At 40.1% G+C, this 115,343-nt stretch carries 102 protein-coding genes, 1 tRNA gene and 2 pseudogenes (2 of these 105 only partly in view); 71 read left to right on the top strand and 34 right to left on the bottom strand.

What is annotated here, in order from left to right:
• The 9 genes from F887_RS06925 to F887_RS06965 all read left to right on the top strand — a co-directional run.
• Positions 1–492 carry the 3' portion of an ABC transporter permease gene (locus F887_RS06925; protein ID WP_005295057.1) on the top strand. It extends 297 nt beyond the left edge of the window, so the window shows 492 of its 789 coding nt (coding positions 298–789); its start codon lies beyond the left edge, outside the window; its stop codon occupies positions 490–492.
• A gap of 12 nt (positions 493–504) precedes the next feature.
• Positions 505–1,590, top strand: a complete 1,086-nt coding sequence (locus F887_RS06930) for an ABC transporter substrate-binding protein (RefSeq protein ID WP_005295053.1) — start codon at positions 505–507, stop codon at positions 1,588–1,590.
• Positions 1,587–2,417, top strand: a complete 831-nt coding sequence (locus F887_RS06935) for an ABC transporter ATP-binding protein (protein WP_005295050.1) — start codon at positions 1,587–1,589, stop codon at positions 2,415–2,417. Before F887_RS06930 ends, F887_RS06935 begins: the two co-directional genes overlap by 4 nt.
• Before the next feature lie 41 nt (positions 2,418–2,458).
• Positions 2,459–3,316, top strand: a complete 858-nt coding sequence (locus F887_RS06940; protein WP_005295047.1) for an ABC transporter permease — start codon at positions 2,459–2,461, stop codon at positions 3,314–3,316.
• A gap of 16 nt (positions 3,317–3,332) precedes the next feature.
• A complete protein-coding gene (locus F887_RS06945; RefSeq protein WP_005295045.1) occupies positions 3,333–4,355 on the top strand; it encodes an ABC transporter substrate-binding protein in 1,023 nt (340 codons plus the stop codon).
• 134 nt (positions 4,356–4,489) lie between these two features.
• On the top strand, positions 4,490–5,617 hold the full coding sequence (locus F887_RS06950; RefSeq protein WP_005295042.1) for a sigma-54 interaction domain-containing protein: 1,128 nt from the start codon (positions 4,490–4,492) through the stop codon (positions 5,615–5,617).
• A gap of 196 nt (positions 5,618–5,813) precedes the next feature.
• A complete protein-coding gene (locus F887_RS06955) occupies positions 5,814–6,029 on the top strand; it encodes a TOBE domain-containing protein (RefSeq protein WP_004654121.1) in 216 nt (71 codons plus the stop codon).
• 70 nt (positions 6,030–6,099) lie between these two features.
• Positions 6,100–6,924, top strand: a complete 825-nt coding sequence (locus F887_RS06960) for an ABC transporter ATP-binding protein (protein WP_005295041.1) — start codon at positions 6,100–6,102, stop codon at positions 6,922–6,924.
• Positions 6,925–7,098: 174 nt separating this feature from the next.
• Positions 7,099–8,031 (top strand): TauD/TfdA dioxygenase family protein, encoded by a 933-nt coding sequence (locus F887_RS06965; protein ID WP_005295032.1) that lies wholly within the window; start codon positions 7,099–7,101, stop codon positions 8,029–8,031.
• 29 nt (positions 8,032–8,060) lie between these two features.
• Here F887_RS06965 and F887_RS06970 read toward each other — a convergent pair whose 3' ends face one another.
• Positions 8,061–8,678, bottom strand: a complete 618-nt coding sequence (locus tag F887_RS06970; protein WP_005295029.1) for a TetR/AcrR family transcriptional regulator — start codon at positions 8,676–8,678, stop codon at positions 8,061–8,063.
• A gap of 488 nt (positions 8,679–9,166) precedes the next feature.
• Between F887_RS06970 and F887_RS06975 the strand changes: the two genes are divergently transcribed.
• The 5 genes from F887_RS06975 (at position 9,167) to F887_RS06995 (ending at position 14,836) form a co-directional block, all read left to right on the top strand.
• A complete protein-coding gene (locus tag F887_RS06975) occupies positions 9,167–10,126 on the top strand; it encodes a metal-dependent hydrolase (RefSeq protein WP_005295027.1) in 960 nt (319 codons plus the stop codon).
• A gap of 286 nt (positions 10,127–10,412) precedes the next feature.
• Positions 10,413–11,387 (top strand): metal-dependent hydrolase, encoded by a 975-nt coding sequence (locus tag F887_RS06980; protein ID WP_005295025.1) that lies wholly within the window; start codon positions 10,413–10,415, stop codon positions 11,385–11,387.
• A 38-nt stretch (positions 11,388–11,425) separates the two neighbouring features.
• Positions 11,426–12,250, top strand: a complete 825-nt coding sequence (locus tag F887_RS06985; RefSeq protein ID WP_005295024.1) for an SDR family NAD(P)-dependent oxidoreductase — start codon at positions 11,426–11,428, stop codon at positions 12,248–12,250.
• 92 nt (positions 12,251–12,342) lie between these two features.
• The gene (locus F887_RS06990; protein ID WP_005295022.1) at positions 12,343–13,863 is read left to right on the top strand and encodes a flavin-containing monooxygenase; all 1,521 of its coding nucleotides are present in this window, start codon (positions 12,343–12,345) and stop codon (positions 13,861–13,863) included.
• Between the two features lie 94 nt (positions 13,864–13,957).
• Positions 13,958–14,836: a class I SAM-dependent methyltransferase gene (locus tag F887_RS06995; RefSeq protein ID WP_005295019.1), complete on the top strand. Its 879-nt coding sequence runs from the start codon at positions 13,958–13,960 to the stop codon at positions 14,834–14,836.
• Between the two features lie 67 nt (positions 14,837–14,903).
• Here the strand turns inward: F887_RS06995 and F887_RS07000 are convergent, their stop codons facing one another.
• Positions 14,904–15,680, bottom strand: a complete 777-nt coding sequence (locus F887_RS07000) for a M48 family metallopeptidase (protein ID WP_005295015.1) — start codon at positions 15,678–15,680, stop codon at positions 14,904–14,906.
• 202 nt (positions 15,681–15,882) lie between these two features.
• On the bottom strand, positions 15,883–16,590 hold the full coding sequence (gene crp / locus F887_RS07005) for a cAMP-activated global transcriptional regulator CRP (RefSeq protein ID WP_005153934.1): 708 nt from the start codon (positions 16,588–16,590) through the stop codon (positions 15,883–15,885).
• A gap of 148 nt (positions 16,591–16,738) precedes the next feature.
• On the opposite strand from crp, the gene F887_RS07010 reads away from it, so the two are divergent.
• Positions 16,739–17,161 (top strand): OsmC family protein, encoded by a 423-nt coding sequence (locus tag F887_RS07010; RefSeq protein WP_005295012.1) that lies wholly within the window; start codon positions 16,739–16,741, stop codon positions 17,159–17,161.
• Positions 17,162–17,231: 70 nt separating this feature from the next.
• Here F887_RS07010 and F887_RS07015 read toward each other — a convergent pair whose 3' ends face one another.
• Positions 17,232–18,032 (bottom strand): M23 family metallopeptidase, encoded by an 801-nt coding sequence (locus F887_RS07015; protein ID WP_032862918.1) that lies wholly within the window; start codon positions 18,030–18,032, stop codon positions 17,232–17,234.
• Positions 18,033–18,294: 262 nt separating this feature from the next.
• Here F887_RS07015 and clpB point away from each other — a divergent pair, with 262 nt between their 5' ends.
• Together clpB and F887_RS07025 are read left to right on the top strand one after the other, a co-directional pair.
• A complete protein-coding gene (gene clpB, locus F887_RS07020) occupies positions 18,295–20,874 on the top strand; it encodes an ATP-dependent chaperone ClpB (RefSeq protein ID WP_005295008.1) in 2,580 nt (859 codons plus the stop codon).
• A 169-nt stretch (positions 20,875–21,043) separates the two neighbouring features.
• The gene (locus F887_RS07025; RefSeq protein WP_005295006.1) at positions 21,044–21,490 is read left to right on the top strand and encodes a hypothetical protein; all 447 of its coding nucleotides are present in this window, start codon (positions 21,044–21,046) and stop codon (positions 21,488–21,490) included.
• Here the strand turns inward: F887_RS07025 and rlmKL are convergent.
• Positions 21,483–23,687, bottom strand: a complete 2,205-nt coding sequence (rlmKL, locus tag F887_RS07030; RefSeq protein ID WP_005295004.1) for a bifunctional 23S rRNA (guanine(2069)-N(7))-methyltransferase RlmK/23S rRNA (guanine(2445)-N(2))-methyltransferase RlmL — start codon at positions 23,685–23,687, stop codon at positions 21,483–21,485. The genes F887_RS07025 and rlmKL overlap by 8 nt on opposite strands.
• 285 nt (positions 23,688–23,972) lie before the next feature.
• On the opposite strand from rlmKL, the gene F887_RS07035 reads away from it, so the two are divergent.
• The 17 genes and pseudogenes from F887_RS07035 to F887_RS07115 all read left to right on the top strand — a co-directional run bounded on the left by F887_RS07035 (position 23,973) and on the right by F887_RS07115 (position 43,226).
• Positions 23,973–24,344, top strand: coding sequence for a hypothetical protein (locus F887_RS07035; RefSeq protein ID WP_005295003.1), 372 nt, complete (start codon positions 23,973–23,975; stop codon positions 24,342–24,344).
• 140 nt (positions 24,345–24,484) lie between these two features.
• Complete coding sequence (locus F887_RS07040; RefSeq protein WP_005153914.1) at positions 24,485–25,501, top strand: aspartate carbamoyltransferase catalytic subunit; 1,017 nt, start codon at positions 24,485–24,487, stop codon at positions 25,499–25,501.
• A gap of 12 nt (positions 25,502–25,513) precedes the next feature.
• Positions 25,514–26,746, top strand: coding sequence for a dihydroorotase (locus F887_RS07045; RefSeq protein ID WP_005295001.1), 1,233 nt, complete (start codon positions 25,514–25,516; stop codon positions 26,744–26,746).
• Positions 26,747–26,944: 198 nt separating this feature from the next.
• Positions 26,945–27,517 (top strand): hypothetical protein, encoded by a 573-nt coding sequence (locus F887_RS07050; protein ID WP_005295000.1) that lies wholly within the window; start codon positions 26,945–26,947, stop codon positions 27,515–27,517.
• 201 nt (positions 27,518–27,718) lie between these two features.
• Positions 27,719–29,134, top strand: coding sequence for an OmpA family protein (locus tag F887_RS07055; protein WP_005294992.1), 1,416 nt, complete (start codon positions 27,719–27,721; stop codon positions 29,132–29,134).
• 185 nt (positions 29,135–29,319) lie between these two features.
• Positions 29,320–30,372, top strand: coding sequence for a hypothetical protein (locus F887_RS07060; RefSeq protein ID WP_005294990.1), 1,053 nt, complete (start codon positions 29,320–29,322; stop codon positions 30,370–30,372).
• 82 nt (positions 30,373–30,454) lie between these two features.
• The gene (locus F887_RS07065) at positions 30,455–31,231 is read left to right on the top strand and encodes a Rossmann-like and DUF2520 domain-containing protein (protein ID WP_005294988.1); all 777 of its coding nucleotides are present in this window, start codon (positions 30,455–30,457) and stop codon (positions 31,229–31,231) included.
• An 84-nt stretch (positions 31,232–31,315) separates the two neighbouring features.
• Positions 31,316–33,925 carry a type VI secretion system Vgr family protein gene (locus F887_RS07070; protein WP_005294987.1) on the top strand — a complete coding sequence of 870 codons (2,610 nt, stop codon included), beginning with the start codon at positions 31,316–31,318 and terminating at the stop codon, positions 33,923–33,925.
• A gap of 1 nt (position 33,926) precedes the next feature.
• Entirely contained in the window at positions 33,927–34,844 is a 918-nt protein-coding gene (locus F887_RS07075; RefSeq protein WP_005294986.1) for a hypothetical protein, read from the top strand.
• The gene (locus F887_RS07080) at positions 34,837–37,590 is read left to right on the top strand and encodes a T6SS effector BTH_I2691 family protein (RefSeq protein ID WP_005294985.1); all 2,754 of its coding nucleotides are present in this window, start codon (positions 34,837–34,839) and stop codon (positions 37,588–37,590) included. Before F887_RS07075 ends, F887_RS07080 begins: the two co-directional genes overlap by 8 nt.
• A gap of 10 nt (positions 37,591–37,600) precedes the next feature.
• A complete protein-coding gene (locus F887_RS07085) occupies positions 37,601–38,347 on the top strand; it encodes a putative type VI secretion system effector (RefSeq protein ID WP_228129841.1) in 747 nt (248 codons plus the stop codon).
• Positions 38,340–39,095: a putative type VI secretion system effector gene (locus F887_RS07090; RefSeq protein ID WP_005294978.1), complete on the top strand. Its 756-nt coding sequence runs from the start codon at positions 38,340–38,342 to the stop codon at positions 39,093–39,095. The genes F887_RS07085 and F887_RS07090 overlap by 8 nt, the downstream gene beginning before the upstream one ends.
• Positions 39,088–39,842: pseudogene (locus F887_RS07095) on the top strand (putative type VI secretion system effector). Before F887_RS07090 ends, F887_RS07095 begins: the two are co-directional and overlap by 8 nt.
• Before the next feature lie 37 nt (positions 39,843–39,879).
• On the top strand, positions 39,880–40,662 hold the full coding sequence (locus tag F887_RS07100; protein ID WP_005294974.1) for a putative type VI secretion system effector: 783 nt from the start codon (positions 39,880–39,882) through the stop codon (positions 40,660–40,662).
• Positions 40,662–41,444, top strand: a complete 783-nt coding sequence (locus F887_RS07105; protein ID WP_005294972.1) for a putative type VI secretion system effector — start codon at positions 40,662–40,664, stop codon at positions 41,442–41,444. The genes F887_RS07100 and F887_RS07105 overlap by 1 nt, the downstream gene beginning before the upstream one ends.
• A gap of 16 nt (positions 41,445–41,460) precedes the next feature.
• The gene (locus F887_RS07110; protein ID WP_005294970.1) at positions 41,461–42,366 is read left to right on the top strand and encodes a tetratricopeptide repeat protein; all 906 of its coding nucleotides are present in this window, start codon (positions 41,461–41,463) and stop codon (positions 42,364–42,366) included.
• A 77-nt stretch (positions 42,367–42,443) separates the two neighbouring features.
• Positions 42,444–43,226 (top strand): tetratricopeptide repeat protein, encoded by a 783-nt coding sequence (locus F887_RS07115; protein ID WP_005294969.1) that lies wholly within the window; start codon positions 42,444–42,446, stop codon positions 43,224–43,226.
• Between the two features lie 70 nt (positions 43,227–43,296).
• Here the strand turns inward: F887_RS07115 and trmB are convergent, their stop codons facing one another.
• The gene (trmB, locus tag F887_RS07120; RefSeq protein WP_005294968.1) at positions 43,297–44,013 is read right to left on the bottom strand and encodes a tRNA (guanosine(46)-N7)-methyltransferase TrmB; all 717 of its coding nucleotides are present in this window, start codon (positions 44,011–44,013) and stop codon (positions 43,297–43,299) included.
• A gap of 182 nt (positions 44,014–44,195) precedes the next feature.
• On the opposite strand from trmB, the gene F887_RS07125 reads away from it, so the two are divergent.
• Both F887_RS07125 and F887_RS07130 read left to right on the top strand, forming a co-directional pair.
• Entirely contained in the window at positions 44,196–46,634 is a 2,439-nt protein-coding gene (locus F887_RS07125) for an ExeM/NucH family extracellular endonuclease (protein WP_005294967.1), read from the top strand.
• 206 nt (positions 46,635–46,840) lie between these two features.
• Positions 46,841–47,452 carry a glutathione binding-like protein gene (locus F887_RS07130; RefSeq protein ID WP_005294962.1) on the top strand — a complete coding sequence of 204 codons (612 nt, stop codon included), beginning with the start codon at positions 46,841–46,843 and terminating at the stop codon, positions 47,450–47,452.
• A 53-nt stretch (positions 47,453–47,505) separates the two neighbouring features.
• Here F887_RS07130 and F887_RS07135 read toward each other — a convergent pair whose 3' ends face one another.
• Both F887_RS07135 and ahpF read right to left on the bottom strand, forming a co-directional pair.
• Entirely contained in the window at positions 47,506–47,850 is a 345-nt protein-coding gene (locus F887_RS07135; RefSeq protein WP_005294959.1) for a hypothetical protein, read from the bottom strand.
• Positions 47,851–48,007: 157 nt separating this feature from the next.
• A complete protein-coding gene (ahpF, locus tag F887_RS07140) occupies positions 48,008–49,573 on the bottom strand; it encodes an alkyl hydroperoxide reductase subunit F (RefSeq protein WP_005294957.1) in 1,566 nt (521 codons plus the stop codon).
• A 230-nt stretch (positions 49,574–49,803) separates the two neighbouring features.
• Between ahpF and F887_RS07145 the strand changes: the two genes are divergently transcribed.
• Positions 49,804–50,022, top strand: coding sequence for a DUF1653 domain-containing protein (locus F887_RS07145; protein WP_005294955.1), 219 nt, complete (start codon positions 49,804–49,806; stop codon positions 50,020–50,022).
• A 40-nt stretch (positions 50,023–50,062) separates the two neighbouring features.
• Positions 50,063–50,650, top strand: a complete 588-nt coding sequence (locus tag F887_RS07150; RefSeq protein ID WP_005294953.1) for an O-methyltransferase — start codon at positions 50,063–50,065, stop codon at positions 50,648–50,650.
• Here F887_RS07150 and F887_RS07155 read toward each other — a convergent pair.
• Complete coding sequence (locus tag F887_RS07155) at positions 50,627–51,676, bottom strand: helix-turn-helix domain-containing protein (RefSeq protein ID WP_005294950.1); 1,050 nt, start codon at positions 51,674–51,676, stop codon at positions 50,627–50,629. The two genes, F887_RS07150 and F887_RS07155, sit on opposite strands and share 24 nt — an antisense overlap.
• A 122-nt stretch (positions 51,677–51,798) precedes the next feature.
• Here F887_RS07155 and F887_RS07160 point away from each other — a divergent pair, with 122 nt between their 5' ends.
• Positions 51,799–52,992 carry an alkane 1-monooxygenase gene (locus tag F887_RS07160; protein WP_005294948.1) on the top strand — a complete coding sequence of 398 codons (1,194 nt, stop codon included), beginning with the start codon at positions 51,799–51,801 and terminating at the stop codon, positions 52,990–52,992.
• A gap of 52 nt (positions 52,993–53,044) precedes the next feature.
• Here the strand turns inward: F887_RS07160 and F887_RS07165 are convergent, their stop codons facing one another.
• Together F887_RS07165 and ahpC are read right to left on the bottom strand one after the other, a co-directional pair.
• Positions 53,045–53,254, bottom strand: a complete 210-nt coding sequence (locus F887_RS07165; RefSeq protein ID WP_005294945.1) for a KTSC domain-containing protein — start codon at positions 53,252–53,254, stop codon at positions 53,045–53,047.
• Between the two features lie 254 nt (positions 53,255–53,508).
• A complete protein-coding gene (ahpC, locus tag F887_RS07170; RefSeq protein WP_004654049.1) occupies positions 53,509–54,072 on the bottom strand; it encodes an alkyl hydroperoxide reductase subunit C in 564 nt (187 codons plus the stop codon).
• Positions 54,073–54,550: 478 nt separating this feature from the next.
• Between ahpC and hrpA the strand changes: the two genes are divergently transcribed.
• From hrpA to F887_RS07185, 3 genes are all read left to right on the top strand, one after another.
• Positions 54,551–58,489, top strand: coding sequence for an ATP-dependent RNA helicase HrpA (hrpA, locus tag F887_RS07175; protein ID WP_005294942.1), 3,939 nt, complete (start codon positions 54,551–54,553; stop codon positions 58,487–58,489).
• A 45-nt stretch (positions 58,490–58,534) separates the two neighbouring features.
• A complete protein-coding gene (locus tag F887_RS07180; RefSeq protein WP_005294940.1) occupies positions 58,535–59,641 on the top strand; it encodes a beta-ketoacyl-ACP synthase III in 1,107 nt (368 codons plus the stop codon).
• Positions 59,642–59,933: 292 nt separating this feature from the next.
• Positions 59,934–60,173 (top strand): hypothetical protein, encoded by a 240-nt coding sequence (locus F887_RS07185; protein ID WP_005294938.1) that lies wholly within the window; start codon positions 59,934–59,936, stop codon positions 60,171–60,173.
• Positions 60,174–60,221: 48 nt separating this feature from the next.
• Here the strand turns inward: F887_RS07185 and lipA are convergent, their stop codons facing one another.
• Positions 60,222–61,235 (bottom strand): lipoyl synthase, encoded by a 1,014-nt coding sequence (gene lipA, locus F887_RS07190; RefSeq protein WP_016539771.1) that lies wholly within the window; start codon positions 61,233–61,235, stop codon positions 60,222–60,224.
• Between the two features lie 189 nt (positions 61,236–61,424).
• Between lipA and sthA the strand changes: the two genes are divergently transcribed.
• Positions 61,425–62,840 carry a Si-specific NAD(P)(+) transhydrogenase gene (gene sthA / locus F887_RS07195; protein ID WP_005294934.1) on the top strand — a complete coding sequence of 472 codons (1,416 nt, stop codon included), beginning with the start codon at positions 61,425–61,427 and terminating at the stop codon, positions 62,838–62,840.
• A 79-nt stretch (positions 62,841–62,919) separates the two neighbouring features.
• Positions 62,920–63,393, top strand: coding sequence for a DUF3465 domain-containing protein (locus F887_RS07200; RefSeq protein WP_005294932.1), 474 nt, complete (start codon positions 62,920–62,922; stop codon positions 63,391–63,393).
• A 40-nt stretch (positions 63,394–63,433) separates the two neighbouring features.
• Here F887_RS07200 and F887_RS07205 read toward each other — a convergent pair whose 3' ends face one another.
• The 11 genes from F887_RS07205 to F887_RS07255 all read right to left on the bottom strand — a co-directional run bounded on the left by F887_RS07205 (position 63,434) and on the right by F887_RS07255 (position 72,209).
• Positions 63,434–63,886, bottom strand: a complete 453-nt coding sequence (locus F887_RS07205; RefSeq protein ID WP_005294930.1) for an Mpo1 family 2-hydroxy fatty acid dioxygenase — start codon at positions 63,884–63,886, stop codon at positions 63,434–63,436.
• Between the two features lie 139 nt (positions 63,887–64,025).
• Entirely contained in the window at positions 64,026–64,637 is a 612-nt protein-coding gene (locus F887_RS07210) for a septal ring lytic transglycosylase RlpA family protein (protein WP_005187649.1), read from the bottom strand.
• A gap of 289 nt (positions 64,638–64,926) precedes the next feature.
• Positions 64,927–65,928 carry a lytic murein transglycosylase B gene (gene mltB / locus F887_RS07215; RefSeq protein WP_005294928.1) on the bottom strand — a complete coding sequence of 334 codons (1,002 nt, stop codon included), beginning with the start codon at positions 65,926–65,928 and terminating at the stop codon, positions 64,927–64,929.
• 19 nt (positions 65,929–65,947) lie between these two features.
• A complete protein-coding gene (gene rodA / locus F887_RS07220; RefSeq protein ID WP_005153833.1) occupies positions 65,948–67,090 on the bottom strand; it encodes a rod shape-determining protein RodA in 1,143 nt (380 codons plus the stop codon).
• 154 nt (positions 67,091–67,244) lie between these two features.
• Positions 67,245–67,904, bottom strand: a complete 660-nt coding sequence (locus F887_RS07225; RefSeq protein ID WP_005294923.1) for a hypothetical protein — start codon at positions 67,902–67,904, stop codon at positions 67,245–67,247.
• 33 nt (positions 67,905–67,937) lie between these two features.
• A complete protein-coding gene (gene queF / locus F887_RS07230) occupies positions 67,938–68,753 on the bottom strand; it encodes an NADPH-dependent 7-cyano-7-deazaguanine reductase QueF (protein ID WP_005294920.1) in 816 nt (271 codons plus the stop codon).
• Complete coding sequence (locus tag F887_RS07235; RefSeq protein ID WP_005294917.1) at positions 68,750–69,523, bottom strand: ABC transporter permease; 774 nt, start codon at positions 69,521–69,523, stop codon at positions 68,750–68,752. Before F887_RS07235 ends, queF begins: the two co-directional genes overlap by 4 nt.
• On the bottom strand, positions 69,520–70,455 hold the full coding sequence (locus F887_RS07240) for an ABC transporter ATP-binding protein (RefSeq protein ID WP_005294913.1): 936 nt from the start codon (positions 70,453–70,455) through the stop codon (positions 69,520–69,522). The genes F887_RS07235 and F887_RS07240 overlap by 4 nt, the downstream gene beginning before the upstream one ends.
• A gap of 139 nt (positions 70,456–70,594) precedes the next feature.
• Positions 70,595–70,670 (bottom strand) — tRNA-Arg (locus F887_RS07245).
• 125 nt (positions 70,671–70,795) lie between these two features.
• Positions 70,796–71,377, bottom strand: a complete 582-nt coding sequence (locus tag F887_RS07250) for a hypothetical protein (RefSeq protein WP_005294911.1) — start codon at positions 71,375–71,377, stop codon at positions 70,796–70,798.
• A gap of 139 nt (positions 71,378–71,516) precedes the next feature.
• Positions 71,517–72,209 (bottom strand): 3'-5' exonuclease, encoded by a 693-nt coding sequence (locus tag F887_RS07255; RefSeq protein ID WP_005294908.1) that lies wholly within the window; start codon positions 72,207–72,209, stop codon positions 71,517–71,519.
• 243 nt (positions 72,210–72,452) lie between these two features.
• Between F887_RS07255 and F887_RS07260 the strand changes: the two genes are divergently transcribed.
• Both F887_RS07260 and glyA read left to right on the top strand, forming a co-directional pair.
• Positions 72,453–73,703, top strand: coding sequence for an alpha/beta hydrolase family protein (locus F887_RS07260; RefSeq protein ID WP_005294905.1), 1,251 nt, complete (start codon positions 72,453–72,455; stop codon positions 73,701–73,703).
• A gap of 242 nt (positions 73,704–73,945) precedes the next feature.
• Positions 73,946–75,199, top strand: coding sequence for a serine hydroxymethyltransferase (gene glyA, locus F887_RS07265; protein WP_005294902.1), 1,254 nt, complete (start codon positions 73,946–73,948; stop codon positions 75,197–75,199).
• A gap of 143 nt (positions 75,200–75,342) precedes the next feature.
• Here the strand turns inward: glyA and F887_RS07270 are convergent, their stop codons facing one another.
• On the bottom strand, positions 75,343–75,771 hold the full coding sequence (locus tag F887_RS07270) for a hypothetical protein (protein WP_005294900.1): 429 nt from the start codon (positions 75,769–75,771) through the stop codon (positions 75,343–75,345).
• A gap of 237 nt (positions 75,772–76,008) precedes the next feature.
• Positions 76,009–76,476: an inner membrane protein YiaA gene (gene yiaA / locus F887_RS07275; RefSeq protein WP_005294896.1), complete on the bottom strand. Its 468-nt coding sequence runs from the start codon at positions 76,474–76,476 to the stop codon at positions 76,009–76,011.
• A 248-nt stretch (positions 76,477–76,724) separates the two neighbouring features.
• On the opposite strand from yiaA, the gene prfA reads away from it, so the two are divergent.
• A complete protein-coding gene (gene prfA / locus F887_RS07280; protein ID WP_005294893.1) occupies positions 76,725–77,813 on the top strand; it encodes a peptide chain release factor 1 in 1,089 nt (362 codons plus the stop codon).
• On the top strand, positions 77,813–78,628 hold the full coding sequence (prmC, locus tag F887_RS07285; RefSeq protein WP_005294891.1) for a peptide chain release factor N(5)-glutamine methyltransferase: 816 nt from the start codon (positions 77,813–77,815) through the stop codon (positions 78,626–78,628). The genes prfA and prmC overlap by 1 nt, the downstream gene beginning before the upstream one ends.
• On the opposite strand, the gene F887_RS07290 is transcribed toward prmC, so the two are convergent.
• The 4 genes and pseudogenes from F887_RS07290 to F887_RS07305 all read right to left on the bottom strand — a co-directional run bounded on the left by F887_RS07290 (position 78,625) and on the right by F887_RS07305 (position 82,348).
• Positions 78,625–79,470, bottom strand: coding sequence for an ABC transporter permease (locus F887_RS07290; protein WP_005294890.1), 846 nt, complete (start codon positions 79,468–79,470; stop codon positions 78,625–78,627). The two genes, prmC and F887_RS07290, sit on opposite strands and share 4 nt — an antisense overlap.
• A gap of 3 nt (positions 79,471–79,473) precedes the next feature.
• A pseudogene (locus tag F887_RS07295) lies at positions 79,474–80,449 on the bottom strand (aliphatic sulfonate ABC transporter substrate-binding protein).
• 189 nt (positions 80,450–80,638) lie between these two features.
• Positions 80,639–81,271, bottom strand: a complete 633-nt coding sequence (locus F887_RS07300; RefSeq protein ID WP_005294883.1) for an FMN-binding negative transcriptional regulator — start codon at positions 81,269–81,271, stop codon at positions 80,639–80,641.
• Between the two features lie 18 nt (positions 81,272–81,289).
• Positions 81,290–82,348, bottom strand: a complete 1,059-nt coding sequence (locus tag F887_RS07305; protein WP_032863150.1) for an AraC family transcriptional regulator — start codon at positions 82,346–82,348, stop codon at positions 81,290–81,292.
• A gap of 143 nt (positions 82,349–82,491) precedes the next feature.
• Here F887_RS07305 and F887_RS07310 point away from each other — a divergent pair, with 143 nt between their 5' ends.
• Together F887_RS07310 and F887_RS07315 are read left to right on the top strand one after the other, a co-directional pair.
• Positions 82,492–83,262, top strand: a complete 771-nt coding sequence (locus tag F887_RS07310; protein WP_005294877.1) for a 3-hydroxyacyl-CoA dehydrogenase — start codon at positions 82,492–82,494, stop codon at positions 83,260–83,262.
• A 187-nt stretch (positions 83,263–83,449) separates the two neighbouring features.
• Positions 83,450–84,022, top strand: a complete 573-nt coding sequence (locus tag F887_RS07315) for a hypothetical protein (protein WP_005294873.1) — start codon at positions 83,450–83,452, stop codon at positions 84,020–84,022.
• Between the two features lie 38 nt (positions 84,023–84,060).
• Here the strand turns inward: F887_RS07315 and F887_RS07320 are convergent, their stop codons facing one another.
• Both F887_RS07320 and F887_RS07325 read right to left on the bottom strand, forming a co-directional pair.
• Positions 84,061–84,636, bottom strand: a complete 576-nt coding sequence (locus tag F887_RS07320; protein WP_005294872.1) for a flavin reductase family protein — start codon at positions 84,634–84,636, stop codon at positions 84,061–84,063.
• A 56-nt stretch (positions 84,637–84,692) separates the two neighbouring features.
• Positions 84,693–85,712: a helix-turn-helix domain-containing protein gene (locus F887_RS07325; RefSeq protein ID WP_005294870.1), complete on the bottom strand. Its 1,020-nt coding sequence runs from the start codon at positions 85,710–85,712 to the stop codon at positions 84,693–84,695.
• Between the two features lie 279 nt (positions 85,713–85,991).
• Between F887_RS07325 and F887_RS07330 the strand changes: the two genes are divergently transcribed.
• The 8 genes from F887_RS07330 to F887_RS07365 all read left to right on the top strand — a co-directional run bounded on the left by F887_RS07330 (position 85,992) and on the right by F887_RS07365 (position 92,426).
• Positions 85,992–87,008 (top strand): lipase family alpha/beta hydrolase, encoded by a 1,017-nt coding sequence (locus tag F887_RS07330; RefSeq protein ID WP_005294867.1) that lies wholly within the window; start codon positions 85,992–85,994, stop codon positions 87,006–87,008.
• Positions 87,009–87,088: 80 nt separating this feature from the next.
• Positions 87,089–88,120, top strand: a complete 1,032-nt coding sequence (locus tag F887_RS07335; protein ID WP_005294864.1) for a lipase secretion chaperone — start codon at positions 87,089–87,091, stop codon at positions 88,118–88,120.
• 242 nt (positions 88,121–88,362) lie between these two features.
• Entirely contained in the window at positions 88,363–89,091 is a 729-nt protein-coding gene (locus F887_RS07340) for a HesA/MoeB/ThiF family protein (protein WP_416201966.1), read from the top strand.
• Positions 89,092–89,147: 56 nt separating this feature from the next.
• Positions 89,148–90,446 carry an ABC1 kinase family protein gene (locus tag F887_RS07345; protein ID WP_005294859.1) on the top strand — a complete coding sequence of 433 codons (1,299 nt, stop codon included), beginning with the start codon at positions 89,148–89,150 and terminating at the stop codon, positions 90,444–90,446.
• A 26-nt stretch (positions 90,447–90,472) separates the two neighbouring features.
• A complete protein-coding gene (gene folB, locus F887_RS07350; protein ID WP_005294856.1) occupies positions 90,473–90,853 on the top strand; it encodes a dihydroneopterin aldolase in 381 nt (126 codons plus the stop codon).
• Positions 90,810–91,241, top strand: a complete 432-nt coding sequence (locus F887_RS07355) for a 2-amino-4-hydroxy-6-hydroxymethyldihydropteridine diphosphokinase (protein WP_005294853.1) — start codon at positions 90,810–90,812, stop codon at positions 91,239–91,241. The genes folB and F887_RS07355 overlap by 44 nt, the downstream gene beginning before the upstream one ends.
• Positions 91,242–91,283: 42 nt before the next feature.
• Complete coding sequence (locus F887_RS07360) at positions 91,284–91,835, top strand: DUF2799 domain-containing protein (protein WP_005294851.1); 552 nt, start codon at positions 91,284–91,286, stop codon at positions 91,833–91,835.
• Positions 91,836–91,967: 132 nt separating this feature from the next.
• Entirely contained in the window at positions 91,968–92,426 is a 459-nt protein-coding gene (locus F887_RS07365) for a hypothetical protein (protein ID WP_005294849.1), read from the top strand.
• 60 nt (positions 92,427–92,486) lie between these two features.
• Here F887_RS07365 and coq7 read toward each other — a convergent pair whose 3' ends face one another.
• Positions 92,487–93,122 (bottom strand): 2-polyprenyl-3-methyl-6-methoxy-1,4-benzoquinone monooxygenase, encoded by a 636-nt coding sequence (coq7, locus tag F887_RS07370; RefSeq protein ID WP_005294847.1) that lies wholly within the window; start codon positions 93,120–93,122, stop codon positions 92,487–92,489.
• 3 nt (positions 93,123–93,125) lie between these two features.
• Positions 93,126–94,445 (bottom strand): MFS transporter, encoded by a 1,320-nt coding sequence (locus F887_RS07375; RefSeq protein WP_032862910.1) that lies wholly within the window; start codon positions 94,443–94,445, stop codon positions 93,126–93,128.
• Positions 94,446–94,607: 162 nt separating this feature from the next.
• On the opposite strand from F887_RS07375, the gene F887_RS07380 reads away from it, so the two are divergent.
• From F887_RS07380 to F887_RS07415, 8 genes are all read left to right on the top strand, one after another.
• Positions 94,608–97,322, top strand: a complete 2,715-nt coding sequence (locus F887_RS07380; RefSeq protein ID WP_005294842.1) for an autotransporter assembly complex protein TamA — start codon at positions 94,608–94,610, stop codon at positions 97,320–97,322.
• Positions 97,323–97,374: 52 nt separating this feature from the next.
• Positions 97,375–101,880: a translocation/assembly module TamB domain-containing protein gene (locus F887_RS07385; protein ID WP_005294839.1), complete on the top strand. Its 4,506-nt coding sequence runs from the start codon at positions 97,375–97,377 to the stop codon at positions 101,878–101,880.
• Between the two features lie 139 nt (positions 101,881–102,019).
• Positions 102,020–102,493: a DUF4124 domain-containing protein gene (locus F887_RS07390; protein ID WP_005294836.1), complete on the top strand. Its 474-nt coding sequence runs from the start codon at positions 102,020–102,022 to the stop codon at positions 102,491–102,493.
• 102 nt (positions 102,494–102,595) lie between these two features.
• Positions 102,596–102,955, top strand: a complete 360-nt coding sequence (locus tag F887_RS07395) for a hypothetical protein (RefSeq protein WP_005294834.1) — start codon at positions 102,596–102,598, stop codon at positions 102,953–102,955.
• A 260-nt stretch (positions 102,956–103,215) separates the two neighbouring features.
• Positions 103,216–105,855, top strand: a complete 2,640-nt coding sequence (locus tag F887_RS07400) for a bifunctional aconitate hydratase 2/2-methylisocitrate dehydratase (protein WP_005294830.1) — start codon at positions 103,216–103,218, stop codon at positions 105,853–105,855.
• A gap of 318 nt (positions 105,856–106,173) precedes the next feature.
• Positions 106,174–107,598, top strand: a complete 1,425-nt coding sequence (locus F887_RS07405) for a formylglycine-generating enzyme family protein (protein ID WP_005294828.1) — start codon at positions 106,174–106,176, stop codon at positions 107,596–107,598.
• A 113-nt stretch (positions 107,599–107,711) separates the two neighbouring features.
• Positions 107,712–108,161, top strand: coding sequence for a hypothetical protein (locus F887_RS07410; RefSeq protein WP_005294826.1), 450 nt, complete (start codon positions 107,712–107,714; stop codon positions 108,159–108,161).
• A gap of 87 nt (positions 108,162–108,248) precedes the next feature.
• Positions 108,249–108,599, top strand: coding sequence for a hypothetical protein (locus F887_RS07415; protein ID WP_005294823.1), 351 nt, complete (start codon positions 108,249–108,251; stop codon positions 108,597–108,599).
• A 162-nt stretch (positions 108,600–108,761) separates the two neighbouring features.
• Here the strand turns inward: F887_RS07415 and F887_RS07420 are convergent, their stop codons facing one another.
• Positions 108,762–110,219 carry a DASS family sodium-coupled anion symporter gene (locus F887_RS07420; RefSeq protein WP_005294820.1) on the bottom strand — a complete coding sequence of 486 codons (1,458 nt, stop codon included), beginning with the start codon at positions 110,217–110,219 and terminating at the stop codon, positions 108,762–108,764.
• Positions 110,220–110,485: 266 nt separating this feature from the next.
• Here F887_RS07420 and F887_RS07425 point away from each other — a divergent pair, with 266 nt between their 5' ends.
• The 5 genes from F887_RS07425 to F887_RS07445 form a co-directional block, all read left to right on the top strand.
• The gene (locus tag F887_RS07425; protein WP_005294817.1) at positions 110,486–111,469 is read left to right on the top strand and encodes an ion transporter; all 984 of its coding nucleotides are present in this window, start codon (positions 110,486–110,488) and stop codon (positions 111,467–111,469) included.
• Between the two features lie 299 nt (positions 111,470–111,768).
• Positions 111,769–112,725, top strand: a complete 957-nt coding sequence (locus F887_RS07430; protein WP_005294815.1) for an ABC transporter permease — start codon at positions 111,769–111,771, stop codon at positions 112,723–112,725.
• The gene (locus F887_RS07435) at positions 112,715–113,671 is read left to right on the top strand and encodes an iron chelate uptake ABC transporter family permease subunit (protein ID WP_005294812.1); all 957 of its coding nucleotides are present in this window, start codon (positions 112,715–112,717) and stop codon (positions 113,669–113,671) included. Before F887_RS07430 ends, F887_RS07435 begins: the two co-directional genes overlap by 11 nt.
• Positions 113,662–114,426, top strand: a complete 765-nt coding sequence (locus F887_RS07440; RefSeq protein WP_004772594.1) for an iron ABC transporter ATP-binding protein — start codon at positions 113,662–113,664, stop codon at positions 114,424–114,426. Before F887_RS07435 ends, F887_RS07440 begins: the two co-directional genes overlap by 10 nt.
• 9 nt (positions 114,427–114,435) lie before the next feature.
• Positions 114,436–115,343: the 5' portion of a siderophore ABC transporter substrate-binding protein gene (locus F887_RS07445; protein WP_005294810.1), read on the top strand. The gene runs 46 nt beyond the window's last position; 908 of the gene's 954 nt are visible here — the first part of the coding sequence; its start codon is at positions 114,436–114,438; its stop codon lies beyond the right edge, outside the window.

The raw sequence follows: 115,343 nt of genomic DNA, 5'->3' as shown, positions 1-115,343 counted from the left end.
AATTATTTATTTTTGCCTAGCTTTAATGTATTGCGACAGATTTCTTTGTTTGCATGGTTACCGTTAATCACCACCTTTTTGGATTATGGCAATAGCGCGAAAATTTTATTCATTGTGTTCTCAGTTTTTTATCCCGTGGCCTTACATACCATAGATGGGGTCAGACAAATTCCACTGCATCAATACGAAGTTGCCAAAGTCTATCAATTCAATGCTTGGCAGACCTTGAGCAAACTGATTTTACCTGCGGCAGCCAGCCAAATCTTTTTGGGCTTACAACTCGGTTTGATTTTCGCTTGGGTAGCGACCATCGGGGCAGAGTTTTTGTTGGCAAATTATGGTGTCGGGCTGGGCAATATCGTGATTCGTGGACGGGCCACTTTAGATGTTGGTCTGATTGTATTTGGTTTAATCGTGATTGGTTTTATCGGTGTGGCGTGGAATAGCTTAGCCAACTTAACTGAGCGTCGTATTTTGGTTTGGCGACGTTAGGAGAATAATAAAATGAAACAACAGAATTTTCGGCAGTTTTTCAAACGGCATTTTAAATCGCTTGGGCAGATTAGCGTATTGAGTTTAATGGCAATCAGTCTCATTGCATGTAGTAAACAATCAGATATTCCACCCAATCAGGTACATGAGCTTCGTTATCAATCTTTAACCAGTGTGGTTTCATTACCAGAACTGGCTGAAGACTTGGGTTATTTAGGTGACTTAAAGCTGAAATATGTTGGCAGTGTGCAAGGTGGCCCTCAGGACTTACAAGCACTCACGACGGGCGATGTGGATGTTGCAACGGCTTTTGATGGCGCAATCATCAAGCTTGCAGCAGCAGGGATTAAGATCAAGGCCGTGGTTGCCTCTTATGGCAGTGATGATAAAAGTTGGGTCGGTTATTACGTTCCGAATAATAGTCAGATTCATTCAGCACGTGATTTGATCGGCAAAAAAGTGGCTGTAAACACATTGGGTGCACATTACGAATTTGTCTTGAAAGACTATTTGGCACGTCAAGGTTTAAGCAATGACGAAATCAATCAAGTGGAATTTGTGGTATTGCCGCCCACCAACACAGAACAAGCCTTACGTGCAGGACAAGTGGATGCCGCAGCGTTGGTTTCTATTTTTCAAGATAAGGCCTTGGAACGTGGCGGTTTAAGAAAATTGGTCTCAGACACGGATCTGTATGGCAGTTTTACCGCGGGTAGTTATGTCTTTACTGAAAAATTCATCCAACAGCATCCGGAAGTGGTCAAGCAATATGTCACAGGTGTTGCCAAAGCCGTGGAATGGACCAAGCAAACGCCACGAGAACAAGTGCTAGTCCGTTTTAAAAGCATCATTGAAAAGAGAAAACGTAATGAAAGCGATGTGCTGATGCAGTACTGGCGCAGCTATGGGGTAGTCAGCCAAGGTGGGTTGTTAAATGCAGCACAATATCAACGCTGGATTGACCTATTTGAAAAACGTGGTGAGTTCAAACCCAATCAGGTTAAGGCAGATGCTTTATTTACCAATCAATTTAATCCCTACGTAAGTGAAAATAAAAATGTAGCTGACGAACAGCACAGTAAGGAGCAGAAGCAATGAGCACAAAATTAAAAATTGAAAATGTTTATAAGTCTTTTGCTGCCAAAAAAGTCAAAGGTGCAAAAGTTCAGGCCGAAGATTTTGTGGCAGTCGAAAATTTATCTTTAGATGTTAAGGCAGGTGAATTTGTTGCCATTGTTGGTCCCAGTGGCTGTGGAAAATCAACCTTGCTCGATCTTTTGGCTGGTTTAACGACACCAAGTTCAGGTCAAATCACCATTGATGGGCAGGCCATTAAGAAACCTGGTTTAGATCGCGGTATCGTCTTTCAGCAATACGCTTTATTTCCGTGGTTAACGGCTCTAGAAAATATTGAGTTTGGCTTGGATGCAAAAGGCGTTGATAAACAACAGCGTTATCAAACGGCAAAGTATTTCCTAAATTTAGTGGGGCTTGCGGAGTTTGAACATCATTATCCCAATGAACTTTCAGGTGGCATGAAGCAGCGGGTCGCAATTGCACGGAGTCTAGCTTATGACCCAGACATTCTATTGATGGATGAACCTTTTGCCGCACTCGATGCGCAGACCCGTGAAACCTTACAGGCTGAATTGGTCAAAATCTGGCAACAGACTCAGAAGACCATCATTTTTATCACGCATAGTATTGATGAAGCCATTTATTTGGGGCAGCGCATTGCCATCATGACCTCACGTCCTGGGCGAATCAAGCAGGTGATTGAAGTCCCTGTTGAGCTACGAAGCGATCAGAAGGATGTACGTTCCAGCCCAGAGTTCAGCCAACTGCGCCATCAGATCTGGAGCTTATTACGTGAAGAAGTATTAAAAGCCCAAGAGCAGGAAAAACAGAAGCAGTTGGTTGCTTAAGCACAATGTATTTTAAAGATTAACAAGAAGTAGAGGTGATTATGTCGAGTACAAAAGAGACATTAACGTTTCCAAAAACAATTCAGTCCAGTTCAATTTCTTCTCCGCCAAAGGTGAGTTCCTTTAGGTCCGATCTCAATCTAAGCTGGCTTTCCACAAGTTTTAAACGATCAGCCGCGATTTTACTCTTTTTAGCCATCTGGGAAATCGTACCGCGGATTGGTTTGGTCGATTCCGCTTTCTTGCCAGCATTTTCTACCGTTTTAGTGAGTGGTTGGGGCTTGATTCAAAATGGTCAATTATTAACACATTTGCAAGCCAGTTTGATTCGTTCACTCAGTGGCTTTATTTTTGCGATCATTATTGCCATTCCTTTAGGTTTGGCGATTGGTTGGTACACACGCTTTTCCGAATTTCTGAGTCCTTTATTAGAAGTGTTCCGCAACACGGCTGCATTAGCTTTATTGCCCGTGTTTATTCTTTTTCTTGGGATTGGTGAAAGTTCGAAAATTGCATTGGTCACTTATGCCTGCACTTGGCCCATCTTGCTGAATACCATCAGCGGTGTCCGTAATGTTGATCCATTGTTGATCAAGTCAGCAAGAACCATGGGACTGAGCTCTATTCAGTTGTTCCGGAAAGTGATTTTACCTGCGGCGATTCCAACGATTTTCGTGGGTGTACGCTTGGCGGGTTCATTCTCAGTGTTAATGTTGATTGCCGCAGAAATGGTTGGGGCGAAAGCCGGTTTGGGGTATCTGATTAATTATGCGCAATATAACTTTCAGATTCCCGAAATGTTCTTTGGCATCATTAGTATTACCACGATTGGTCTATTGTTTAATTACAGTCTGCTTGCGATCGAAAAGCGTTTGACCGCGTGGAAAATTGAAAGGTAGTTAGGAGCACATCGACATGTTTAAGCAAGGCTGGGGAAAGCATCTATTTGATTTCAGTTGTATGCTGACATTATCGCTTATTTTGTTGGGATGTACAAAACCAGCATCGAAATTGACCACAGTCGATGGACTCGAATCTTTAGAATTTAAATATTTAGGTTCACCAGGCGTGGTTACACCATTGGAATTGGCTGAGGATTTAGGTTATCTCGCACCAATCAAATTAAGCTATCAGGGTGTTTCTACAGGAGGACCTCAGGGCATTCAATCGGCTTTGTCAGGTGATAGTGATATAAGCAGTCCAAGTTTTGCGGGCTCAGCCGTTAAAATGGTGGCCAGTGGTGTACCGGGAACCGTCGTTATTGCTGCCTATGGTACTTTTGATGATCCTTTTGCTGGTTATTATGTACTGGAAAATAGCCCAATTCATTCAGCCAGAGACTTAATCGGTAAAAAAGTCGGAACCAATATTCTGGGCGCACAAGTGGAATATATGCTCAAAACCTATTTAAAAAAAGGAGGACTTAGCCCTGAAGAAATCAATCAGGTAACGCTTGTGGTCTTGCCACCAGGTTCTTCAGAGCAAGCCCTAAGAAATGGTCATGTGGATTTAGCGCCTTTGACAGGACCATCAATTGAGCGGGGCGGTGTACGTCGTCTTTATCGGGATTATGATCTGGTCGGCGATCTGACGACTGGAACTTATGTTATGGCAAATCGCTATATTGCTGAACATCCAAATACTACCCGTAAAGTGGTAACGGGCATTGCCAAAGCAATTGAATGGTCTAGACAACAACCGAGAGATCAGGCGATTGCGCGTTTTGAACACATTTTGGAGAAACGTAAACGACCTGAAAATAGTGCTATGTTAAAATATTGGACACAGTGGGGAATTGCTAGTAACGCAGGGAAATTTAAAAATGATGATTTTACTATATGGGTCGATAATTTAATCTCTGAAGGACAGTTAAAACAAAATCAGATTGATTATAAAAAGATATATAGCAATCAATATAATGCATATAGCCCAAATTAAATCATCCTTGTAGTTTAATTGGAGTCTATTTCTATTTTAATAAATGGAAATAACAAAGGTGAATTATTGATTTCTATTTAAACAAATAGTCATGCAAGATAACTTCTCTTTTAGAACAATAGGGAAGTAAATGCATGTCATTCATTACTTATCCACAAAATCAGACTTTAACGCGAACTGAGCGGGCGACAGCTATGGTTTTTGAAGATCAAAAATCAAGAGATTTGCTGGATCGCATCGAACAGATTGCACCCAGTGAGGCGAGTGTCCTGATTATTGGCAATACTGGGACGGGTAAAGAACTGGTTGCACGTCAGGTACATATGATGAGCCAGCGTAGTCGTGGTCCTTTTGTGGCAGTAAATTGTGGCGCCTTTACAGAATCATTGGCTGAAAGTGAGTTATTTGGACATGAAAAAGGCGCATTTACAGGCGCAATCAATAGCAAGGCGGGTTGGTTTGAAGCGGCCAATCATGGCACGTTGTTCTTAGATGAAGTCGGTGATTTATCTCCAGCGATGCAGGTGAAATTATTACGGGTTCTGCAAGAGCGTGAAATTGTTCGAGTCGGATCACTCAAGCCAATTAAGTTGAATGTCCGTGTGATTGCGGCTACCAATGTCCATTTAGATGAGGCCGTTCAAGCAGGTAAGTTTAGAGAAGATTTATTTTATCGGCTGAATGTGGCACTGCTTAAAGTTTCACCTTTGGCAGAACGGCCTGGCGATATTTTGCCATTGGCTCATTTTTTTATTGCCCAATATTGCAAACGTTTGGGCTATCCAATAGCGACACTGAGTCCAAGTGCTGTCCAGAAACTCTTGACCTATGGCTATCCCGGTAATATTCGTGAACTGGAAAATGCCATTCACCATGCCTTACTGGTCTGCAAGAATCATCAAATTCAGCCGACTGACTTTTGCTTTGCATCTTTATCCAGTAGCTTGAATTTGCGACAGATTTCTGATTTGGAGAAGAGCACACACACCATTCCAAGAACAGATTTATTGCCTAAACAAATGTTGCAGCATGCGCTTCTGAATTTATTTGAATCATCGCATGCCTTGAAAAATGAAAATCTAGATCGCTTGATTGAAGAAGCAACGGTTCGGATCGCTTATGAATATTGCCATCGCAATCAGGTCCAAACAGCTAAGCTGTTAGGAATTAGTCGGAACATCGTGCGTGCAAGATTGGTCAAATATGGCTTAGTGGGAAACGATAAAGTGGTCAATATTATGTTGGAAGAATTATTGGGTTAATTGAAATCAATAATCAGGTGACAGTGTTTACCTTTTTATTGGTTGAAAATCACTTTGCTGAAAAAATAATAATCAATGATTTAAAATAAATATAACTTTTTAATCAAAAAATATTCAAAAATAATAGTTCTAAATATTTGTACATTTTCTAATATAGCTAAACATAACTTAATAAACAGATCTAAAGTGGTGAAAGATGAGTATTCCTCAAATTAATGTGCGTAACCAGTTTCGTGGTGTCGTTAAAGAAATTATTGAAGGTAGTGTTGTTTCTGAGGTAGATGTAGAAACACCTGCGGGAGTTTTTACTTCGGTGATTACCACACGATCAGTGAAAAACCTAAATTTAGAATTAGGTAGTGAAGTCATTGTTTTAATTAAATCTACAGAAGTTGCTTTGGCAAAACTATAGAGCGTCATATCAAAAATATAGTAAAGATTGATTTTATTATATTTTTGATTTCTGTTTTAGGGGGGCTAAAATGACATCATTAAATGTGGGTTCAGTAAAAATTAATCATCTCAATAAATCATATGGGCAGTATCAAGAACATGCCTTAACTGTATTGGATGATATTTCTTTAGAGATTAAAGCAGGGGAATTTGTCAGTATTGTCGGTAGTAGTGGTTGTGGAAAATCAACTTTATTACGTTTACTGGTCGGTTTGGATGATGAATTTGAAGGTAAGATTCTGGTCGATGGACAACCGATTCAAGGCACCAGTCTGGAGCGCGGTATTGTCTTTCAAGATCATCGATTATTTCCTTGGCTGAATGTGCAAGATAACATTCGGGTTGCATTATTAAATAGTAAATTAGCGCGTGCTGAACAGGATCAATTGATTGATGAACACATTGAATTGGTCGGCTTGAGCAAGTTTAAAGATGCTTACCCAGCACAGCTTTCAGGGGGGATGAGTCAACGTGTTGCGATTGCAAGAAGTCTGATTAATCGACCTAAAATCTTGTTGTTGGATGAACCTTTTGGGGCATTGGATGCACTCACACGTGCCAATCTACAAAAGGAGTTACAACGGATCTGGCAAACTGAAAAAATTACCATGATTATCGTGACCCATGATGTCGAGGAAGCCGTTTTTCTGGGTGATCGTGTTGTGGTAATGCAACCTAATCCTGGTCGAATTAAACGAATTGTTCCTGTTCATTTACCGCATCCACGTGTCCGAGAAGACGTTCGACTTGCTGCGATTAGAAATGATATTTTGACAGATTTTAGTCATGCAACTGAAGATCATTTAATTATCCCGCCAGTTAAAGATTTTAATCAATTTCAGTTTGCTTGGTAAGACCAAGTGAACTGAATTTTATAATCATAAAAATAAATAAATTAATATAAAAATATTGGTTCTTATATTTCACGGTTTGCATATATTTAAATAGATCACTAATTTTGTGATTGGGGAATCGTGAATAAAGCTAAATGCTTTAAAAAATATAATGAATGATTTAAAGGAAAGAAAATGACCGTACTCACACAACTTTCAGCCGCGATCGAGAGTGCACCGCGTTGGCATGAATACAAGAAGCATAGTTTAGATACCGTGCACATCACACCCATCGAAGGCGCATTGGGGGCGATTGTGACAGGTTTGGATGCCAGTAAACCTCAAAGCGGGGAAGTGATCCTCAAGCTGAAAAAGGCATTGCATGAACATCTAATTCTGGTTTTCAAGTCACAAGACTTGGAAGACAATGACTTACTAGCCTTTGCGAGTTATTTTGGTGGGATTTTCCGTCCGCCAACAGATATTCCTGTATTGGCAACGCGTAATGATACCAACGCACCGCCTGATATTGTACCCGTATCTAATGCAGTTGGAGAGGGGGATTATACTGGTCATGGCGAACTTACCCCGCATAGTGACCATCACTGGACCCCCCAGCCTTCTAGTGGATCTTTGCTTTATGCAATTGAACTTCCAAAAGATGGCGGTGCAACCAGTTGGTATAACACTGTTCAGGCGTATGAAGACCTAGATCAGGAAACCAAAGACGAAATCGAAGGGTTGCAGTTGATTACGTATAATCCATTTTTGCGCTTGAAGGATAAAACCTCGATTCCAAAGTATCGCTTTTCTGATCAACCGATATTAGGTGCTGCATTTCCACATCCATTGGTTCGTACACATTCTGAGAGTGGTCGACGTGGTATTTATCTGGACGCACAGACCGAAGTTGAAGTTGTAGGCTATGATGACCAAAAGGGTGCCGCGTTGATCGAACGCTTAAGAGCGCATATCGTCAAGCCTGAATATCGTTATGAACACCAGTGGGAAATTGGAGATATCGTCTATTGGGATAATCAATTGACCTTGCATTCACGTACAGCTTTTCCTGCCGAGCAACGTCGTTTGCTGAAACGTGTCAGCTTGGCAGGTGCAAGACCATTCTAGAGTTAAACTGAGCCAGTGGAAGCTGGCTTTTAATTTCCTGCTTTTGCCAATTCTGCTTCGATATAGCTAATAATCATGGTGCTTAAACCTTTGACCATTTCATCAAAGCTGATTTGCGGATTGGGTAAAATCAAATGACGTGCCACATTGAAGATACTGCTATTAATACTGATATAAGCAGTCACGCTGAGATTATTGACCTTTAGGTAACGAGGATGGCGAATCATATATTTCATCAAAACTTCCATCAGTGCCATTTCGATCTGACCAATATATTTTTCATATTTAAGTTCAGTCGCATATCTTAGGCAGATGAGATAGCGGTCATCATCGCGGGTCAGTAGATCTCTAAAGGTATAGAAAATCATTTCAAATAAAGGTTCTAACTCCTGTTCAATGATGATTGGCGTGAGTTCCTTGACCATATCCAATACTTCTTTGACAAAAGTTCTGGCCATTGCATCATAAATTTCTTCTTTATTTTTAAAATACTCATATAAAGAGCCAACACTGACACCCGCAATATCTGCAATATGTCGTGTGGTTGTGCCACTGGTGCCGTTACTGGCAACTGCAATGAAACCAGCTTCGATAATGGTATCTACGGTTACTTTTGAGCGTGATTGACGTGGTTTACGAGTCGCCATAAGCTTTTATTGTTAAAATCCGAACATAATGTCAGATTAACATGTGCTGGAATCCTATGAAAGGGTCGCTTAATTAATCCGAACAAATAAAATTACATGCATTTTAATATTTATATTTTTTCTGTAATAAAAATGAGTTCATGAAGATTAATCTTGATTTTGGCTTATGAGATTAGTCTTTTAATTTTAAATATATGCATGATAATAAAAGTAAAAAATATAATTAAGTTGTTCTTATTTGTGTTTTAAAAAATTGATAAGAACCACTTTTTATGAAGAATTTATCTATTCAAACTTTGGAAATTACCCGAATTGAATCCGAACATAAGATCGGTTTAAAGTAATTTCATATCAGGATCAGGTTCAAAAAAATCTCCCGAATATTTTTTCAGACTTCTCAAATGACTAAGAAAGATGAAAAGAGATGAACCCGATGCAACGCATGTCAAAGGGCAAATGACGCTCAAGTGAAGTAGGTAGGTGTAGCCATGATTAGCAGCACATTAAAGAAAGGTTTAAGTTTATTTAAATCTAACCCAATAACTGAGCAAATCGATTTTGCGAGTAAAAAAAGTATTCCAATTCGTCACTTGGCCATCGGGTTTGAAGGGAAAGAAGTTGATCTCTCATTTTATATGAACAATCAATTCGCTACGATTTTCTTCGCTACGCTTTCAGTATTTTTAACCTATGGCGAAGACTTGGTGATTGAAACAGCACGTCATCATCGCGATCAATTGAAAGATCCGATCTTGAGACAGCGTGTGACTTCATTGATTGGTCAGGAAGCGATCCATTCAAAATTACATAATGAATTTAACGATGCAATTGTTGATCTTGATTATCCAGTGCGACTCTATCGTTTCCTAGGTGAACAGTTCTTCGATCATATTTTCTTGAAATTCCCGCAACCGCTGAAACTGTCATTGATGGCTGGGATTGAACATTTTACCGCAGTATTGGCGGAATACATGATGGCGCATGAGCAGAACTTCTATTTCTCTGATGATGCAAAAACCCGCGCCTTGTGGATGTGGCATATGCTTGAAGAATCAGAGCATAAAGATGTTGCCTATGATGTTTATCAAACACTGAATGGTAATTATGCCTTACGCATCTCAGGCTTCTTGCTGGCTTATTTCACCATTCTTGGGTTGATTCCGTTCTCGGCAACCATGGTGCCGATCTTACGTAAGCCACAAGAAATGTTGACTTCGAAATTCTGGAAAGATGCACGACGTGGCGTCAAGCTGATCTTTAGTCCGAAGGATGGAGTTTTTGGAAGTACCCAAGGTCGTATTTTTGATTATTTACGTACGGATTTCCATCCAAATGATCATGATGCAACCGCTTATTTTGAATACTACGAAAAGAAACTTTTATCAGAAGGTGGTGCATTGCATCCATTCTTTGTAAAAGAGTTCACGCCTAAGGTACAAGCGGCTTAATTTTTGAATCAGATAGCTAAGTAGAGTGCGGTGAAATAAAGGGAATAGGTTGGCAAAAAAGCTCAATGTCTTATGAGCAGTTTGGTTCTTGTTGCCGTTATTTCGCTCATGCACTATGCAAATAACCATTCTCAGCTGACCCGTGTATGGGGTGATGCGTCCCAACTTAAAGTTTAAGAATCGAAGTCGTTAAAGTTGCAGAAATAATCTTATAGACAACTTTACGATTTTTGATGGATGTATTGCGGTTTGATTTTATTTTTACTCTCTCTATGGGAATTAAGACATGGTCGCTCAAGTTCTTCGAAATGTCTTCTCAGACAAACTCAGTACCAAATATCAGGGCATTATTCAAAATCTGGCGAATAAATCACCTATTCCAATTCGTCATTTTGATTTCAAGTTCAATCCAAATGAATTGGATGAAAAGTTTTTTTTAAATAAAGAGTTAGCAACCTCTTATTTTCATGCTTTATCCATCTTCCTAACTTTTGGTGAAGATGTGGTCATCGATACTGCACGTCATCATCGTGATTTTATTGAAGACCCGATTTTAAAACAAAGACTAACGTCTTTGATTGGGCAAGAAGCGATTCATTCAAAAATCCACAATCAGTTTAATGATGAAGTGTTGAAAGAAAATGGTTATCCAGTTGAATTGCTTCGCGCAATTGCAGGCAAAGTTTTCGAATATGGCATCTATAAACTTCCACAGTCTTTACAGCTTTCATTGATGGCAGGCATTGAACATTACACTGCTGTGCTTGCTGAATTCATGATGCAGCATGAAGAATATCTATTGGGTTCTCAAGATGAAAGACAGCGTGCCATGTGGATGTGGCATATGTTGGAAGAGTCTGAGCATAAAGATATTGCATACGATGTTTTTTTAGAATTATCAGGTAATTATTGGCTCAGAGTGACAGGTTTCTTGCTGGCAAGTTTAACTATTTTAGGTGGCGTTTCGTTGGGTGGCTATTTGATGCCATTTGTACGCAAGCCAAGCAACCTGATTAATCCTCGTTATATGAAAGATATTGTGGAAAGTACAGCTTTACTGTTCGGTAGCGAGCGTGGGGTATTCGGAAGTAGCTTTATGCACATTCTTGAATATCTACGTCCAAGTTTTCATCCAAATGACCACGATACCACAGCGTATATGGCGTATTACAAAGAACGTTTATTAAATCCTGAAACAGGTTTATTAAGCCCTTATTTCCTGAAAGAGTTTGTACCACCTGTACGTGCAGCGACTGCATAACTTGGTCCAGATCAATACGAGATTATTGGAAAGCAAAGATGAAATTATTTGGGAAAAAAACCAAACCTAGCCAAAAAGCATTCGCTGTGGTGACAGGTGCAGGAAGTGGGATTGGTCGTAGTTTTGCACTTGAACTGGCAAAACGTGGCGGCACAGTGGTGTGTTCGGACATTAACCTTGATGCAGCCAAAGAAACGGTCAGCTTAATGGAGGCACTTGGAGCAAAAGCCTTTGCTGTGCAATGTGATGTTGCCAAAGAAGAGCAAGTCAACCAATTGGCTGAACAGGCTCAACAATTGATGCAGAACCCAGTCACATTGGTGATTAATAATGCAGGGATCGGTTTAGGGGGCAAGTTTGATGAAATGTCTTCTGAAGACTGGCATTGGTGCATGAATATTAATTTGTGGGGGGTGATCCACGGCTGCCGTGCTTTTGTACCGAAGTTTAAACAACTTGGTCATGGCGCAATTATCAATGTGGCATCAGCAGCATCTTATACGGCAGCACCAGAAATGACTGTGTATAACGTGTCTAAAGCAGGTGTTCGTGCTCTGTCAGAAACACTTTCGGCTGAACTGCGAAAATCCAATATTAAGGTCAATGTACTTTGTCCAACCTTGGTACCGACCAATATCATTAAAAATGGCAAAGTCCCACATAAAGGGCTGTTGGATTATGCGTTGACTAATTTGGCTTTTACCACCAGCGACAAGGTAGCCAAATTGACCTTAGATCGTTTGGACAAAGGTGAGCTTTATACCATCCCACAAATCGACGCCAAGTTATTTTGGTTGATGAAACGTACCGCACCGAACTTATATGCAAAATTCTTAGGCACATCATATCGATTTATGAAGTAATCACTTCGGATAAAAGATTTTAAACACTGAAATAAGACCAAACTCAATTGGCGATAGGCGTATTTCAGTTGAATGAATAAAGGATATTTTAAATGACAGCTCAAGCAAAAAAATTAAACTCAGCTGAAGGAAAGGCTTTACCACCACATATCTATGATAGTTTTATCGTGGGTGCTGGAATTTCTGGTATCGCAACGGCGATTCGTCTTGATCAGGTCGGTTATAGCAACTACAAGATCATTGAGAAGGCGACACGTGTGGGTGGCACCTGGCGTGAAAATACTTACCCAGGTTGTGGCTGTGATGTACCATCGGCGTTGTATTCATATTCATTTGCACCCAGTGCCAAATGGAGTCATCTGTTTGCTCGCCAACCTGAGATTCTAAGCTATCTAGAAGAAGTCAGCGAAAACTTCAATGTCAGCTCAAAAATTGAATTTGGTACAGAGTTGCTCAATGCGGCATGGGATAAAGAGCGCAATCTGTGGGTGATTGACACCAATAAAGGTCAAAACCTATCCAGAACTGTGGTTTTTGCAACAGGTCCAATTACCGAAGCGCAAATTCCAAAACTTGAAGGTCTAGAAACCTTTAAAGGCGAAATGTTCCATTCAGCGAAATGGAATCATGATTATGATCTGACAGGCAAGCGTATCGCTGTGATTGGGACAGGTGCATCAGCGATTCAGTTTGTTCCTCAGATTCAGCCATTAGCAAAAGAATTGTACGTGTATCAACGTACAGCGCCGTGGGTGGTACCAAAGCCAGATACAGATCTAGGTGATATTAGTAAATCATTGATTGAGAAGTTTCCACTGATTCAAAAAACATGGCGTCAAGCGGTTGCACAATCGTTGAATGCAATTAATTTCGGCTTACGTAATCCAGCCGTGTTAAAACCTGTTGGCGAATTGGCAAAATTGATTTTACGTTTCCAGATTGAAGATCCTGAATTACGTAAAAATGTAACACCGAACTTTACGATTGGCTGTAAGCGTTTGCTGTTCGCTAATAATTATTATCCTGCATTACAACAACCGAATACTAAACTGATTCCACATGGATTGGTGAAAGTAGAAGGCAATACGGTTGTGTCTGCAAATGGTGAACGTCATGAAGTCGATGTGATCATTTGGGGAACAGGTTTTGAGGTTTCTCATCCACCGATTGGCAAGCGTGTGTCAAATGAGAAAGGCGAGTGCCTGAATGATTTGTGGAAGAGCACTTCACCAGAAGCATATTTAGGCACCAGTATTGAGAATGTCCCGAATGCTTTCCTTGTCCTAGGGCCAAATGTCTTGGTGTATGATTCATTCATTGGTTTGGCTGAAGCACAACTTGATTATATCGTTGATGGTTTACTGAAAATCAAAGAAAAGGGCATCAGTAAGTTGAATATTAAGCCTGAAGTGATTAAGCATCATAATGAGCTGGTGCAAAAACACCTGAAAACAACAGTATTTAACGCGGGCGGATGTAAGAGCTACTATTTAGATGCGAATGGCCGTAACTTTGCTGCATGGCCGTGGTCATTGAAAAAGTTAAAGCAACGTTTGAAACGTATGGACTTGAATGATTATCAAGTGACTTATCAGACTGAAAAAACCAACTGATTTTAGATTAATCATCAAACAGCAGTAAATTTTATCTCAGGGTAGAATTTGCTGCTTATTTTTTGCAAAACAGCAATAAAAATGGGGAATAAAAATGAAAGAAGGACGATCGAGTCGCACCGCTGAAGCTGCCGCAGCATTACGTGCCAATCATTTTCAAAATGCTGAAAATCCAGTATTTTCTGATCCTTTTGCATTTGAGTTAACCAGTAAGGGTTGGAAGAAATTATTAACCACTTCGTTGACCGTCAAAGTCATGAACTCCGCTGTGTTCAATCGCACTTTTGGCTTATTAACCGGGCAAGTGGTCGGACGTTCAAGATATGCAGAAGATTTGCTTGAGCACGCAATCGCGAAGGGAATTCAACAATATGTGCTCGTAGGAGCAGGCTTAGATTCTTTTACCTTACGACAGGCCCAGAAATACCCACAGTTAAAAATCTTTGAAGTCGACCACCCAGATACCCAAGCAGCAAAACAAAGCAAATTACGCCAATTTGGAGTGCTTCCAGCAAATGTTGAGTTTGTTGCAATCGATTTTGAAAAAGAATCAATTGCAGATGCTTTAGCCCGGAGTACGTTCAAGCTGGATCAAGCTGCTTTTTTCTCATGGTTGGGGACGACACACTATCTAGAACCAGGAACGACCCTAAGTACATTGGTAAGTATTTCTCAGATAGCAGCACAGGGAAGCGAAGTGGTCTTGGACTATTCGGTTGACTATCGTGAGCTAGAGGGTATAGAGCGTTTAGGAGCGTTGTTTGTGTCGCAATTTACTCGTTTTTTAAAAGAACCATTAAAAGGGCAATTTAGACCCAAAGCATTGCATCAGGCAGTAGAACAAATGGGATATATCGTCACCGAGGATTTATCAGGGGATGGATTAACTGAGCGTTATTTTTATGCACGACCAGATCATATCCGTCATACAGTTGCGACGCATATGCTACATCTGCGTATGCTCAAAGCTTAATTTTTTATTCTATTGTTGTTTTAAAAAGGCCCTTCAATTCTACGCTGAGAATTGAAGGGCTTCTTGCTTAGCGACGTTTATTATAAAGCGCTAAAGCGGCAGGTAAGTTTTTACGCATATCACTAATACGTTGTGTATTTGATGGGTGAGTTGACAAGAATGAACTGCCACCAGCGCCATCGAGACGATTCATTTTTTCCCAAAGACTAATCGCAGCATTTGGGTTATAGCCTGCTTTTGCCATCAACATTAAACCACCGTAATCGGCACGGCTTTCCAAATTACGTGAGTAAGGTAGACCCACACCTACTTGGCTGCCTAAATCGATTGCAGCACTACCAAGATCACCGATACTGCTACCTGCGTATGATTTACCAATACCAATCGCAAGATTTGTTAAAGCTTGAGCACCAATTTTACTTTTTGCATGTTCTTCCAAAGCATGTGTCATTTCATGACCCATAATTGCCGCAATTTCGTCATTGGTCAGATTAAGCTTGTTGACAATGCCTGTATAGAAAACCACTTTACCACCTGGCGCAACATAAGCATTAACGGTATCAGATTTTAATACAGCCAGCTGCCAGTCAAAGCGTTGGCCAGTCTGGTTCATTTGGTCTGCATAAGGCTTTAAGCGCTGGAAGACAGTATTGATACGTTGATAAGTACTTGAGCTGCTATCCAGTTGATTTTTAGCACGCGCTTCTTGCGTCATTTTAGAGAAGCCTTGTGCTGATTGAGCATTCAAGGTTGCGCTGTCGGCACCTGCCATATCTGCGAAAGATGCGCAGCCAGAAATTGTCATTACAGTAACAGCACAAAGGCTTAAAGCTAACTTCTTCATACTTATTCTCTCCAAATCAGTATCTTATGAATATAGTCGTGATTAGGGAGGATTATAAAAAATGTTGACAGCAGTTAACATTCTGAATACCTCTATAATCATTGTAATTATGTAATCAGCGGCTGTTGTAGATTTGATTGAAAAAATTAAAGCCAGTGACGGGCACTGGCTTTAATTCGAACGCATTTGATCTCAGATCAAATTAATCCTCTTCATCATACTCTTCTTCAGCAAAAGTATTTTCTTCTAAAGAAGCGTCAAAAATTAAGATGGCTTTACCGTCAGTTTGAATCATGCCTTGATCTTCAAGCGTCTTGAGTACGCGTCCAACCATTTCACGAGAACAACCCACGATACGACCAATTTCTTGACGTGTGATACGAATCTGGCGACCATTTGGCAAAATCATTGCTTCAGGTTGCGCAGATAAGTCAATTAAACAGCGAGCAATACGACCAGACACATCGATGAAGGCAAGATCTGTTACTTTACGCGTTGTATTTTTAAGACGACGTACCAGTTGAGCAAACACAGCGTAACTTAGATCTGGGTATTGTTTACTTAACTCGTGGAAGTTGTCATAAGAAATTTCTGCAATTTCGCATACATCTCGAGTACGTACTTCTGCGGTACGCTGAGGGTTCTTTTCAAAAAGCCCCATTTCACCAAAGAAGTCACCAGGGTTTAAGTAGGCAACGACGATTTCACGTTCATCATCTTCACGTAAAATAATTGACACTGAACCTTTTAATATTAAATACAGTGATTTTGATTCAGTTCCAGCGTCAACAATCGCGGTGCGTTTAGGGTATCTGTTAATATGAGCACGTTTTAGCAATGCTTTAACTGATTCAGGTAGTTGACCTGGAGACAAAGCATCAGTGCTAAGTTGTGAAAAATTTGAAGTCATGCTTAAAATTTCCGAATTTGGATAAAACCGATCGCACAGGCCCTTGCTAGAGCCTTTTCTACACAGAAGAGATGAAATTCCTTATCAACTCATTTTATGTTAGTGTACAAGAACACAGTAAATTTATAACGTTTTTCGGGTAGTTGCAATGCAAACAAGTGTACATTGGTTAGAGAATGTTGCTTTTGAGGCAAAATCAGAAAGTGGCCACACTGTGGTGATGGACGGTTCTGCTGAATATGGGGGTGAAAACCGTGGTCCACGTCCTATGGAATTGATTTTAATGGGACTTGGTGGGTGTGCTTCGTTTGATATTGTGACCATTTTAAAGAAATCTCGCCAAGATGTGACGGGTGTCGTATGTCAGCTTAAGGCGGAAAGAGCAGATTCGATTCCAGCCGTGTTCACTAAAATCCATTTACATTTCGTGGTGACAGGTAAAGCAGTAAAAACCAAGCAAGTTGAAAAAGCGGTTGAACTTTCAGCGGAGAAATATTGTTCAGCAAGTAAAATGCTTGCGGATGGTGGTGTTGAAATTACCCATGATTTTGAAATTGTTGAAGCCGCATAAAGCTTAAATTATTAAGTTTTGCTAAAAAGTGATCTATTTTTATAGATCACTTTTTTATAAGCTTTTCTTTTTATTTTAGAAATAATTGTGGGTCTACCCGAGCATTATTCAAGCTCATGCCCCAATGTAAATGAGGACCTGTAACTCGTCCCGTATTTCCCACTAGTCCAAGTATTTCGCCCTGACGGATTTGCTGTCCCTTTTCTACGCTAATTTTACTCAGATGGCAGAACATACTGATTAAGCCCTGACCGTGGTCAATCAGCACCGTATTACCATTAAAGAAATAATTTCCAGTTTGCACCACCACACCATCAGCAGGGGCAACGACTTTTTGTCCAACTGGCGCAGGAATATCTAGGCCAGAATGTGGCGCACGTTCTTCACCATTAAAAAAGCGTTTACGTCCGAAAGAGTTGCTGAATTTACCAGCAGTTGGTCGAATAAAATTTGGGAATTTTGTCCATGTGCTTTGACTAAACGAGCTATAAATATCATTTTGCTCTTTGGCTTCACGTGCATAACGATCCAATTGCTCTTGCTTTGGATTGACGTAATCCTGATTTTTGACGTTGAGGCGCTGCTCAGCATAGGGATATGGCTTAAGCTCAATTTGAATCGGACTGTTATTGGTTTTTAAGGTGAGTGGACCGAGAGGCGCAGATAAAGGGATACCAAACACAGCATAACGTTGTGAGCCTTCCTGCGTAATCAGTACAGGATTTTGTTCATAAAACACTTGAGTGGTGTTTGCTTCTAGAGGAATAACCGCAATCCCACCAGCTCGTCTTGAGTCTTGTGGCAGTTGGGCAAAAGCAATATGAAGTGGAAGAAGGCAAGCGGCTGCCAGATAGATTCGTTTTAAATACATGATCATCATTATGTGTAAAGTAAAGCTGTAAGCTAAAAGGTTCTGCTTAAAAGTACAATATCGGTGGTGTGCAAAACAGAATAGGTAGCAAAATTATACAAAATATACTTGAAATAGATTGTTTTTGTACCCATATTAAAGCTGAGTCTTATATTTTTTATTTTATATAAAATATTGAAAAATATATAAATTTTATTTGAAATTTTAAAAAGTGTTCCCATCTAAGTGATAAGTTAAAAATTTGTTGTGAGGAATAACAAGAATGCGATTTGAAAAATTTACAAACCGCTTACAGCAAGCACTCTCAGATGCACAATCATTGGCTATGGGTAAGGATCATACTGCAATTGCAGGGATTCATATCTTAACATCTTTATTAGAAGAGCCGGCCAATCTGAGTCTATTGCAACAAGCGGGTGCGCGTTTACCAGAGTTAAAACAGAAACTTGAACAAGCGGTGCAAAATGCACCTACTTTGGCCAATCCGACAGGTGATATTAATCTGAATCCTGAAGCGGTCAAGGCACTCAATTTAGCTGACCGTTATGCACAGAAAGCAGGTGATGAGTTTTTATCCACGGATTGGGTATTGCTGAGCTTGGCAGAAACGGGCGAAACCAAAACTATTTTAAATAGTGTGGGTGTGACACCAGAAAATTTACGCAAGGTAATTGAAAATATTCGAGGAAATGACAAAGTCATGAGTAACAATCACGAAGATCAACGTGACTCACTAAATAAATATACCATCGATTTGACTGAGCGTGCCTTGGCAGGGAAGTTAGACCCTGTGATTGGTCGAGATGATGAGATTCGTCGTACCATTCAGGTGCTCTCTCGTCGTACCAAAAACAACCCTGTACTGATTGGTGAACCAGGGGTCGGTAAAACTGCGATTGTAGAAGGGTTGGCGCAGCGTATTATCAATGGTGAAGTACCAGAAAGCTTAAAGAACAAGCGTGTACTTTCACTTGACTTGGGTTCATTACTTGCGGGTGCAAAATATCGTGGTGAATTTGAGGAACGTTTAAAAGCAGTTCTTAAAGACCTAGCAAAACATGAAGGCGAAATCATCCTGTTTATCGACGAGCTTCATACCCTCGTGGGCGCAGGTAAAGGCGATGGCGCGATGGATGCAGGGAATATGCTCAAACCTGCCTTAGCGCGTGGTGAACTCCGTTGCGTGGGTGCAACGACTTTAGATGAGTATCGTCAATACATCGAGAAAGATGCTGCGCTTGAGCGTCGTTTCCAAAAAGTGTTGGTGGATGAGCCAAGTGTTGAAGACACCATTGCGATTCTACGTGGTCTAAAAGAGAAATATGCGACCCATCATGGTGTACAAATTTTAGACTCAGCGATTATTGCTGCGGCGAAAATGTCTCATCGCTATATCACTGATCGTCAGTTACCCGATAAGGCAATTGATTTGATTGATGAAGCGGCATCACGTATCAAGATGGAAATCGACTCTAAGCCAGAAGCTTTGGATAAATTAGATCGCCGTTTAATTCAGTTGAAAATGCAATTGGAAGCGGTGAAAAAAGATGAAGATGTTGGCAGTAAAGCTGAAGTTAATCATCTTGAACAGCAAATTGCTGAAAAGCAAAAAGAGTACAATGACTTAGAAGAGATTTGGAAAGCTGAAAAAACACTGGTTGAAGGTGATAAAAAAGCACAAGTCGAACTGGATCAAGCGCGTAGTGCTTTGGAAAAAGCAAAACGTGAAGGTGATTTGGCCGAAGCTGCGCGCTTGCAATATGGTGTAATTCCTGAATTGCAGAAACGCTTAGAGCAAGCTGAAGTTGCAGAGGAAAACGAAGAACCGAAGTTGATTCGTACCAAAGTGACTGAGAATGAAATTGCTGAAGTCGTTAGTGCGGCAACAGGTATTCCTGTGACCAAAATGCTGCAAGGTGAGCGTGAAAAACTGCTGAAGATGGAAGAGTTTTTACATAATCGTGTGGTGGGACAAGATGAAGCCGTGGTTGCGGTGTCTAATGCGGTACGTCGTTCACGCGCTGGCTTATCTGACCCGAATCGTCCAAGTGGATCATTCTTGTTCCTTGGTCCGACAGGTGTCGGTAAAACAGAGTTAACCAAAGCATTGGCCAACTTCTTGTTCGACAGCGATGATGCCATGATCCGGATTGATATGTCAGAGTTTATGGAAAAACATTCGGTCAGTCGTTTGGTTGGTGCACCTCCGGGCTATGTGGGCTATGAAGAAGGTGGTGTTTTAACTGAGGCCGTACGCCGTAAGCCATATAGTGTGGTGCTATTTGACGAGGTGGAAAAAGCGCATCCGGATGTATTCAATATTTTATTGCAAGTCTTGGATGATGGTCGCTTAACTGACTCACAAGGTCGTGTGGTTGACTTTAAAAATACGGTCATCGTAATGACCTCTAACTTGGGCTCACAAGATGTACGGGAGCTGGGTGAAGGGGCGATAGATGATGAAGTACGAACTGTGGTCATGAATGCCGTAACACAGCATTTCCGTCCAGAGTTTATTAATCGTATTGATGAGTTGGTGATTTTCCATTCACTGCAAAAAGCACAGATTCGTGGTATTGCAGATATTCAGTTGGATCGTTTACGTTCACGTTTGAGTGACCGTGATATGGGCTTAACAGTAGATGACACTGCATTCGATCTGTTAATCGATGCTGGTTTCGATCCGATATACGGAGCACGTCCATTGAAACGCGCTATTCAGCAACAAGTGGAGAATAGTTTGGCTCAAAAAATCCTATCTGGTGAATTTCAGGCTGGCGATAACATTTTAATCAAAGGTGAAAATGGTCATCTTGTATTTGATAAAATGAAATTGAGCTAAGTTTAAGTTTTAATGTTTGACCAAAAAGATGGTGATGTAAGTCACCATCTTTTTTTGTATTGGTGCAACTGGTCTGATTTATTCAGGAATATTACCAAAGACATTGCGACTTGATGAAAAACTTGCTAGTTTCTTGAACAAATAAGAAAAAAATTCAGGATGAATTGCAATGGAAAATATCAGACATCATTGCACATATCGTTGTGTAGTTTTGTTGATTACCGCTTTCTCTTCAATGGTGCATGCTGCACAGCCATTGAATGAAGGGACACTCGCCTTACAAACGGGGATGCTGAATAATGCGCTCCCCAGTATTATCATTAAAGCTCAACAAGATGCCTTGAAGCCTGAAGAAGAACGTTGGCGTTCACAGCGTATTCTTAGCGATAAATTTTTGGGCGAGATTCGTGTTAGTACTGTCTTGGATGGCGTACTTTCATCTCATGAAGAGCAAAAGAAAATACTCGCTGTTGATACGAGAGACAAGGATAAGCGTGAGGCTACGATTAAGCCACATGCACAGCCACCTGATCGTTACATGATTTATGAATTCGAATCAGGTAACGTTCACGTGACTTACAATGATGACACTAAAGCTGAACTGGTAATTAAATAGCTGGGTGTTGAATTTTCCAAGCACGATGAATTTTTTGGTTGCGTTTAAAATCTAAACCAATGGTTTCAGAGGTGATTTCTTCAACTTGATACATCGCCTCAATTTCTTCATCTAGCTCAAAGCCACGATAGTTATTGGAGAAATACAAGGTACCATCACTGGTTAAACGATTCATTGCACGTTTAAGCAGTGAAATATGGTCACGTTGAACATCAAAAGTTCCATAAAACTTTTTCGAGTTCGAGAAGGTTGGTGGGTCAATAAAGATTAGGTCATATTGTTCATGACCTTCTTTTAACCACTCAAAGCAATCACTTGCAAAGAACATATGCTGTTCATCTGCGTGGTCTACCGTTAAACCATTCAGTACAAAGTTCTCTTTCGACCAACCTAAATAAGTATTGGATAAATCGACACTGGTGGTACTTGCTGCACCACCTAAAGCGGCATGCAGACTTGCAGTTGAGGTATAGCTATAAAGATTTAGGAAGTGCTTACCACGCGCTTCTTTGGCAATTCTCAGACGAATTTGACGGTGATCCAAGAACAAGCCAGTATCTAAGTAGTCGGTCAAATTCACTAAAATTCGTGCATCACCTTCTTGTACGATAAAACGTTTAGAGGCGGTACTCTGTTTGGTATATTGCGTGGTACCTGCTTGTCTTGCACGTGTTTTAATGAAAATAGCATCACGGTTTAAGCCTGTCACAGCGCGTATTGCAGCAAGCCCCAGGTTAAAACGCTTTTTAGCCTTTTCAGGATCAATGGTTTTTGGTGGTGCGTACTCTTGTACATGCAATCGATCACCATATAAGTCGACTGCAATATTGAAATCAGGTAAATCTGCATCATAAAGACGTAAACAGTAGACGTTCTCTTTCACAGCCCACTTTTTCAATGCTTGCATGTTTTTCTGCAAACGATTGGTAAAGTCTTCAGCGCCTTCAATTTTCTCAAATTGTTGGGGTTGCCAAGTTGCTAAAAATGGTTGTGTAACGGTTGCAGGTTTGACTGTACCAAAACGAACATAAATCGGTAATTTACCATTCATCAAACGTAAAATTTGTGGATCGTTAAAGGCAAGTACATCGGCCTGTTCAACTTGTGCAGCAATAATGGCAGCACGTTGATTTGGAAAATTCTTCTGCAATAGTGCAGATAAGCCTAAGTAGAGCGAACGGTTAGACGCTTTATCACCTAAACGCTCACCATACGGTGGGTTGGTCACAATAAAGGCTTTTTTTCCTTCAGCATGGAAATCATCCCAGTCTGCTAAAGTACGTTCTTCAATTTGAATCTTATCCAGTAAATTCTCAAAACCAGCGGCAATGATGTTTTGACGTGTTGCTTTTACTGCTTCCCAGTCTGCATCATATGCATAGAACTGTGGTAAGGGTTGCTGCAATGCTTTTTCATGGCGTTCAGCTGCTTCAGCTTTGAGCGTCATCCACAATTCATGGTCATGACCGTGCCAGCCATTAAAACCAAAACGGCGAACTAAACCAGGTGCGCGATCAGTTAAAATTAATAAGGATTCAATAATAAATGTACCTGAACCGCACATTGGGTCGAGGATAATGTCAGGCTGATATTGCGCGAGTTGTGCTTTTTGTAGAATCGCTGCCGCCAAGTTTTCTTTGATTGGCGCTTCGGTCATAAAACGACGATAGCCACGCTTATGTAAAGAATCACCAGAAAGATCTAAACAGTAGGTGTGTTCGGTTTTACCCGCTAAAGCATACAAGGTAATTTCTGGTTGTTTAATATCAATACTTGGGCGCTTGCCAACCGCTTCCATAAAGGAATCTACAACACCGTCTTTTACGCGCAAGGTCGCAAATTGAGAGTTTACTTTAATGTCACGTTCGATATGCAAACGAACGGCAAAGGTACTTTGTGGTGCAAAAATGAGAGACCAGTCAAAGCTGATTGCACCTTCATAGAGTTCTTCAGCAACATCACGCGCATCATGCGTATGTTCAAGCTCATGGGTATGAATAGGTAAAAGCACGCGAGAGGCCAAACGAGACCACATACAAATGCGGTAAGCGTTCTCCAATGTACCTTTAAATATTAAACGCCCTGCAAAACGTTGGATATTTTGAATGCCTAAATCTTCAAGCTCTTGTTGTAATAAGGTTTCAAGCCCGTCCGCACAGGTGACCCAATAGTCTGTTAGACGTGGTTTAGCGTTCATTCAAATTTCCAAAACATTTTTAGCAATCGGCTATTTTAACTGATTTTTATGGGTTCTGTCGGTGCATATTTGTTTGATTGTCAGCTTTATCATCTAATTATTACATTTTTTCTTCATTGAGCTGGGTTGATGTGGCATGAGGACCGTGATGTATTTCATTTTTATTGACTATTTTATTGCATAGTTGGTACAGCTTTTGCTTTTAGATTTGCAATACATCAGTAAACGATTTTACTTAAAGCTGATGAAATTTAAGAATTTTAATTTGATGGCTGTGAGGATATTATGAAAGAAAGCATGAATAGTGAAGTATCGGTCAATGCTGAAGCTTTTACGATTGCAACTCAAATGTATGTCCGTTTAAGACGTGTTTGTGGTCGTGTGATCGATGTAATGTATTTAGTCAATAATCAAGACTATGCCAAACATGTGCTTGAGGTTGCCCTAGCAACTCAGGATCAAGAACTCGCACGATTTGTTGCTCGTTTAAGTCCATTGATTGATCTATATGCTGAGCCAAGTGTAGCTGTGACAGAAGTGAAAGCCGAAGCTAAAAATGTAAAAGCTGAGGTTTTAGAAACCTATTCTGTGGAAGTCACTGAAGAGGAAATATATCAGGCACAAGTGCATCATCATTATATTGGTGCGTTACGCTAAGCGATAAGTCATTTAAAAAGATAAAATAAAAGGATGTCAGTGGGGAATTGCATCCTTTTTACTTAAGTGCTGAAAACTTCAACTACGAATGAAATCTAAAGTCTGTATAATGCGTTAACTTAACGTGTTAGGAATCTCTTATGCACTTGGCGGCATTGCATACTTTGAGTCAGATCCAGCTCAATCAACAAGGAAATCTAAAGCACTTTTTAACAATTGAAGGTCTTTCCAAAGAAACCTTAACCAAGATCTTAGATACAGCGCAAAGCTTTTTAGATGAAAATAATAATTTGATCAACCGTCCGTTACTTGAAGGACTGACGGTCATGAATCTGTTCTTTGAAAACTCTACTCGTACCCGTACCACCTTTGAGGCGGCAGCAAAACGATTGTCTGCCAATGTCCTGAATATTGATATTGCGCGTTCAAGTACATCTAAGGGTGAAACTTTGCGTGACACGCTGTGGAACTTGGAAGCGATGGCAGCGGATATTTTCGTTGTTCGCCATTCATCATCTGGTGCAGCGCATTTCATTGCTAAAGATGTGTGTCCTAAAGTTGCAATTATTAACGCAGGTGATGGTCGTCACGCGCATCCAACCCAAGCGATGTTGGATATGTTGACCATTCGCCGCGAAACCAAAAAGCCTTTTGAAGAATTAACTGTGGCCATTATCGGGGATATTAAGCATTCACGTGTGGCACGTTCAAATGTAGCTGCATTGCAAACATTGGGCTGTAAAGATATTCGTGTGATTGCACCGAATACGCTGTTGCCAGTCGGCTTTAATGAATATGGTGAGCATGTCCGTCTGTTTAATAAAATGGATGATGGCGTTAAAGATTGTGACGTGATTATCGCCTTGCGTATCCAAAATGAACGTATTGATTCGCCAGCTTTATCCTCACAGGCTGAGTTCTACAAAATGTATGGTCTGAATAAAGAGCGCCTTGCAATGGCGAAGCCTGATTGTATCGTGATGCATCCCGGGCCGATGAACCGTGGGGTTGAGATTGATTCAAGTGTTGCGGATGGCGATCAATCGGTGATTTTAAAGCAAGTCACCAATGGTATTGCAGTTCGTATGGCTGTACTCGCACTTGCGATGCAAGGCCAGTTACAAGAACAAGGTTTAATTGAAGCGATTGCACTGTAAGGGATAGATCACATGAGTATTGTAAAAATTGAAAATGTCCGTGTGCTCGATCCAATTCAAAATACTGATCAAGTCAAAACGGTTTATATTGAAAACGGTAAATTGATTGATGCAGTAGGTCAAGTCGATGAAAACATTGATGGGCAAGGCAAATGGCTCATGCCGACCATGGTTGACTTGTGCGCACGAATGCGTGAACCGGGTCAGCAACAGCATGGAACCTTAAAGTCGGAAGGTAAAGCGGCGCGTGCCAACGGTATTTTGCATGTAATTACGCCTCCCGATTCAAAGCCAATTGTTCAGGACAATGGTGCTCTGATTCATGGCTTGATTGAAAAAGCGCAATTAGATGGTGGAATCTATCTGCAAATTATTGGCGCGCAGACCCAAGGTTTGAATGGTAAACAGCCTGCCAATATGGCGGGATTAAAGAAGGGTGGCTGTACCTCAGTTTCCAATGCCAATGCTGCTTTTGATAATGATGATGTGGTGATCCGTACGCTTGAATATGCTGCTGGTTTGGGCTTGACCGTTGTGTTCTATGCGGAAGAACCACAAATTGCCAAAGATGGCTGTGCTCACGAAGGTTTCATTGCTTCTCGTCAAGGCTTGCCAATGATTCCTGCGATCGCAGAGACGGTCGCTATCGCAAAATATCTATTGATGATTGAAGTGACGGGTGTAAAAGCACACTTTGGTCTCTTGTCTTGTGGTGCATCGGTAGAACTGATTCGTATTGCTAAAGCCAAAGGTTTGCCTGTGACTGCGGACGTTGCCATGCATCAACTGCACTTAACCGAACAATTGACAGATGGTTTTAACTCTTTGGCTCATGTACGCCCACCGTTGCGTTCTGAACAAGATAAAACCTTATTACGTCAAGGTGTTAAAGAGGGTGTGATTGATGCAATTTGTACCCATCATGAACCATTGAGCAGTTCTGCCAAAATGGCACCGTTTGCAGAAACGCAACCTGGTATTACAGCATTTGATACCTATGTGGGCCTTGGTGTGCAACTGATTCAGGAAGGCGTATTCGGACCTTTAGAATGGGTGGCAAAAGTGACGTCGATTCCTGCACAAGTGGCTAATATGACGGAACGCTGGCAGCAAGAAGCAGGTTGGGTGCTGGTAGATCCAGAACTGAAATGGACTGTTTCTAAAGAAACCATTGTTTCGCAAGGCAAAAATACGCCATTACTCGGTCAGCAATTGACGGGTAAAGTACTGGCGACTTTTGCATAAACTAATGTGAAATAAGCAGAATAAGATGAAAAAGTCTTATTCTGCTTTGTAAAGTGTGATGTAGATATTGTATTTAAATTTTACAAATGTAGATAAAAATAAAAGAATTAGATTAAAGTAATAAAATAAATGAGATATACCTTACATAAAATTATAAAAACGAGAAATAAACTATTTAAATAATTGGAGCTTAATAACATGTCTATAAATCCAATGGAGTTACTTAAACAAAAAGTTTCATCTGTGATTGTGAATGACCAAACCTGTTTGGTAAATGAAAAAAATGATGTTCTATCAAGGTTTTATCCTGTTTTCTTGCATCGTTTTTTAGAGAAACCTGAATTGGTTGATCAATTAAAAGAAAAGCTTACGCCGTCTGTTTTTGATTTGTTGGAAGAAAATGAACGAGTAAAAAATGCATTGCTATTGCGGTTGGCCGCAGGCAAAGTTTCGGTTGCAGAGGCTGAACTGACGCTTAATCGAGCGATTCCAAAAAGTTTGGCTGTGCTGTCGAATGAAGTTGGAAATGATGCCATTAGCATTATTCATTACCTGAGAGAACATAAACAATCGATCAATGCACTGTTACCAAATTGGTCTGATGAGGTACTTTCACCTTTAAATGAAGTTCATGTTCCTGTACAGCCTATTGAAGAAGAGCCAGTAGAGCTTGATCTACCACCTGCGAAGAAACCTTATCGATTTTTTCCGTTTTTAACCCTGATTTTTGCAAGTTTTTCATTAGTTTGTTTATATCAACTCATCAAGTGAACGTTTGGCTGATTGAGGGTTAATACGCGCTATCTTGTACTTCACTTTGTAAAGTGTGATGTAAGTATTGTATTTAAATTATATAAAAACGAATAAAAAACACACAAGTGATTAGAATGAAAAAGCATCAGTTTGCTTGCGCTTCGCATTTTTCTTAAGCGATCTGAATATTATAAATTTAATGAGTTGGAGTGAATAACAATGTCAATAAACCCAATGGAATTGTTAAAGCAAAAAGTGACCTCGACGGTTGTGAGTGGTCAAGACAGTTTGGCGAACGAAAAAAGTGCGCTGTTATCTAGGTTCTATCCGATTTTTCTTTCCGTATTAGCCGCAAAACCTGAACTTATTCAGAAACTCAAAGAATCAATCTCACCCTCTTTACTTGATTTATTTGGACACAATGATCAAGTTAAAAATGCACTGTTGTCTAATCTTGCGGGTGGTCAGGTTCCACCTGCTGAGGTGGAGCATACTTTAAATCAAGCGATTCCAAAGAGTCTGGTTGCTTTGACCAATGAAGCAGGAAATGACACGTCAAGTATCGTGAATTATTTAAAACAACATGCCGATTCAATTCGCTCGCTTTTACCTGCATGGGCAGTCGGCTTGCTTGCGCCATTAGGGCTGGTCGCAAGTAGCTCAACCTCAGCTTCAAATTTGGCAAACACTGCCGCTGCAACTGGGACTAAATCACGTGCTTGGTTACCGATTGTGGCTGTCATTATTTTAGCATTATTGGTCGCATGGTTATGGAAGTCATGTCAGCATAAACAAGTGGCTGTTCCAGTCAATAATGAAGGTACTTCAGCATCACAAGTAACTAGCGATACGTCGCCTGCAAGCTTGTCTTTAACTACGGATGCCAGTGGCAATGTTGCACAATGTCAGGTCGGTGTGGGTGATCAAGGATTTTTGGCAAGCATTCAAGCGAAGGTCAAAGAAGTTTTCTCTTCCAGTCAGGACTGTACAGTAGATACTGCAACAACACATGCAGCAACATTTACTGATCAAGCAGGACTTGCTGGCGTGTTGGGATTGCTTAAAGGTGTCCCTAATCTCTCTTTGGATTGGGTGGGGGACAAAATTACGTTGAAAGGTGCTGATGCAGCCAAACTGAATGAGTTATTAGGCAAGATTAAAGGTTTGGTTCCAAATACAGAAGTTGTGATTGAAGCGCCTGTGAGTGCAGCCGATTCGGTAAGCAATAGTTTAAATGCCGCTCAGGATGCACTGACCAATATTGATAGCAATAAAGTTGACATCAATGAGGTGATTAAAGCACTTAATCTACAAATTATTAATTTCGCCACAGGATCGAATCAGATTCCAGATGAAAATAAAGCAATTTTAGATAAAGCCGCGACTTTACTGAAAACCGCTAAAGATGCAAAACTAACGGTTGCAGGTTATACCGACTCGACAGGTAATGCTGATAGCAATAAAGCCTTATCGCAGAAACGTGCGCAAGCCGTGGTCGATTATATTGTGAGCCAAGGCGTTGATGCGGCTCAATTGACTGCTGTAGGTCATGGTGCAGATAACCCCGTAGCAGATAATGCGACCGAAGAAGGCCGTTTCAAAAACCGCCGTATTGAGTTTTCTGTGACACCTTAATTTATCCTTCAAGTACTCTTTAAACAGGAGTTATTATTGTAATAACTCCTTTTATTTTAATTATTTAATTGCATGAATATGATTCTAGATCTGGTTGTTTGCATAAAATTCAAGAAAAGACTCGAAAGTCTAGATTTAAATTGAGTAGAATACGCCCGAAAAAAACAAGATAACAGGGTATTAATATGAATAAGCTTTTTATATTCACAACATTAACGGCAGCAGTTTTATTCACAGGTTGTGATAAGTTAAAGCCGAAAGATAAAGTTGAAAATACGGATAGTACAGCTGTTGCTGAGTGGAGCTGTACCAATCAAGACAACCTCAATAATATTCAGGCTGCATTAAAAAAAGCGTATTTAAAGCAAATAGAGCGCAGTTTACGTGACAGTGAATATCAAGCGGACTATACGATTTTAGATACCATCAATAAAGGTTTAAAGTTTGAAATTAAAAATGTGCGCACATTAGATGCCAGTGAAACTGAACAGACCTCAAAGACCTTATTGAGTTGTGAGAGCCAGCTTGTGGTTTCTTTTCCGAAAGGGTTGCAGAAACGTGCGGAAAATGCCTATCTTGAACAGCAAAAATATCAACACGATGGTGAGGATGAAGATCCAAGAACCTATACGTTGAGTGATTATTTCTCGGATAGTGATTATCCATTAACACTCGAAAATGACCACTTAAGCGGTGAGTTTTCCTATAATCTGACCAAAACAGATAAGGATGGTTTAGTTTTCAATATCCCTGATGAAAATGGCGTGATAGATGGTGTAGTGTTCATGGCAACCAAGGCGGTGCAATATGTTGCTTACTTAAAAGAAAATCGCTTGATGGAACAAAGTAGCGAACAGGCACAACAAGAGTATGATGCAGAATCTTCTGCCCAAATGGACTTGGCGCAAAAAGCGATGGATATTCGCAAGAAAGAGCTTGATGCTGAGAAATCCAAACAGGTCGAGCGTTTAAACCAAACATGGGATAAATTCAGCCCTGAACAAAAGTCACAATTACAGCAAGATCAAGCAGATTGGTTTGAAAAGCGTGATGTCGATTGTAAGGTGTTATCACAAAAAAGTGTGTATGACATTGCTGAAAAAGATCGTGAGACCTATCAGAAACAATCAGGTTATTGGAATGATGCAATGCGTCAACAAGATCGAGATATGCAATACACCAAATGTTTTACTCAACGTACGATTGAGCGTATTGTTTATCTCAACAATGTCAATTAAGTAAGCAAGCAGAACAAGGACGAATTGATTCGTCCTTTTTTTATTGGCATGCTTAAGCAATCACGATGAATAGATAGAGATTATGCGAATTACATTGATTGGCGCAGGGCGTGTGGCAACACATTTCGCAAAAGTATTGCAGTTACAGCATCAAATCGTTCAAATCTATAGTCGCGATTTACAGCACGCACAGACATTGGCAGATCAGGTCCATGCTCAGGCAATTGATCAGGTTCAACAACTTGAGCCAAAAACAGATCTGGTCATTATTGCTGTAAGTGATCAAGCAATTTCAAGTGTGATTCAAGCAATTACTCGATATTTACCAGACAATCTTATTGTCCATACTTCAGGCAGTACGGATTTATCGATACTTCAGCAGAAGCATCCGCGCGCTGGGGTTTTATATCCATTGCAAACCTTTAGTTTTGAAAGAGCAGTGAACTGGTCTGAAACGCCTTTGTTTGTCGAAGCAGTTCAAACACAGGACTTAACATTATTAACGGATTTGGCAAACAGTTTAAGCCAACGTGTTTATCAATATAGTTCTACGCAGCGTTTAACCTTACATTTAGCTGCTGTATTTGCTTGTAATTTTAGTAATTATTGTTATGACATGGCGAAGCAAGTGGTCGATGCTGAGCAGGTTGATTTTAGTTTGTTATACCCTTTAATGAGGGAAACTGCGAATAAGGCAACACTCAATGATCCTCGCCAAATGCAGACAGGGCCTGCAATGCGTGGTGATCAGAATATATTAAATATGCACACTCAGCTATTGGCAAATATGCATCGAAAAGACTTGCAAAATATCTATGCATTAATGAGTGAAGGGATCTATAAACGGCAAAGCAATTAGAATTAACGATAATTATACAAAATAGACAAATTAGTCTATTTTGTATAATATGTCTAAAATTTTATTTAATATTTTATAAAAAAGATGTTGGCTAATATATTTCAAGCGTTAGAGAGTCTCGGCCTTACAGCACAAAAACGTGCCATTCATATTCAATTTTCGAATCAAAATTTAAATACCCAAGTTTTCCTGCAGCGTATTGATGGGCAGCATCAACTCAATGCAGGCCTTAAAGCAGAATTAATTTGCTTGTCGACTAATGCTACCATTCCATTAAAACAATTCATTGGTAGTCAAGTTGCAATTGATAGTGTGACCGATCAAGGTCAATTGACCCGTGTCACAGGGATCATTACTCAAGCCTTACAAGGACAATCCGACGGCAGTTTAACTTTATATAAACTCACCCTCGAAGATCCAACTGCACTGTGGAAACAACGTCGTAACAGCCGCGTGTTTATGAACAAGAGCGTGCGTGATGTGGTGGAAATCATCTTTAAAGAATGGCAACAAAAAAGTCCCTTATTTGCATCCAGCCTCACTTTAGACCTAAGCGGACTCAGCCAAGACTACGATATCCGTCCCTTTATCATGCAATCCAATGAAAGCGATTATGACTTTCTCACCCGCTTGATGAGAAGTGAAGGGATTAACTGGCTGATTGATGAAGCAGCACACACAGTTCCACTCAGCAGTGCAGCCATCCAAGCACAAAAACTACGTCTAATTGATGACAATAGCCAATACCAAGCTTTAAACCGTCGACAGATTCGCTACCATCGCAGCAGTGCCACTGAACAATACGACAGTATGACCAGCTTGATCGGACAACGCACACTACAACCAAGCAGTGTCCATGTACAACGCTGGCAAGCCGATGCATTGGAACAAGAAGAAGGTGCAGGTAGTGTGCAAAGCACGCATCAACACAGTGAGCAACATGACAATGCCAGTCTGGGCTTAGAACAAGCATGGCATTTTTCACCCGCTTGGATGCAAGACCTAAATGGAGAAGACGGTGCAACTCAGTCTGGCAATGCCCAGATTGAAAAGCTCAATCAAAACCTAGGACAATACTACGACCTGCAATCGAAACAGTTTATTGCCCATACCACTGTCCGAGATACCCATGTCGGTTACTGGTTTGAATTGGCGGAACACCCTGAAATCGATCAACACAGTGGCGCAGACAAAGAATTCCTGATCACAGGAAAAAACTTCTATAACCAAAACAATTTGCCTAAAGATCTGAACCAACAGATTAATCGACTCTTGGCACAAAGCAATTGGCAACCCACCCAATACAACAACGCAGAAGAACGCCAAGCCAACCAATTGACACTGCAACGCCGCAATATCAAAACTGTCCCTGAATATCACCCACTACAACACCGACCTGCTGCATCCCCACAACGCGCCAAAGTGGTTGGACCAAGTGGTGAAGAAATTCATGTGGATGAATGGGGACGCATCAAAGTCCGTTTCCTGTTTACCCGCAATGACGACCATAGCCATGATGGTGGTGCAGGTAGCAATGACAATGACACCGATTCAGCTTGGGTGGATGTACTCACACCATGGGCTGGTGAAGGCTATGGTGCACGCTTCTTGCCGCGTATTAATGAAATCGTGGTGATCGACTTCTTTGATGGCAACATTGACCGACCATTTGTGGTGGGACGCATTCATGAAGCACAACGCAGCCCAAGCAAGTTTGATAATGCAGGCAAGTTACCTGATACCAAGAAATTGGCAGGGATCAAATCTAAAGAGTACCAAGGCGAAGGCTATAACCAACTGCGCTTTGATGACACCACGGGACAGATCAGTGCCCAGCTACAAAGCAGCCACGCTGCCAGCCAACTGAATCTGGGTAAACTGAGCCACCCCAAAGACAAAGCGGAAAGTGAAGATCGTGGTGAAGGGTTTGAGTTGAGGACAGACCAATGGGGGGCAGTGAGAGCTGGCGAAGGGTTACTGCTTTCCACGCACAAACAAGATCAGGCCCAAGGTGAACACCTCGATGCACAAGTTGCCAAGCAACAGCTTGAAGGCAATCAAAGCAATGCCAAGGCACTGAGTGAAGTTGCCAAGAATCAGCAGACTGATGAGATCGAGTCTCTAGAGCAACTGAAAGCCTTTGCCGAAGAAATTGAGTCTGATATTGCCAAGTTTAACAAGGCAATGTTGTTACTCAGCTCACCCGCTGGCATTGGCCTGAGTAGCAATGAAGATATTCATCTTTCAGCGGACGGACAGATTAACCAGTTTGCTGGAGACAGCATCAATCTGAGTACGCAAAAGAATCTGATTGCACATGTGAGTGGTAAAGCCAGTCTATTTGCGGCGCAAAATGGCATTAAGCAAGTGGCTGCAAATGGTAAGTTTGAAATGCATGCTCAAGGGGATGGCATGGATTTACTTGCCAAGCAAGGCATCCAGATTATATCAACTGAAGATCGGATTGAAATTACCAGCCCAAAAGAAATTGTGATTACCGCAGGTGGCTCTCAAATTAAGCTGGATGGTTCGGGTATTCTCCCAACGACGGGTGGCAAGTTTGAGGTAAAAGCAGGGCAGCATTTGTTTATGGGTGGGGGATCTGTGAATGTCCCTGCAATTGATTTACCTGACTGTTCTGCGAAGCAGACCGATGCAGCAAAAAATGGCTCGGCAAAAGTGATATTAGACTAGAATGAAGTTTTTACTGCCAAAAGAAGAGATAGCTTCTGAAAATTTAAGTGAATTAATCATTAACTTATTTGAACGAAATGGTTATGTCACTTTTTTGTGTGACGAAACTTTATTAAGTGGTTTTTTTGATGAGTTTATTGACAAATTAACCGATTATGAATTAGAGCAAATAGAGATTGCAGCCTCTAAAAAGAATAGCCGTCCAGCTCTTTTCTTTATAAAGATAAAAGTAAAAGAAGACTTGGAAGATTCATTAGATTTTATCATTCAAACTTTATTTATGAATTTGGATCAAAATGAAGATGGCTATTTTATTCATGGCTTTGGAATAGTAGATGATCTAAAAAAGACAGTTCAAATTTTTAAAAAGCTTGTTATTGCGAAAGATACAAAGAATAAATTTATTTTTCGATGGTATGACCCTCGTGTATTGGTTTATTTACCTGCAATCATTGATAAAAAAAGTGAACAAATTGAGTCATTTTTAGCAGATTGGCATTTTGTTTTCTTTAATGGTTTGTATGAAGTGAAAACTCAGGAAAAAAGGGCACTTTTCTCTCTTACTTTTACAAATGACGAGTCAGCAAAACTAGATTTAATTGAGTTGTCGAATACAGTTATCAAGCAATCTCTTATATATGACGAGCAGTTGTCGATTCGTCAGGATGAGGTATTAGAGTCACTTCATCATGCGATAAGGCAATATGGAATTTTACATGTAACAGATTTGATCGCTTATGGGATGTATTCCGTTATTTTGCATAAAGATTTTATGAGAAGTTCGCAAGTATCTTCAATAATTAGTCATTACTGGGTTGAGAGATTGGAAGCGAACTCTTTTACTACGGCGATGGACTATTTAGAAGAAAATCAATATTCACAAGTTAAACAAGAATGTGAAGAGGGCTACCATGGCTAATGACAAACCAACTTTTGCAAATAACATGACAAAGTTTGGGACAGTTGATCAACAACAGAAAAAATTAACCAAGACTTTAGGTGTCAGTCCCAATCCGAGTAAAATTAGCCAACAAGCTGCTGCATCCACAACTCAGAATAATAAAATACCAGTGACTCAGGTCGCTAAAAAAGAATGTACTAACTTTTGTCGACCTACAGGCATTAATATTTTACCACTTAAATATTCGGTAGCTCGTTTAGGAATAAAGCCATTACCAGCACAATTAGGGTCAAATGTAACCAATGTTCCGCTTAAGGAATACAAATATACAGTTCGAATGATTGACTCTGGGTATATTTATTTATTGATCAAAAGAAAATCTGGAAAGAAAGAATGGGTTGCGTACATTACCAATAAAAAAGGATTTCATCAGGAATTTCCTGTCGGTAGCAAAGCCCCTCTTGTGGCTCAGGATTTCGCCTGTAATAAAGCAGGCCATAGTGCCAATGCTTCTTTAATTACGATTCCTTCAGTCAATAATGATGATGCACAGACAGTTTATTTATTACATGCGCATGCACCACTCACTCAAAAAATGAGAGCGCAGTTTGAAAAAAATGCTGATCAGTACGCAACTTCAGGCTATTGGCAAAAAATAGATGTATCAAAAGGAGCTACTCAGCAACATTGTCTTTCTGGTGCTCAATTAACTACGATAGCGATGGCACTGGAAAGCTATGGTTCTGCTCGATGGGGGGCAATAAATAAGAAGTTTAGTGAGAAGCCGAAAGAGCATATTGGTGTTGCGCTATATGATCCGATTGGAATCACATCTAAGTTAAATGAAGATCGTAATATATTAAGTTTTCAAGGAATTGATAGTTTTTTAAAAGAAGATAAAGATGGTTTTAGCAATGAACATAAGCTTCAGACCATAACCTTAATCGATAATATGAAGCAAAACTTAGTTGCAAATTCCATTCAAGCAAAGTTCAAAATTATTGATTCAAATGAAGAGCAAAGGAAGAAAATTACAGATCCTTATCTGCAAGCAGCGATTCAAAGAGCTGAACGTATGGGCGATAAAAAAGGACTCGAGAATCTAAAGAATTTCGAAAAAAATGCGCCTGCAAAAGCTGCAGCTGAACTTGAGAAACAGAGAGCAGAGGCTGTTAAAAAAGCAACTGTAGATGGTAATAATGCATGGAAAAAATACCAAGCACAGTTAGATATGAATGGCTTGGAGAAGTTCCGCAAGGATGTCGATAAAAAATCTGAAGAGAGTTATGCTGCTGCAGCTCGGTATGTAGATGATCATTATAACTGGTTGGTTTCTTCTAATCTTTTAAAAGGTCTATTCTATTTTGACCAAAGTGAGGAGTTGAAACAGGGGAAAACACCGAAAGAAAGTAATGGTTTTATTTTCCATGCAGTCATTATGGACTTAATGTATGGCATGAATTTATTACAAAAAGGGAAAGATTTACTGAATAAATGGATATGTGAAAAAAAGGTTTCAGATAAAAACTTATTCCTGAGAGCATATTGTTTTAACAATAAACGGTTAATAGATGAATATGCCAAGATTTTTGAAAGTCCAAGTTCAACAAAAGATTTGCTGGATTATAGTAAACAGAGTTTTGGTGTGTTTACCGCAGCCGATGCAGCCTTTGATAGTTGGCTAGGCAGTATTGAAGGGAAAAAGTTTATTTCAGCACAAAACTTTAAGTTACCAGAGAAGCTACTCTACTGGATGTCTTTGATGTTGAATACAGCTCTAAAAGAGTTTGGCGATATCCGCTTAAAAACTTTACATATTAGTCAAATTACGGTTATGGCGACGCAAGGTGCACAACGTCATACGGCTCAATTGCTTTATTTAAGATCAGGGAACTTAGCTCAACAGGTTCCGTTGATGCGCTTGATGTATAACCTGGAGTTTAGAGCCGCTGCAATTGCAGCTTTACCGCAAACTGGTACGACGTATACCTACCGTAATACCAGAGCAGTGGAAATTAAAAACTCGGTATCCCTTGCAGTTAAAGGACAACCTGATATTACCAAAAACCGAATACTTGCTATCGTAGGTATTTTTGAGTTACTAAATTTTTACTTCCAATATGATGCGTGGAAGTCTGATATTAAAGATAAGCCAGAGCTATCCGTACAATTAGTGGGTTCGATGTTCTCAGTATCTGCTGTTGCATTTGATATGTTAGGTGAGAGTTGGGGACGTAAGACTGCGGCAGGTGCAGCGGCCTCTGCAGCAGCATTTAGATTGACTGCTGGAAGTCTTGGAACTTTAGGAGGTTTAACAGGTTTATATGTTGACTATAAAAATATTAAAGAAGCATCTTCTGATATTTTGGCCACAATATTAATATTTAGGCTCACTATTAATGTTTCTTTGACAATTGGGCAAGCCGGTGTGTTGGCAAGTGCAGTTGTTCAGTATACAAAGAATACAGTGATTAAAAGAATTTTGACCAAATTTACAACAAATGCTTTAGTTGCATTTTTAATGGGTGCCCGAGTAATTGCTGGGTTGAATCTTATAACATTAGGTTTAATTAGTGCAGAAATTTTACTTAAAAAATATGTTTTGGATGATGCAATGGAAGATTGGTGTCAGAAAACCGCATTTAAGTTAGCATCTGATCCTAAAAAAGAGTCTATATTTAAATCTACATCTAGGAATGAGAAGAAATTCAAAACTGCAGATGAAGAATATGAAGAGTTTATGAAAGCGATAGTGAGTGTTTAAAATGTTTGAGATGTTGAAATTTGAAGGTCGCATTCAAAGGTTAGAGATTTATGATGACTCTTTAAGTGCATTTGGAAAGTCTGGTGATACTCAAATTGCAGCTTCAGCAATTCTAAGCGGTGTAGCAGAAAGTGTTTCATTGTCTGCACAAACTGTATTTCTCGCTTCACGTAGCCGTTTGCATGTTAAGTCAGTTGTTTTGGAAATAGGCGGTAAAGTTTGTGTGGGTCAATTTCATCGTGCTCTATTCGAACAGGAAGAGTATGTTATTTGCATTGTAAGACGACTAGAAAACAACTTATATGAGCTTTATTCAGTATTGAGCCCTAAAACAGGCTTGCTTCATATGCAGGTTGGGATGGGGGCTTCACCCAAAACCCATAACACTTCAGTTATGAAAGGTAGATTAGTTTGGTATTCTATAACAGTCATTATAACAAGTTTGATTGTTTTTTTTGCACGTGGGATAAACTTAAGTACTTTATTAATTTTAGTTTTTGTTTTTATTTTATTTTATTTTATTTTATTTTTTATTATTAAAAATGCTTCAAATTCATTAAAACATTTTTCAGAAAAGTCAGAACAGATTTTTGCTTTATATGGATTTAAAGATCCTCAAGAAGTTTTCTTATTACCAAGTCGCTATCTAAGTGAAAAAGATCACTTATTGCTTGAGTCTGTATATGAATATAGAAAAATTATTGAAAGTGATCCATACCCAGAAAGCTATATAGAGCAAAAAGAACGGAATGTATGATTTACTAAAAATCGAAGGTCGCATTCAAAGATTAGAGATTTATGATGACTCTTTAAGTGCATTTGGAAAATCAGGTGATGCCCAAATTGCAGCTTCAGCAATTCTAAGTGGTGTAGCAGAAAGTGTTTCATTGTCTGCACAGACGGTATTTCTCGCTTCACGTAGTCGTTTACATGTTAAGACAGTGGTTATGGAAATAGCTGGTAAAGTTTGTATTGGCCAATTTCATAGTGGGTTGTTTGAACAGAATGAATATGTCATTTGTGTCGTAAGACGGCTTGAAAACAATTTCTATGAGCTTTATTCGGTATTGAGCCCTAAAACAGGCTTACTTCATATGCAGGTTGGGATGGGAGCTTCTGTTAAAGCTCATCAGACTTCTATAGCTAAAGGTAGAAATGTCTGGTACGCGATAACAATTTTTTTGGGATCTTTAATTTATTTTTGGGCAAGAGGTTTTAATCAGGTTGATATATTAATTTTTTTAGGAGTGGCTATTTTATTTTATTTTATTTTATTTTTTATTATTAAAAGTGCTTCAAAGTCATTAAAACATTTTTCAGAAAAGTCAGAACAGATTTTTGTTTTGTATGGATTTAAAGACCCTCAAGAAGTTTTCTTATTACCAAGTCGCTATCTAAGTGAAAAAGATCACTTGTTGCTTGAGTCTGTATATGAATATAGAAAAATTATTGAAAGTGATCCATACCCAGAAAGCTATATAGAGCAAAAAGAACGGAATGTATGATTTACTAAAAATCGAAGGTCGCATTCAAAGATTAGAGATTTATGATGACTCTTTAAGTGCATTTGAAAAATCAGGTGATGCACAAATTGTATCTTCAGCAATTTTGAGTGGTGTAGCAGAAAGTGTTTCACTCTCAGCACAAACTGTTTTTTTAGCTTCAAAAAGCCGTTTACATGTGCAATCTATTGTTATGGAAATAGATGAGAAGGTTTGTATAGGTCAATTCCATCGTGCTTTATTAAAAGAAAATGAGTATGTAATTTGTATAGCAAAAAAACTTGAAAATAATTTGTATGAACTGTATTCAGTATTAAGCCCGAAGACAGGCTTGCTTCATATGCAGGTTGGAATGGGGGAGTCAGTAGAAAAAAATAAAAAGGGTCTCAAAAAGGAAGGGTTAATATATTATGGAGTGGTATTTTTTTTATTTTCCATAATTTTTTTATGGGCAACTGGTATTAATATTGAAAATTTATTTTTTGGTTAATTATATCAGTTTTTGGATATATTGTTATAAATTATGTTGTTAAGAAAGCTGGAGACTCGTTAATATATTTGTGTGAAAACTCTGAAAAGGTTTTTAATATTTATGGTTTTTATAATGCTGATGATTTATCTTTGTTGAAATCTCGTTATATCAGTGATGAGTATAAGTTGTTATTGGAGTCAGTTTATGAATACCGTAAGGTCATTGAACAAGATCCATACCCAGAAAGCTATATAGAGCAAAAAGAACGGAATGTATAACTAACTAGAAATTAAAAGGTTGTATAAGGTAAATCATTTGAAACTAAACTTAAAGCTTGTTCAAGGTCCAATCCACTCTCTAGAGAAAGCTAAGTCCAAAATTCCTGTAAATCAGAATATTGGTGGGATTGCAGCAGGTACCGCTTTTGCTGGTGTACTTGCGGGAAGTAGCTCATTGCTCACAAGCTCGCCGATTCTATTAATGGCTGGAAAAGCAAAAGATGGAATAACTTTTATTGGTGAAATAGAGGAGTGTCCTTTACTAGGGCAATTTACCACTGTACGTTTTGACGAAAATGATGAATTGATTGCTGTAATTAATGAAAAGCCTGTAAAGGGACGACATCAAGTTTATGCAGTTGTCGATCCTAAATCAGGTTTGCTTTATATGATCTATGAAATGGGCCGTTCGGTAAAAATGGGTTATAAAGCGATTATGATGCAGACCTATTATTTTAGTATTGCATCGTTTGGCTTGCTCCTAATTATACTGATATTCAGTTTTATTTCTTCTTCTGATTATTCTGTTGAGGGAGTATTATTTTTCTTTCAGGCAGTGCTTATTGCCTTTCTTATTTCAGTTTCATTTTCTGCATTCATAAATTATTTTAGTTTTCAGAAATCTTATGAAGTTTTTGGTGAATTATCCGAACAAATATTTGAAAAACTAGGTTTTGATGATCCTAAAGAGCAGGGTTTTTACAATGATTATTTAATTAATGATGGAATCAACATCAGTGTGATGGATTATAGAAAAAATTTAAAAGGTCAAGATCCTTATCCAGAAGATTATTTTGATAAGAAAAAAGTTAGTGAATGATGACTAACTTCAAATTGAACCTAAAGATTGTTCAGGGCCCAATCCATTCTTTAGAAAAAGCCAAGTCCAAAATACCCGTAAATCAAAATTTAGGTGGAATTGCCGCTGGAACTGCTTTTGCTGGTGTGCTGGCTGAAAGTAGTTCTTTGCTTACCAGTGCTCCTATACTAGTGTTGGCAGGTAAAGCTAAAGATGGCATTACATTTACAGGGGAAATAGAAGGATATTCTTTACTAGGGCAATTTACCACGGCTCGTTTTAAAGAAAATGATGAACTGATCGCTGTAATTAATGACAAGCCTGTGGATGGACGTTATCAGGTCTATGCCATTATTGATCCTAAATCTGGCTTATTGTATATGATCTATGAAATGGGTCGTTCAATAAAAATGGGTTATAAAGCCATTATCAAGCAGATATTCTATTTTTCTTTAATTTCATGGGTTTTTATTTATTTTATATTTTTACTTTTCTTTATATTTGATTTTTCTTACAGTTTAGAAACTTTCTTTAAGTTAATTTCTTTCATTTTAATTATGTTAGTTATATCAATTTTTTCTACTTTTGTTAATTATTTTGCGTTTCGTAAATCCTATGAAAATTTTGGAACATTATCAGAGCAAATATTTGAAAAAATTGGTTTTGAATGTCCAGAGGAACAGGATTTTTATAATGAATTTTTAACGGATGACGGTGTTCAGATTAGTGTAATGAAATATCGTAATAAGTTAAAAGGTCAATATCCTTATCCAGAGGATTATTTTGATAAGAAAAATTTTTAAAGTAAAAGGTTACTTAATGAAGCTTAGATTTTTGTTTATTGTCTTAATATCGCTCACATCAGCATGTAGTCAAGACAAAGAAGCAAACACTCACGGAACTTTAACTAAAGACTATAAAGATGTGTCTGAATATAAGTCTAAACATGATCTGGAAAAGGCTGCAAAAGCAAATGATTCAGAGGCTATTTTTGTATTGGCATCTATGTACGCCACAGGTGAAGGTGAAAAATTTGATCAAAAGAAAGCATTGGAATTATTTGAGAAATCTGCACAACTAGGTTCTTCAAATGCCATGTTACAGTTAGGTTTGATTTATAGGAATGGCAATGAAGCTGTAGAAAAAGATGATCAAAAAGCTTTGATGTGGTTTAAAGAGGGAGCTAAAAGTGGAAATCCTTCTGCAATTCATAATGTGGGTTTGGCTTATTATAAAGGTTTAAGTGTTAAAGAAGATAAAGCTACAGCATTTAAATATTTTATTCGATCTGCCGAATCTGGGCTTATACAGTCCCAGACAGTTGTTGCTGCTCAACTATATGGTGGGGATGGCGTTGAAAAGGACATCAAAGCATCTTTTAAATGGATATTAAAGGCAGCTGAGCAAGGTGATCTCGAGTCACAAAACAATGTGGGCTTAGCGTATGAACGAGGAGAGGGTGTAGAACAAGATCCACTTCAAGCCCTTGTCTGGTTTAAGCGGGCAGCAGATCATGGTCATCCGTTAGCGCAATATAATACTGCACTTAAATATTATAATAGTACCGGTATGAAACAGAATTTAGATGAGTCAATACGATATGCAGAAATGGCTGTACGTAATGGAAATTCATCAGCTAAAGCATTGTTATATGATATTTACGCAGAAAGTAGTAGCTTTAAATATAGTCCTGAAAAAGCAAACTACTGGAAAGCAAAGTTGTAATCGTACATTCAATCTTTCTATGGATATGAAAATCTGACTTTAAACTCATCTGATTTATACAAGGTGTATATCTTAAAATGAAAGAAAAATTTATTTTTATTTTGGTACTTTTTAATTTCGCTCAATTGAGTGGCTGTTCTGATGTCACACAAAAACATAATGATCAGGCGATTCAGGCGGATGCGTTATATCAAGAAGCTGAAAAGTACTATTTGGGACAAGGGATTTCACAAGATTATAATAAGGCATTCACTTTATTTGAAAAAGCTGCGAAACAAGGTTCAGCGGCTGCTCAAAATAATTTGGCGAGTATGTATTTTCAAGGGTTAAGTACTCAACAAGACTATGAAAAAGCTTTTTTCTGGTTCAGCAAATCAGCACAACAAAACTTTGCAGAGGCCCAATATAACTTAGGTCTTATGTATGCTCACGGAAATTTTGTAGCAGAAGATAGAGCTAAGGCATTAGATCTATTCGTTCAAGCAGCAGCGCAGAATTTTGCGCCAGCTCAGTTTAATGTAGCTAATGCTTATCTAAAAGGTGATGGTTTAGCTAGAGATGAGAAAAAGGCCTTAGAACTCTATGCCAAAGCAGCAGAACAAAATTTCCCTCAAGCCCAGTTCAATCTGGCTAATGTTTATTTTAACGGTAATGGACTGCCTAAAGATGAAAAAAAGGCTTTAGAGCTATTTACCAAAGCAGCAGAGCAAGAGCTTCCTCAAGCTCAATATAACTTGGCATATTTATATCAACATTATTTTAATAACAAGGAAAAAGCTAAATATTGGTTTAAAAAAGCCAATGATAATGGAGTACAAGAGTCTGTAGATGCTTTAAAGCAGTTAGAGAACCACTCATAGTAACTATTTTTAAATCTTAGAAATAAAAAAGCCACTAAACAATTAGTGGCTTTTGTGAAACTCAATCAGCTTATTTAATTTTCTTAAAGATAAAGTCATTAATTCTATGACCTGATTCCAGACCACGACGCTCAAATTTAGTCACTGGACGCCATTCTGGACGAGGGTAGCTATTGCCTTTACCTGCCAAGTTTTCCATATCAGGACGATTGTCTAGGATATCAAGCATCCATTCTGCATACGGTTCCCAGTCTGTCGCTGAGTGGAAAGTACCACCCAACTCAAGCTTTTGTTCAACCAGTTGCATACGCTCATGAATCACAAAGCGGCGTTTAAAGTGACGTTTCTTTTGCCACGGATCTGGGAAGTAAAGCTGTACACAGTTAATGCTGTTGTCTGGCATTTCACGTAGCACTTGGATTGCATCGGCATCCAGTACAAACAGGTTCTTTAAGCCAGCCATACCTGCTTCATACACACACTGTGCGATACCCGGCACATGCACTTCGATTCCGACAAAGTTACGTTCAGGATTGGCTTTTGCCATTAACACCAAAGAACGACCCATACCAAAACCGATTTCAACCGTTAATGGGCGTTCAGGATGTTCAAAGTGTTGACGTAAATCACCAACAGGGTATTCCAAAATTAAATCACGATAATCTTCTAAAGCAGTACGTTGTGAAGTATTGAGCGGAGCTGAACGACGCATAAACGTCACAATTTCACGGTGCTCAGGCAAATTGTCGAGTTCCGTAATTTGCGTTTCTAACTGATCGTTTGACATGATTCTGGAGATATAAATATAGAAATGCCGTATTTTAAGTGTTCAGGTGGTCAAGTCAAACTTTAAGTGATTTTATTTAGCCGATCATTTCTAAAATTGCTTAAAATTTGTCAAAAAATCTTCATGTAGCTGTCACAGAAATTGCATAGCCTAATTACAATTTTAACACTAAGTAAAAAACCATGAACAATTTTAAATACCATTCGATCGCCATTTGTTTAGGCCTGTTAGGTGCTTCTTCAATTTTTTCTGCCGCACATGCACAACTCATGTTTAGCCAATATGTGGATGGCAGCAGCAATAAAAAAGGGTTGGAAATCTATAACCCAGATGCTACGACTGTCAATTTGGCAGATTATGAAATCCAGCAGTTTAATAATGGCGGCACGGTCAAAACCGTAGCTTTTCCATTACAAGGCAGTTTAGCCAGTAAACAAAAATTCCTGATAGGTCGTTCTGAATTACAGACACAACTAGGTGGGAAGGTCAATCAAGTCGCTGGACTCTCCTTTAATGGCGATGATGCGGTTGTGTTGCTCTATCGTGGGACACCTGTAGACCGTTTTGGTCGCATTGGTGAACGCCCAACAAATGGTTGGGGCACTACAGTGCAGAGTATGGGCAATAGCTTTAAGCGCGTTCAAACAGACAATCCTGTGGTCAGTGTTGATCCGACCAGTCCATTTGATCTCGACTCATCTTGGCAGGCATGGACAGATCGTAATGATTTTTCGAATTTGACTGGCTCAACCACGACACCGCCTGTAGACGCAGTCAGCTGTAGCAGCAGCGATACACCGATTGCTAGTTTGGCTGAATCGACTCAGAATCAAAACTATACCATTCGTGGTGTAATCACCGCGGACTATCGTTATAGCAACGGTTTCTCAGGTTTCTATGTGCAAACCCCAGATAGTAAAGCCACACCTAATGTCAGTAATGCCATCTTCGTTTATATTCCTGCAAGCAGTGTAGTAAAAGGTGGGCAAGTGGGTGATGAAGTAATCCTGCGTGGCCGTCTCACCAACTACCAAAACCAACTTCAAATTGATCAGTTACAGCAAGACGTTCAAAGCTGTAATCAAAATATGGCTTCTCTCATTCAACCACTGGATTTGAACCTACCCTTTAGCAGTTTAACTGACACAGCAGGTAATTCACCGAAACGATATCAAGGGATGTTGGTGAAGTTACCGCAAACTTTGACGGTTAGCGAAAACTATAATTTTGGTCGTTATGGAGAGCTGTCACTGAGTCTTGGTCGCTTATTTATTCCAACCAATCTTTATCCTGCATTGTCGAATGAAGCGAAAGCCTTAGCGCAGAAAAATCTACTTTCAAAAATTATTTTTGATGATGGCTATAACAATCAAAACCGTGCACCGTGGTTGCCACAAAATTTTAGTGCCTTAAATACACTACGTTCTGGCTATCAGCTAAAGAATACACAAGGTATTTTAGAATATCGTTTTAATGCGTGGCGTGTACAGCCGATTGTAGGCGCGAACTTACCAGAAGTGGTCACGACGACCAATCCGCGTCCAACCATTGCAGCTAAGCAAAGCAAACATATTCGTGCTGCGGCATTTAACGTGCTGAACTATGACAATGGCAAAAACGGCTTCCCAACCGAACGTGGTGCCAATAGTCAGGCTGAATTTGACAAGCAACATGCCAAAATCGTAAATGCATTAAAATCGATTGATGCCGACGTTTATGGTCTGATGGAGATTGCCAATAATGGTTATGGCAGTGATAGTGCGGTTGCTAACTTGACTAAGGCTTTGGGGCCAGACTGGAAATATGTGATTCCTGAAGGATTAAATCAGCTCGGTACCGATGTGATTGCAGTTGCGATTATTTATAACAGTAAACGTGTTCAACCTGTCAATAAACCTGCGGTATTGGACTTAGGCGATAAAAGCCGCTCCACCATTGCTCAATCATTCAAACCTGTACAGGGCGGACAGATTTTTACTGTGATCCCAAATCATCTTAAATCGAAGAGTTGTAAAGGTGTTGATGAAAACTCGCTTGATGCAGATCAACGTGATGGACAAGGTTGTTGGAATCCAACTCGCGTTAAAGCAGTTGAGCAACTCACCCAATGGATTGCCAAAAATCCAACCCAAGTGAAAAATCCGAATATCTTGCTCTTAGGCGATATGAACAGTTATGCCAAAGAAGATCCAATCCTCAGTTTTGAAAAAGCCAACTATAAAGTCCTGCTGAATGACAGCAAAGTTGGTGAGGGTAGTCAGGGGTATAGTTATGTCTATGGTGTCGCAAGCGATGCAGATGGTTATGGCGGTGCAGGTAACCTTGATCATGCGATTGCCGATGCCAATCTGTATAAGCGTGTGATCAAAACCTTTGCATGGCATATCAATGCCGATGAGCCGACGGTGCTGGATTATAATGAAGAATATAAAACTGATGAGCAAAAGGCCTTGTTCTTCGCTGCGGATGCTTATCGTTCTTCAGACCATGACCCAGTTATTGTGGATTTGGATATGAAAAGCTCGGATTCTCAGCTTGAGCCAAACAATCCAAAGAATATCATCGTTGAATTTTTAAACTCATTATTTGAATGGTTAGGCAAACTTTTTGGCAGAGCGTAATCCGCTTTCCGTGACGTTGTTTAGTTTGTTTTTTCATAAATTAATCAATCGTCACGGAATATAACTTGCAAGGCAGAAAAAAATTCATTAATAGTAGTGGTGTAGATGTTCTTAGCATGAAAGCTATTATAAATTTTAGTTATTTCTGTTCTCGAGTTTCGTAGGAATGTTCTAGGGCATAAGTTGTTAGATAACAAGGATCAATTATGAAGTTGTATTATTCACCTGGCGCATGCTCATTGGCAGCCCATATTATTTTAAATGAAATAAACGTCGATTTTGATTTAGAACGAGTTGATCTAAAAACACATAAAACCTCTAAAGGTGCAGATTATTACGAGATTAATCCAAAGGGCTATGTGCCTGCATTGGAAATTAATCCAGGTTTGATTTTAACTGAGAATGTGGCGATTTTACCGTTTTTGGCACAGCATGATCCTAAGCAGGATTTGATTCCACCGTCAGGGATGGGACGTGCCAAAGTGCTGGAATGGTTAGGATATTTGAATTCAGAGCTGCATGATGCTTATTCGGTATTCTTTGGCGGCAAACTCACTGATGATGAAAAAACCAAAGCCTATGCAGAAGTTGATCGTTTGCTTAAATATATCGACAACTACTTAGCTGAATCAGATTGTGATTATCTAGTCGATGACAACTTTGGTCCTGCGGATGCGTATTTATTTGTTCTTACCAATTGGTCAAATCATATCGAACATGACTTGACGCCATACATCAACATTATTGCATTGCGTAATAAAGTCGCTGAACGTCAGTCAGTGCAAATTGCAATGCGTGATGAAGGTCTATTAAGTTAAATAAGACATATAAAAAAGCCTCTGTTTACAGAGGCTTTTTTATTTCAACTCAATTATTGTTGAGCTTTTTCTTTCACATCAGCAGCAGTTGATTCTACAGCACCAGCAACTTTAGCGGTTGCATCACGTGCAGCAGCTTCAGTTTTTGCAGCAGCTTCAGCAGTTGCAGTCGCAGTGTGATCAGCAGCAGCATCAATTTGATCACCCGCTGTATCTACAGCAGTTGCAACATTATTAGCAGCAGAATCAGCAGCATTTTGAACATCAGCACCAGCTTGGCTAGCAGCGTGTTCTAAATGTTCACCCGTGGTTGCACCTGTTTCAGGCGCTTTATCTTTATTACAGCCTACAAGCGCAACAGTAGCAGCAAGACCTAATGCAACAAGTAATTTATTCATTGTCTATTTCCTTTTCTTTGTGGCATCCAATAGGATATGGATACCGAAAATATAAACATAAACTTGATGAATAATAAAGTTGAAAATTTGTTGATAACTTGTAAAAACACGCACTTACATCGGAAAATGTAAGTGCGTGCACATGTTTGAGATCAGCTTATACGCCAGAACGGATCATATAATCAAAGGCAGACAGTGAGGCTTTGGCACCTTCACCTGTGGCAATGATGATTTGCTTGTAGGGTACGGTAGTACAGTCACCTGCAGCAAATACACCTTTGACATTGGTCTCGTTACGATCATTGATCACGATCTCACCACGATTACTCAGTTCAACTGCACTGTTCTTCAAGAAATCTGTGTTTGGCAATAAACCAATTTGCACAAAGATCCCTGCAAGTTCAACACTGTGTTCAACATCAGTGGCACGATCTTTATATTTCAATGCCGTCACTTGGGCACCATCACCGACCACTTCAGTACTGAGTGCATTCAAGATCACCGTAGTGTTCGGTAAGCTGTTTAGTTTGTCTTGCAATACTTGGTCAGCACGTAGTTTGGTATCAAACTCAACTAAAGTCACATGCTCTACAATCCCTGCAAGGTCAATCGCTGCTTCTACACCTGAGTTACCACCACCAATCACCGCAACACGTTTACCTTTAAATAATGGACCATCACAGTGTGGGCAGTACGCAACACCACGGGTACGGTATTCTGCTTCACCCGGAACATTCATTTCTCTCCAACGTGCACCTGTTGAAAGAATGATGGTTTTTGATTCAAGCTTAGCACCATTTTCCAGTTCCACTTCAACCAGACCATTGGCGGTTTGATCTGCACCTGTGATCTTGCTGACACGTTGCAAGTTCATGATATCGACACCGTATTCACGTACATGTGCTTCCATGTCTTGGGCAAACTGAGGACCTACCGTTTTTTGAACCGTGGTAAAGTTTTCAATATCCATGGTATCCATCACCTGACCGCCAAAGCGTTCAGCCACGATCCCCGTTTTGATGCCTTTACGTGCCGCGTAGATCGCTGCGGTACCACCAGCAGGACCACCACCAATCACCAACACATCAAATGCATCTTTGGCATTGATTGCCGCTGCATCTTTCTCAGCCGAGTTGCTATCTAACTTGGCAACGATTTCCTCCAAAGTCATACGACCTTGACCGATATGTTGATTGTCTTGGAACACCATTGGTACCGCCAAGATTTTACGTTCTTCAACTTCGTCTTGGAAGAAAGCACCATCAATCATGGTCGCAGTGGTATTTGGGTTGTTAATCGCAATCAAGTTAAGCGCTTGCACCACATCAGGACAGTTATGGCAGCTGAGCGAGACAAACACATCAAAGTTTGCGCTTAAGTTTAAGCCTTTGATCTGGGTTAAGACTTCATCAGAGACTTTTGGTGCATAACCCGATACTTGTAATAATGCCAAGATCAAAGAGGTAAACTCATGTCCCATTGGTAAGCCAGCAAAGAACACACGCGGTTGTTCACCTGCTTTGGCCACACCAAAACTAGGACGGCGAGCGTTTGAACCGTCAAAACGCGCCGTAACTTGGTCAGAAAGTTCAGCAATTTCCGTTACGAGTTCTTTGATTTTTGCAGCTTTGTCCGAGTCATCTAAAGCAGCAACCAACTCGATTGGACTTTCTAAACGTTCTAAGTAAGCTTTTAATTGAGTTTTAATATTTTGATCTAACATGTATGACTCCAAATTCTAAGACGTGCAAATCGGCTAAATTCATTCAATGAAGTTATAGTACGCAAAAGTACTAAATAGGTAAAACAGTATGTTTTTATTGGTTTGATCGGTTTTTTGAATTTTAAGTGTGTTGGCCGTTATATGTGCAGATAGTTTCATAAAAATTTGAGTACAATCAAAGTTGTTATATAACTGCAATCATTTCGTGGCATAAATAAAGGGTAAGTAACATGGCGTTACAACGTGGCATCTATCAGCATTACAAAGGTCAGCTATATCAAGTATTTAATGTTGCACGACATAGCGAAACCGAAGAAGAGTTGGTCGTCTATCAATGCTTATATGGTGATTATTCGATGTGGGTACGCCCATTGACGATGTTTACCGAAACCGTTCAGCTTGACGATGGTCAAATTTTACCGCGCTTTAAACTGGTACAAACGACTTAAATTTAATGCGCTTTTGATTGAAGCATTTGAGGGATCAGACATGACCAGCACTGTATTTTTACAACGTATCTCTGATTTATATGATGAGTTTAAACAACATGATGCTCGACAGTCTGATCGTTTAAGACGGTACCGAAATATTGAAGCTGAGTCTGCCAAGTTACTTGCGATGTTGGTTCGGACTCAACGATCAAAACGAATTTTAGAAATTGGTACTTCTACTGGTTATTCCACACTTTGGCTGGCGGAAGCTGCGAAAGTGATGGGAGGCAAGGTACAGACACTAGAAATCAATGCATTTCGTAGTGCTCAAGCAAAAAAATATGCGGAAGAGTTTGGCTTGGAATCTTGGATTGATTTTTGGGTCGGGGATGCGGCTGATTATTTGGCTGATGGGATTGAGCCTTTCGACTTAATTTTACTTGATGCCGAGCGTGGTAGTTATGCGGGGTATTGGGAAGACTTAAAGCGTTTATTGCAATCTTCAGGCAGCACTTTAATTGTTGATAATGTCATTTCTCACGCGGCAGAAGTAAAGACATTTCTTGAACTGATTAAGGATGATGAAGATTATATGAGCACCATCCTGCCGATCGGTGCGGGTTTATGTATGGTGGTGTTGAAGTGAATCGGTTTTGCCTTGATGTTGTAATCGATACGCTTGAGGGCTACAACCAATGACCTTATTAAAAGCACGGGTAAAATTAGCAGGATTAGAATAACCCAATTCATAGGCAATATGGGTAATGGTAAAGCTAGAATTTTCTAATAAATCAATGGCACGCTCTGTACTGATTTGCTGTTTTAAAGCTTGAAATTCAACGCCTTGTTGCTGTAAATAACGCTGCAAAGTTTTAGTCGAAATGTTTAATACTTTGGCACATTCCATGAGGGTAGGAACCTGATTGGCTTGTCGTAACATCATGCTGACCCATTCAACAATTTCACCTTGATGATAAATCTTCTGGATTTGTTCCTGACAGCGTTGCTCGACTATTTTTAAACTATGTGCATCTGCCAAAGGCAAGGGTAGTGCCAATTGTTGCTGATCAATCACCACACGGATACCTGAAAGCCAAGTATAGTTAAAGTGAAAATTGGCTTTCACTAAAGCTAAGTAACGTTCTTGATAACTTGGCTCTGGAACACTCAAATATACTTGGTAGCGTTGTAATTGCTGACCTGCCAACTCTAAAAGGCTGTAGTAAAACGCCACCGCAATTGCTTCAATATGAAAGGCCAAACACTGCTTATTCATCTGTAAAATTGGTTCAAATAAGAGTTCAACCTTATGTTGATGGGGCGGAAACTGAATACTCAGCTTAAAACTCGGCATAATCAGTCTAAAATATTGTGCAATCAGCCTAAGTGCATGTTCCAAATTAGGACTGGTCATGAGCGCATAGCCCACCAAGCTATGCGAGCTGAGCTTGATATTTTTACCCAGTTCAAAGGCCAGATCTTGGGTGTTGGGTAGACTTAAACCAATTTCAATGAATTGTTCAATCTGTTGAATCGACAATAATTCTGTTTTTGCCAGCTCTTGCTGCACTGCCATCAATAACTCATTATCGTATTGATGGGTACCCATCAATATTTCAATCAGTCGTAAATAATAACGTGATGGAATAACCGGGATCTGTTGCTTCTGCACAATAAAAACTCAGTAAAGTCTTAAAATGATAATAGCAAGTCTTAAAATGATAATATATAGCGGCGGTGAAGGAACACAATCAATTCAAGCAAAACATTTTGTGTTTGATTGAGGAGTTTCTAATGAATATGCATACTCAACTGGATGTCGAGCAAGCGACAACAAAATTTAAGGATAAAAAACGTCATTTATGGCTTTTAGGTTTGGCTGTACCAACCATTGCTATGGGGGGCTTGGCGGGCTATCAATTTGGTCCTAAAAAAACGAAAAAGTTCTTTGCTTCATTTGGGCCATTATTTATTCATGGCGTTATTCCGACATTGGATAAATTGATTGGTGAAGACACCGAAAACCCACCCTTAGATGCAATCGCGGATTTAGAAGCTGATCCGTATTACGCTCGAATTGTTAAACTTTTTATTCCATTACAATATGCAACCAATATTTATGGGGCTTATTTAGCCAGTCGTAAAGACACACCAGTAGCAGATCAAGTCTTATTGGGAACCTTAGTAGGAATGGTCAATGGAATTGCGATTAATACTGCACATGAACTGAGCCATAAGAGTGGACGTTTAGAGCATTATCTTTCGCATTTGGCTTTAGCACCATCTGGTTATAATCATTTCCGAATTGAACACCCGTATGGACACCACCGTCGCGTTGCAACACCTGAAGATCCAGCATCGTCACAATTTGGCGAAAGCTTTTGGAAATTTTTACCGCGTACTGTGATTGGCAGTTTTAAATCGGCGATCGAAATTGAGAAAAACCGTTTAGAACGTAAAAAACTGCCTTTTTTCTGTAAGGAAAATGAGTTAATTCATGGTTGGGCAATGTCAGCTGTATATCATGCCGCGATGTTTAGCAAGTTTGGTCTGCGTTCAGTACCGTTCCAACTCACACAAGCGGCTTATGCGATTACCTTGTTTGAATCGGTAAATTACATCGAACATTATGGTTTAAAGCGTGCAAAGAAAGAAAATGGCCAATATGAGCGTACTTTGCCAGAGCATAGCTGGAACAATAATAATGTCGTGACCAATTTGTTCTTGTATCAATTACAACGTCATTCAGATCATCATGCCAATCCGACCCGAAGCTTTCAAACCTTACGTCACTTTGAAGATGCGCCTCAGCTACCAGCAGGGTATGGTGCGATGATTTTGCCTGCATTTATTCCATCTTGGTGGTCAAAAATTATGGATGATCGCGTTGTAGCGCACTATAAAGGAGACCTCAACAGAATCAATATGCATGAGGATGTGAAGGAAAAAATGCGAGAGAAATATATAGAGCAAAATGAAGCAGCTTAAATAATCGAAAGACACAAAACAGATCAGCCCAAGCGGGCTGATTTTTTTATGATTAAGCAGAAATACAGAGCCTTTTAAAGTGCAGATCAAACTCAAGATATTTGTGGACAAACGCAGTTTTATCAGTAGTACGTAACAAATTATTGTAAATAAACTCTGGAACGGGATGATAGAGCTCACCTGAGCCATTGCTATAGAAGATTTTTAAATAGCGTGAAGAAACATCGTATTTCCAAGAGGTTACAACAACAGATTTTTCCATATAACGACTCCTACTTTTGTTTGATCTTTTAGTACATATCTAAAAACTCTTTTGTTTCATAATTTGACAGTACTCCAACTTGAGCAGGCTGACAATTCATAAATGAATGTTGCTATAAATTTATAAGTATAAGAATTGTAAAAAATTAGCTATAAATTTTCGCTGTGGGATAGGGCTTGGATTGATAAAAATAATCAATAAAAAAACCACCCTAAAAAGGGTGGTTTCAAACCTATTGGTCTAATCTAAAAAAATTAGATTTTACCAACTAAGTCGATAGATGGAGCAAGAGTTGCTTCGCCTTCTTTCCATTTAGCTGGGCAAACTTCACCTGGGTGAGCGTGAACATATTGAGCAGCTTTAACTTTACGAAGAAGTTCAGATGCATCACGGCCAATACCACCAGCGTTGATTTCAACGATTTGGATTTTGCCTTCTGGATCGATTACGAAAGTACCACGGTCAGCAAGACCAGCAGCTTCGATTAATACGTCGAAGTTTTTAGAAAGTGTCCAAGTTGGGTCACCGATCAATGGGTATTGGATTTTACCAATAACTTCTGAAGTGTCGTGCCAAGCTTTGTGCGTGAAGTGAGTGTCAGTAGACACGCCATAGATTTCAACGCCTAATTTTTGGAATTCAGCATAGTTGTCAGCAAGGTCGCCTAACTCAGTTGGACATACGAAAGTGAAGTCAGCTGGGTAGAAGAATACAACAGACCATTTGCCTTTAAGATCTGCTTCAGATACGTCAACAAATTGACCGTTGTGGTATGCAGTTGCTTTAAATGGTTTAACTTCAGTATTAATTAAGCTCATCATTGTCTCCATGATTGAGGTTTTATTGAGAGGCTAACGCCTTACTTGTTTACGAGGTCAAGAATAAATAATTTTTAGTTATTGGGGAAATAGTATTTTTACATTACTAAAATCGGAAAATTGAATAACTCAATCAAAAACGACTTTCACCCAAAGATATTTCTTCTATTTGACTCCATGCAGATGAAGCAAAAATGACAAAATATCTGAAAACTAACGTGCATAACAACATGAAGTCTACGCCATCAAAATTCAAGGGTAAAATTGAAAAAAGATAAAAATATATAAAAAACCAAGATATACGATTAAATTTTCTACATCACATGAATGTATAAAATGTTCGGGGAGTAAAAAGTGCAATGGGGTAAATAAGTTAAGTTTTGCATTCTGTCGCCAAGAGAATGAAAAGGTTTCTTTGCATAGCAAGGGCTTAAAGCGTAAAATAGCCGATTATTTTATTTTTCAGGAAAGCTGTTCAGTGCAGAGTCATTTAAATGTAGATCAATTGGTTATGGCACGTGACCGTCACCGTTTAAATCGACTGCGCAAAGATAAAAAAACAGAAACAGCAGAAATCGAAAAACTCATTGAACAATCGAATCATAAGGTAAAACAACGCTTAGCACGTGTTCCCAAAATTAAGCTGAACCAAGATTTACCTGTTACCCAATATGCAGACCGTTTAATTGAGGCGATTCAAAAGCATCAGGTCATCATTGTTGCAGGTGAAACAGGTTCGGGTAAAACCACACAGCTTCCACAAATTGCCATGTTGGCAGGTCGTGGGCTCACAGGGATGATTGGTCATACTCAGCCACGCCGTCTGGCTGCGCGTAGTGTCTCGCAACGTATTGCAGAAGAAGTCGGTGAGAAACTTGGTGAATCGATTGGCTTTAAAATCCGTTTTAATGAGCAAGGTTCGCAAGACTCAATCGTTCGCTTGATGACCGATGGTATTTTGCTGGCTGAACTGACCAATGACCGTTTTTTATCAAAATACGATACGATCATTATTGATGAAGCGCATGAACGCTCACTCAATATCGATTTTATCATGGGTTATCTCAAGCAACTTTTGCCAAAACGCCCTGATTTAAAAGTGATCGTGACGTCGGCGACGCTAGATGTAAATCGTTTTAGCCAATATTTCTATGACGCACCGATTTTTGAAGTAGAAGGTCGTAGTTTTCCTGTCGAGCTGCGTTATCGTCCAATTTCTGAACTGAGTATCGTGGGCAGTGATGACGACGAATTTGATGATTTTGAAGAAAACTTACCGCGTGCTGTGGTACAAGCGGTAGAAGAGTGTTTTGCCGATGCCGAAGCAAAAGGCCATCCTGAATATGCAGATATTTTAATTTTTGCCAGTACTGAACAAGAGATTCGTGAATTACAGGAAACACTGCAAAAATATGGTCCTCGCCATACTGAGGTATTGCCTTTATATGCGCGTTTGGCGCTCGCAGAACAACAAAAAATCTTTAGTCCGAGCGGTAAAGGTCGGCGCATTATTATTGCCACTAACGTTGCTGAAACTGCCTTAACAGTTCCAAACATTCGTTATGTGATTGATAGTGGCTTTGCTCGTATTTCACGTTATAACTATCGTTCGCGTGTACAGCGTTTACCGATTGAAGCAATTTCTCAGGCTGCAGCCAATCAGCGTAAAGGGCGTTGTGGTCGTATTGCTGCGGGTGTGTGTATTCGTCTATATAGCGAAGATGATTTTTTAAGCCGTCCTGAATTTACTGAACCTGAAATTAAGCGGACCAACTTGGCCTCTGTTATTTTGCAAATGCAAAGCTTAGGCCTAGGTAATTTAGAAGACTTTGATTTTATTGAGCCGCCTGATTTCCGCTTGGTGAATGATGGACGTAAGCTCTTGGTAGAGTTAGGCGCATTAACAGATAAAAAAGCCCCTCTTTCTCAAAGAGGGGTTGGGGGAGATTCATCTAGAGATAATCCCCCTCAATCCCCCTTTACCAAAGGGGGAAGCCCAGATCGCTTAACCAAAGTCGGTCAAATGATGGCGCGTATACCGATTGATCCGCGTTTAGCACGTATGTTGGTTGGCGGGGCACATTTTGGTGTACTCAAAGAAACCTTGATTATTGTCAGTGCCTTAGCCATTCAAGATCCTCGAGAACGTCCTGCCGATAAGCAAATGCAGGCTGATCAAAAGCATGCGTTATTTAAAGAAGCGGACTCCGACTTTTTATTCTATTTAAAACTCTGGAATACGCTGCAAACCAGTCCTGAAACACAAACTGAGAATAAGCGTCGTCAATTTGCACGTCAGCACTTTTTAAGTTGGTTACGTCTGCGTGAATGGAAGCAAACTCATCAGCAATTGGTTGAATTGGCAGAAGGTTTAAAGCTGAGTTTTAATGAAAAATCAGCCAATTATGAAAATCTGCATCGTGCCTTACTCACGGGCTTACTTTCATTTATCGCCAATAAGACCGATGAACGTAATACTTTTATGGCGGTGCGCCAACAGAAAGCTAAAGTTTTTCCTGCAAGTACTTTGCACAAAACCAATACGGCTTGGGTCATGGCATTTGAGATGGTGGAAACCTCTCAAGTATATTTACGGACCTTGGCAAAAATTGATCCTGAATGGATTTTATTGGCTGCGCGTGATTTATTGAAGTACCACTATTTCGAACCACATTGGTCGAAAAAAGCAGGTATCGTCAATGCTTATGCTCAAATCTCTTTATTTGGTTTGATTATTGAGCCAAAAAGATTAATCAATTTTGAGAAAGTAGACCAAGCTGCGGCACATGAAATCTTTTTACGTGATGCATTAACGACCGGTCATTTAGGCATTACTCCGCCATTTTTAAAGCATAACTTACTCAAACTTGAAGAAGTTGAACGGGTCGAAGATAAGCTGCGTCGTCGTGATTTGGTGGTGGACGAAGAAACCATTTATCAGTTCTATGCAGCGAAAGTGCCTGAAGAAATCGCCAGTCGCAGTAGTTTTGAAGATTGGCGTGCAACCATTGAGTCAGAGCAGCCACGTTATTTATTTGTAGAAGATGATGCGTTGTGGATGAATGATCGCCCAACCACGCAGCAATTCCCAGATTATTTACATAATGGACAACTGCGACTTGCTGCTAGCTATCGTTTTGACCCAAGTCATGATGAAGATGGTGCAACAGTTAAGATTCCTGTGCAGGCTTTACCGCAAGTGGATGAAAAACAGTGGTCATGGGGGATTCCAGGGTGGCGTCAGGATTTAATCGAAGCGTTATTAAAAGCCTTGCCAAAAGATAAGCGTCGCAATCTGGTCCCGATTCCCGATACTGCAAAAAAGCTGATGCAGGGAATTGATGCTGTTCATTTGCGCGAACATTTATTTAGCTACTTGGCATTTGCTTTACGTGGTGAGCAGATTACGGAAAAAGATTTTTCTTTTGAGCGAATTGATCAGTATCTGATCCCGTTTATTAAAGTCGTTGATGAAAAAGGCAAACTAATCGCGCAAGGGCGTGATCTGGATGAGTTGAAAGCGCGTTGTCGTGTCGAAACCCACCGTCCAGTGAAACAGCAACAAGGTGAGTTCCAGACCTTCCCTGAAAATTTTGTATTTGAAGCATCGCAAAAAGTAACAGGTGTTGTGATCAAGCAATATCAGGCTTTGGTACCAACAAAAGTATTTGCAGAGCTTGAAGCAAAAGATGAATCGGGTGTGGTGATTCAAACCTTTAATGATCAAGATGAAGCCATTAAGCAACATCGCGAAGGGGTGATTCGCCTGGTGCATATGCAGTTGGGGGATTTAATCCGTCAATTGAAAAAACAAATTTCCAAGCCTTTGGCTTTGGCCTATTCACCACTGGGTGATCGAGCGAAACTGGAACAAATGCTAGTCTATGCAACTTTGCAGGTGTCGATTCAAGAATTACCTAAAAATGCGGATGAGTTTCAACAGCTGTTGAATGAAACGAAAAAGCAGTTTTTAGCAAATGGTCAACAGACATTAAATGATTTAACTGAAATATTTACCCAATGGCAGCAGATCCGCCGTGAGTTATTGATGTTGGATCAGACGATTTTTGGTCGAAGTGTGGATGATATTGAAGATCAACTCGATTTAATGTCACTGGCAAACTTTGTGTATAGCCGTCCTGCTGAAATTTGGCAGGAATACCCGCGTTATTTAAAAGCACTGCTATTGCGTTTAGACCGTTTGCCAAATAATCTACAACGAGACCTTGCTGCGATTGATGATGTCGATCCATGGATGGACAAAGTATTTAAATTTAAAAATGATCCTAAAATCAAAGAATTGTATTTGATGTTGGAAGAGTTCAGGATTTCTTTGTTTTCTCAGCCGATGAAAACAAAGCTGCCTATTTCACCAACTAGATTACAAAAACTATGGGATCGATTAGCAATCGGTTAAACTGAGAAATATGAAAGCTAGAACCATTCTTTACAGGAGTTTTACATGGGCATCCGTATAACAGGTACAGGTTTATTCCATCCAACTGAATCTATTTCCAATGAAGAGTTGGTTGAAAGTTTAAATGCTTATGTAGAACAGTATAACCAAGATAATGCGGCGCAGATCGAAGCAGGCGAAATTGAAGCTCTTCGTGGCTCAAGTCCTGAATTCATTGAAAAAGCATCAGGTATTCAACGCCGTTATGTGGTCGAAAAATCAGGTATTCTTGATCCGACACGTTTGCGTCCACGTTTGCAAGAACGCAGCAATGATGAACTTTCACTTCAAGCGGAGTGGGGTGTGATTGCTGCAAAACAAGCGATGGAAAATGCAGGTGTAACAGCTGAAGACATCGATGTTGTGATTTTGGCATGTTCAAATATGCAACGTGCATATCCTGCTGTTGCCATTGAAATCCAGTCTGCATTGGGTATTCAAGGCTATGCCTATGATATGAATGTGGCATGTTCTGCTGCGACATTTGGTTTGAAGCAAGCTTACGATGCAGTGAAATGTGGTGCGCGTCGTGTGTTATTGCTCAATGTTGAGATTACCTCAGGTCATTTAGATTATCGCACCCGTGATGCACACTTTATCTTTGGTGATGTTGCAACGGCATCGATTATTGAAGAGACAGAAACTAAATCTGGTTATGAGATCTTAGACATTCATTTGTTTACTCAGTTCTCAAATAATATCCGTAATAACTTCGGTTTCTTAAACCGTAGTGAAGATGCAGTTGTGGATGATAAATTATTCCGTCAAGACGGTCGTAAAGTCTTTAAGGAAGTATGTCCGTTAGTCGCTAAAATCATTACCGCTCAATTGGAAAAATTGGAATTAACCGCTGAACAAATTAAACGTTTCTGGTTACACCAAGCCAATGCCAATATGAATGAACTAATTTTGAAATTGGTTGTCGGCAAAGAGGCTGATTTGGAACGTGCACCAATCATTCTTGATGAGTTTGCCAATACTTCTTCTGCTGGTGTGATTATTGCGATGCATCGTACAGGTGAACAAGTGAATGATGGTGAGTATGCGGTGATTTCTTCATTCGGTGCTGGCTATTCAGTTGGTTCGATTGTAGTGCAAAAACATATTGCTTAAGCATTTAGCATCATTAAAAAAAGGGGCATTGATTTGCTCCTTTTTTATATAAGCAATACATATAAATTAACGCATTGGAAATGTTTTTTTCACTTTCTAGCCAGATTGATGAAGGTTCAAATGATTTTTATTGAAGTTTTTTTTAAACAGTTGAGGATGATTTTTCTGTAGAGTATGAAGAAAATCCTTTTAACTCTTTAAGTCCATATTTACATTTTTCTTGAAAAGGTTGTTAGATGCTCATTTAGTAATAAGGTTGTTAAAGCCTAGAATATTCGAAGGAAGGTTTGATATGGGGCAGACGAAGAAAATTACTATTTTTGTTATGGACATGGATTCATCCGAAGATTTTGACCGAGTTGAAGCTTGGCTGGAAAAATGGAAAAGCTTGGTTATTATTGATGACTATAGTAGTGGCGGGTGGGAGCATTACTGGGATGTTGAAGCTCCTGTTGAGGCGATAATTGAGATTCCTAAACAATGGTTATGCTCTAGTGTGTGGGCAACACCTGAAATTTTTATCAAACCATAATCCATAAATTAAAAATGGACGTACCGAAGTACGTCCATAACACAAATATTAAGCTTCAATCGCTTGAACGGCAATTTTCTTGGCAGGATCGACTTTACGACGTACAGCTGGTACTGGTTCACCATGGTATTGGCGATCAGCAAAGTAGCTTGAGCGAACCATTGGGGCAGACCAGATATTTCTAAAACCAAGTTTACGACCATGTTCCGCATAACGCTCAAATTCTTCTGGCGTGACAAAACGGTCAATTGGTGCATGTTGTTTAGACGGCTGTAAATACTGACCAATCGTGATGTAATCAACATCATGAGCTCTAAGGTCATCGAGTAGGGCAATCACTTCTTCTTCAGTTTCACCGATACCCACCATCAAACCACATTTAGTCGGTACATCTGGGCAGTATTCTTTAAACATTTTTAACAGAGTTAAAGAATGCTGATAGTCTGAACCTGGGCGCATCGCTTTATATAAACGCGGTACGGTTTCAATGTTGTGGTTGAACACATCTGGTGGACATTCAGTCATGATGCGTAAGGCAATATCCATACGACCACGGAAGTCGGGTACTAGAATTTCCAACAATGTTTTTGGACTTAGTGCACGGGCTTCTTTGATACAATCAACAAAGTGTTGCGCACCACCATCTAACAAATCATCACGGTCAACCGAGGTAATGACGGCGTATTTTAAACCAAGATTTGAAATGGTTTCTGCCATGTGACGTGGTTCGTCTGGGTCCAATGCATTTGGGCGGCCATGTGCGACGTCACAGAATGGACAGCGACGTGTACAGATATCGCCCATGATCATAAAGGTTGCTGTACCACCACCGAAACATTCAGGTAGGTTAGGACAAGCGGCTTCTTCACATACGGTGTGTAGTTTTTGCGAGCGCAAGGTTGTTTTGATACGCTGAACTTCTTCTGGAGCGGTCATCTTGACTCGAATCCAGTCGGGTTTGCGAGGTACTTCAACCGTAGGGATAACTTTTACAGGAATTCTCGCGACTTTTTCCGCGCCACGAAGTTTTATACCCTGTTCAGGTTTACGGTGTTCAGACATATAAGTTCTACAGCCTTTGACTTGAGATATCCCGTTATTATAGTCAAATTTAGCGCTTGAAAGCATGAAAAGTGGTATTCATTTTGAAAATGTAAATATATAAAAATATATAGTTGTGAAATACATCATCTGGCTGCATATTGGTTATCATAGATAAAGCAAAACGGTTAAGAGACAAAGGAGCTTTGAATGCCACGTAAGAAAGAGGTCGTTGGTGGGAATATTGTTAAATATGATGCAGTAATTCTCGGTTCTGGCCCAGCTGGCGAAGGCGCGGCAATGAAGCTTGCAAAAGCAGGTAAACGTGTTGCAATCGTTGATGTTCGTGATCAACTCGGTGGTAACTGCGCGCACGTAGGAACAATTCCAAGTAAAGCTTTACGTCAAACAGTTTCAAGTATTATTCGTTATCAACGTGACCCAATGTTTCAAAAAGTAGGTGAGTGGAAACAATTCACCATGAAACAGGTACTACGTAATGCGCATAAAGTCATTCAACAGCAAGTTGATACGCATACACGTTTTTACGATCGCAATAAGATCGAAGTTTTTCACGGTCGCGCATATATCCAAGATAAAAACACTGTACTGATTTTCGGTCAGGATGGTATTAAAGACACCATTATTTGTAAGCAAATCGTGATTGCAACGGGTAGTCGTCCATATCAACCCAAAGGTTTAGATTTCAATCATCCACGTGTGTTCGATTCAGACAAGATTCTTGACCTTGATTATTCAATCCAGAAAATCATCATTTATGGTGCAGGTGTCATTGGTTGTGAATATGCTTCTATTTTCATCGGTCTGGATCATAAAGTTGATTTGATCAACACCCAGCAAAAGCTTTTAAGCTATCTTGATGATGAAATTGCCGATGCCTTGTCATATCACTTACGCGAGCAAGGTGTATTGATTCGTCACAATGAGCAAATTGATCGTTTAGAGACCTTTGATGATCATGTGGTTTTACATTTGCTTAGTGGTAAGAAGATTAAGGCAGATGCGATCTTGTGGTGTAATGGTCGTTCAGGGAATACTGATGGACTTGGTTTGGAAAATGTGGGCTTAGTACCGAATGGTCGTGGTCAATTGATGGTGAATGATCAATATCAAACTGAAGCAGAAAATATTTTTGCTGCTGGCGATGTGATTGGTTGGCCTTCACTTGCTTCGGCTGCGTATGACCAAGGTCGTTGCGCGGGTGCAAATATGGTTGGTGAGAAAAATGTGAAGCCAATCCGTGATGTACCAACAGGGATTTATACCATTCCAGAGATTTCTTCGATTGGTAAGACTGAGCAAGAGTTAACGGAAGAAAAAGTACCATACGAAGTGGGACAAGCATCTTTCCGTCATTTGGCTCGTGCACAGATTACGGGTGATACCGTCGGTGAATTAAAGATCCTGTTCCATCGTGATACTTTAGAAGTATTGGGGATTCACTGCTTTGGTAATAATGCAGCAGAGATTATTCATATTGGGCAAGTGGTGATGCACAGTCCGAACAATACCTTGAAGTATTTTGTTGAAACCACATTCAACTATCCAACGATGGCTGAAGCGTATCGTGTTGCGGCTTTAAATGGTATGAATCGTTTGTTCTAAGCTACATAGACATTGTATGATCAAAATGCCAATCAACTCGATTGGCATTTTGCTATCTTGGACTAAATCATAGGTAAGTATGAAAAATCAAAAAAATAATCTGATGATTGTTGCTATCGTCTTGCTGGTTGCTGCGTATTTAGGTTTTGATTTTAAGCAAAAACAAAATACAAGCAGTGATTCTCAAGCGTCGAATACGAGTCGCGCCGTTGCAGTTGATGATCAACATAAAATCATGCAGGCTTATCAGCAGCAGCGAAGTAATGTGCAAGTCCAAGCGCAAGGTGTTGTGAAAGCAATTTTGCCAGATGACAATGAGGGTTCAAGACATCAGAAAATGATTCTTAAACTAGAGAATGGTTTAACCGTTCTGATTGCGCACAATATCGATTTGGCGCCAAGAGTAGAAGGGTTGAAAAAAGGCGAGACCGTTGAGTTTTTTGGTGAATATGAATACAGCCAAAAGGGCGGCGTCATTCATTGGACCCACCATGATCCGCGTGGAAAACACATCGATGGTTGGCTTAAATATCAAGGGAAAATGTATCAATAACATTTCCCCTTGGTCAGTTACTTGCATGATATACGCTAAATTAGCCTGTAATCGCCAATTTTTGACGAATTTTCCATTTAGGTAGGACTTTAGCTAAATAAGCGTCCATGCACCATACAGGGCCAATAAGGAGGAATTGTAAATCTTTAAAGAATGAAGGTTTCTTGCCTTCAACTTTATGCCCATAAAATTGCCCAATCCACGCAATCACAAAAACACCGATATAAAATCCAACCCCTACTGGCAAGATCACAATTAACCACGCCATGACTGCTAATAACGCTGCCATCGCCACAGCTAAAACAATATCTAAACGGGCATAAAAGACAAGGGTTAATACTAGAAGCAATGCAGTCAGCAAGGTACTAAAGTGAGCCAGAATACCGATAATTGAAAAAAGGATAGCTGGGACGCAGACCCAATGGATTTTTTTATTGGTTTGGTTCTGGTGACTGTCACTGTATTCATCAAACCATTCATCAATTGATTTCACATTGCTCTCCTTGCGATACTCATTTTTCTTGCTTCAATATACCGAAGAAAAGAATAGGGCGTAAAGGATTAAAAATGGGAACCGACAAAAATAAAAAAAGCCGCACTAGACGACTTTTTTGAGTGTGATGTCTTAACGATTAAGAGTTAGGACCATCGACACGTTCAATGCTCACATTACCTGTACCTGAGTTAGACATACCCAGTTGCTTTGCAGCACCATAAGATAAGTCTAGAACACGGTTACCATGGAATGGACCACGATCATTAACTTTTACAACAACACTTTTACCATTGTCTTTGTTTGTCACACGGATATAACAGTTTAAAGGAAGGCTACGGTGTGCAGCAGTCATAGCATTCATATCGAATGTTTCACCGCTTGCTGTTTTGCGACCATGGAATTGACGACCATACCACGATGCAACGCCATTTTGGCTGAATTTACGAACGGTGTTCGAAGCAACAGTATTCAGTTTTTCAATCACTGAAGGCTCTTCTGCTGGGATATCGATCTTAGCAGCGATCGTTTGGCGACGTACTTTGTCACCAGAACTCTCAGTGATTGAAAGACTATTAACGTTTGAAAAACGAGAATTAAAATTTTGAGAATCTTTGCTTAGTACGCGGGCAGCCAAATTAGAACCTTCCACATCATTGGTTAATGATGAAGACTGTACCATTTCAGCATGTAACGGGCTTAAACTTAAGCCTGCCGTCAGCGCTAGAATATATTTTAGCGAAAACTGCATTGTATAAACTCCTAGAGAACATGCTTTTCTATTTCAATAAAAACCTTGAAATATAGTGCACATGTCTAATTATTCACTTTTGCAATTACTTTTAACTTGGGGCGATAATATTCATCGCTTACGAAGTGTGTCTAGTCTTTAACGATAAATAGTTACAAAAAGGGCAAAAACTTACAGTTTCTGATTATAAAATAATCAATATTGTAACAATTTATGAATTTTGCTGAATATATGTACTTTTTAAATAAAAAAATTATTGACTTTTCATAATGTTTAAAAAAAAGCTAGCCTATCGGCTAGCCACTTCTGTGCCCAATAACCATACAGCTGTCGCATACATGCGGCTTTTGTTGTAGGTCGTAATGACTTGGAAATTTGGATAAGTAATATAGTAAATTGGACCAAATTGATCTTGTAATTGAATGACATTGACTAAATCTAGGTCATCAATTTTTACCAATGGGTCAATTGGTGCCACTCCCAATTTTTTCAATTCACCATAAGGAACTGGCTGGGTCAAATCTTTCGCAATGATACTATCTGGATTGTTCCCCAAGTAGCGAGCAGGGAAGCCAATTGGACGATCACGTTCCCAACCATGTTGAGCTAAATAGTTAGCAATTGAACCAATGGCATCAGCTGCAGAGTTTCTTAAATCGATATGACCATTGCCATCATAGTCCACACCCAGTTTTTGAATATTACTTGGCATAAATTGAGGGTAGCCAATGGCACCCGCATATGAACCGACAATACTGTTGGTTGGATAACCTTCTTTGTACGTCCACGAAATCAAAGCTGCTAATTCGTCACTAAAATAGTCAGCACGACGTGGGTAACCGAATGCAAGCGTTGCTAAGGCGTCTCTAGTAATGAAAGAGCCTTTATTGGCGCCATAGCCAGTCTCTACGCCTAAAATACCGAGAATCACGGATTTAGGGACACCATATTGCTGCTCAGCGCGATTCAGTACATCTTCATACTGGCTTTTAAAACGTGCACCACGTTGAATGGTGCCTTCGACTAAAAACATCGAGCGATATTGATACCAAGGCTTGCTTTCACCAGGACGTGTCATGATGTTCAAGATATTGGGTAAATTGCGTGCACCGCTCATGGCTGCATCAATTTGCTCGCTGCTTAAGCCATAGGTCGTCATTGCTTTTTGTTTAAACGCAAAGTAATTAGGATGGTTATAAAATTCATTTGCTTGTGCCCAATTGCTGCTCAAGAATAAACCAGCGCTTAAAGTTAAAAATTTAAAAGTTTTATTTAAAGTAGGAAGAAACATAAGTTTATAAAATTCCTCATTATCGATGTGTATGAATAGACATAACCAGTCCAAAAGTTGACATAAGAGTAATAATTGCAGTTCCACCATAACTCATGAACGGCAAAGGCACACCTACCACAGGTAAAATACCACTGACCATGCCTGCATTTACAAATACATAAACAAAAAATGACAAACCAAAGGCACCTGCAACCAAACGACCATAGTTATGGAAGCTTTGTAGGCCAATCTGGAATGTTCTGAAAATAATTGCACAATAAAGTAAGATCAGCAGGGTGACGCCAATCAAGCCAAATTCTTCTGAGTAGGCGGCAATAATAAAGTCAGTATGACCTTCGGGTAAAAAGTGTAGATGGGATTGGGTTCCCTCTAAAAAGCCTTTACCTGAAAAACCACCAGAACCAATAGCAGTTTTAGACTGAATAATATTCCAACCTGTTCCTAGCGCATCCGCTTCTGGGTTAAATAAAGTCAAAACACGTTGACGTTGATAGTCGTGTAGTAAGAACTCCCATGCAATTGGAATAATAATACCCGCGACACCTGCTGCACCTGCGATCAATTTCCAAGAAAGGCCACTCAGGAAAAGTACAAAAATACCACTCGCAAGTACCAGTAAGGATGTGCCTAAGTCGGGTTGTTCTGCAATAAGTAGAAAAGGCACCACAATCAGCATTAAGGATAGAATGACTTGAGAGAAGCTTGGTGGTAATGCTTTGCGTGACAGGAACCAAGCCACCATCATCGGCATGCCGATTTTCATAAACTCACTGGGCTGCACACTACCAAAGCCTGGAATATCGATCCAACGCTGTGCACCCATACGGACTTCACCAAAAACCACAACAGCAAGCAGTGATAACACGCCAAACACATAAAAGTAGGGTGAAAATGCCTGATAAACTTTGGGTGGAATCTGAGCCAAACTGAACATCACCACAAAACCAATTCCAAAGCTGATGGCTTGTTTGGTCACGAGTCCTACATCTTGTGCTGAAGCACTGTATAAAACAGTCAAACCAAGTGTGGCATTGAGCACTAAAAATAGGCACAGCCAAGGATCAAGGTGCAGTTGTTGCCAACGAGAAGGGTGATTGGCTGTGCTTAAGCCATCCCGAGGTGCTTGGCGTAAAAATTTGTATTGTGGGCTTGGAGACATGCGATTCTAAATCAGGTAAATCAACGCTTCGCGAATGCTAACATAAACGCTGATTTAGACAATGCAAATTTAGAAATTGTGACATTTATAAGGGATTAATTTGGCATAAAAAAAGCGACGATTTTGCAATCGTCGCTTTCGCATAAGATAAAACTTATTTTTGTACCAATAACTGATCGAAGTGCTTAGTAAATACTTCGAGTTCAACTTGGCTCAAGCTTGGAATCAATTTCTTAATGACGATATGAACTGCTGTTTCAACACCACTGGTTGCAACACTGGCAACACCGCGTTTGACCATACCTAGACCAAGGGTCTTGTTGTATTCAGTCATAAAGTGGTGAGTCAATGCATCCGCAAATGATTTGAACTGTTTTGTCAAAGCATCACGTTGTTCTTTACCATTTCCAGCTGCAACTTCAGCAAAGCTCTTTTTCATATCGCTTACTAGGCTGTCGGGTAACGCTGTACCAATACGCTGTTTACCTTCATTATCGATAAACAGGCTTTTTTCCATGAATGCTAATGATTCAAGTACTTGTTCGTTTGAAGCCTTGCCCAATAGTTGCTTCATTAAAGTTTCAACAATGCTGCGAATTTTAATCGCAAGTCCTTCGGTGGTATCTCGTTTGTCACTTGGTGGAAATTGTTGAACCAAGTGAACCAACATGGTGTCAATTAACTCATCAGTAAGCTGTAGAGAAATTTTGTCACGTAAAGGGTATTGTGGCTCTTTACTGTCACGATTGGCTTGTGCAAGTTGAATGTCCTGACTCAAACTTGCTGACGGAAGAATCCCGAAATAACTGGTCATTGAAGAACGTCCTCTATATCAAATTTATTCGTTTTATTGTCGTGCCAAGCGAATTGGCTCGGGCATCCATGACAAATCGGATACTCGGCACGGGTTAATATCCAAGCCCCCACGACGAGTATAAGTTGCATAGACCATCAGTTTTTCTGGTTTCAGCAGTTGCCAAATATCTGCAAATATTTGCTCAACACATTGTTCATGGAAACCATTATGCTGACGGTACGAGATAATATAAGCTAAAACGCTGCGATAACAAGGTTTTTTACCTTGTAAACGAATAAAAACCGTGCCCCAATCGGGTTGCCCAGTCACAGGGCAATTACTTCTCAATAAATGCGAGTACAGCTCGATTTCAGCCTCATCTTCGACTGTTGCATCTAATTGCAACAAAGTTGAGTCAGGGTGCTCTGATAAACGCTCAGGGATTAGATCATCGATACAAATCCCTTTGGGTTTAGAAATCGCTAAATCATCGACTTGAAACAGTTGTAATTCAACTTTTGCACCCGCAACATTCGATAAATCACGTTCAACGGTTTCAACAAAGCTTTGCTGAGACTCAAATTGGGTAAAATTCATACCATTGAAATAGAGTTTAAGTGACTTCGATTCAATTAAGTTTGGGGAACTGGCTGGCAGCGTTAAACGGCCAATCGCAACTTGCGGTAAACCAATCGAATTCAACCATGAAATTTCAAAAACATGCCACCAGTCTTTACCCTGAGTAATCCCTTCAATATGTGCATATTGTTGACGAGATTCAGCACGGGCAATTGGAAATAAAACTTCTGGCTGATATTGGGTAGGGTATTGGGTATCTTTACCCAATAAAGAATGTTCAACACTCATTCACGCATTCCTGAACCACGAGCTAATAAATGATATGCAATTGCATAGAGGACAACACAGCACATCGTCACAATGCCAAGTGACAAAGAAACATTGACATCGCTATGACCTAAAATACCAAAACGGAAGGCATTGACCATATATACAATTGGATTAACTAAAGAGACGTTTTGCCAAAAAGGGCTGAGTGCACTAATGGCATAGAACACACCACCTAAATAGGTGAGTGGGGTCAATACGAAGGTCGGGATAATTGAAATATCATCGAATGACTTCGCATACACGGCATTAATAAAGCCACCCAGAGAAAATAATAATGATGTAATAATGACGGTATATATTGTCACAAATAAATTATAAATTTCTAAATGGGTGAAGAATAAGCTCATTATGGTCACAATCAAGCCAACCAGAACACCACGGCTCACACCACCAATCACGTAACCCCACAGGATTAAGTGTAATGGCACGGGACTCATAATCAATTCTTCAATACTTTTTTGGAATTTTGCACTGAAGAAACTTGAAGAAACGTTGGCATAACTGTTGGTAATGACTGCCATCATGATCAAGCCTGGCACAATGAATTGCATATAGCTAAAGCCACCCATTTCGCCAATGCGTGAACCCACCAGATTCCCGAAGATCACAAAGTACAAACTCATGGTGATGGCAGGTGGAAGCAGGGTTTGTGGCCAGATTCGCATAAAACGACGAATTTCTTTAACAACTAAAGTCCAAAGCGCAGTTTTTAATTGACTGAAATTCATTCATTCGCTCCTGCAAGGTTTTTTTCGACCATTTTCACGAATAATTCTTCTAAGCGATTGGATTTATTACGCATACTGCTGACTTGGATATTCTGCGACTGTAATAACAAGAATAGGTCATTCATGCTATGCGCTTTATCCATCGTGACTTCCAATGTCACTGGATCAATCAAATTAAATTTGAAACCAATGATATTCAGGTCAAATGAGTCGATTGGTTCAGCTAAATCACAAATAAATGATTCTTCATTCAGCTGATTGAGGAAACCTTTCATGGAGGTATCTTCTTTAATTACGCCACGATCAATAATCGCAATACGACGACACAGCATTTCTGCTTCTTCTAGATAGTGTGTAGTCAAAATAATGGACGTACCGTTCTCATTCATTTCTGTCAGGAAGTCCCACATCGAACGACGCAGTTCGATATCTACGCCCGCAGTCGGTTCATCCAGAATCAGCAATTTTGGTTCATGCATCATGGCACGTGCAATCATTAAACGGCGTTTCATACCACCAGAAAGCATACGTGATTGAATATTACGTTTTTCCCATAAACCTAATTTTTCTAGATAATGCTCAGCACGTTGCTCAGCCAGTTTCTTGGGAATGCCGTAGTAACCCGCTTGAGTTACTAGAATATCGAAAGTTTTTTCGAATTGACCAAAGTTAAATTCTTGAGGAACAACGCCAAGACATTGTTTTGCATGTGAAGGATGGGTATCTAAGTTATGCCCAAAAATTTCAACTGAACCAGATGTTTTTTTGGTTAAAGAGCTAATGATACTGATCGTGGTTGATTTGCCTGCACCATTAGGTCCTAACAATGCATAGAATTCGCCTTCAGGAACGGTAAGGTCAATTCCTTTTAACGCCTGAAAACCATTACGATAGGTTTTGGACAAATCGCTCAACACCAAAGCATCAGTCATAAACGTCTCACGTTGTTAAATAGAACGCGTATTTTGAGCGATATGAAAAAATAAACCAAGTAGAAAAATAGGTTTATGGCGTGTTAAAAACAGAACGCTTATAAAAAGAGAGAATATATAGAAGAGGAGGAAGGTGCAATGGTGCGCTCAGCGGGACTCGAACCCACGCCACAGGCTTCGGAGACCTGTACTCTATCCAGTTGAGCTATGAGCGCATGTATGCGTGCCACATCATAGGCAAAAAACACAGGTAGGTAAATATCTACCTTTCAATAAAGCTACTTCTTGTTTATTAAAACATCAATTTTATTCTCGACTTATCGATATTCAGTACATCTGGCTATAAATGCTGTACCGAGTAGTTAATTAGTTTTAGTGTTTGGTTCAATTGGCTTGGCGGAATTCGTGATTCTTGTAATGAAGTAATCCATTGCATTTGACAGGCTTTGAGTTGTTGTAGTGAGCTAATCGATTGAATCTTTTGTACCAAGGGGCGAGCCATCAGACCACAATATGTGGTGAGTGTCTGAATCATCACTTGCTGAATTTCTACAAAAGGAAGTTTCTCTAGCTCAATGATTTCGGGCTCGACTTGCGCTTCAAGTTGAATAGATGTTGGTGCAAAGGCTAGAGTTTCATGTGCAGCAACAGCTGTTGGTACAGACTCGAGATGATTATTTTTTTGTTCTGGCTCTATACTTTCTTTGCTAGAGATAGGCGTTACTTGTTCTGCTAACAGTCCCATATCAATCAGTTGCTGAACCAACTCCGTGGGTGCAATCCTTTCCTTATAGTCTTGATCCAGTTCTTTGAAGTCTTCATGATCAATTAAAAGCAATAAACGACGTTGACGCGCAGTCAGTGCAATACTACGTTCTTGTAAGGCGGTTTGCCCAAGCTCTGTTTTAAAAAAATGTGACATCTCTTAATCTCCCCCAATCAAGATCTAGACGGAGATTAAGATAAGGTTAAAAAATGACAATAATGTTAACAAATTATTAAATATCATTGCCTTGTTTAAAGTAACTGGCAAATAACTTACAAACTGAGAACTTTATCTTTTATTTGACTAGTTTTGCTTCTAAGGCTTTGCGTAAATATGGGTCAAGATCATCCTGACGCATCAGCCATTGAATATAGTCAGCAGGGAGATCTTGAATGGCTGAACCTTTGTGTTTGCCAAAAGTAATTGTTTTGGGAATACGCGCTTCTTCTGAGGCAATATAAAGTTGTTCAATATCTTGAATGTTAAGTTGATGGATGATGTGCATCAAGATATTCGCAGTCAGGATAATATCGGCATCTGCACGATGTGCACCTTTAAGCATTTCACGTGCTTTGTCACTGCCTTTTGAAATCAAGTAAATCAAAGCTGAAATGTTATGCGCTTCGGCATCTTCCCAAACACGACGTGCTAAAGCCAAGGTACAAATTGGTTTTAATTTTGAGGTGTCAACACCACAACGCGCAATAGCTGCAATATCGTAGTCAACATTATGTCCAATGATATAAGTGGTTTCAGAAGGAAGCTGAAACTCATTATAAAAAGGTTGGTCAATCAGATCTGACTCTAAAATGTGATGTACCGCCATTGCAGCGAATGAGATAGGTTGACCCACTTGATAAAGCTGATCAAAAATTTGTTTTTTATCGAGACTTAATTTTCCGTTTTCAATTTCAATTGGGGCATAAGCAATTTCAATTGGCAAACCATTTAGCGTATGTGTTTCAGTATCTAAGATGATTGCTTGCATAAAGTTGACCTAGCTTGAGTTGAGAGTTTGACTATCTTACAAGAAATCCACAGCAAGCTGTGTTGAATGCGATCGCATCAATTTCAATTTTTGAAATTTTCTAAGGGGTTTGAATAAATAAGCAGCAAAATAAAAAAATACTTGAACAATTTGTTATTAAGCGCATTCTAATGGAAGCATTTGCCTTAGTAAAAGAAATGCTAAGCATTAAAATGACAAGAAATATAGTTAAGGAAAAACTACATGAATATGAAATTACTAACAATTGCAATGTTAGGCTCTAGCCTGTTATTAACTGCCTGTGGTGGCAGTGATGGTGATACAATTTATACCTTTAAACCAGAGGTTCCAGAGAACAATATCAAAGATCCTGTGGTTGGTATTCCAGTTAATTATACATTAGACGGGATGGCTGCTGTATCAGCAGATAGTGTTGTCATGACGTATAAAATGCTCGGGGTGAATGATAAGGAAGTACAGGCCACAGCTCTTGTCTTTACACCACAATCACCAGCACCCGCGAATGGTTGGCCAATCGTTGTTTGGGCCCATGGTACAACAGGGGTAGCAGATCAATGTGCACCAAGTAAACAGGGTTTAAAAGGCAATGAATACCTTCTAAAAGCACTTTTGGCTTCGGGCTATGTCGTTGTAGCACCTGATTATGAAGGATTAGGTGAGCCAAGTGGACAAGAAGCTCATCCATTTTTAAATGTTAGAAGTGAAGCATATTCAATTACCGATGCTGTGGTAGCAGCCCGTGCTTATTTAACTGGTTTAGGTAAAAAGACCAATGGACAATGGCTTGCAGTCGGTCATTCACAAGGCGGACAAGCTGTTCTTGGTGCTGCACAATATCAAAGCCGAGCAAAGTTGGATTATAAAGGTACTATTGCAGTTGCACCCGCATCGAATCTGGGATTAATTCTAGCTGGCGGCGAACAAGCAGCAATTGGAAAGCCTGATCAGGTTCAAATTGATCTTTTAGCTCCATTGGATACCTTTACAGCCTTAATCACAGCTGGACTTAAAAACCAGAATCCAAGTTTAAGATTTAGTGATGTATTTAATACGCCGACTGATCTGATTGCAGCCAGTGCCGAAACCTCAGCTGAGAATTCAGCATGTTATGATGTTTTAGAAGATAGATTTAAACAGGCAATGAAAACGTATGTAGTAAAGAACCAGACTCTTCAAGGCTATCCAAGAACAAAAACAAATTTTATGGCGATACCTAGCATCAGTACTTTCTTAACTACAGATTCACAGCCATTGCAGAAAAAAGTAACAACACCTGTGATTATTTATCAAGGTGTAGCCGATGCCACAGTACCTAAACAAGTCACTGATTTATTGGTTGCTTCAGCCAAGACGGTTGGAACATCAATTCCTGATGCAAATTATCGGGTTGGTGCATGGGACCATACAACGGTTTATACGACAAATCTTGCAAAAATTGTGCAAGATGTGAATATTTTAATGCCAGTGAAATAGTAAAATTTTATGGAGTCTAACGCTCTTATTAATAGAGTATTAGACTCCAAAGGTAGTAGAGTAAAATTAAAATGTATAAAAAATAGCTGATTGATTTTAGTCCATTAAAGCCAATGCTAGTCATGAATAAATTTCACGAAGAATTAAATAAATATCAATCTCTGAAACCATAAACTTCATGCTACAATATGTGCCAATCTTTAGCACGGCTTAAAAGCCCTAATTTATAGGACCCTCCGCTAATGTTTGCCAATATTTCTATTGCTGAATTTGATCCAGAATTAGCTCAAGCGATTGCTTCTGAAGGCGTACGCCAAGAAGCACACATCGAGTTAATCGCATCTGAAAACTATTGCTCACCAGCTGTTATGGAAGCACAAGGATCAAAACTTACTAACAAATACGCAGAAGGCTATCCTGGCAAACGCTACTATGGCGGTTGTGAATATGTTGACGTGATTGAACAGCTTGCGATTGACCGCGCGAAAGCGTTGTTTGGTGCTGACTATGCAAACGTTCAACCACATGCAGGTTCACAAGCAAACTCTGCGGTTTACTTAGCGCTTCTTAACCCAGGTGATACTGTTTTAGGTATGAGCTTGGCTCACGGTGGTCACTTGACTCACGGTGCTAAAGTAAGTTTCTCTGGTAAAACATATAACGCAATTCAGTATGGTTTGAATACTGAAACTGGCGAAATTGATTATGAAGAAGTAGAACGTTTAGCGTTGGAACACAAGCCACGTATGATCGTTGCTGGTTTCTCTGCATATAGCCAAATCGTTGATTGGCAGCGTTTCCGTGACATCGCTGACAAAGTAGGTGCATACCTTTTTGTTGATATGGCGCATGTTGCTGGTTTGGTTGCTGCGGGTGTTTATCCTAACCCAGTTCAAATTGCAGACGTAACAACGACAACAACGCACAAAACACTTCGTGGTCCACGTTCAGGTTTAATCCTTGCTAAAGCAAATGAAGAAATCGAGAAGAAACTTCAATCTGCTGTATTCCCAGGCAACCAAGGTGGTCCTTTGATGCATGCAATTGCTGCTAAAGCAATCTGTTTCAAAGAAGCAATGTCTGATGAGTTCAAAACTTACCAACAGCAAGTGGTGAAAAATGCTCAAGCTATGGCTGAAGTATTAATTTCACGTGGTTTTGATGTTGTTTCCGGTGGTACAGAAAACCATTTATTCTTATTGTCTTTGATTAAACAAGACGTAACGGGTAAAGAAGTTGATGCTTGGTTAGGCTCAGCACATATCACAGTAAACAAAAATGCGGTTCCAAATGACCCACGTTCTCCGTTTGTGACTTCTGGTATCCGTATTGGTACACCAGCAGTGACGACTCGCGGTTTCGGTGAGGCTGAAGTACGTGAACTTGCAGGTTGGATCGCTGATGTGATCGACAGCAAAGGTGACGAGAAAGTTATCGCTGACGTGAAAGCAAAAGTTGAAGCTGTTTGTGCAAAATTCCCAGTATATGCAAACTAATTTGTATATCTAAAAAAAGCGCCGTAAGGCGCTTTTTTTATTTTTGTGGATTTAAAATCTTTAAATTAAATGAGGGATTTAATAACTGAAAAGTTGTCATAACGTGAAGATAATAAAAAAGCACCCGAAGGTGCTTTTTTGAATTAGTGATGACGATGCTTTCTTTTTTTCTTGTATTTTTTAGACTGGTAGTTGTCATAGTCACGGTCTTGACCTACTTTACGACCTAAAGCTGAACCACCTGCGGCACCAGCAGCAGCACCGATGTAGCCACCTGTTGTACCACCAAGGTTTTTACCCACTGTATAGCCACCAACACCACCTAAACCACCACCAATAGCAGCTTCAGTACGGGTACGTTTACTGCTTGCAGCAGCTGCACCACCAGCGCCACCTAGGGCAGAGCCAATCATTGCGCCGTTATTACCACCGATCTCTTTACCCAGTGCAGTACCAACTACACTACCAAGCGCAGAAGTTGCAGCAACACGGGTTGCATTATCAGCATGAGCGGCAGTAATGAGTGACGAACTTGCAAAGATTGCAGCACATAACCAAGCATTTAATTTCATTTTTGACTCCGTGTCCGAAATAAAGCGGACCTCTTTCTAATGGCAGCAAATGTAACAAAGTTTGAGTATGAAAATATGGAGAAGCTTTCCTGAATTATTATTCTTTGGTGTCTGGATTGTAGTGTTTTGTTGCTGGTAAGAATGAACAACGAGAGATAAGTTAGATTAAACAATAAGATAGTTAATCGACGCACAAAAAAAATGAAACCTTATTTTAAGGTTCCATTCATTTTTTAATTAATCTAATTGATCATCTTTTATCGATTGATCTTCGAGTTTTAGTTGTCGAGGATTCAGTTCAGTTTGCAGACGTAAATAATTTAAGTCACGAATATTCTTTTGCGTTGCGACTACACCAAATAGGCTTAATAGAAATGACATGATATAAAAGCCTTTCTCACTCATGGTCAGATCGGCATTCCATAAGCTAATCAATAAAAGAACGATACACACGGCCATCGAAGCCCAACATAAACCGTAATAAATAGCAGTGACTGGTATTTCTTCAAGTTGATCACGGACGGTTTTCTGTAAAGAGGCTGCTGAGAAAAGTCCATAGAGCATGATCACAAAATAATAGCCTTTTTCATGCAGCGGCATATTGGCATTCCACAAACCAATCATAAAGCCTATAGCGCCAGCGAGTAAGGCGACCCAACTTGCTGCAATAAAGGCCGAGGTTGGGCGATTTATAAAATTATTCATAGATTATCCTATTGTTTTATCTTTCTATTTATCCTCCATTATTTATATATAAGCCGACCTAAGAGAACAAGTCGTAAAAACTAAAACTGAACAATTTGTGATGAAATGAGTATGGATGAGTAAGTTGGCTGGATTGTCTATGTCTTTTAAGCGGTAGAGTCTGTAAACTATGCGCAATTTTTTGATTTTACTCGTGCTTCATTATTTTTTTGATCGCACTGAGTCTTTAGTTTTGAGATATTCCGCCCATGAAAGCATCACTCCGTTTAAGACTCGATCAACTTTGTGATCGTCACGAAGAGCTGACTGCATTACTCGCTGATGTAGAAGTGATTTCAGACAATAAACGTTTCCGTAAATTGTCTCGTGAACATAATGACCTAACTGAGATCACCGAGGTTTGGGGCAAATATCGTCAAGCTGAAGCAGATATCGAAACTGCTGAAATGATGAAGTCAGATCCTGATTTCAAAGATATGGCAGAAGAAGAAATCAAAGAAAACAAAGCGCTTTTGGTTGCACTGGAAGAGCAATTGAATGTGTTGATGATTCCAAAAGATCCCAATGATGCCAATTCAGCTTATCTTGAAGTCCGTGCTGGAACGGGTGGTGATGAAGCTGCGATCTTCTCGGGTGATTTATTCCGTATGTATAGTAAATATGCCGAAACACAAGGCTGGCGTATTGAAGTTCTTTCTGAAAATGAAGGTGAGCATGGCGGCTATAAAGAGATCATTTGCCGTATTGATGGTGAAGGTGTCTATGGTCGTCTGAAATTTGAGAGTGGCGCGCACCGTGTACAACGTGTTCCTGCGACTGAATCACAAGGTCGTGTACACACTTCAGCATGTACCGTTGCAATTCTTCCAGAAGTCGATGTTGATACCACAGTCGAAATTAACCCTGCCGATTTGCGTATTGATACGTATCGTGCATCAGGTGCAGGTGGTCAGCACATTAACAAAACTGACTCTGCGGTACGTATCACCCATATTCCATCTGGTGTTGTAGTGGAATGTCAGGAAGAACGTTCACAACATAAGAACAAAGCCAAAGCGATGGCTTTGCTAGTCTCTCGTTTAGAGAGTGCGAAACGTGCGGCAGCTGATGCGGCAACCTCGGAAATGCGCCGTGATTTGGTCGGTTCAGGTGACCGTTCCGAGCGTATCCGCACTTATAACTATCCGCAAGGTCGTATGACTGATCATCGTATCAACCTGACTTTGTATAAGTTAGATGCAGTTATGGAAGGTGATTTAACAGAATTACTGGATAGCTTACATCGTGAATATCAGGCGGATCAGTTGGCGATGCTTGCACAGGAAAATGGCGGCTAATGAATATTGCTCAAGCTTTAGAAATTAAAGGCGAAATTGATAGCTATGAACGTCAAGAGGCGGCATGGCTACTCGAGCATCTTTTAGGTGTGAATGCCTTGGAACTTAAATTGCGGCTTGAGCAAGAATTGACAGAAATGCAGGAGCAGGCCTATTTAGATGGGCTGGCTCGTATTGAACATGGCGAACCTTTGGCCTATATCACGGGTTCACAACCTTTTTGGACGCTCGATTTAAAAGTCACACATGACACTTTAGTACCACGCCCCGATACCGAAATACTGGTGGAAACGGTGCTGAAACTGCCGTTAAATCCTCAAGCCAATATTGTGGATTTAGGGACAGGAACGGGTGCAATTGCCTTGGCGCTTGCAAGTGAACGTCCACAGTGGCAAGTCACGGCAACGGATATTTATGCCCCAACTTTAGAAGTGGCTCAGGACAATGCTGTTCGACATGGTCTCATGCAGGTCAAGTTTGCCTGTGGCGCTTGGTTTGAAGCTCTAGAGCGTCAACAGTTTGATTTGATTGTTTCTAATCCGCCATATATTGATCCTGACGATGTGCATATGCAAAAGCTCAAGTCGGAACCTGAGCGCGCATTGATTGCCGACAAGCAGGGCATGGCGGATATTGAAACCATTATCATCCAAGGGAAAGACTGGCTCAATTCACAGGGTTGGATTGTGCTTGAGCATGGTTATGACCAAGGTCAAGCAGTACGAGATATGTTTGAGCAACAAGGTTTTGGGCAAATTCAGACCATCAAGGATTATGGTGGTAATGATCGTGTGACTTTGGCTTGTTGGGATTAAGTTTGTTTGTGAATGGTATCACGCCAGCGTAATAATCGATTTTCCAGCAATTTCATTAAACTGTCAGATACTTTGCCAAGCAAAGCCAATAGAATAATCGCAATGATGACAATATCTGGGCGTGAAGTTTCTCTGCCATCACTGAGTAAATAGCCAATCCCTTGTGTGGCCGCAATGAGTTCAGCCGCAATCATAAACATCCAAGAGAGACTTAAGCTATTACGTAAACCTGTCAGGATGCCTGAAGATGCAGCAGGTAATACTATGGATATCACCCGTTGAGATGCATTGAGGCGATAGACCTTTCCAACCTCAATCAGTTTGCGATCTACATTGTGTATCGCAGCAACTGTATTGGTATAGGTCGGAAAAAATGCACCAATTGCAATGAGCGTAATTTTAGACGATTCATCAATTCCTAGCCAAAGTAACAATAACGGAATCCAAGCAAGGCTTGGAATTGATTTGAGCGCCGAAAATGTTGGTTCTAAATAAGCTTCTACTTCTTTGCTTAAACCGACCCAAATTGCAAAAATTAAGCCCAAACCACTTCCCAGCGCAAAACCGACGAGAACCCGCCAAGTACTGATATAAATATGCTGCAGTAAATCACCTTGAGCCAACTCCCAAAAGGATTGCCACAAGCTACTCGGTGCTGGCAGTAAATAGGCTTCGATATAGCCATTTCTGACTAAAAACTCACAAAGTATTAACAACAGGATTGGCAGCAGCAGGGCTTTGAACCAAAGGTCGAGGTTTGGGTGAAAACGTTTTTTATTAGGCTGTGCATTTTGCTGAGTTAGAAAACCTGTTAACTCAGCTTTGTTGCTTGAGTTGCTCATGGGTTATTTCACAGCTTTTTGAGCAAAACGTGGGTCTAGCAGTTGATCCACCACTTGATTGACATCGGTGCCTTTTCTAACCAAGTCTTCTTCGGTCAAGATTTTTCCTGAGCGTTTCAATGCCTTGGCATGCGTAGCCGAAGGAATGTTTTGTTCAAAGTTGGTACGGCTCAACTGTAATTGGGCAACTGGTAAAGGAAGTTTAGATTCACGCGCTAACAGCGCTGCGACTTTATCAGGATTGGCTTTGGCCCATTTTCGTGCTTGCTCATATGCTTTAATCACGGCGTCAACAGCTTCAGGACTTTGCTTGCCAAATTCTTCTTTGATACTCAAGACACAATAGCTATTAAATCCCACATTACGATAAAGCAGTTTAGCACCAGATTGAATTTGGGCTGATGCCATTAGCGGATCAAGCCCCGCCCAAGCATCAACTTGACCACGTTCCAAGGCAGTTTTTCCATCTGGGTGTTGTAAGTGTACTAATTGTACGTCGCGTTTACTGAGTCCGACCGTATCCAGTGCTTGTAAAGTAAAAAGAAAAGGATCTGTTCCTTTGGTCGCAGCAATTTTTTTTCCTTTGAGGTCTTTTAATGTCTTAATACTTGAGTTTTGAGAAACCACCAAGGCCGTCCATTCGGGTTGGCTTTGCACATAGACCGTTTTAATCGGGCTGCCATTGGCACGACTGAGTACAGCAGCCAGTCCAGCAGTCGAGGCAAAATCAATACTGTTACTATTCAGATATTCAAGCGAACGATTACTACCTTGGCTAAACACCCATTTGATTTGTGTGTTTGGCAGTGCTTTTTCTAAAAGTTTTTGATCTTTAACCACCAAACTTGTGGGGGCATAGTAAGCATAGTCAAGTTTAAGTGTTGTAGGAACAGCCGCAAAGGTTGATGAGACAAATACAAACCCCCAACGCAGAAATCAGAGCGATTTTAGATAAAGCAAGTTTTGATGTGAATGACATGATGTAAATAGAGCCGCATAAATAAAAACAATAGGCAATCTTTACATGGGCGATCTAGGTTCCAAACCGAGTTATTTCGATTTATAAATCAGGATACAAGATAAACACCAAACTAAATATAAGTCCTAATTTTATATGTGAAAAATATGGTGCTTATCTAGTGAATCAAAAATGACACATATCACAAGCCTAATCTTCAATATATTGCTGCACCGCTTTTGCCAAATTCTGATTTCCTTGTTTTTCAAGTCCATCGACAACGCCCAATGCATCCGCTTTTTCCCGATTTTGACTAAGTTTAAATTTGCCGATGATCTGGGTGATTGGAATTTCTATCCCAACAATACCTTGCAGTTCCCGTGCAATATATTCACTCGGTGCATCTGATATTTTCCATGGACTGGCTTGTTTTGCTTCATGGGTACGTGTGAGTCTGGCCAAGATGCCACGTAAAGATTTTTCATCATGCAGAAAATTAATTTTACCTTTGACATGAATCACTTGATAGTTCCATGTTGGCACGTGTTGATGGTGTTGTTGCTTGCTTGGATACCAGTTGGGTGAAATATAACCTTGCTCACCCTGAAAAATAATCAACACTTCCGCGCCATTTTCTATTTGTGTATGTAGCGCATTATTTTTAGCAATATGTGCGATCAGCGTTGCTGTTTGATTTTCCTCATCACGTAATAATTGAAAAGGCAGATGATTTGCATCTAAACCCGCATTATTCTGAGTGATCAAGCTTGCAAAAGGGAAATCTTGAATGAGCTGATATAGTTTTTCAAGATCTGTTTCTTCAAATATTTCAGGTAGGTACATGGTGAAGCTCTCTGATATTTAATCTAGGTTGCTGAGTCGATTTTTCTTATTCGGCATAGACTTTCTATAGCTACCTGGACTCACGCCTGTCCATTTTTTAAAAGCACGATGGAACGCGCTCGGATCATGGAAATGCAGATCGTCACTAATCGTTTGAATCGAATCATTGCTTTTACTCAGTCGTTCGATGGCAATATCACAGCGAATATCATTCTTCAGTTGCTGATAACTGACACCTTCTTGTTTCAAACGCCGTTGAATGGTTGCAGTCGACATATTCAATTGTAGGGCTATCTCTTTCAGTTCATCCCAGTGTGAGGGTGGTTGTAAAAGTAATTGCCGACGAATTTGCAAGCTCAAAGAGTTTTCATTTTTAAAACGCACAATGAGGTTATAGGGCGTGTGCTTTAGAAAATCATTGAGGGCATGCTTATCTTTCTTGATTTTATGTTTGAGATAATGGGCATCAAATTCGATTCGATTTTGTTCGGCATTGAAGTGAATATTTTCACAAAAACGCACCCGATAATCCTGTATCTCTACAGGTGAATGACATCTGAAGGTCATTTTATGAAAACTAATGCGTTGATCACTCAACCAGCACATTAAACTATGCACTAACATTAAATAGGTTGAATAGATAAACATCCGCTTTGGTTGTTCACGATCATGCAAGATCAGATAAGCTTTGGAACCTTGTTGCACCAGTTCACCGCGGATGTCATCGAGAACCAAACTCAAAAATTTTAAAATCTCTTGAATCGCTTGCTCTAAAGTTTCGGTACCAAATGCAAGTTTTGCTAATAATTTATAACTTCCCCGACGCATTGGATGACTATCCATACCCAAGAATTCATCATTCATGCTTTCTGCAAGTTCAACCCATAACTGCGCACATTGCGTAACAGGAACGCGCGCCTTGGTCGAAGTGAGCAGCTCTGCGGAAATGCCTGCTCGATTTGCAATATTGACAATATTTAAACCGCGACTCGCCGCTACACTCAATGCTTCGCGGATTAAAGCATTTGAAATTGTATCTTTTGCCGAAGTAAGATCGAGGTTAAAGTTTTTGTTCATATACCAATGAAATACAGGAGAATAAATAGGTCGAATGCTCAAAAGCTGCATCAAATTTGCTACTTTTTGAAATTGTATCGGAAAAAAGTTGCCATTACGCTTAGTTATAAAAATTTATATCTTTAATTTGATAGGAAACGTAAATGAAAATTCAGGGAAAACATTTTGTTATTACAGGCGGTGGTTCTGGTTTGGGAGCTGCAACAGCTGAATGCTTAGTTGCAAAGGGTGCTTCCGTCACTTTAGTGGATATGAATGTTGAAGCTGGAGAACAACAGGCCCAAGCATTGGGTACTCAAGCTGAGTTTGTAAAACTTGATGTGACTGATGAACAAGCCGCAGAACAATTTTTTAAAGATGTTGTTGCTCAACATGGTGGTTTATACGGTTTAGTCAATTGTGCAGGCATTGGCCCATCGGCAAAAGTGGTTGGAAAAGATGCTGTACATGATTTGGCAATGTTTTCTAAAACCTTGCATATCAATGTGACAGGTACATTTAATATGCTGCGTTTTGCAGCAGATGCCATGAGTAAAAATACCGTAGTTGAAAGTGATGAAGATCGTGGTGTGATTGTGAATACCGCTTCAGTTGCAGCTTTTGATGGCCAGATTGGGCAGGCTGCTTATTCTGCATCAAAAGGTGCTGTTGTCGCGATGACATTGCCAATTGCACGAGAACTGGCTCGCCATGATATCCGTGTCATGACCATTGCTCCTGGGATTATGGAAACACCTATGCTGAAAGGTTTGCCTCAAAACGTACAAGATGCATTGGGACAAATGGTACCTTATCCATCACGTTTAGGTCGCCCAGAAGAATTTGGTCGTTTGGTCGTTCATATTGCTGAAAACTCATATTTGAATGGTGAAGTAATCCGTTTGGATGGTGCAATTCGTATGGCAGCGAAATAAGTTCATTAGAATGCTCAGAACTGTATTTTAGTTAAACCGTTGTGGAGAAAGCTCCTCAACGGTTTTTTAAATTTTGACTTTGGCGTAGTTTGCTATTTGATATTGTTTCTAGATCAATTTCGTTTTAAGGTCGAGCAAGAACCTTGAAATTGATAATAAAAATGATTGAACGAAAAGGAATTGATCAATGAAATTTATCACTTGTTTATCTGTTGTTTCACTCTTGTTTTTATCGGGTTGTGTTGGGAGTATGAATCCAACAGGGGGAAACTCAAGACCCAACTATCCGTATTACATCACGCAACAACCGATGTTGGTTAAAAAAATCCATGTCCCAACTGGAACGACCTTGGTGTATGAAAAGCACCATTTCAAACAAGGTGAGCAAGCACAGATCATGTCTGAAAATAAATTGACAGATATTCGATTGCCGATTGGGCAAACCATCAATTGGGGTGGTGTGCCTGTCACCATGATTTCTCAGTTTTTTAATTCATCTATGCGTGGCTATTCTGTATATGCCGACTTTAAAAAATTGGATGTAAATAAACGAACCAGATTTTCTCAGCTATGGCAGAGTTGTGATGATGATCTAGGGATTAGCATTAAAGATAGAAAGGATTGGTCATTTAATAAAGCCAATATTGCTGATGTTCAAAGCTGTAGTGGTCTTTATCAACGTTACTTTAAAAATGACGAAGAGCAGCAGCGGTTTTTAGACAGCATCTACAGTGAGCTGATGAAGATTAATGATCAATAGAAAGGCAAAGCTTATTTGGCCTTGCCTTATATCCAAGCCTATTTTGCTCTGACTTCTTCACCAATTAAATAGAATGTACCACCTGCAATGTAATGAAGACTGCGCAACGCTTTACTGGCTTCTTGGAAGTGCCAGTGCCCATCGCGGAATACACGTGAATCGGCCCAAGCGCCTACCACCGAACCGATAAATAAATCATGGGTCTGTTGATTATGTGGCTCAGGAATCACCTTACAGATCAGCCAAGCCAGACTGCCTGCAACCAGTGGAATAGGAAAATCATCTTGATAAAATAGTTCAGTTTTACAATCTTGCAATTTGTTCGGCTGATCAAACTGACTGATCGTTCCCAATTGATGCACCATGTCAATCTGCGCATAGCAGGGTACTTGCAAAGCAAAATAGCCACTTTGTTCAACCAGTTGTCGGGTCTTTGTGCTTTTATCCAACACCACAGTGACTTTAGCGGGTGTTAACTCTAAAGCACATGCCCAAGCCGCTGCCATGACATTGGTTTCTTGCTCATGCTGTGCAGAGACTAAAACGGTTGGACCATGGTTGAGTAGACGATAAGCTTTAGAGAGTTCAACAGCGGTAATATCTTGTGTGTGCATACAACATCCGAAAGATTGATATATCAGATTATTGTTGCATAAACTTGTGCAAAGTTTTATTCAATTTCCCAGCGCTTAAAAGCACGATTAAAACTTGAAAGGGATGAATACCCCAGTTTTTTTGCAACTTCATCTTTGGTCATAAACGGGTTAAGTAGTAATTTTTTAGCTTTTTCTCTGCGAACTTCATCATACAGGGTTTGAAAGCTGATATTTTTTTCCTGCAGCATTCGCTGCAACGTTCTTTTAGTCAGATTGAGTCTTTGTGCGACTTGATCAATACTGAGTAAACCTTCTGTTTTATCGTCAATCAAATATTTAATACGTTGCAAAATATCTTGTGTAGCAACCAATTCATCCAGTTCTTTTTGGCACAGTAATTTAAACTTTTCTGCTGTGAGGGGATCGGCCATGCTGAGTGGTGCATCTAAGAAAGTTGCAGCAGCAATCAAGCGAGTATAGGGCTGTTGATATCGTATTTCTGTAAAAGTTGAAGACAAAATGTCATTAAAGCGGACAAAATAATCTGGACATTGGCATTGTAGATCCACATTTGGCTTAAAATCTGGAATAAAAAATCTGACCAAATGGACAAAGCCTGTTAAAAAGAAAATACAGCTAAACTCATAGGCTTGCGTATCTAAATCATCGTTAAAATTAAGCAGCGAACTGTCGTAGGCAATACTGTAATAGGCGAGATCCGCTTCTACTTTAAAATTTAATTCGACAAACGAGCATTGCAAGCTTACAAATTGATTGATTGTTTCTATCGCTTCCAATGCGTTTTTTGAAATGGCAACGGTAAAACCCAGCAGGCCATGAGAGCTAATTTTTAATTGTGTCCCTGCATAAAAACCAACACCTTGTTCCTGTGTCAGTTCAATGGTTCGGGCAATGACTTTTTTAAAGGAGTTGAGACTAATTTTATAATTCAAATCATGTAGTTGATCGATCTCAACGCCTGTACCCCAAAATAATGTTTCAACAGAGACATTCCATTGTGAAACCACTTCACTAAGTAAGTGAGCATACGAGCTGCTAATAAAATGCTGATTATGAAGACGGGGAATACTCATAGTGTGAAGCAAATTCCATTTTAAAGCTGAACCAATTCATTCCGAAATTAAAGCAGTGGGAAGGATTTGAAAATGTGCATTCATCGGAATTTTTTGAATCAATCGTAATTTTGGCATGTATTGTTATGATTTTGGCACAGTTTGTTTTAGTCTAAAAATCACGCAATATTTCGAAGGAGTATAATTCTGCCAGTCGTTTGTATATTTGGAATGACTCCATATACAAATATAAAAGACTAAATCATTGTAATAAAAATGAAAAATGCTAGGAGCAACAACGTGAAGAAAAAATATTTAAATGTCATGGCGCTGATGGCAGGCATGGTGGTGAGTAGCGGATCTGTGGTACATGCAGGTTTGTTTGATTTTTTTGCACCCAAAGCATCATGGCAAAACTGTAATGTGAACTCTTGTTCAGTCGGCGGTAGCACCAGCGTTACATCGAGCTATGCAAAAACCAAGTATCCAATTCTTTTAGCGCATGGGATGGCAGGTTTCTCTGCTGTTGGTCCTTTGCAATACTGGAATGGTATTACGGAAGACTTGGTAGGTAATGGTGCAAATGTCTTTGTCGCACAGCAAGCTTCGTTTAATTCATCAGAAGTACGTGGTGAGCAACTATTGCTGCAAGCGAAACAAGTTTTAGCAATTACAGGTGCAGAAAAAATTAATTTAATTGGCCATAGTCATGGCTCTCAATCGGTTCGTTATGTAGCAAGTTTGTTGCCTAATAAAATTGCATCGGTTACAGCAGTCGGTGGTCCAACTAAAGGTTCAGATGTGGCAGACGTGGTTGACTCAGTGGTGAAATCACCTGTTGGCCCAGCACTTGCACCTATTATTGCAGCGGGTGTAAATGCCTTCTTCTCACTCGTGGGTATTGGTTCTGGACACTATTATGATCAAGATGCAATTGCGGGTTTAAACTCACTCACGACCAAAGGGTCTGCAAATTTTAACCAACGTTTTCCAGCTGGTGTACCAACGACGGCTTGTGGTTCAGGAGCAGAGCTGGTGAATGGCGTACGTTACTATTCTTGGAGTGGAACCAGCCCATTTACCAATGCTTTAGATCCGATGGATTATGCATTAACAGCAACATCACTGCTGATTTCTGGGGAAAATGATGGCTTAGTGCCACGTTGTTCGAGCCACTTGGGAACAGTGATTCGTGACAATTATGCATTTAACCATCTGGATGAGGTGAATCAAATTCTTGGTTTGGTTGGATTCTTACAGAACCCTGTGACACCGTATCGTACTCAAGCAAATCGTCTAAAAAATCAAGGTCTATAATTCTTTTGCTGAAGGGGCAATACGTTGCTCCTTTGGCTTTTAACGGTTCAAAGAAAGAATGATAAATAGAGCAAGGGATTATGAACGGTAAATTTTTGAATAATAAAACTATCAGTTTAGTTTTAATCGTGTGTTTATTGCTCTTGTTGGCTTTAATCTATTGGATATTTAAACCAGATGCTCAAAATACACAGCATCCACTTAATCAACAAACGCAATCTCAGATTATGGGCAACACATCAGAGGCTAGTCAGCAGAATAATCAGAAAGGGAAAATGCCTGTATTGGCGGCTTCATTACAAGGTACAGAGATTGACTGCCCAATTCAGGTCGACTCCAATGGCAAATTAATTTTAACGGTTGGTATTCGAAGTTGTTTTGATTATTTCTTTTCCAGTTTAGGTGAAAAAACCGAAACTGAATTGGTTGCTGATATTCGCCAGTATCTCACTGCGACTTTACCTGACACCGCATCTAGTTATGCGATTTATCTGCTAGATCAATATGTGGCTTATACCCATGCTTTAAAAAATATTAAACCGAGTGGTAATTTCAAAACAGGTGATATTGACGGTTTTCAGAAAGTGATTGATCAAATGTATAAAGTACAGCAGCAGTTTTTTAATGCAGCAGAGATCAATGCTTTATTTGGCAATGAACGTAACCTGAACCAGTTTAATATTGATCAAATGCGTATTCATGCCAATAAAACTTTGACTGCTCAGCAAAAGGCAGCTGAATTGGCGAAATTAATAGATCAATTGCCTTCGACCTTGGCCGATGGTGTTCGGGTCTCGATGCAATTTGCCGAATTGCAGCAGTTAACGCAAGAGGTTAGAGAAAAAGGTGGTTCTGCTCAAGAGCTACGGAATATGCGAGAAAGTTTATTAGGACCTGAAGCAGCAGATCGTTTAGAAAAAGTTGATCAAGAAGAAGCTGGATGGCAAACACAGGTCAATGGTTACTTGGCCGCACGTGATCAGATCTTAAAAAGTGATGCGAGTAATGAAAGTAAACAGCAGTCAATCAATCAGCTACGCAATCAGTCTTTTGGCAGTAAAGAAGATTTATTAAGAGCACAGTCGTATGAAATGATATATGATCGGAAGTAGGGAAATCGTGAGATCAGTCAGGCCTGTCGTTAAGTCTTTACGACAGGTCGTAAGTCATTAAAGAAAATACAAGACAAGGTATTGATTGAAAGGAGAAGGTTTTTAAAACAAAGGCGATTATAGTGGAATTTCTCTTTCCTCCAATCCCACATCGACTTAAAATCAGCAATACCCTTGAAGATAAAGAAGCAATTCACGTGTCAGACCATTTTGAAAACGAATTTGAGCTAAGTAATGAGGAAATGCATCTCTATAGTCGTCAGATTTTATTAGATGGTTGGGATATCGAAGCACAAGAAAAATTAAAACTCGCCAATGTACTGATTATTGGAGCAGGTGGAATAGGCTGTGCCAGTGCAGAACTACTGGCTCGTGCTGGTGTGGGTAAAATTACCATTGTCGATGCCGATACCATTGAAATAAGCAACCTGCAAAGACAGATTGCTTTTACTGCAAATGATCTTGGGCGCTATAAAGCTGAAATATTGGCAAAACGTTTGCGAGAGATTAATCCGCATATACAAGTCAGCTATCAAAATATACGATTTGATGAAACGAATGCTGATGACTTAATACAGCATCAAGATGTAGTGTTAGATGGTTGTGATAACTTTAGCACCCGTTATTTAGTCAATGCAGTATCTAGAAAACATCAGGTGCCACTCATCAGTGCTTCAGCCATCGGTTTTGAAGGGCAGATGTTTATGGTGGATGCAGACTCAGCTTGTTATGAATGCTTGTTTCCGAAAGAAGATCATGTCAATGAAGGGCTACGTTGTGCTGAGTCAGGCGTATTGGCGACCACGCCTGTAATGATGGCGTCATTACAAGCACATCACACCTTACTGTTTTTAGGGCTTGGTTTGACGCCACTAAAGCAAAAACTACTGCTTTGGAATGGCTTAAATTTATCACAACGTATTCTTAAATTTGAAAAAGATGTAAATTGTCCGATTTGTCAGGCAACTTGATCGGTAAATTGAGCAAAATTTGCTAAACTAATGCTATCTGTGAGGCAAGAAAGATTATGAAAAGAAATATTTTATTCGATGGATTACGTTCTGTTGCACGTATTGGCGAAACAGTGGTGGTTGCAGCACAAGCAGGTGTGAAATATGCAACGGAAAAACCGAGCAACGCCAAGCTTATGCGTGAGACATTTGAGTCGCTTGGTTCGACTTATATCAAATTGGGGCAATTCATTGCGAGTACGCCGTCTTTATTCCCACGTGAATATGTTCAAGAATTCCAAGGCTGTTTAGATCAAACTCCTAGCCTACCATTTAGCTATATCCAACAAGTTTTGGCTGATGAATTTGAAGGTAAAAATCTCAATGAAATTTTTAGCTTTATTGATGAAAAACCATTAGGTTCTGCTTCAATCGCCCAAGTCCATGCTGCAAGATTGGTGACTGGCGAAGATGTCGTATTGAAGGTACAAAAACCAGGCGTTGAAACCATTTTATATACCGACTTAAACGTGGTGCATTGGGCAACCAAGCTTTTAGAAAAAGCAGTACCGAAAATCAAATTTGCATCTTTGTCTGATATTGTAGATGAGATCAAAACACGTATGGTGCGTGAAGTCGATTTCATTGAAGAAGCACAGAATCTTGATGACTTTATTCAATATCTGAATATTTCGGGAAATCAAGCGGCAACTGCACCGAAGGTGTATCACCAGTTTTCGACCCGTCGCGTCTTGACCATGCAGCGTTTGTATGGGGTATCATTGACTGACTTTGATGTGGTTAAACAATATGCTAAAGACCCAACACAGGTATTGATTACAGCCATGAATACTTGGTTTGGTAGTTTAATGCTGTGCAAGAGTTTCCATGCAGATTTACATGCGGGCAATCTGATGTTGCTGGAAGATGGTCGTATTGGCTTTATTGATTTTGGTATCGTTGGTCAGTTAAAACCTGAGGTTTGGACTGCGTGTATGGCATTTATGGATGCATTACAGCACACCAATTATATCGCGATGGCTGAGAACATGCTGAAAATGGGGATGACCCATCAGAAAATTGATACTCAGGTTTTGGCTGATGATTTAGAGCGTTTGTTTAGTGGTGTGTTATTGGCAGATCCGCAAGAAATTCTGAGCTCGAATCCAGCAGATTTGAATGACATCATGATGGATATGGTGGCTGTAGGTGAGCGTCATGGGATCAAATTCCCACGTGACTTCGCGTTATTATTCAAGCAAATGTTATATTTTGATCGTTTCATGCGTGTTCTTGCACCATATACTGATATTTATGCTGACCAACGTTTAAAAATGGTTCACAATATTGAACCTGCTTCGTTTTTAAAGCATTAATTTATTTATCGGTTCATTAGGTCATTATGGATGCCATTATTATTGAAGGGCTAAAGGTTGATACTGTGGTTGGTTGTTTCAACTGGGAACGCCAAATTATTCAACCTTTAATGCTAGATCTCACCATTCATAATGACCTTTCTCAAGCGGCTGGCTCAGATGAGCTGGCAGATACGCTTAATTATGCACAAATCTGCGAGCTGGCAGCTCAAGTCATTCAAGCAGCAAAACCAAAATTGATTGAGCATGCAGCTCAGCTGGTTTTAGAGTGTCTATTTACGACATTTCCTTCAGTAGAATCGATCAGTATTACAATCCGCAAACCCGCCATCATTGCACAAGCCAATGCAGTAGGAATTCGCCTTGAACGCAACAGAAACAATTTTTGCGCTCGCACTGGCGAGTAATGTCCAGCAGCAACAAAATTTCACTTTCGCTTATCAACAAATCGCACGTTTGGGCGCAGTGGAATTTTCTCCAATTTATGAAATTCCGTGTCGAGATGGAATCGGTGCAGACTACTGGAATTCGGCTTGCTTATTAAAAAGCCGACTTAGTGTTGATGAAATATCAGATATTCTCAAAAAATTAGAAGCACAATCTGGTCGTGTTCGTCCTTCGCATCATATCAGTTTGGATATAGATGTGATTGCTTGGGGAACAACTTTGACGCATATGCAATTTAATCCAAAAAAGTTACCATTGGCCTTGGATGTTAAAATTCCGTTATACGATTTATGGCAGCACACAGATTTAGTACATCAAAGTACGCATTATCCTGTCATTACAATGTAATTCTTTAATCGCGTAACACGATAATAATAGGAAGAATTTTTCATGAAAATGATTTTAATTTTATCAACTTTAACGGTTTTACTTTCGGGCTGTGCGGCCATGAGTGTCGAGCAATGTAAAACTGCAAATTGGTTCAGTGTGGGCGAGAAAGATGGTTCTGCTGGACATGATTCACGTTTAGATAAGTACTATTCCTCATGTCAAAAAGCCAACATCGTGCCAAATCAAAAGCTGTACGAACAAGGCTATCAAAAAGGTTTGAGCTATTATTGTCGCCCTGAAACTATTTTTAATGAAGCCTTGGACGGACGTGGGGATTTCCGTGTTTGCCCGATTGAAAAGCGTGAATCTTTACGTAGCTATTATCAAGTTGCCAATGACTATTACCAAGCAGATTCAGAGTTTAATCGTTCGCAAACTGATATGAATCATTATTTAAAAGAATTAGAGCGCAAAGACCTGTCGATTAAAGATCGTGATGATTATAAAAAGCGCCTATACGATTTGCGCATTAATAGTAGTCGAGTGCAGTCTCATTATCAGGATGCAGTACGAAACTTAGAGCGTTTTAAAGCAGAACATGGCCTGAATTAATTTTTAAAAATCTCTAGATGCCAAAAACCTATGATCTCGATCATGGGTTTTTTTATTAAAACATTTGAATTACATACTCAAACATAGCGGGATGTTTAAATACTTCATCAAGGAAGCGTGAAGGAAGGATTAATGCAGACTAAATTACTTATTATTTTAGGTTTTATTGCTTATGGCAGCATGAATACGGCTTATGCTATTGACGCTAAATATAGACAGCAATTAGAACAATCGGGTTGTACCCAAGTCAGTGAAATGCAAGGCTGCGATATCAATAAGACTAAACAGGAAAATAGCAACGCAGGTTTAGCTGAGCAAGAGATTGAAACACCCAGTCCAACTGCATCGACACCAGCGCCTCAATGGATTGCAGAGAGGTCTGACGGAACTCCACTTGCATTGATCAAGATTGATCAACAGCAGCGGGTTTGGGTGAATGATACGCGTGTTATTGCTGTAAAAAAGAAAGATCAACTGACCTTCAGACAAGGGAAAATTGACTACACCATTTTTACTGATTTAGATAAACAAGCACAAAGTTTTTGGAGTGATCGTTATTCAACAGATAAAGGCAAAATCATTTTTCGATAAATCACATCATCTGCTTTAAAAAGAAAAGGGAATTACTTTGCTGCAATTCCCTTGTGTCGCTTATAGATAATAGCTGGTCTTGGTCATTAATTTTGATATGGCCGTCATGGTGATACGTACAGGTGCTGGTAAATCAACGCCTCCTGCTTCTAGGGCAGTATCGCGATGATGTAATTCATCTTCATTCATTTGTACCAAAATTTTACGTGAGCGGTCATCATGTGCTGGAAGTTGCTGAATATGCTCTTGTAAGTGTTGGCTGACTTGGCGTTCAGTTTCAGCCACAAAGCCTAAACTATATTTGTCACCTGCAATACCTGCAATTGCACCCATGCCATACGATAAACCGTACCAAATTGGGTTTAATACACTGGTATGGCTGTCTAATTCTTTTAAGCGATCTTCACACCAAGCCAAATGGTCTTGTTCTTCGATCGCAGCTTGTTGCATTTCTTCACGTACATGTGGCAGTTTTGCAGTCAATGCTTGACCATGATAGAGCGCTTGAGCGCAGACTTCACCGCTATGATTCACGCGCATTAAACCAGCAACATGACGGGCATCACTCACGCAGAGTTGTGATGGTTCATCACTGGCAGGGTTGCTGCGTTGTGCACTGGTTGCACCGGGCACCAAACTACGTAAGGCTTGATCAAACGAATGAATAACTTTATCGAGACCTGTGTAATGACGCATATATCAATCCTCTAACGTATTGGGCGCATTTTCCAATAAAGGTTTTAAGCGTTTTAATAACCAAAATGAAAAAATTGCACTTAAAACAGCGGTAATCGTAAATAAGATTTTAATATCAATTTTCAAAATGCTTAAGATTAAAATTGAGAAAATTGCGGAAGAGACCATAAAGACAGCATTTAAAATGTTATTTGCAGCCACTACACGTGCACGATGTGAACGTGGCGAATAAGCTTGCATCATGGCATAGAGTGGCACGATATAAAAACCACCGCTAATCCCCAGTAACGTCACCGCAAGCATGACATGGTAGTAGACTGCACCGAGCGTGAACATATCTTTTAAGCTGAGTAATTCACCCGTACGTTCAGGTACAAAGGCCAGACTAGCTGCCAAATATAGGGCAAACACAGTTAAGCCAATTGCGCCATATGGCACCATTTTGATATTGATGTCTGAACCGCCAATTCGTCGGCAAAGCAAAGAACCGACACCAATTCCGACCGAAAAGAAGGTGAGTAGAAGACTCACCACATTTTCAGAAGCATGTAAATTTTGCTGGGTCAGTTGTGGAATTTGGGTTAAATAGGTTGCACCATAAAACCAATACCAAGAGTTACCCAACAAAATAACGAACACGATTGGAATACTTTTCGCGTATTTAATGGTTTGATGACTGGTACGCAGGAAGTTCCAATCAATCTTTAAATCAGGTGCTGCAACTTTCTGAGGAAGGATAAAACGGCTGCATAAATAGCCTAAGCATGCAATAGTGACAACAGTCACACTAATCCAGAGCAGGTTGCCTTCTGAGGTGGCAATCACCGCGCCACCCAAAATCATCCCCAATAAAATTGCGATCGATGTTCCAGACTGGAATAAAGCATTGCCTGACATGAGTTCTTGTGGCTTGAGGATCTCAGGTAAAATGGCGTATTTGATTGGACCAAAACAGGTCGAATGGGTGCCCATTAAAAATAAGGCGAACAGCAGTAACCACAAATTTCCAAGTAGAAAGCCTGCAGTACCAATCAACATGATCACGATTTCTAATATTTTAATGAAGCGAATCAGCTGAGAACGTTCATATTTATCTGCAATTTGACCTGCAGTTGCAGAAAAGAAAAAGTAAGGCAAAATAAACAATAATGCAGCTAAATTATTTAACGTGCTGACAGGCGCAGTTTGTTGTTGAATCCACCCATAAGTGATAACCAAAAGCAGCGCTTGCTTATAAACATTATCATTAAGTGCGCCAAAGAACTGAGTGAAAAACATCGGGGCAAACCGACGTGATGTCATTAAGTGCTCGTCTTGTTTCATCGTGTGTTCACTTCATTGTGATTTATAAAAAAATGTGACGAACTGTAAAAATGTGATGAAATGCATGTATGATAGCTCTGTCTGATTGGATGAAAAATCAAAGATTTGAAGTTATTTCACCCATCAAAAACGATAAATTAAAAAACAAATTTAGAGTTTTACATGCCATCTAAAACGAAGTTTAAACAGTCGACACTGGTTCATTCTATGCATTTAATTTTTAAAATGCAGGGTTTTCCTAAACTTATTTGTAGTGGTTTCTTAATTAGTTCTTGCATATCAGTTGCTTATGCTCAGGAACAAAATCCAGTCGTGCCTGAAAATCAAGCAATTGAACAGACTGAGCAGCCTACGGAACTCGCTGTTGCTGCCGCTGCACCAACTCAGCAAGCGCAGAATACCGCAGTTGATGGAATCTTGCCGGGACAGGACAGTTTGGCTGCCTTAAAAGAGCAAGAACAATCAACGCATCAGATTAATGAATTAAAACCGATTCAGCTTGACGACAATTTAGAAAATTTGCCTGTGATTCCAGTGGATCAAAGCATGGCAAATGAAATCTTCCGTGAGGCTGAAGATGCGAAAAATGAAGCACAAGCTTATCGGGATAATACCGCAAAGAATCCTGAGCCGATCATCACTGATGCGTCACAGACTGAACTGACTGAAATTAAGCAGGCGCCGCTGAATATTGACCAGTTGATGGGGGAAATCCAAGCAGACAGTAAGATCGTGGTTGAGGCCAATGAAACAGGTAAAACATTAGCCGATTTGCAGCCTAAGTCTGATCAACCGCAGGAAAAAGTTGGATTCTTTAAGCGGATTGTAAATCGCTTCCGCCCAGAAAACTTATTAAATACGGATAAAATTCCGCGTATTACTGCCGATGTAAGCGGTGCGCCACCTATTCTTGCATTAAATATCAAGGCCAAACTATCAAGTTTCACTCAAGAATCGTTTGAAGAGTTTAATGTCGCTTTACCTCAACTTCGTGCATTGACCAATCAGGCCGCACAGGCGGTAGGTTATTACAATGCAACCTATACCTTTGTAAAAGAGAGTGATAGCAAGGTTAAGGTCATTGTGGTTCCAAATGAACCTGTCAAAATCAAAGAACAAAATATTGAATTTACAGGTGCAGGTGCAAATACACCGCAATTCCAAGTCATTCGCTTAATTCCAGAACAAGATGTGGGCGATATTTTTAATCATGGCTTATATGAAGCAACCAAAACTAAAATTACCACGGTTGCCTCTGATAATGGTTATTTTGATGCATTTTGGCGTTTACATGATGTCAAAATTAGCCAGCCTGAAAAAATAGCTGAGATTAATTTAAATTATGAAACAGGCGAGCGTTATAAGTTAAAACAAGTGGAATATCGGATGAGTGATCCGAGTAAGCCGTTGCCACTCACCCAGAAGGTTTTAGATAGCTTGGCACCATGGAAAGAAGGCGATGATTATGCGTTCTGGCGTGTCAATGCTTTGGCGAATAACTTAACCAACTCGCGTTATTTTAACTACACCTTGGTTGATACCATTAAACCGGATGCAATTCAGCCGCCTTTAGATTTACCACCTGATTTGCAAGCTTTGGTTGATCAGCAGCGAGTACAAGAATCTCAATTGATGAGTAGTCAACAGAAAGCTGATCTTGCACGCGCAAAAATTACCTCTGCTCAGGAAGTCACGCAGAATGTGGTGGATGAATCACAATTCTCGGGCGCTGAATCTGCACAGCCTGCTTTGGCGCGTTCCATGCCGATGCCGCCAGCACATGACGATGATGATGAAGAGCGTCAAAAACTGGAAGAACAAGCACGTACAGAACGAAAAATTCCTGTAGTGGTGACACTCAATGCGGATCGTCTCAATAGTCTAGAGACGGGTATTGGTTATGGAACGGATACAGGGGCACGTATTCGTACCCAGTATCGTCGTGCCATTGTGAATAAATATGGTCATTCTTTCGATGCCAACGTTGAGGTTTCAGAGATTCGTCAATCGATTGATGGTCGCTATAGTATTCCTTATAAACACCCATTAAATGACTACTTTAACCTTGTGGGTGGTTATGAACGTGAAACACGGGATGATATTGGCCCAGATGTAAATTTGTTGGTTGAGTCTGCGGTCATTGGTGGTGAGCGTGTGATTAAAAATCCACTCGGTGATTGGCAACATACTTTTGGTTTGCGTTATCGTTTAGATCGTTTAACCAAAAAAGGTGATGTTGATATCAATGAACTTCCAGATGCCTTTAAAGTCTCTGGAATTGATTCTGAGCAGGAATCATTGCTGTTAGGTTATGAAGCATCGAAGACCAATGCCAATACTCGCTTGAACCCAACCCGAGGTTTTAAACAGACCTATAAAGTTGAATTGGGGACTGAGTCTTTACTTTCAGATGCCAATATGGCAATTGTCAGTGCAGGTTGGCGCTTCATTTATTCATTGGGTGAAAACGATAACCATCAATTTGTTGGTCGTGGTGATGCAAGCTATATCTTTACCGATGACTTTAATAAAGTACCTTATAACTTACGCTTCTTTACGGGTGGTGATCAGTCTTTACGTGGATTCGACTATAAAAGTTTATCACCTGAAGAAAATGGCTATAAATTAGGTGGTCAAGCTTTAGGGGTTGGCTCATTAGAATATAACTATCAATTTAAAGATGGCTGGCGTGCTGCTGTGTTTTCGGACTTCGGGAATGCCTATGACAAACAATTTAGTAACCCAACAGAATATAGCGTGGGGGTTGGTATCCGCTGGAAATCACCAATTGGACCAATTCGATTAGATATCGCATCAGGTATTTCTAATGACAATAATCCAATTCGCTTACATTTCTTTATTGGTCCACAGCTTTAAAAACTTTATTGAGCCCTTTACGTTATAAGGGCAAAACTATCTCGGGTTGATTATGACGGAAGTAGAACAGCAACTTACCCCTCCAACTGGACCAAGACAACAGCGGCGTATCCTACGGAATACTCTGTTGATCGTGCTGATCATTGTTTTATTATTGGTTAGTTCTCTCGCTGTGATGATGTCAACTGACAAGGGTAGCCGTTTTCTATTAGATCGTGTACTTCAAAGCCAAAAAACCATTAAATATGAATATGAAAGTGGTAACCTGATCTCAGGCATTATCCTCAAAAATGTTTTGGTCAGATTAACTGGGGTTGATGTTTCTTTAGACCGTGCTGACGTGTCACTGGGTTGGAGAGCGATCCTTAAAAAAGAAGTGCATCTGAGTCATGCCGATGTACGTAATCTAAAAATTATTGATAAGAAACCACCATCTGGCAAGCCGTTTGGTTTTGACCCGATCAAATTGCCTTTTGTACTGCGTGTGGATGAAGCAAGTCTAGATCATCTAGAACTTCAAACCACAACATCAAAAGTCAATTTTAGTGATATCTATCTGAAAGATGCGCTGTGGTCAGAAACCAAATTAAAGTTTGAAGACTCTCGCATGAAGATGGAATTTCTATCGGTGCAAAATGCAACGGGAGAGATGGACTTCAATGGTAAATATCCCTTAAATGCCAATGCAGACTTAATCATTCCATCATTAAAAAGTTTAGACATTGAGACTATCAAAGTTGCAGCGAGAGGTAGTTTAGATACCTTGAGAGTCGGTGTGGCAACACAGACGCCAGACTTACTGACAGGTTGGGCAATTGTCCATCCAGTACGTGAACACGTGCCAATGAATGGTGAGCTGTATTTAAAAAACTATCATTTACCGTTATTAAAAGAACAAAAACTTTTTGCTAAAAATGGTATCGCAAAGTTCAACGGTGATATTCAAAAACTGGTCTTGAGTTTAGATACAGATTTGAAAGGTGAACAAGTTCCAGAAGGCAAATATACGGCGCTAATGGATACCGATTTAACGCATCAATTGAATATTCGCGAATTGAATGGTCAGTTGATGGGCGGAGTAGTGAGCCTGCTGGGTTTTGTAAATTGGCAGGATCATGTGTCTTGGGATGTAAAAGGTCGTTTAGATCGTTTAGATCCAAAAGATAAGACTGTACCGCAAATCGCGCAAGATTTCTTACCACCAAACCTTGATGCCAATTTAAGCAGTACAGGCTCAATGGAAAAAGGTATGGTACTCAATGCTCAACTGGCATTTGATAAATATGAAACATGGGCTGTGAAGCTGAATCAAGCTGAAGAAAAAAATAATAAAGCACAACCGATGTTATTAGATGTCTCTTGGAAAGGCATTGATCGTGCCATGCCTTATATTGGCTGGTTAAGCAGTGAGGAAGGTCATACCAATCTGACTTTAAAAGAAGGTCAGCAAGATATTTATTTGACCACCACGATACGTCCGCATGAACAGGCGCTGTTACCAACGGGTAAGTATGATGCGCGTTTGGATGTCAAAGGCAATCTCTTAAATGTCGAGAACTTCCGTTATGAAGCAGAAAAAGGTAGTTTGTCGGGACAAGCCAAAGTTAAATTACCAACTGAAAAACAACAACTTTCATGGCAAGCACAGCTTAAAGCGCAGGATTTTAATCCGCAAACTGTAGCTGCTGCAGCACCTGTAAATTTATTGAATGGGGAAATCAAGGCCACTGGTTTTGCTAAGCCAAACCAACAAATTATTCAGCTCGAACAGATTGATTTATTAGGTCAATTGGCGCAAGCGAATCAAAAAGAAACCATTGCTTTAAAAGGAAAAAGTACTGCTGCGTTGATGTTTAATGACGAAAAAGCAGGTGGTGGATTTAAAAGTTTTGCAGTCAATTACGATGGCTCTTTAAATGCATTGAACCAAGGCAATGGTGTATTAAAAATCAAGGTTGCAGGCACACCTGATTACATCAAGATCAATGAGTTAAATCATGATGGTGTTGCTGGGAAAATTTATGCAACGGGCGCTGTCAATCTCAAAGATAAATTGGGTTGGGATATTGATGCTTCGTTGGTGCGTTTTAAGCCACACTATTTTGTTTCGAGTGTAAAAGGTGAGGTTTCTGGTCGAGTTAAATCGCAAGGTGTTTGGTCAGATAAGCTGAAACGTATTGATATTCGTGAACTCAATGCAGCAGGCTTTATCAATAACAAGCCAATTCGTGGTCGTGGAAATCTGAGTTTGCTGCTGGACTCAAATCAAGAAGGGTTCTTACCACAACAATTTGAAGCCAATGACTTATTTTTCTCATACGCTCAGAATCAGCTTCAAGCAACAGGTAATGCGCAAAACTTACGTATTAAGCTCAATGCACCTGCATTATATGAACTTTATCCAGGTTTGCGAGGTCGTGCTTACGGAAGCCTAAATGTACAGTCACAACCACGCATAAAAGCAACGGCGAATATGATTGTTGATGGTTTTGCATTCAATGATCTTGTCAGTATCCGTTCATTGCGCGTACAGGGGGAATTACCAACCTCTGAAACCATGCCAACACAATTAACTGCAACTTTGGATCAACTTCGTAATGGCAACCGTGAAATTGAACATGCTACGGTGAATTTGGCAGGTACACGTAAAGCACATGTATTAAAGGTGGAAAGTAAAAACCGTCAATCTAACTTTTATGTGCAACTTGCAGGTGGTTTCAATCCAAAAAATGATTGGTTAGGGCAAGTTCAAAAGGGCAACTTTAAATCTCGCAATATCAATTTGGTACAGAACCAAAATGCACCAATTATTTATTCGACTGCGCAGACGGAGTTATATGTAGGCCAACATTGCTGGCAAAGTGCAAATAGCCAATTATGTTTGGATCAACCTGCACGTATCAGCAAAGCAAAAGGTAGTTTCTCATTTATTACCAAAAATCTGGATTTGAAAGACTTTACTGCGTTTATGCCAGAAGGCTTGGCTGTGACAGGTCAACTGAATGGCTATGCCAAAGCGTCATGGGCGCAAGGTAGCCATCCAAAACTGGATGCACGTTTAGTGACGCGCAAAGGTGAGATTGGCCTAGCTGCAGATGATCCACAAGATCCTGCTACGACGGTAACTTATGACGAATTAAGCTTGATCGCGAAGAGTATCAGTGAAGGTTTACTGTTCCGTGTGGATATGAAAACGCCTGATATTGGAACAGGCTATGCCAATGTCATCATCAATCCGTTCCAAGCCAATATGCCGATGCGTGGCGAAGTGGCCTTTGATGACGTGCAGTTAAAAGTCTTTAAGCCATTTATTAAAGATGTACGCTCTATGTCGGGTACGCTTGCACTGGCAGGTAAAATGAATGGTACTTTGACGCAACCTGAGTTCGTGGGTGAGATGCGCTTGAAAAATGGTGCGATTTCAATGATCTCATTGCCTGTCAACCTCAGTAATATTCAGCTCTATTCATCTATACGCCAACAATCTGCGAGTATTGATGGTGCGTTCAACAGTGGACAAGGTGTTGCTCGTTTAAAAGGTAATTTTGACTGGAAGAATGATCCACATTTAAATCTGACGTTAAAAGGTGACAATTTATTGGTTCGTCAAGCACCGATGATTACTGCGATTGTGGAGCCTGACCTGACACTCGATGTCTATCCGTTTAATCAACGTCTAAGTTTAAAAGGTTCGATTGATGTGCCTCGGGCCCGTATTTCGATGCCAGAAAGTTCTGCAACGGTTGTAAATCTATCGCCAGATGTCCGTGTGGTTCAACAAGGACAAGATTTGCTTGCAACACTTAAAGCAGCAAAACCTTGGGATATTCGCGCAGATATGACGGTAACCTTAGGCAATCAAGTCATCTTCCAAGGCTTTGAAAGTACCATTCCGCTGGTTGGGCGTTTACACCTGTCACAACGTGGTTTAGAAACGGCAATGCGTGCCAATGGTGCGATTGGTGTCAGCCAAAAAGTGAAGATTGAGGCCTATGGTCAAAGTCTTGATCTGAACCGTGCTATTGCGCGTTTTAATGGACCGTTGGCAAACCCGACACTGGATATCGATGCCAATAAACCAGTTCAAGGCAGCATGGTCGGGGTACGTGTCACAGGGACAGCAACAGTACCGAATATTCAAATTTACAATGATGCGGGTTTATCTGAGCAAGAAGCGCTGAATGCTTTACTCACAGGACGTATCAATGAAGGTAGCAGTGGTTTAAGTAATACAGAAGGCTTTAAGTCAGATGTAAACAATACCATTGCTGCTGCGGGTATTAGTATGGGTCTAGGCGGTACACGTGCCTTAACCAATCAGATCGGTCGAACTTTTGGTTTGAGTGGTTTAGCACTTGACGCACAGGGTACAGGAGATGATACGCAAGTCAGCCTGACGGGTTATATCACACCAGATCTGTTTATCCGTTATGGTATCGGTGTATTTACCCCAGTGAATAAATTGACCTTACGTTATCAAATGAACCGTCGTTTATATCTGGAGGCGAGTCAGTCTTTAGAACGTGCAATTGACGTTTTCTATAACTGGCGATTCTGATCACAGAAAAACAAGAACCTGCTTTAAACACTTAAAGCAGGTTTTTTTATTGCTGCTTATTTTTGGAAATGAAAATGTGATAGAATTAATATAAATTATTGAAAATAAAAGATTTTATGACATTTTTTGGAGGAAATAAATGAAATCTGTCACTTTTAGTCAGCTTTGGGCAGTACTTGGCTTTGTGCTGCTCAGTTCTACACTCCAAGTCCATGCAAAGGAATACTATAAGTGGGTCGATGCCAAAGGGATCACCACTTATTCAGCAACGCCACCGCCTGCACAAAAACAAGAGCCTCAACTCGATCCTGTAAAAAAGAATAGCAATACCGCAGCAGTCCAACCAGCAAGCACACAAACAGTGACTGCACCGAAAGATGCAAAAATCACAACAGTGACTACATCTGCCACAACAGCCAAACCTATTACATCAACGACCACGAATAATCTTACGGTAACAAGTGAAGTGCTTATCCCTGTCAAAAATTGCAATGGTGTCAGATGTTGGGACAGTAAGGGCAAACATTATAATCTGGTCGCAGGGACAACCTATCTCTCTGGCAATGGTGGAAAATGTCAAAAGTTAGGCAATAACATGCGTTGTAGCAAATGATTTGTATGTTTTTATTACGGAAAGCACAGTTTTAAAGGCTTCCTTTTGCAAAATCAACAAGTTTCAGTATGATGTGTGCATCAAATTAGCCGCAGTATGATGATGAAAAAAGTTTTGTTTATTGCAGTAGGTTTAGTTTTGGCTGGTTGTGCTGAGAAAAAGCCGTTAACCCCTGAAGAACAATGGCATGGCTATTGCGTCAGTGTGGGTAACGCTGCGCGTTCGATCACCTTGGATCGTCAAAATGGAATTGAGCAAAAACAAGCAACGGAATATGCGGCTAAGATTGAAGATGAAATGACACGCAAATTTATCTTTAAAATTTTGGACACGGTTTATGCGCTTCCTGCCGATCAACTGAAAAAAGATCCAGAAGCATTACGTGAAAATTTAAAGAAACAGTTTATGCAAGAATGCTTGGTTACTCCACACGACAAGCTGCCAAACTATAAACTTTTTTAATGTGTATATAAAAAAGACAACACCGTTTGTCTTTTTTTATGGATGTAATTTATTGTTTTATTAGACTTTAACCTAAGACCAAAGCGGTATTTCAAAGGGATGAACATTTCGCTATAAAATAATGGGCATCACGTAGAAATACGGTAGTTGCATTAACATTTAACGCGAAGTCTAGTAAAATTTTGCTTGTCCACATTACTTGTAAAGCTTGTAGCAAGCTGGAACTTACAAGTAATTTTTTAAAAAAGAGGAATAACACTGTGCTAGAAGCTTACCGCCAACACGTTGAAGAACGTGCCGCACTCGGAGTCCCACCGAAGCCGCTTGATGATGCTCAAACTGCTGAACTCGTAGCCTTATTAAAAAATCCACCAGCAGGTGAAGAAGCTTATTTAGTCGATTTACTAGAAAATCGTGTTCCAGCAGGTGTTGACCAAGCTGCATATGTAAAAGCTGCTTTCTTAGCTGCTGTTGCAAAAGGCGAAGCAACCTCTCCACTCGTATCTAAAGAACGTGCAGTTTACTTACTAGGTACAATGCTTGGTGGTTATAACGTAGCACCACTTGTTGAACTTCTAGACAATGCTGAGCTTGCAGAATTAGCGGCTGAAGCATTGAAGAAAACACTTCTTGTATTTGATGCGTTCCATGACGTAGCTGACAAAGCAAAAGCAGGCAATGCTGCTGCTAAAGCAGTATTACAATCTTGGGCTGATGCAGAATGGTTCACAAGCCGTGCTGATGTTCCAGAAGAAATCAAAATCACTGTGTTCAAAGTAACCGGTGAGACCAACACTGATGACTTGTCTCCTGCACAAGACGCTTGGAGCCGTCCAGACATCCCATTACACGCAAACGCAATGTTGAAAAACGAGCGTGATGGTATTAACCCTGAAAAACCAGGTGAAGTTGGTCCATTAAACCAAATCAAAGAATTGATCGCGAAAGGCAACCAAGTTGCTTACGTGGGTGACGTTGTTGGTACAGGTTCTTCTCGTAAGTCTGCAACGAACTCTGTACTTTGGTTCTTCGGTGACGAACTTCCACACATTCCAAACAAAAAAGATGGTGGTGTGTGTTTAGGTTCTAAGATCGCGCCAATTTTCTTCAACACAATGGAAGATGCAGGTGCATTACCTGTAGAAATCGACGTTGCCAACATGAACATGGGTGACGAAGTTGTATTGAAAATTGATCACGCTGCTGCAAAAGTAACTGCATTCAAAGATGGTGCACAAATTGCAGAAGCTGAGCTTAAAACCCCTGTGCTTTTAGACGAAGTACGTGCTGGTGGTCGTATTAACTTGATCATCGGTCGTGGTTTGACTACTAAAGCACGTGAAGAATTAGGTCTTGCACCATCTACATTGTTCCGTACTCCAGTACAACCTGCTGACACTGGCAAAGGCTTCACGCAAGCTCAGAAGATGGTTGGTCGTGCATGTGGTTTAGCAGAAGGCCAAGGTATCCGTCCGGGTACTTACTGTGAACCTAAAATGACCACTGTTGGTTCTCAAGATACTACTGGTCCTATGACGCGTGACGAGTTAAAAGACTTGGCGTGCTTGGGCTTCTCAGCTGACTTAGTGATGCAGTCTTTCTGTCACACTGCTGCGTATCCAAAACCAGTTGACGTAACAACTCACCATACATTACCTGACTTCATCATGAACCGTGGTGGTGTGTCTCTACGTCCAGGTGACGGTATTATCCACTCTTGGTTAAACCGTATGTTACTTCCAGATACCGTTGGTACTGGTGGTGACTCACATACACGTTTCCCAATTGGTATTTCTTTCCCAGCGGGTTCTGGTCTTGTTGCGTTCGCAGCAGCAACTGGCGTTATGCCACTTGATATGCCTGAGTCTGTACTGGTTAAGTTCAAAGGAAAAATGCAGCCTGGTATCACTTTACGTGACCTTGTACATGCAATTCCTTACTACGCGATTCAAGCGGGTGACTTAACTGTAGAGAAGAAAGGTAAGAAAAACATCTTCTCTGGTAACATTCTTGAGATTGATTTATCAGAAATGGAAAATGACTTGACTGTTGAGCAAGCGTTTGAACTTTCTGATGCATCTGCTGAGCGTTCTGCTGCTGGCTGTTCAATCACACTTTCTGAAGAGAAAGTTGCTGAATACTTACGTTCTAACATCACCATGTTGAAGTGGATGATCGCAGAAGGTTATGGCGATGCTCGTACAATGGCGCGCCGTGCTGAAAACATGCAGAAGTGGTTAGACAACCCAAGCTTGTTAAAAGCTGATGCTGATGCCGAATACTTAAAAGTTTACGAAATCGATCTTGCTGACATCAAAGAACCAATTCTTTGCTGCCCGAACGATCCAGATGACGCGAAACTTCTTTCTGACGTTCAAGGCGACAAGATTGATGAAGTATTCATCGGTTCTTGTATGACGAACATTGGTCACTTCCGTGCTGCTGGTCAGTTACTTGACAAAGTACCAAGTGGTTCATTGTCTACTCGCTTATGGTTGGCTCCACCAACTCGTATGGACGAGCATCAATTGATGGAAGAAGGCTTGTATAACATCTATGGTCGTGCTGGTGCGCGTACAGAGATGCCAGGCTGTTCATTGTGTATGGGTAACCAAGCACGTGTAGCACCGAACACAACGTGTGTATCGACATCTACTCGTAACTTCCCGAACCGTTTAGGTCAAGGTGCAAACGTTTACTTAGCTTCTGCTGAGCTTGCATCTGTAGCTGCGGTTCTTGGTAAATTACCAAGCCCAGAAGAATATCAACAGTACGCGTCGCAAATCGACAGCGCTTCTGCTGACATCTACAAATACTTAAACTTCGACAAGATGAGCGAATATACAAAAGAAGCTGATCAAGTTGATACCAAGAAAATCCAAGCAGCTCAATTAACGTAATCTGTTAATTAGCTAAAAATAAGGGCTGATTCATCAGCCCTTATTTTTTAATGCTATACATAAGAAAAATGCCAGATAAGACTTAACAATTTAGGCAAAGTAAATGTATTAAAAATGAAGAGTTACTTTTCGGAATAACTTTAATCTGTATTTTTTCTTGGGTAATCTCAAGTTTGCTTCTTTTTTATGCTAATTAAATCACCTATAAATTTTAATTATTTATGAACAATATATTCCTATTTATGCTCAAGACTGGTGTTGCTGCGCTGTAGCTTAAACATAAAGGGTTTTATTTAATTATATAAAAGGAGCGAAATGATGGAGATTTTACCCAAAGCTTATGTGAAAGTAGCAGGCATTGTTCTTGCAGGATGCTTATTGGCAGCCTGTAATGATGATAGCAAAAAAGTAAATTCAGAAATAAAGCTGCAAACCACAACCATGGCCTTAACCGCCTTAAGTCAGAGCCTCGTTTGGAAAAATGATCAGTGTGATACTGTATATCGAACTGCGATAGAACAAAATAATAAAGCATTAACAGCCTTACAAGAATTGAAAGCAGCGCTCACTACACAGGAAAATAATTTAGCTGCTTTTATTGATCAGCGCATGTTACCTAAATTGACCCAGCTGCAATCAGAGGCCACTTTTATCCGTGAACGTTGTAATGCGCCAGATTATGATGGCACGGGTGTGAGTATCGAGCGTCCTGCAATGTTGCGTGAAATGTTGAATGAATGGCAGGGAACCATTGATTTACTCACGCGGCAGCTAAACAAACCACCTTTAATGAATGCCTCAATTCAACCTGCAAGATTGACCAATGTAGAGATCAATACGGGAACAGCAGCAGCTTTCAAATTTAAAGATTGTTCAGATGGCTTTTGTCCTGAATTGACTGTGATTCCCGCGGGAAGCTATCAAATGGGAGGAACATTGGAAGAACAGGACAGAGAAGGAGTACCCGCACAGGCAAGACCTTATGAATTGCCTCAGCATCGTGTCAATATCACTCAGCCATTTGCGATGGCATCTTATGAAACCACTGTCGCTCAGTTCCAGCAGTTCCAAAAGGAAACAGGCTGGGAGGTGCAAGGCTGTCGAAGTTGGGAGGTACGAGATGGTGAGTTTAATATGTGGTATCGAAAGGATTTAAACCCAAGCAATCCTGGATTTACTCAAACTGCTCAGAATCCAGTAGTATGCGTACGCCGTGAAGATGGTCAGGCTTTTGCTGAGTGGTTATCTCAAAAAACAGGAAAAACCTATCGGTTACCGACTGAAGCTGAGTGGGAGTATGCGGCTAGAGCAGGCTCATCAACGACTTTTTTCTGGGGCAATGATCCTGAACGCGACCAAGCCTGCAAATATGCCAACGTTTTGGATGTATCTACAACCACAACAGAAACCAATACTGCGGCATGGCGAGCATTTAACTGTAATGATGGCTATGCTTATACCGCACCTGTGGGCTCATTTTTACCAAATGGCTTTGGATTGTACGACGTACTTGCAAATGCGCGTGAATGGGTAGATGACTGTTGGCATGCCAATTATCAAGGTGCACCTACGACACAAATACGTTGGGGGGCAGAAAATAATGGTCTGTGTAGTTTCCCTGTATTGCGTGGCGGTGCATGGATTTATAACGTACATAATGTTCGTACTGCTTATCGCAATGCTTATTATTCGTCTCAGGCGCGTTCAACCATGTGGGGATTCCGTGTTGTGAGGGAAATATAGAATTATAGAGAGATTTGATGTTTAGAAAATCTATTAAGTTAAAAGGTTGACCTAATTAATTGTTTTTGCTAAAAATAGGGCTGAGAAATCAGCCTTTGTTGTTTGAGATTTACATGCCAGAAGAGTTTTTTTATCACTCATTTCCACGTATTAATACTAAGATAAATGAAACATTAGAACAGAATAATTTACGAGGTATTGCTATACTGAATAATATTATTAAAAATGGTTTGCTCTTAGCTCCTGAAGTTATGCATTTACCGTTTGAGCTTGAAAAATGGCAGAATCCAGTTGTTCAACATCGTTGCTGTTTTACATTAATAAAGAGAGAAATGTTAGAAGAACATTGTCAAGTATTTGGTAGATTTTCTATAGAGTGGAATACATCTATATTAAAAGAAATTGGTATTATGCCCGTTATGTATTTACCATTATTTGATCATAATGGTGATGATGATATGAAATATGTAGGTTCTAAGTTTTTATACCGAATGATTAATTTTCATGAATATTCTCGCCAGTATTTAAAAGAAGCTGAAGAAGGAAGAGAAGAAGTTTTTTAAAGAGGTAATAATGAAGAAATAAAAGATTTTGAAAATAATAAATTGTTTTTTGAAGACATGAGAGCATTCTTTGAGGGATTGAAGAATATGGTGTATCCTGTTGATAATAAAAAGTATACGGAGGAGAATGGTTATTATCGTCAGAGAGAATGGAAATTACCTGGCAATCTAAAACTTAATGGAATTGATATAACTGAAATAGCTACGATTGAAGACCAAAGAGAACTTTTATCAATTAATTTAGATTTTTTTAGTAAGGAAATAAATTATTTTGGGAGGGATTATACTAGAGCACAGATCTCTTTTTTCTTAAAAAATATATATGATAGTCATATATTGAATTATGCTAATAAAATTATAGTTCCAGCAGAGAGGGTCGAAGATGTGAAAAGGTTACTAGCTAAGTATAAATTAAATGTAGCTGTTGAGTCATTATAGATTTTTAATAACCTAATTGAATATTTAATTCAGTTTATAAAAATTATTTGGATCATTATTTTAAATGTTTTAATTGAATTTTAAGCAATAACCAGCCCTACTTATGTGGGGCGGGTTATAAAAGAACTCATATATTCAAATTATTTCCTTAAAATTAATAAATCACCAATAACCCAACACTTTCCACCAAAGTCCGCCAATCAACACAAAGATGATGATATTGACTACACTCATGACAAAGCCAGCTTTCCACCATTCACCCAGTGTTGTGTAACCTGAACCAAATACCACAGGCGATGTACCCGTTGCATAATGGGTTAAGGTCATCATGATGCTGGACGCTGCTGCCATCATTAAGGCAAACAACATCGGTGGTGCACCCAACGCCAGTCCCGCCGTATAGAAGGCTGCAAACATGGCAGTGATATGTGCCGTGGTACTGGCAAACATATAATGTGCATACAGATAGGCGAGCATGAGCAATAAACAGGCAGGCATCCAACTCAAGCCTAAATGACCAATACCAGTTTCAAGCACACCTGAGAACCACGTGATTAAACCCAGTTTATTTAAATAAGTCGCCATCATCACCAAAGCTGCGAACCAAGTAATAGTATCCCACGCGCTTTTTTGTGTCAGGATATCTTCCCAAGTCAGTACACCCGTAATCAGCAGCAAGCCTAAACCAATAAATGCAGTTGTGGTTGGATCAACCGCCCAAGCTGAGCCAAAAATCATGGCAGGGATACCAGCCCATAGTAGCAGTAGAATACCAAACACACCGAGCATGATGATTTCATTTTTACTGACAGGACCCATTTCCTGCAATTTGGTTTTGGCAAATTGAGCAGCATTCGGGGTTTCTTTCACTTCAGGTGGATACATCCAATACATGATCAATGGCATGATGATCAAGGCAATCAAACCTGGTAATAACATCGCCAGTGCCCAAGTACTCCAACTCAATGAAATTTCACTATTGGTTGCTTTTGCCACCAGATCGACCACCAATGGATTGGGGGCAGTTGCGGTAATAAACATGGCAGAGCTAATTGGGTTAGCTTGATAGTTCACCAAAGCTAAATATTTCCCCATACGACCTTCAGTACCTTTAGCAGGGTCAGAGTCATAACTGGTGGAAATTGCACGGACAATCGGGTGAATAATTCCACCACCACGTGCGGTATTACTTGGAGTCACAGGTGCAAGAATCAGCTCGGAAAGCACCATGCTATAACCAATACCAATGGTTTTCTTGCCCCACACCGCGATGAATAAATAGCCTAAGCGTGCACCCAATCCAGTTTTTTGCAAACCTTTGGAAATCATAATTGAAATACCAATCAACCAGATTAGTGGATTGGCAAAACTACTGAGCGCATCTTGAATAGCGCCACTTGGGCTGTCATTGGTGACACCTGTTACGGCGACTAAGGTAATCGCAATAATGGCAATTGCCCCAATCGGCATGGCTTTACCAATAATGGCCGCAATCACACCGACAAACATGGCCAATAAATGCCATGCGTCAGGATCCACTCCAGCAGGTACAGGAATTACGAACCAAATCAGCAATGCAATAAATAAAGAGATAAGCGTAGGGAGAGCTTTGAATCCCATGTAAATTCCCCTTGTTGTCACGGGTTTAATAAAATTTATAGTTCTTTATGAATGAATCGTTAAAGAAATAACCACTAAGCTTTTATTATCGGTGAATGAGGCATCAAAATTCAAAGAGAGTTTTGTTGAAACAGCGTGATATAGAGCAATGAATTGACAAATGATTTTGTTTTTCAGCAAAAAACTGGCTTTGGTGAAAATCTCTTATCAAACAGCAGAGTAACGTGCTACATTTTTAACTTGCTGAATCGAACAATAAGTACGGTATGACTCAACTTTCATGGCAACAATTAAGACGCTTTGTTTATAACAACTTACATAATGATGATTATAAAAGCCTTATTAGTCGCTGCGTCAACTATGTCTTGATTGCCCTGATTATTGGCAACGTGGCTGCGGTATTACTTGAGTCCGTCAATGAGTTCTATAAGCTGTATCAGCCTTATTTTGATGTGTTTGAAAATCTATCGATCATTATTTTTAGTGGGGAATATCTGCTCAGGCTCTGGAGTATTGTTGAGCAAAACCCACAACAACCTGCATGGAAGCAGCGTATTCGTTGGATGAAAAGCGGTGGAGCGATTATCGATTTAATGGCAATTTTACCTGCTTATTTGAATTTCTTTGTCCATATCGATTTACGTTTCCTGCGTGTTCTACGGTTGGTAAGATTGCTCAAATTGACGCGCTATTTTGTGTCATTACAAATTCTTTTACGGGTGATTCAGCGAGAAAAAGGCTCGTTCCAAGCGGTTATTTTTATCTTGGTCATTATGATTGTAATGACTGCTTCTGCGATTTATGTCGTTGAAAATAAAGCGCAACCTGAAGCCTTTAGTTCGATTCCGCAAGCGATGTGGTGGGCCGTAGTGACCTTAACCACGGTGGGTTATGGCGATGTCACACCTGTGACCAACCTAGGACGAATATTAGGTGCATTTATTACTATTCTCGGTGTGGGGATTGCTGCTTTACCAGCAGGTATCTTGGCTTCAGGTTTAGCCAATGAGCTGAATATGCGGAATCAGCGACTGGAACAGGAGTTTCGTGAAGTCTTACAGGCCAAAGGCTTGGACTTGCTGCATGATCAAATGGAAATTGAGCGCATTCGGAAAAAGGTCGGTTTACCCAAAGAGCAGACGCATGAAATTATCATTCAGCTCGTGCGAGAAAAACTACTTGAAGATCAGGAGCAGGAAAAAAAGCAGTACCGTTTTTGCCCGCATTGTGGTGAAAAACTTTCAGAATAATTTGAAATTTATTATAAAAATGTAGACCGAGCTTTAAGCACAGGTTAGCAATCCTAGGTTATTTATATTTTCAGATATGGACCAAATCATGCTCTGGCACTTAGCACTTAGCACTGCTAAGGCTTAGGTGTTTTTATACCAATATAAAAGATTCAATAAATTAAGTTTTACTTCAGAGCCAGTCAGTCTTGTTTAAAAAAGTTAACAATAATCTTTATCATTTGTGATAGTTTCTTATTATATATTTTGTGTTTTTTAAGCTTATTTTAAGTTTACGCATCCTATGAAGTTCTCCCAACATGATTAAGCGGCGTTACCTGATTTTATTATTAATTCCCTTGGCATTTATTTCCCTATTTGTCGGTGTGGGAGAGATGAGTATTGCTGGCTTATGGGCTGGCAATCCTCAAGACTGGCAACTGTTCTGGACCAGTCGCTTACCCCGTTTAATGGCAATTATTGTGGCGGGCGCAGGGCTAAGTGTCTGTGGTTTGATTATGCAGTCACTGAGTCGAAACCGTTTTGTATCCCCAACCACAGCAGGCCTATATGACTGCGCACGTTTGGGTGTACTGGTTTCGATTATTTTACTGCCCAGTGCTTCAATTTTTACGAAAACAGGCTTTGCGATTGCTGTGACACTTATGGGTGCAATGACATTCATGAGTATTTTGGCAACCTTAAAGCATCTTGACACGGTTTTTGTTCCGCTGGTGGGTATGATTTTTGGCAGTATTATTTCTGCATTTACCACCTTTATTGCACTACAACTGGACTTATTGCAGAACTTGGCAGGCTGGTTACAAGGGGATTTTTCAACCATTTTAAATGGTCAATATGAATTGATCTATCTCAGTGTGCCCGTTCTGATTCTGATTTATATCTTTGCCAATCGGTTTGTTTTGGCTGGATTAGGGCAGGATTTTGCCACCAATCTGGGGCTGAACTATAAACAGACTCTTTTTATTGGTTTGTTATTGATCTCCGTAATTACAGGTGTGGTGATTGTCACTGTGGGTGCGATTCCATTTCTTGGTTTGATTGTACCGAATTTGGTAAGTCTGTATTTGGGTGACAATATTCGTAGAACACTTTCGCACACTGCATTATTGGGTGCTTTGCTGGTTCTGCTCTGTGATGTATTTGGCAGGGTGGTGATTTTCCCTTATGAGGTGTCTGTCAGTCTGATTATGGGGGTGGTGGGGAGTGTGATTTTCCTGTGGTTACTACTCAGGAGATATCGCTATGCCTCATAAAACCAAGCTAATTATTTTAGCGCTCTTCATGCTTCTCAGCATTGCCTTATACCTGAGCTGGAATTTGGGTGTGGCGTGGCAATATGCCTTGAATCTGCGCTTAAAAACAGTTGCTGCCATTATCGTGGCGGGTGTTGCGGTCGGTGTTTCGACTTTGGTTTTTCATACCATTGTGAACAATCGGGTGGTAACACCACAAGCGCTAGGATTAGATAAATTATATGAACTCTCAAAGACAGCGATTATCTATTTCTTTGGTGCCAGTACTTTGTTGTCACTTAACTTTGTCACTGATTATCTGATCAGTTTGCTGTTAATGGTGACCTTTGCCTTGTTGCTGTATCGGTTTATTTTCCAGAAAGTCGCACAGCAAAATATCTATTTCCTATTGCTCGTTGGTCTGATCTGCTCAACTTTATTCGACAACATAACAACGTTCTTTCAGGTTTTGCTAGATCCAGATGAATTTCAGATCGCTGCTTATGCGGGTTTTGCCAGTTTTAATGTCGTGAAAATGGAAACCGTGGTTTTGTCATTACTGACCATAGTACCGATTCTATTTTACAGCCTGAAGCATTATCACACACTCGATGTGATGGCTTTGGGACGAGATCATGCGCTGAACTTGGGACTGGATTATGACAAGACTAGTCGTTTGCTTTTGATCCTAGTGGTATTGGCACTGGCTTCTGCTACAGCTTTAGCTGGCCCAATGATGTTCCTCGGTTTGTTGGTCCTCAACATTACCTTAGAACTGTTCAAGACCCATCAACATCACATCTTATTGCTTGGCATTATCTTGGTCAGCATTCTTTGTCTAATGCTTGGGCAATTCATGGTTCTGCATGTACTGAATTTAAAAACAACACTCAGTGTGATTATTAATTTCGTCGGTGGAATTTATTTCTTCTGGATTTTATTGAAGGAAAATAAAAAGTGGCAATAGAGCTCAAGAATTTAAGCAAAAGCTATCAACAGCAACGTGTGGTAAATGCGCTTTCGCTGACGATTGCCAAAGGACAGTTTACGGCATTTATTGGCCCAAACGGCGCAGGTAAAAGTACTGTACTTTCGATGATGAGCCGCTTAATTGAAGCAGATCAAGGTCAAGTTTTGCTAGATGGGCAAGATCTGCAACAGATGAAAAGTGCTGACATTGCCAAAAAATTGGCGATTTTAAAGCAATCTAACCATACCGAGCTGCGCCTAAGTATTGAAGATCTGGTTGCTTTCGGACGTTTCCCATATTCACAAGGTCGCCTAACTCAGGAAGACCGTGAGGTGATTGATCGCTCAATTGCCTATATGGATCTGGAAGCCTTAAGACACCGACAAATCAGTGAATTGTCGGGTGGGCAGCGACAACGTGCTTATATCGCCATGATTCTGGCTCAGGACACCGAATATATCTTGCTTGATGAACCTTTAAACAATCTGGATATGAAGCATTCTTCACAGATTATGCGGGTTTTAAAAGATTTGGCCGAGAATCATGGAAAATCGATCATTGTGGTGATTCATGACATTAACTTTGCTTCTGTCTATGCCGATCACATCATTGCCATGAAAGAAGGTGAATTGGTGTATCAAGGGCATCCACAACAGTTGATGGATGAACATATTCTGCAAGATATTTTTGATTTCCATATTCCGATCCAGCAGGTTCAGCAACATAAATTAGGTTTGTATTTTATTAGTTAGGAGTTCGTTATGCGTTTCAAAAAAACATTGCCAGTCATGATGCTAAGTGTGGCATTGGCTGCATGTGGCAATTCCAACACACCTTCGGCAAATCAGGACAGTAATACTACTGCTACACATGAAACCTTAAGTTTTAACAGCAAGGCAGGGCAGATTACTATTCCAGCGAATTTATCGCGTATTGCGGTACTGGATACCAGTGCTTTAAATACCATTCATGCTTTGGGCGCGGACGATAAAGTGGTTGCCTTGCCAAAAGGAACGCCGTTGCCGAAAGTCTTGCAAAATTTCAGTGAAGGTAAATATCTGGATGTAGGGACAGTGAAAGAACCGAATCTGGAAAAAATTGCAGCCAGTCAGCCTGAACTGATCTTGATGAGTGGCCGTATGGAAAATATGGTGGGTCAAATCAAGCAGATCGCGCCGACTTACTTTGTTGATGTGGATTACAACGATCAGTTCAATTCTTTTAAACAGCAAACATTGAATATTGCTGAAATGGTGGGCAAGAAGCCTGAGGCAGAACAGCAATTACAGACTTTGGAAAAAGATATCGCTGCATTAAAAGCCAAGACCAAAGGCAAAACGGCTTTGGTGATTTTGGTGAATAACAGCAAGATTGCAGCGTATGGCCCGGGTTCGCGCTTTGGTAATATTCATGACCTATATGGATTTACCCCAGCGGACCCTTCAATCAAGGTGGGATTGCATGGTATGGCGGTATCGCATGAATTTATTGCACAGAAAAACCCAGATTATCTGTTTGTCATTGATCGCGGTGCAGCAATTACTGAAAATCAGCAAGGTGCAAAGCAGGTGTTAAATAATAAGATTATTAATGAGTCCAAAGCGGCGAAAAACGGCAATATTGTCTACTTAGACTCGAGTAATTGGTATTTGATGAATAATGGGCTGGA

Source organism: Acinetobacter sp. NIPH 2100 (assembly GCF_000369805.1).
Lineage (GTDB): Bacteria > Pseudomonadota > Gammaproteobacteria > Pseudomonadales > Moraxellaceae > Acinetobacter.
This window is presented reverse-complemented; position numbering and strand designations above follow the sequence as displayed.

Bases quoted from the DNA above. Each gene is read 5' to 3' on its own strand.
- F887_RS07420 (WP_005294820.1), bottom strand. From the start codon at position 110,219: ATGGGATTCAAAGCTCTCCCTACGCTTATCTCTTTATTTATTGCATTG.
- F887_RS07305 (WP_032863150.1), bottom strand. From the start codon at position 82,348: ATGAACAAAAACTTTAACCTCGATCTTACTTCGGCAAAAGATACAATT.
- F887_RS07380 (WP_005294842.1), top strand. From the start codon at position 94,608: ATGCCATCTAAAACGAAGTTTAAACAGTCGACACTGGTTCATTCTATG.
- yiaA (WP_005294896.1), bottom strand. From the start codon at position 76,476: ATGAATAATTTTATAAATCGCCCAACCTCGGCCTTTATTGCAGCAAGT.
- trmB (WP_005294968.1), bottom strand. From the start codon at position 44,013: ATGTCAAACGATCAGTTAGAAACGCAAATTACGGAACTCGACAATTTG.
- F887_RS07075 (WP_005294986.1), top strand. From the start codon at position 33,927: ATGAAGTTTTTACTGCCAAAAGAAGAGATAGCTTCTGAAAATTTAAGT.
- F887_RS06990 (WP_005295022.1), top strand. From the start codon at position 12,343: ATGACAGCTCAAGCAAAAAAATTAAACTCAGCTGAAGGAAAGGCTTTA.
- F887_RS07135 (WP_005294959.1), bottom strand. From the start codon at position 47,850: ATGAATAAATTACTTGTTGCATTAGGTCTTGCTGCTACTGTTGCGCTT.
- coq7 (WP_005294847.1), bottom strand. From the start codon at position 93,122: ATGCGTCATTACACAGGTCTCGATAAAGTTATTCATTCGTTTGATCAA.
- F887_RS07060 (WP_005294990.1), top strand. From the start codon at position 29,320: ATGAATAAGCTTTTTATATTCACAACATTAACGGCAGCAGTTTTATTC.
- F887_RS06940 (WP_005295047.1), top strand. From the start codon at position 2,459: ATGTCGAGTACAAAAGAGACATTAACGTTTCCAAAAACAATTCAGTCC.
- ahpF (WP_005294957.1), bottom strand. From the start codon at position 49,573: ATGTTAGATCAAAATATTAAAACTCAATTAAAAGCTTACTTAGAACGT.
- F887_RS07290 (WP_005294890.1), bottom strand. From the start codon at position 79,470: ATGAGCAACTCAAGCAACAAAGCTGAGTTAACAGGTTTTCTAACTCAG.
- F887_RS07270 (WP_005294900.1), bottom strand. From the start codon at position 75,771: ATGAAATTAAATGCTTGGTTATGTGCTGCAATCTTTGCAAGTTCGTCA.
- F887_RS07365 (WP_005294849.1), top strand. From the start codon at position 91,968: ATGCAGACTAAATTACTTATTATTTTAGGTTTTATTGCTTATGGCAGC.
- F887_RS07200 (WP_005294932.1), top strand. From the start codon at position 62,920: ATGAAAAATCAAAAAAATAATCTGATGATTGTTGCTATCGTCTTGCTG.
- F887_RS07045 (WP_005295001.1), top strand. From the start codon at position 25,514: ATGAGTATTGTAAAAATTGAAAATGTCCGTGTGCTCGATCCAATTCAA.
- F887_RS07250 (WP_005294911.1), bottom strand. From the start codon at position 71,377: ATGTCACATTTTTTTAAAACAGAGCTTGGGCAAACCGCCTTACAAGAA.
- F887_RS07115 (WP_005294969.1), top strand. From the start codon at position 42,444: ATGAAAGAAAAATTTATTTTTATTTTGGTACTTTTTAATTTCGCTCAA.
- F887_RS07130 (WP_005294962.1), top strand. From the start codon at position 46,841: ATGAAGTTGTATTATTCACCTGGCGCATGCTCATTGGCAGCCCATATT.
- F887_RS07055 (WP_005294992.1), top strand. From the start codon at position 27,719: ATGTCAATAAACCCAATGGAATTGTTAAAGCAAAAAGTGACCTCGACG.
- F887_RS07360 (WP_005294851.1), top strand. From the start codon at position 91,284: ATGAAAATGATTTTAATTTTATCAACTTTAACGGTTTTACTTTCGGGC.
- F887_RS07310 (WP_005294877.1), top strand. From the start codon at position 82,492: ATGAAAATTCAGGGAAAACATTTTGTTATTACAGGCGGTGGTTCTGGT.
- prmC (WP_005294891.1), top strand. From the start codon at position 77,813: ATGAATATTGCTCAAGCTTTAGAAATTAAAGGCGAAATTGATAGCTAT.
- F887_RS07415 (WP_005294823.1), top strand. From the start codon at position 108,249: ATGGTGTATCCTGTTGATAATAAAAAGTATACGGAGGAGAATGGTTAT.
- F887_RS07315 (WP_005294873.1), top strand. From the start codon at position 83,450: ATGAAATTTATCACTTGTTTATCTGTTGTTTCACTCTTGTTTTTATCG.
- sthA (WP_005294934.1), top strand. From the start codon at position 61,425: ATGCCACGTAAGAAAGAGGTCGTTGGTGGGAATATTGTTAAATATGAT.
- F887_RS07260 (WP_005294905.1), top strand. From the start codon at position 72,453: ATGAATATGAAATTACTAACAATTGCAATGTTAGGCTCTAGCCTGTTA.
- F887_RS06970 (WP_005295029.1), bottom strand. From the start codon at position 8,678: ATGGCGACTCGTAAACCACGTCAATCACGCTCAAAAGTAACCGTAGAT.
- F887_RS07070 (WP_005294987.1), top strand. From the start codon at position 31,316: ATGTTGGCTAATATATTTCAAGCGTTAGAGAGTCTCGGCCTTACAGCA.
- clpB (WP_005295008.1), top strand. From the start codon at position 18,295: ATGCGATTTGAAAAATTTACAAACCGCTTACAGCAAGCACTCTCAGAT.
- F887_RS06950 (WP_005295042.1), top strand. From the start codon at position 4,490: ATGTCATTCATTACTTATCCACAAAATCAGACTTTAACGCGAACTGAG.
- F887_RS07225 (WP_005294923.1), bottom strand. From the start codon at position 67,904: ATGACCAGTTATTTCGGGATTCTTCCGTCAGCAAGTTTGAGTCAGGAC.
- F887_RS07345 (WP_005294859.1), top strand. From the start codon at position 89,148: ATGAAAAGAAATATTTTATTCGATGGATTACGTTCTGTTGCACGTATT.
- F887_RS07395 (WP_005294834.1), top strand. From the start codon at position 102,596: ATGAAAAAAGTTTTGTTTATTGCAGTAGGTTTAGTTTTGGCTGGTTGT.
- F887_RS07390 (WP_005294836.1), top strand. From the start codon at position 102,020: ATGAAATCTGTCACTTTTAGTCAGCTTTGGGCAGTACTTGGCTTTGTG.
- F887_RS07150 (WP_005294953.1), top strand. From the start codon at position 50,063: ATGACCAGCACTGTATTTTTACAACGTATCTCTGATTTATATGATGAG.
- F887_RS07410 (WP_005294826.1), top strand. From the start codon at position 107,712: ATGCCAGAAGAGTTTTTTTATCACTCATTTCCACGTATTAATACTAAG.
- F887_RS07185 (WP_005294938.1), top strand. From the start codon at position 59,934: ATGGGGCAGACGAAGAAAATTACTATTTTTGTTATGGACATGGATTCA.
- F887_RS07325 (WP_005294870.1), bottom strand. From the start codon at position 85,712: ATGAGTATTCCCCGTCTTCATAATCAGCATTTTATTAGCAGCTCGTAT.
- F887_RS06965 (WP_005295032.1), top strand. From the start codon at position 7,099: ATGACCGTACTCACACAACTTTCAGCCGCGATCGAGAGTGCACCGCGT.
- F887_RS07090 (WP_005294978.1), top strand. From the start codon at position 38,340: ATGTATGATTTACTAAAAATCGAAGGTCGCATTCAAAGATTAGAGATT.
- lipA (WP_016539771.1), bottom strand. From the start codon at position 61,235: ATGTCTGAACACCGTAAACCTGAACAGGGTATAAAACTTCGTGGCGCG.
- F887_RS07165 (WP_005294945.1), bottom strand. From the start codon at position 53,254: ATGGAAAAATCTGTTGTTGTAACCTCTTGGAAATACGATGTTTCTTCA.
- rodA (WP_005153833.1), bottom strand. From the start codon at position 67,090: ATGTCTCCAAGCCCACAATACAAATTTTTACGCCAAGCACCTCGGGAT.
- F887_RS06995 (WP_005295019.1), top strand. From the start codon at position 13,958: ATGAAAGAAGGACGATCGAGTCGCACCGCTGAAGCTGCCGCAGCATTA.
- mltB (WP_005294928.1), bottom strand. From the start codon at position 65,928: ATGTTTCTTCCTACTTTAAATAAAACTTTTAAATTTTTAACTTTAAGC.
- F887_RS07180 (WP_005294940.1), top strand. From the start codon at position 58,535: ATGGGCATCCGTATAACAGGTACAGGTTTATTCCATCCAACTGAATCT.
- F887_RS07010 (WP_005295012.1), top strand. From the start codon at position 16,739: ATGCAAACAAGTGTACATTGGTTAGAGAATGTTGCTTTTGAGGCAAAA.
- F887_RS07375 (WP_032862910.1), bottom strand. From the start codon at position 94,445: ATGAAACAAGACGAGCACTTAATGACATCACGTCGGTTTGCCCCGATG.
- F887_RS07000 (WP_005295015.1), bottom strand. From the start codon at position 15,680: ATGAAGAAGTTAGCTTTAAGCCTTTGTGCTGTTACTGTAATGACAATT.
- F887_RS07065 (WP_005294988.1), top strand. From the start codon at position 30,455: ATGCGAATTACATTGATTGGCGCAGGGCGTGTGGCAACACATTTCGCA.
- F887_RS06975 (WP_005295027.1), top strand. From the start codon at position 9,167: ATGATTAGCAGCACATTAAAGAAAGGTTTAAGTTTATTTAAATCTAAC.
- glyA (WP_005294902.1), top strand. From the start codon at position 73,946: ATGTTTGCCAATATTTCTATTGCTGAATTTGATCCAGAATTAGCTCAA.
- F887_RS07385 (WP_005294839.1), top strand. From the start codon at position 97,375: ATGACGGAAGTAGAACAGCAACTTACCCCTCCAACTGGACCAAGACAA.
- F887_RS07080 (WP_005294985.1), top strand. From the start codon at position 34,837: ATGGCTAATGACAAACCAACTTTTGCAAATAACATGACAAAGTTTGGG.
- F887_RS07430 (WP_005294815.1), top strand. From the start codon at position 111,769: ATGATTAAGCGGCGTTACCTGATTTTATTATTAATTCCCTTGGCATTT.
- F887_RS06955 (WP_004654121.1), top strand. From the start codon at position 5,814: ATGAGTATTCCTCAAATTAATGTGCGTAACCAGTTTCGTGGTGTCGTT.
- F887_RS07145 (WP_005294955.1), top strand. From the start codon at position 49,804: ATGGCGTTACAACGTGGCATCTATCAGCATTACAAAGGTCAGCTATAT.
- F887_RS07240 (WP_005294913.1), bottom strand. From the start codon at position 70,455: ATGACTGATGCTTTGGTGTTGAGCGATTTGTCCAAAACCTATCGTAAT.
- F887_RS07435 (WP_005294812.1), top strand. From the start codon at position 112,715: ATGCCTCATAAAACCAAGCTAATTATTTTAGCGCTCTTCATGCTTCTC.
- F887_RS07035 (WP_005295003.1), top strand. From the start codon at position 23,973: ATGAAAGAAAGCATGAATAGTGAAGTATCGGTCAATGCTGAAGCTTTT.
- F887_RS07425 (WP_005294817.1), top strand. From the start codon at position 110,486: ATGACTCAACTTTCATGGCAACAATTAAGACGCTTTGTTTATAACAAC.
- F887_RS06935 (WP_005295050.1), top strand. From the start codon at position 1,587: ATGAGCACAAAATTAAAAATTGAAAATGTTTATAAGTCTTTTGCTGCC.
- F887_RS07110 (WP_005294970.1), top strand. From the start codon at position 41,461: ATGAAGCTTAGATTTTTGTTTATTGTCTTAATATCGCTCACATCAGCA.
- F887_RS06930 (WP_005295053.1), top strand. From the start codon at position 505: ATGAAACAACAGAATTTTCGGCAGTTTTTCAAACGGCATTTTAAATCG.
- F887_RS06985 (WP_005295024.1), top strand. From the start codon at position 11,426: ATGAAATTATTTGGGAAAAAAACCAAACCTAGCCAAAAAGCATTCGCT.
- F887_RS07050 (WP_005295000.1), top strand. From the start codon at position 26,945: ATGTCTATAAATCCAATGGAGTTACTTAAACAAAAAGTTTCATCTGTG.
- F887_RS06980 (WP_005295025.1), top strand. From the start codon at position 10,413: ATGGTCGCTCAAGTTCTTCGAAATGTCTTCTCAGACAAACTCAGTACC.
- F887_RS07040 (WP_005153914.1), top strand. From the start codon at position 24,485: ATGCACTTGGCGGCATTGCATACTTTGAGTCAGATCCAGCTCAATCAA.
- crp (WP_005153934.1), bottom strand. From the start codon at position 16,590: ATGACTTCAAATTTTTCACAACTTAGCACTGATGCTTTGTCTCCAGGT.
- queF (WP_005294920.1), bottom strand. From the start codon at position 68,753: ATGAGTGTTGAACATTCTTTATTGGGTAAAGATACCCAATACCCTACC.
- ahpC (WP_004654049.1), bottom strand. From the start codon at position 54,072: ATGAGCTTAATTAATACTGAAGTTAAACCATTTAAAGCAACTGCATAC.
- F887_RS07085 (WP_228129841.1), top strand. From the start codon at position 37,601: ATGTTGAAATTTGAAGGTCGCATTCAAAGGTTAGAGATTTATGATGAC.
- F887_RS07210 (WP_005187649.1), bottom strand. From the start codon at position 64,637: ATGCAGTTTTCGCTAAAATATATTCTAGCGCTGACGGCAGGCTTAAGT.
- F887_RS07015 (WP_032862918.1), bottom strand. From the start codon at position 18,032: ATGTATTTAAAACGAATCTATCTGGCAGCCGCTTGCCTTCTTCCACTT.
- F887_RS07340 (WP_416201966.1), top strand. From the start codon at position 88,363: ATGCATCTCTATAGTCGTCAGATTTTATTAGATGGTTGGGATATCGAA.
- F887_RS06945 (WP_005295045.1), top strand. From the start codon at position 3,333: ATGTTTAAGCAAGGCTGGGGAAAGCATCTATTTGATTTCAGTTGTATG.
- F887_RS07320 (WP_005294872.1), bottom strand. From the start codon at position 84,636: ATGCACACACAAGATATTACCGCTGTTGAACTCTCTAAAGCTTATCGT.
- F887_RS07025 (WP_005295006.1), top strand. From the start codon at position 21,044: ATGGAAAATATCAGACATCATTGCACATATCGTTGTGTAGTTTTGTTG.
- F887_RS07125 (WP_005294967.1), top strand. From the start codon at position 44,196: ATGAACAATTTTAAATACCATTCGATCGCCATTTGTTTAGGCCTGTTA.
- F887_RS07405 (WP_005294828.1), top strand. From the start codon at position 106,174: ATGGAGATTTTACCCAAAGCTTATGTGAAAGTAGCAGGCATTGTTCTT.
- F887_RS07105 (WP_005294972.1), top strand. From the start codon at position 40,662: ATGACTAACTTCAAATTGAACCTAAAGATTGTTCAGGGCCCAATCCAT.
- rlmKL (WP_005295004.1), bottom strand. From the start codon at position 23,687: ATGAACGCTAAACCACGTCTAACAGACTATTGGGTCACCTGTGCGGAC.
- folB (WP_005294856.1), top strand. From the start codon at position 90,473: ATGGATGCCATTATTATTGAAGGGCTAAAGGTTGATACTGTGGTTGGT.
- F887_RS07255 (WP_005294908.1), bottom strand. From the start codon at position 72,209: ATGCAAGCAATCATCTTAGATACTGAAACACATACGCTAAATGGTTTG.
- F887_RS07335 (WP_005294864.1), top strand. From the start codon at position 87,089: ATGAACGGTAAATTTTTGAATAATAAAACTATCAGTTTAGTTTTAATC.
- F887_RS07300 (WP_005294883.1), bottom strand. From the start codon at position 81,271: ATGTACCTACCTGAAATATTTGAAGAAACAGATCTTGAAAAACTATAT.
- F887_RS07235 (WP_005294917.1), bottom strand. From the start codon at position 69,523: ATGAATTTCAGTCAATTAAAAACTGCGCTTTGGACTTTAGTTGTTAAA.
- prfA (WP_005294893.1), top strand. From the start codon at position 76,725: ATGAAAGCATCACTCCGTTTAAGACTCGATCAACTTTGTGATCGTCAC.
- F887_RS07160 (WP_005294948.1), top strand. From the start codon at position 51,799: ATGAATATGCATACTCAACTGGATGTCGAGCAAGCGACAACAAAATTT.
- F887_RS06960 (WP_005295041.1), top strand. From the start codon at position 6,100: ATGACATCATTAAATGTGGGTTCAGTAAAAATTAATCATCTCAATAAA.